This is a genomic window from Agromyces sp. Y575 (assembly GCF_059445445.1).
The window spans coordinates 622,525-735,269 of record NZ_JCAIUI010000003.1 but is presented as its reverse complement, the minus strand read 5'-3'; the positions used below and the strand labels follow the sequence as shown (position 1 = coordinate 735,269).

105 protein-coding genes and 1 pseudogene (1 of these 106 running past the window's edge) are annotated in these 112,745 nt (G+C 68.7%); 34 read left to right on the top strand and 72 right to left on the bottom strand.

Translation table 11 applies throughout. The features are described from left to right. Positions 1–151 precede the first annotated feature (151 nt). Positions 152–3,946, top strand: coding sequence for a DUF3376 domain-containing protein (locus tag AC1C2U_RS15500; protein ID WP_495362654.1), 3,795 nt, complete (start codon positions 152–154; stop codon positions 3,944–3,946). Here AC1C2U_RS15500 and AC1C2U_RS15495 read toward each other — a convergent pair. Continuing rightward, a complete protein-coding gene (locus tag AC1C2U_RS15495; protein ID WP_495362653.1) occupies positions 3,921–4,550 on the bottom strand; it encodes an FMN reductase in 630 nt (209 codons plus the stop codon). The two genes, AC1C2U_RS15500 and AC1C2U_RS15495, sit on opposite strands and share 26 nt — an antisense overlap. Continuing rightward, complete coding sequence (locus AC1C2U_RS15490; protein ID WP_495362652.1) at positions 4,550–5,710, bottom strand: LLM class flavin-dependent oxidoreductase; 1,161 nt, start codon at positions 5,708–5,710, stop codon at positions 4,550–4,552. Before AC1C2U_RS15490 ends, AC1C2U_RS15495 begins: the two co-directional genes overlap by 1 nt. Before the next feature lie 374 nt (positions 5,711–6,084). Here AC1C2U_RS15490 and AC1C2U_RS15485 point away from each other — a divergent pair, with 374 nt between their 5' ends. After that, positions 6,085–6,900, top strand: a complete 816-nt coding sequence (locus AC1C2U_RS15485; RefSeq protein ID WP_495362651.1) for a glycosyltransferase family 2 protein — start codon at positions 6,085–6,087, stop codon at positions 6,898–6,900. Between the two features lie 63 nt (positions 6,901–6,963). Here the strand turns inward: AC1C2U_RS15485 and AC1C2U_RS15480 are convergent, their stop codons facing one another. Further along, positions 6,964–7,932, bottom strand: a complete 969-nt coding sequence (locus tag AC1C2U_RS15480) for an alpha/beta fold hydrolase (RefSeq protein ID WP_495362650.1) — start codon at positions 7,930–7,932, stop codon at positions 6,964–6,966. A 169-nt stretch (positions 7,933–8,101) separates the two neighbouring features. Here AC1C2U_RS15480 and AC1C2U_RS15475 point away from each other — a divergent pair, with 169 nt between their 5' ends. After that, a complete protein-coding gene (locus AC1C2U_RS15475) occupies positions 8,102–8,479 on the top strand; it encodes a thioredoxin family protein (protein WP_495362649.1) in 378 nt (125 codons plus the stop codon). 15 nt (positions 8,480–8,494) lie between these two features. Here AC1C2U_RS15475 and AC1C2U_RS15470 read toward each other — a convergent pair whose 3' ends face one another. The 4 genes from AC1C2U_RS15470 to AC1C2U_RS15455 all read right to left on the bottom strand — a co-directional run bounded on the left by AC1C2U_RS15470 (position 8,495) and on the right by AC1C2U_RS15455 (position 12,417). Next, positions 8,495–9,109 (bottom strand): hypothetical protein, encoded by a 615-nt coding sequence (locus tag AC1C2U_RS15470; RefSeq protein ID WP_495362648.1) that lies wholly within the window; start codon positions 9,107–9,109, stop codon positions 8,495–8,497. 57 nt (positions 9,110–9,166) lie between these two features. Then, complete coding sequence (locus AC1C2U_RS15465) at positions 9,167–10,054, bottom strand: LLM class flavin-dependent oxidoreductase (RefSeq protein ID WP_495362647.1); 888 nt, start codon at positions 10,052–10,054, stop codon at positions 9,167–9,169. 38 nt (positions 10,055–10,092) lie between these two features. After that, positions 10,093–11,295 (bottom strand): trans-sulfuration enzyme family protein, encoded by a 1,203-nt coding sequence (locus AC1C2U_RS15460; RefSeq protein WP_495362646.1) that lies wholly within the window; start codon positions 11,293–11,295, stop codon positions 10,093–10,095. Between the two features lie 153 nt (positions 11,296–11,448). After that, positions 11,449–12,417, bottom strand: coding sequence for an EamA family transporter (locus AC1C2U_RS15455; protein WP_495362645.1), 969 nt, complete (start codon positions 12,415–12,417; stop codon positions 11,449–11,451). 93 nt (positions 12,418–12,510) lie between these two features. On the opposite strand from AC1C2U_RS15455, the gene AC1C2U_RS15450 reads away from it, so the two are divergent. Then, positions 12,511–13,059 (top strand): CGNR zinc finger domain-containing protein, encoded by a 549-nt coding sequence (locus AC1C2U_RS15450; RefSeq protein WP_495362644.1) that lies wholly within the window; start codon positions 12,511–12,513, stop codon positions 13,057–13,059. 138 nt (positions 13,060–13,197) lie between these two features. On the opposite strand, the gene rpsO is transcribed toward AC1C2U_RS15450, so the two are convergent. Continuing rightward, positions 13,198–13,467: a 30S ribosomal protein S15 gene (gene rpsO / locus AC1C2U_RS15445; protein WP_056658110.1), complete on the bottom strand. Its 270-nt coding sequence runs from the start codon at positions 13,465–13,467 to the stop codon at positions 13,198–13,200. 113 nt (positions 13,468–13,580) lie between these two features. Between rpsO and AC1C2U_RS15440 the strand changes: the two genes are divergently transcribed. After that, positions 13,581–13,829, top strand: coding sequence for a hypothetical protein (locus AC1C2U_RS15440; protein WP_495362643.1), 249 nt, complete (start codon positions 13,581–13,583; stop codon positions 13,827–13,829). A gap of 42 nt (positions 13,830–13,871) precedes the next feature. Here AC1C2U_RS15440 and AC1C2U_RS15435 read toward each other — a convergent pair whose 3' ends face one another. Then, complete coding sequence (locus tag AC1C2U_RS15435) at positions 13,872–14,870, bottom strand: NAD(P)-dependent alcohol dehydrogenase (protein ID WP_495362757.1); 999 nt, start codon at positions 14,868–14,870, stop codon at positions 13,872–13,874. A 107-nt stretch (positions 14,871–14,977) separates the two neighbouring features. On the opposite strand from AC1C2U_RS15435, the gene AC1C2U_RS15430 reads away from it, so the two are divergent. The 3 genes from AC1C2U_RS15430 (at position 14,978) to AC1C2U_RS15420 (ending at position 17,329) form a co-directional block, all read left to right on the top strand. Beyond that, positions 14,978–15,169 carry a hypothetical protein gene (locus AC1C2U_RS15430; protein ID WP_495362642.1) on the top strand — a complete coding sequence of 64 codons (192 nt, stop codon included), beginning with the start codon at positions 14,978–14,980 and terminating at the stop codon, positions 15,167–15,169. Between the two features lie 70 nt (positions 15,170–15,239). Continuing rightward, positions 15,240–15,611 (top strand): DUF488 domain-containing protein, encoded by a 372-nt coding sequence (locus AC1C2U_RS15425; protein WP_495362641.1) that lies wholly within the window; start codon positions 15,240–15,242, stop codon positions 15,609–15,611. Positions 15,612–15,838: 227 nt separating this feature from the next. Then, positions 15,839–17,329, top strand: coding sequence for an HNH endonuclease signature motif containing protein (locus tag AC1C2U_RS15420; RefSeq protein ID WP_495362640.1), 1,491 nt, complete (start codon positions 15,839–15,841; stop codon positions 17,327–17,329). Positions 17,330–17,514: 185 nt separating this feature from the next. Here AC1C2U_RS15420 and AC1C2U_RS15415 read toward each other — a convergent pair whose 3' ends face one another. From AC1C2U_RS15415 to AC1C2U_RS15405, 3 genes are read right to left on the bottom strand one after another with little or no spacing between them, the layout of a single operon-like run. Continuing rightward, entirely contained in the window at positions 17,515–18,390 is an 876-nt protein-coding gene (locus tag AC1C2U_RS15415) for a CPBP family intramembrane glutamic endopeptidase (RefSeq protein ID WP_495362639.1), read from the bottom strand. Positions 18,391–18,401: 11 nt separating this feature from the next. Continuing rightward, complete coding sequence (locus AC1C2U_RS15410; RefSeq protein ID WP_495362638.1) at positions 18,402–19,292, bottom strand: hypothetical protein; 891 nt, start codon at positions 19,290–19,292, stop codon at positions 18,402–18,404. Between the two features lie 9 nt (positions 19,293–19,301). Beyond that, complete coding sequence (locus tag AC1C2U_RS15405; RefSeq protein WP_495362637.1) at positions 19,302–19,439, bottom strand: hypothetical protein; 138 nt, start codon at positions 19,437–19,439, stop codon at positions 19,302–19,304. Between the two features lie 6 nt (positions 19,440–19,445). On the opposite strand from AC1C2U_RS15405, the gene AC1C2U_RS15400 reads away from it, so the two are divergent. After that, positions 19,446–20,489 (top strand): M4 family metallopeptidase, encoded by a 1,044-nt coding sequence (locus AC1C2U_RS15400; protein WP_495362636.1) that lies wholly within the window; start codon positions 19,446–19,448, stop codon positions 20,487–20,489. Positions 20,490–20,519: 30 nt separating this feature from the next. After that, positions 20,520–20,831 (top strand): protealysin inhibitor emfourin, encoded by a 312-nt coding sequence (locus AC1C2U_RS15395; RefSeq protein ID WP_495350591.1) that lies wholly within the window; start codon positions 20,520–20,522, stop codon positions 20,829–20,831. On the opposite strand, the gene AC1C2U_RS15390 is transcribed toward AC1C2U_RS15395, so the two are convergent. After that, on the bottom strand, positions 20,731–21,441 hold the full coding sequence (locus AC1C2U_RS15390) for a lysoplasmalogenase (RefSeq protein ID WP_495362635.1): 711 nt from the start codon (positions 21,439–21,441) through the stop codon (positions 20,731–20,733). The genes AC1C2U_RS15395 and AC1C2U_RS15390 overlap by 101 nt on opposite strands. A 94-nt stretch (positions 21,442–21,535) precedes the next feature. Between AC1C2U_RS15390 and AC1C2U_RS15385 the strand changes: the two genes are divergently transcribed. After that, positions 21,536–22,561 (top strand): hypothetical protein, encoded by a 1,026-nt coding sequence (locus tag AC1C2U_RS15385; protein ID WP_495362634.1) that lies wholly within the window; start codon positions 21,536–21,538, stop codon positions 22,559–22,561. Between the two features lie 4 nt (positions 22,562–22,565). Here AC1C2U_RS15385 and AC1C2U_RS15380 read toward each other — a convergent pair whose 3' ends face one another. From AC1C2U_RS15380 to AC1C2U_RS15370, 3 genes are all read right to left on the bottom strand, one after another. Continuing rightward, on the bottom strand, positions 22,566–22,937 hold the full coding sequence (locus AC1C2U_RS15380) for an FKBP-type peptidyl-prolyl cis-trans isomerase (RefSeq protein ID WP_495350594.1): 372 nt from the start codon (positions 22,935–22,937) through the stop codon (positions 22,566–22,568). 298 nt (positions 22,938–23,235) lie between these two features. Further along, positions 23,236–24,393 carry a PrsW family intramembrane metalloprotease gene (locus tag AC1C2U_RS15375; protein WP_495362633.1) on the bottom strand — a complete coding sequence of 386 codons (1,158 nt, stop codon included), beginning with the start codon at positions 24,391–24,393 and terminating at the stop codon, positions 23,236–23,238. A 9-nt stretch (positions 24,394–24,402) separates the two neighbouring features. After that, complete coding sequence (locus AC1C2U_RS15370; protein WP_495362632.1) at positions 24,403–25,809, bottom strand: FAD-binding oxidoreductase; 1,407 nt, start codon at positions 25,807–25,809, stop codon at positions 24,403–24,405. Positions 25,810–25,884: 75 nt separating this feature from the next. Between AC1C2U_RS15370 and AC1C2U_RS15365 the strand changes: the two genes are divergently transcribed. Together AC1C2U_RS15365 and AC1C2U_RS15360 are read left to right on the top strand one after the other, a co-directional pair. Then, the gene (locus tag AC1C2U_RS15365; protein ID WP_495362631.1) at positions 25,885–27,528 is read left to right on the top strand and encodes a DNA-3-methyladenine glycosylase 2 family protein; all 1,644 of its coding nucleotides are present in this window, start codon (positions 25,885–25,887) and stop codon (positions 27,526–27,528) included. Between the two features lie 43 nt (positions 27,529–27,571). Then, positions 27,572–28,243, top strand: coding sequence for a FadR/GntR family transcriptional regulator (locus AC1C2U_RS15360; RefSeq protein ID WP_495362630.1), 672 nt, complete (start codon positions 27,572–27,574; stop codon positions 28,241–28,243). An 88-nt stretch (positions 28,244–28,331) separates the two neighbouring features. Here the strand turns inward: AC1C2U_RS15360 and AC1C2U_RS15355 are convergent, their stop codons facing one another. The 7 genes from AC1C2U_RS15355 to AC1C2U_RS15325 form a co-directional block, all read right to left on the bottom strand. Next, positions 28,332–29,318, bottom strand: coding sequence for an ABC transporter substrate-binding protein (locus AC1C2U_RS15355; RefSeq protein ID WP_495362629.1), 987 nt, complete (start codon positions 29,316–29,318; stop codon positions 28,332–28,334). Between the two features lie 61 nt (positions 29,319–29,379). After that, positions 29,380–30,411: an ABC transporter permease gene (locus AC1C2U_RS15350; protein WP_495362628.1), complete on the bottom strand. Its 1,032-nt coding sequence runs from the start codon at positions 30,409–30,411 to the stop codon at positions 29,380–29,382. Then, positions 30,408–31,943 (bottom strand): sugar ABC transporter ATP-binding protein, encoded by a 1,536-nt coding sequence (locus AC1C2U_RS15345; protein WP_495362627.1) that lies wholly within the window; start codon positions 31,941–31,943, stop codon positions 30,408–30,410. The genes AC1C2U_RS15350 and AC1C2U_RS15345 overlap by 4 nt, the downstream gene beginning before the upstream one ends. Further along, a complete protein-coding gene (locus AC1C2U_RS15340) occupies positions 31,940–32,380 on the bottom strand; it encodes an RbsD/FucU family protein (RefSeq protein WP_495362626.1) in 441 nt (146 codons plus the stop codon). Before AC1C2U_RS15340 ends, AC1C2U_RS15345 begins: the two co-directional genes overlap by 4 nt. A 111-nt stretch (positions 32,381–32,491) precedes the next feature. After that, positions 32,492–33,337 carry an amidohydrolase family protein gene (locus AC1C2U_RS15335; protein WP_495362625.1) on the bottom strand — a complete coding sequence of 282 codons (846 nt, stop codon included), beginning with the start codon at positions 33,335–33,337 and terminating at the stop codon, positions 32,492–32,494. Beyond that, positions 33,334–34,302: an aldo/keto reductase gene (locus tag AC1C2U_RS15330; RefSeq protein WP_495362624.1), complete on the bottom strand. Its 969-nt coding sequence runs from the start codon at positions 34,300–34,302 to the stop codon at positions 33,334–33,336. The genes AC1C2U_RS15335 and AC1C2U_RS15330 overlap by 4 nt, the downstream gene beginning before the upstream one ends. Then, positions 34,299–35,603, bottom strand: coding sequence for an L-fuconate dehydratase (locus AC1C2U_RS15325; RefSeq protein WP_495362623.1), 1,305 nt, complete (start codon positions 35,601–35,603; stop codon positions 34,299–34,301). Before AC1C2U_RS15325 ends, AC1C2U_RS15330 begins: the two co-directional genes overlap by 4 nt. 193 nt (positions 35,604–35,796) lie before the next feature. Here AC1C2U_RS15325 and AC1C2U_RS15320 point away from each other — a divergent pair, with 193 nt between their 5' ends. The 3 genes from AC1C2U_RS15320 to AC1C2U_RS15310 all read left to right on the top strand — a co-directional run bounded on the left by AC1C2U_RS15320 (position 35,797) and on the right by AC1C2U_RS15310 (position 38,536). Beyond that, positions 35,797–36,645 (top strand): fumarylacetoacetate hydrolase family protein, encoded by an 849-nt coding sequence (locus AC1C2U_RS15320; protein WP_495362622.1) that lies wholly within the window; start codon positions 35,797–35,799, stop codon positions 36,643–36,645. A 148-nt stretch (positions 36,646–36,793) separates the two neighbouring features. Beyond that, entirely contained in the window at positions 36,794–37,552 is a 759-nt protein-coding gene (locus AC1C2U_RS15315; protein ID WP_495362621.1) for an SDR family NAD(P)-dependent oxidoreductase, read from the top strand. 108 nt (positions 37,553–37,660) lie between these two features. Next, positions 37,661–38,536, top strand: coding sequence for a fumarylacetoacetate hydrolase family protein (locus tag AC1C2U_RS15310; protein ID WP_495362620.1), 876 nt, complete (start codon positions 37,661–37,663; stop codon positions 38,534–38,536). A gap of 18 nt (positions 38,537–38,554) precedes the next feature. On the opposite strand, the gene AC1C2U_RS15305 is transcribed toward AC1C2U_RS15310, so the two are convergent. Then, entirely contained in the window at positions 38,555–39,466 is a 912-nt protein-coding gene (locus AC1C2U_RS15305) for an alpha/beta hydrolase (protein WP_495362619.1), read from the bottom strand. Positions 39,467–39,553: 87 nt separating this feature from the next. Here AC1C2U_RS15305 and AC1C2U_RS15300 point away from each other — a divergent pair, with 87 nt between their 5' ends. Beyond that, positions 39,554–39,976, top strand: coding sequence for a MarR family winged helix-turn-helix transcriptional regulator (locus AC1C2U_RS15300; RefSeq protein WP_495362618.1), 423 nt, complete (start codon positions 39,554–39,556; stop codon positions 39,974–39,976). A gap of 60 nt (positions 39,977–40,036) precedes the next feature. Here AC1C2U_RS15300 and AC1C2U_RS15295 read toward each other — a convergent pair whose 3' ends face one another. Next, complete coding sequence (locus tag AC1C2U_RS15295) at positions 40,037–41,545, bottom strand: aspartate ammonia-lyase (protein WP_495362617.1); 1,509 nt, start codon at positions 41,543–41,545, stop codon at positions 40,037–40,039. 157 nt (positions 41,546–41,702) lie between these two features. Beyond that, complete coding sequence (locus AC1C2U_RS15290; RefSeq protein ID WP_495362616.1) at positions 41,703–43,265, bottom strand: amino acid permease; 1,563 nt, start codon at positions 43,263–43,265, stop codon at positions 41,703–41,705. Positions 43,266–43,488: 223 nt separating this feature from the next. On the opposite strand from AC1C2U_RS15290, the gene AC1C2U_RS15285 reads away from it, so the two are divergent. From AC1C2U_RS15285 to AC1C2U_RS15265, 5 genes are read left to right on the top strand one after another with little or no spacing between them, the layout of a single operon-like run. Next, a complete protein-coding gene (locus tag AC1C2U_RS15285; protein ID WP_495362615.1) occupies positions 43,489–44,856 on the top strand; it encodes a glutamine synthetase family protein in 1,368 nt (455 codons plus the stop codon). Beyond that, positions 44,837–45,694: a gamma-glutamyl-gamma-aminobutyrate hydrolase family protein gene (locus AC1C2U_RS15280; RefSeq protein WP_495362614.1), complete on the top strand. Its 858-nt coding sequence runs from the start codon at positions 44,837–44,839 to the stop codon at positions 45,692–45,694. The genes AC1C2U_RS15285 and AC1C2U_RS15280 overlap by 20 nt, the downstream gene beginning before the upstream one ends. Next, positions 45,691–47,064 carry an aldehyde dehydrogenase family protein gene (locus tag AC1C2U_RS15275; protein ID WP_495362613.1) on the top strand — a complete coding sequence of 458 codons (1,374 nt, stop codon included), beginning with the start codon at positions 45,691–45,693 and terminating at the stop codon, positions 47,062–47,064. Before AC1C2U_RS15280 ends, AC1C2U_RS15275 begins: the two co-directional genes overlap by 4 nt. A 39-nt stretch (positions 47,065–47,103) precedes the next feature. After that, positions 47,104–47,895: a 3-oxoacyl-ACP reductase gene (locus AC1C2U_RS15270; protein WP_495362612.1), complete on the top strand. Its 792-nt coding sequence runs from the start codon at positions 47,104–47,106 to the stop codon at positions 47,893–47,895. 9 nt (positions 47,896–47,904) lie between these two features. Further along, the gene (locus tag AC1C2U_RS15265) at positions 47,905–48,666 is read left to right on the top strand and encodes a FadR/GntR family transcriptional regulator (RefSeq protein ID WP_495362611.1); all 762 of its coding nucleotides are present in this window, start codon (positions 47,905–47,907) and stop codon (positions 48,664–48,666) included. Positions 48,667–48,726: 60 nt separating this feature from the next. Here the strand turns inward: AC1C2U_RS15265 and AC1C2U_RS15260 are convergent, their stop codons facing one another. From AC1C2U_RS15260 to AC1C2U_RS15250, 3 genes are all read right to left on the bottom strand, one after another. Next, complete coding sequence (locus tag AC1C2U_RS15260) at positions 48,727–49,476, bottom strand: glycoside hydrolase family 16 protein (RefSeq protein WP_495362610.1); 750 nt, start codon at positions 49,474–49,476, stop codon at positions 48,727–48,729. Positions 49,477–49,659: 183 nt separating this feature from the next. Next, complete coding sequence (locus AC1C2U_RS15255) at positions 49,660–52,839, bottom strand: glycoside hydrolase family 3 C-terminal domain-containing protein (RefSeq protein WP_495362609.1); 3,180 nt, start codon at positions 52,837–52,839, stop codon at positions 49,660–49,662. 337 nt (positions 52,840–53,176) lie between these two features. Next, entirely contained in the window at positions 53,177–53,494 is a 318-nt protein-coding gene (locus AC1C2U_RS15250) for a hypothetical protein (RefSeq protein WP_495362608.1), read from the bottom strand. A gap of 196 nt (positions 53,495–53,690) precedes the next feature. Here AC1C2U_RS15250 and AC1C2U_RS15245 point away from each other — a divergent pair, with 196 nt between their 5' ends. Next, positions 53,691–54,977 carry a uracil-xanthine permease family protein gene (locus tag AC1C2U_RS15245; RefSeq protein ID WP_495362607.1) on the top strand — a complete coding sequence of 429 codons (1,287 nt, stop codon included), beginning with the start codon at positions 53,691–53,693 and terminating at the stop codon, positions 54,975–54,977. A gap of 70 nt (positions 54,978–55,047) precedes the next feature. On the opposite strand, the gene AC1C2U_RS15240 is transcribed toward AC1C2U_RS15245, so the two are convergent. The 5 genes from AC1C2U_RS15240 to AC1C2U_RS15220 all read right to left on the bottom strand — a co-directional run bounded on the left by AC1C2U_RS15240 (position 55,048) and on the right by AC1C2U_RS15220 (position 59,735). Continuing rightward, positions 55,048–56,529 (bottom strand): NCS2 family permease, encoded by a 1,482-nt coding sequence (locus AC1C2U_RS15240; protein ID WP_495362606.1) that lies wholly within the window; start codon positions 56,527–56,529, stop codon positions 55,048–55,050. Positions 56,530–56,587: 58 nt separating this feature from the next. Continuing rightward, a complete protein-coding gene (locus AC1C2U_RS15235; RefSeq protein ID WP_495362605.1) occupies positions 56,588–56,935 on the bottom strand; it encodes a peptidase in 348 nt (115 codons plus the stop codon). Continuing rightward, positions 56,932–58,110: an inorganic phosphate transporter gene (locus AC1C2U_RS15230; protein ID WP_495362604.1), complete on the bottom strand. Its 1,179-nt coding sequence runs from the start codon at positions 58,108–58,110 to the stop codon at positions 56,932–56,934. Before AC1C2U_RS15230 ends, AC1C2U_RS15235 begins: the two co-directional genes overlap by 4 nt. 108 nt (positions 58,111–58,218) lie before the next feature. Then, positions 58,219–58,701 (bottom strand): 8-oxo-dGTP diphosphatase, encoded by a 483-nt coding sequence (locus AC1C2U_RS15225; protein ID WP_495362603.1) that lies wholly within the window; start codon positions 58,699–58,701, stop codon positions 58,219–58,221. Positions 58,702–58,703: 2 nt separating this feature from the next. Next, positions 58,704–59,735: a 6-phosphofructokinase gene (locus AC1C2U_RS15220; protein ID WP_495362602.1), complete on the bottom strand. Its 1,032-nt coding sequence runs from the start codon at positions 59,733–59,735 to the stop codon at positions 58,704–58,706. A gap of 166 nt (positions 59,736–59,901) precedes the next feature. On the opposite strand from AC1C2U_RS15220, the gene AC1C2U_RS15215 reads away from it, so the two are divergent. Together AC1C2U_RS15215 and AC1C2U_RS15210 are read left to right on the top strand one after the other, a co-directional pair. Then, positions 59,902–60,246 carry an ArsR/SmtB family transcription factor gene (locus AC1C2U_RS15215; protein ID WP_495362601.1) on the top strand — a complete coding sequence of 115 codons (345 nt, stop codon included), beginning with the start codon at positions 59,902–59,904 and terminating at the stop codon, positions 60,244–60,246. Beyond that, entirely contained in the window at positions 60,243–60,719 is a 477-nt protein-coding gene (locus tag AC1C2U_RS15210) for an SRPBCC family protein (protein WP_495362600.1), read from the top strand. Before AC1C2U_RS15215 ends, AC1C2U_RS15210 begins: the two co-directional genes overlap by 4 nt. A 39-nt stretch (positions 60,720–60,758) precedes the next feature. On the opposite strand, the gene AC1C2U_RS15205 is transcribed toward AC1C2U_RS15210, so the two are convergent. From AC1C2U_RS15205 to AC1C2U_RS15195, 3 genes are all read right to left on the bottom strand, one after another. Then, positions 60,759–62,882: a DEAD/DEAH box helicase gene (locus tag AC1C2U_RS15205; protein WP_495362599.1), complete on the bottom strand. Its 2,124-nt coding sequence runs from the start codon at positions 62,880–62,882 to the stop codon at positions 60,759–60,761. A gap of 328 nt (positions 62,883–63,210) precedes the next feature. Further along, positions 63,211–65,148: a DUF2207 family protein gene (locus tag AC1C2U_RS15200; protein WP_495362598.1), complete on the bottom strand. Its 1,938-nt coding sequence runs from the start codon at positions 65,146–65,148 to the stop codon at positions 63,211–63,213. 39 nt (positions 65,149–65,187) lie between these two features. Next, a complete protein-coding gene (locus AC1C2U_RS15195; protein ID WP_495362597.1) occupies positions 65,188–67,449 on the bottom strand; it encodes a heavy metal translocating P-type ATPase in 2,262 nt (753 codons plus the stop codon). 75 nt (positions 67,450–67,524) lie between these two features. Between AC1C2U_RS15195 and AC1C2U_RS15190 the strand changes: the two genes are divergently transcribed. The 3 genes and pseudogenes from AC1C2U_RS15190 (at position 67,525) to AC1C2U_RS15180 (ending at position 71,226) form a co-directional block, all read left to right on the top strand. Then, on the top strand, positions 67,525–67,803 hold the full coding sequence (locus AC1C2U_RS15190) for a metal-sensitive transcriptional regulator (RefSeq protein ID WP_495362596.1): 279 nt from the start codon (positions 67,525–67,527) through the stop codon (positions 67,801–67,803). 8 nt (positions 67,804–67,811) lie between these two features. Further along, a pseudogene (locus AC1C2U_RS15185) lies at positions 67,812–68,360 on the top strand (O-acetyl-ADP-ribose deacetylase). A gap of 40 nt (positions 68,361–68,400) precedes the next feature. Further along, a complete protein-coding gene (locus tag AC1C2U_RS15180; protein ID WP_495362595.1) occupies positions 68,401–71,226 on the top strand; it encodes an AfsR/SARP family transcriptional regulator in 2,826 nt (941 codons plus the stop codon). Between the two features lie 10 nt (positions 71,227–71,236). Here AC1C2U_RS15180 and AC1C2U_RS15175 read toward each other — a convergent pair whose 3' ends face one another. From AC1C2U_RS15175 to truB, 14 genes are all read right to left on the bottom strand, one after another. Then, complete coding sequence (locus AC1C2U_RS15175) at positions 71,237–72,022, bottom strand: HAD family hydrolase (RefSeq protein WP_495362594.1); 786 nt, start codon at positions 72,020–72,022, stop codon at positions 71,237–71,239. Next, positions 72,019–73,431, bottom strand: coding sequence for an MFS transporter (locus AC1C2U_RS15170; RefSeq protein ID WP_495362593.1), 1,413 nt, complete (start codon positions 73,429–73,431; stop codon positions 72,019–72,021). Before AC1C2U_RS15170 ends, AC1C2U_RS15175 begins: the two co-directional genes overlap by 4 nt. 86 nt (positions 73,432–73,517) lie before the next feature. Further along, entirely contained in the window at positions 73,518–74,405 is an 888-nt protein-coding gene (locus tag AC1C2U_RS15165; protein ID WP_495362592.1) for a glycerophosphodiester phosphodiesterase, read from the bottom strand. Between the two features lie 109 nt (positions 74,406–74,514). Then, positions 74,515–75,675, bottom strand: coding sequence for a N(5)-(carboxyethyl)ornithine synthase (locus AC1C2U_RS15160; RefSeq protein WP_495362591.1), 1,161 nt, complete (start codon positions 75,673–75,675; stop codon positions 74,515–74,517). A gap of 184 nt (positions 75,676–75,859) precedes the next feature. Continuing rightward, positions 75,860–76,099, bottom strand: coding sequence for a hypothetical protein (locus AC1C2U_RS15155; protein ID WP_495362590.1), 240 nt, complete (start codon positions 76,097–76,099; stop codon positions 75,860–75,862). 10 nt (positions 76,100–76,109) lie between these two features. After that, positions 76,110–76,970 carry an aldehyde dehydrogenase family protein gene (locus tag AC1C2U_RS15150; RefSeq protein ID WP_495362589.1) on the bottom strand — a complete coding sequence of 287 codons (861 nt, stop codon included), beginning with the start codon at positions 76,968–76,970 and terminating at the stop codon, positions 76,110–76,112. Further along, entirely contained in the window at positions 76,967–78,541 is a 1,575-nt protein-coding gene (locus tag AC1C2U_RS15145) for an aldehyde dehydrogenase family protein (protein ID WP_495362588.1), read from the bottom strand. Before AC1C2U_RS15145 ends, AC1C2U_RS15150 begins: the two co-directional genes overlap by 4 nt. Positions 78,542–78,623: 82 nt before the next feature. Further along, positions 78,624–79,631 carry a deoxyribose-phosphate aldolase gene (deoC, locus tag AC1C2U_RS15140; RefSeq protein WP_495362587.1) on the bottom strand — a complete coding sequence of 336 codons (1,008 nt, stop codon included), beginning with the start codon at positions 79,629–79,631 and terminating at the stop codon, positions 78,624–78,626. Positions 79,632–79,677: 46 nt separating this feature from the next. Further along, on the bottom strand, positions 79,678–80,622 hold the full coding sequence (locus AC1C2U_RS15135; RefSeq protein ID WP_495362586.1) for a sugar-binding transcriptional regulator: 945 nt from the start codon (positions 80,620–80,622) through the stop codon (positions 79,678–79,680). Positions 80,623–80,755: 133 nt separating this feature from the next. Further along, positions 80,756–81,970, bottom strand: a complete 1,215-nt coding sequence (locus AC1C2U_RS15130) for an MFS transporter (RefSeq protein ID WP_495362585.1) — start codon at positions 81,968–81,970, stop codon at positions 80,756–80,758. 51 nt (positions 81,971–82,021) lie between these two features. After that, a complete protein-coding gene (locus AC1C2U_RS15125) occupies positions 82,022–82,954 on the bottom strand; it encodes a bifunctional riboflavin kinase/FAD synthetase (protein WP_495362584.1) in 933 nt (310 codons plus the stop codon). Beyond that, a complete protein-coding gene (locus tag AC1C2U_RS15120) occupies positions 82,951–83,394 on the bottom strand; it encodes a hypothetical protein (protein WP_495362583.1) in 444 nt (147 codons plus the stop codon). The genes AC1C2U_RS15125 and AC1C2U_RS15120 overlap by 4 nt, the downstream gene beginning before the upstream one ends. 26 nt (positions 83,395–83,420) lie before the next feature. Further along, positions 83,421–83,789 (bottom strand): hypothetical protein, encoded by a 369-nt coding sequence (locus AC1C2U_RS15115; RefSeq protein ID WP_495362582.1) that lies wholly within the window; start codon positions 83,787–83,789, stop codon positions 83,421–83,423. Beyond that, complete coding sequence (gene truB, locus AC1C2U_RS15110) at positions 83,786–84,721, bottom strand: tRNA pseudouridine(55) synthase TruB (RefSeq protein WP_495362581.1); 936 nt, start codon at positions 84,719–84,721, stop codon at positions 83,786–83,788. The genes AC1C2U_RS15115 and truB overlap by 4 nt, the downstream gene beginning before the upstream one ends. A gap of 84 nt (positions 84,722–84,805) precedes the next feature. Here truB and AC1C2U_RS15105 point away from each other — a divergent pair, with 84 nt between their 5' ends. Continuing rightward, positions 84,806–85,801: a ketopantoate reductase family protein gene (locus tag AC1C2U_RS15105; RefSeq protein ID WP_495362580.1), complete on the top strand. Its 996-nt coding sequence runs from the start codon at positions 84,806–84,808 to the stop codon at positions 85,799–85,801. Between the two features lie 149 nt (positions 85,802–85,950). On the opposite strand, the gene AC1C2U_RS15100 is transcribed toward AC1C2U_RS15105, so the two are convergent. Then, positions 85,951–88,071, bottom strand: a complete 2,121-nt coding sequence (locus tag AC1C2U_RS15100) for a hypothetical protein (protein ID WP_495362579.1) — start codon at positions 88,069–88,071, stop codon at positions 85,951–85,953. 276 nt (positions 88,072–88,347) lie between these two features. Beyond that, on the bottom strand, positions 88,348–88,950 hold the full coding sequence (locus AC1C2U_RS15095; protein WP_495362578.1) for a nucleoside/nucleotide kinase family protein: 603 nt from the start codon (positions 88,948–88,950) through the stop codon (positions 88,348–88,350). A gap of 47 nt (positions 88,951–88,997) precedes the next feature. Here AC1C2U_RS15095 and AC1C2U_RS15090 point away from each other — a divergent pair, with 47 nt between their 5' ends. Then, positions 88,998–89,888, top strand: a complete 891-nt coding sequence (locus AC1C2U_RS15090; RefSeq protein WP_495362577.1) for an HhH-GPD family protein — start codon at positions 88,998–89,000, stop codon at positions 89,886–89,888. Positions 89,889–89,926: 38 nt separating this feature from the next. Here AC1C2U_RS15090 and rbfA read toward each other — a convergent pair whose 3' ends face one another. The 4 genes from rbfA to nusA form a co-directional block, all read right to left on the bottom strand. Then, positions 89,927–90,427 (bottom strand): 30S ribosome-binding factor RbfA, encoded by a 501-nt coding sequence (rbfA, locus tag AC1C2U_RS15085; protein WP_495362576.1) that lies wholly within the window; start codon positions 90,425–90,427, stop codon positions 89,927–89,929. A gap of 119 nt (positions 90,428–90,546) precedes the next feature. Continuing rightward, on the bottom strand, positions 90,547–93,384 hold the full coding sequence (infB, locus tag AC1C2U_RS15080; protein WP_495362575.1) for a translation initiation factor IF-2: 2,838 nt from the start codon (positions 93,382–93,384) through the stop codon (positions 90,547–90,549). Between the two features lie 83 nt (positions 93,385–93,467). Continuing rightward, positions 93,468–93,728 carry a YlxR family protein gene (locus AC1C2U_RS15075; protein ID WP_495362574.1) on the bottom strand — a complete coding sequence of 87 codons (261 nt, stop codon included), beginning with the start codon at positions 93,726–93,728 and terminating at the stop codon, positions 93,468–93,470. Positions 93,729–93,806: 78 nt separating this feature from the next. Next, a complete protein-coding gene (gene nusA / locus AC1C2U_RS15070; RefSeq protein WP_495362573.1) occupies positions 93,807–94,805 on the bottom strand; it encodes a transcription termination factor NusA in 999 nt (332 codons plus the stop codon). Between the two features lie 113 nt (positions 94,806–94,918). Between nusA and AC1C2U_RS15065 the strand changes: the two genes are divergently transcribed. Both AC1C2U_RS15065 and AC1C2U_RS15060 read left to right on the top strand, forming a co-directional pair. Further along, positions 94,919–96,418 (top strand): alanine/glycine:cation symporter family protein, encoded by a 1,500-nt coding sequence (locus AC1C2U_RS15065; protein WP_495362572.1) that lies wholly within the window; start codon positions 94,919–94,921, stop codon positions 96,416–96,418. Between the two features lie 212 nt (positions 96,419–96,630). After that, positions 96,631–97,119, top strand: coding sequence for a hypothetical protein (locus AC1C2U_RS15060; protein WP_495362571.1), 489 nt, complete (start codon positions 96,631–96,633; stop codon positions 97,117–97,119). A 99-nt stretch (positions 97,120–97,218) separates the two neighbouring features. Here AC1C2U_RS15060 and AC1C2U_RS15055 read toward each other — a convergent pair whose 3' ends face one another. Continuing rightward, complete coding sequence (locus AC1C2U_RS15055) at positions 97,219–98,982, bottom strand: proline--tRNA ligase (RefSeq protein ID WP_495362570.1); 1,764 nt, start codon at positions 98,980–98,982, stop codon at positions 97,219–97,221. Positions 98,983–99,022: 40 nt separating this feature from the next. Here AC1C2U_RS15055 and AC1C2U_RS15050 point away from each other — a divergent pair, with 40 nt between their 5' ends. Beyond that, positions 99,023–100,462, top strand: a complete 1,440-nt coding sequence (locus AC1C2U_RS15050; RefSeq protein ID WP_495362569.1) for an RNB domain-containing ribonuclease — start codon at positions 99,023–99,025, stop codon at positions 100,460–100,462. Positions 100,463–100,489: 27 nt separating this feature from the next. Here the strand turns inward: AC1C2U_RS15050 and AC1C2U_RS15045 are convergent, their stop codons facing one another. The 3 genes from AC1C2U_RS15045 to AC1C2U_RS15035 form a co-directional block, all read right to left on the bottom strand. Continuing rightward, positions 100,490–100,648 (bottom strand): hypothetical protein, encoded by a 159-nt coding sequence (locus tag AC1C2U_RS15045; protein WP_495362568.1) that lies wholly within the window; start codon positions 100,646–100,648, stop codon positions 100,490–100,492. 74 nt (positions 100,649–100,722) lie between these two features. Next, positions 100,723–101,853, bottom strand: coding sequence for a flavodoxin-dependent (E)-4-hydroxy-3-methylbut-2-enyl-diphosphate synthase (gene ispG / locus AC1C2U_RS15040; protein WP_495362567.1), 1,131 nt, complete (start codon positions 101,851–101,853; stop codon positions 100,723–100,725). A gap of 114 nt (positions 101,854–101,967) precedes the next feature. Continuing rightward, entirely contained in the window at positions 101,968–103,059 is a 1,092-nt protein-coding gene (locus AC1C2U_RS15035) for a YihY/virulence factor BrkB family protein (protein ID WP_495362566.1), read from the bottom strand. A 187-nt stretch (positions 103,060–103,246) separates the two neighbouring features. Here AC1C2U_RS15035 and AC1C2U_RS15030 point away from each other — a divergent pair, with 187 nt between their 5' ends. Then, the gene (locus AC1C2U_RS15030) at positions 103,247–103,429 is read left to right on the top strand and encodes a hypothetical protein (RefSeq protein ID WP_495362565.1); all 183 of its coding nucleotides are present in this window, start codon (positions 103,247–103,249) and stop codon (positions 103,427–103,429) included. A gap of 107 nt (positions 103,430–103,536) precedes the next feature. Here the strand turns inward: AC1C2U_RS15030 and AC1C2U_RS15025 are convergent, their stop codons facing one another. The 11 genes in view from AC1C2U_RS15025 to AC1C2U_RS14975 are tightly spaced (at most 16 nt apart) and all read right to left on the bottom strand, a layout consistent with a single transcriptional unit that may run on beyond the window. After that, a complete protein-coding gene (locus AC1C2U_RS15025; RefSeq protein ID WP_495362564.1) occupies positions 103,537–104,586 on the bottom strand; it encodes an alpha/beta hydrolase in 1,050 nt (349 codons plus the stop codon). A gap of 16 nt (positions 104,587–104,602) precedes the next feature. Then, positions 104,603–105,235, bottom strand: a complete 633-nt coding sequence (locus tag AC1C2U_RS15020; protein WP_495362563.1) for a CoA transferase subunit B — start codon at positions 105,233–105,235, stop codon at positions 104,603–104,605. 1 nt (position 105,236) lies between these two features. Continuing rightward, the gene (locus tag AC1C2U_RS15015; protein WP_495362562.1) at positions 105,237–106,010 is read right to left on the bottom strand and encodes a CoA transferase subunit A; all 774 of its coding nucleotides are present in this window, start codon (positions 106,008–106,010) and stop codon (positions 105,237–105,239) included. Beyond that, the gene (locus AC1C2U_RS15010) at positions 106,007–106,906 is read right to left on the bottom strand and encodes an alpha/beta fold hydrolase (RefSeq protein ID WP_495362561.1); all 900 of its coding nucleotides are present in this window, start codon (positions 106,904–106,906) and stop codon (positions 106,007–106,009) included. The genes AC1C2U_RS15015 and AC1C2U_RS15010 overlap by 4 nt, the downstream gene beginning before the upstream one ends. Then, entirely contained in the window at positions 106,903–107,649 is a 747-nt protein-coding gene (locus AC1C2U_RS15005; protein ID WP_495362560.1) for a 3-hydroxybutyrate dehydrogenase, read from the bottom strand. The genes AC1C2U_RS15010 and AC1C2U_RS15005 overlap by 4 nt, the downstream gene beginning before the upstream one ends. Further along, complete coding sequence (locus AC1C2U_RS15000; protein WP_495362559.1) at positions 107,646–108,353, bottom strand: TetR/AcrR family transcriptional regulator; 708 nt, start codon at positions 108,351–108,353, stop codon at positions 107,646–107,648. The genes AC1C2U_RS15005 and AC1C2U_RS15000 overlap by 4 nt, the downstream gene beginning before the upstream one ends. Then, entirely contained in the window at positions 108,350–109,921 is a 1,572-nt protein-coding gene (locus AC1C2U_RS14995) for a class I adenylate-forming enzyme family protein (RefSeq protein WP_495362558.1), read from the bottom strand. The genes AC1C2U_RS15000 and AC1C2U_RS14995 overlap by 4 nt, the downstream gene beginning before the upstream one ends. Continuing rightward, on the bottom strand, positions 109,914–111,116 hold the full coding sequence (locus AC1C2U_RS14990) for a branched-chain amino acid ABC transporter permease (RefSeq protein ID WP_495362557.1): 1,203 nt from the start codon (positions 111,114–111,116) through the stop codon (positions 109,914–109,916). Before AC1C2U_RS14990 ends, AC1C2U_RS14995 begins: the two co-directional genes overlap by 8 nt. Continuing rightward, positions 111,113–111,988, bottom strand: a complete 876-nt coding sequence (locus AC1C2U_RS14985) for a branched-chain amino acid ABC transporter permease (RefSeq protein ID WP_495362556.1) — start codon at positions 111,986–111,988, stop codon at positions 111,113–111,115. The genes AC1C2U_RS14990 and AC1C2U_RS14985 overlap by 4 nt, the downstream gene beginning before the upstream one ends. Next, on the bottom strand, positions 111,985–112,728 hold the full coding sequence (locus AC1C2U_RS14980) for an ABC transporter ATP-binding protein (RefSeq protein ID WP_495362555.1): 744 nt from the start codon (positions 112,726–112,728) through the stop codon (positions 111,985–111,987). The genes AC1C2U_RS14985 and AC1C2U_RS14980 overlap by 4 nt, the downstream gene beginning before the upstream one ends. Beyond that, on the bottom strand, positions 112,725–112,745 hold the final stretch of the coding sequence (locus tag AC1C2U_RS14975) for an ABC transporter ATP-binding protein (RefSeq protein ID WP_495362554.1). The gene runs 735 nt beyond the window's last position; the window shows 21 of its 756 coding nt (coding positions 736–756); its start codon lies off the right edge, out of view — the gene reads right to left on this strand; it ends in the stop codon at positions 112,725–112,727. Before AC1C2U_RS14975 ends, AC1C2U_RS14980 begins: the two co-directional genes overlap by 4 nt.

The following is a 112,745-nucleotide window of genomic DNA, read 5'->3' as shown; positions in this document are numbered from 1 at the left end:
CGTGGCCACGCCGTTCGAGGTACAGCCGCCGGAGGCTTGCGAGTGGGCGCGAGTTTCGCCCGGCCGGAATCGGTGCGAGCCCTGAGGTCGCGCGTACTGCCGCGTCGGTACGATGTGGCCAGCCCGCAAGACCTCCGTCGAGGAGTCGCCGATGTCCGCACCGAACCCGCTGCTTCACGAGTACGTCACCCTCCGCCTCGATTCCGAGAGCGAGGCCGAGCGCGGCTACGGTGTCTTCCCCGCGCCGGCGGGAATCGACCTCGCACCGCCCGAACCCGGATGCGCGGTCGCGCCGGGCGGCCCCAGCGACCTGAACCAGCGTGTCTTCCTCCCCGAGGGGGCACGGCCCTACCACGCACGAGGCTTGAGGGCCGCACTGGCGATGAAGGGCGGAGTGAGCCTTGCGGTGTGGATCGGCGGGGCGATCGCCGAACTCGACATCCTCCGTCGCATCCGCATCTACCGCGATGACGGAGACCCGCGTCCGAAAGCGCTGCTCATCCACCCGAACGGGCACGAGGCCGACGCCCACCTGCTCGCGCGGGCGGACGCCTACGCACGACTCCTGTGCTCGAGGGGATACGACCGGGTCGAGTACGACGTGCTCGCCGGTGCCAGCGCGGGCGGCCTGAACGGCGTCATGTACGCCGTCGCCCAGCGAGCCGGCGTCGGACTCGAGGGAATTCTCGGCACGTGGCTCAGCACCGGCTCGGCCTGGGGTCTGCTGCAGACGGGGCGTCGTGCCGCATACGATTCGGTGCTTCGCGGCGACGAGTACTTCTGGGTCGAGCTCGATCGTGCCCTCGCCGACATCGCATCGGGCACGGTGAGTCCGGGTGGGGCCGGCCAGGCACCGAAGGCGGTCAATCCGCCGCATCCCGCCCTCGCTGTGCCCCACGTCGTCGTCGACCTCTCAGCGACACTCATCGACGCGAGGGACACGAACGAACGGAGTGCAGCAGAGGGCCGGGCGCACTTCCGGTTCGTCGGGGCCGACGTCGATCCGGTACCCGATCGCGGCATTCCCGGCCAGAGCGCCACCGACATCCGGCGGAAGCGGGACTTCGCGCGCCTCGCCTACGCGGCTCGCGCAACGTCGTCGTTCCCTGGGGCGTTCGAACCGGCCCTCATCTATTCCGACGAGGAGCCGCTCACCGGCCCCGACGCCATCACGAGTCCGCCCGACATGCGCAACGTCTTCAGCGCGCACCGGGAGCGAGGTCGAGCGCATCCGTTCCGGGTCGTCGACGGCGGCGTGCTCGACAACATCCCGATCGACCGCGCGCTTCGGGCTGTGCGCAACATCCCAGCGAACGAGCACGTGAACCGGGCGCTGATCTACCTGGATCCCTCACCGAAGGAGACCTCGCACTGGCTCATCCGTGCGACCGCATACAACGGGCCGGCACCCGAGCTGACGCCGGACTCGGCGACTGCGCGGAACGACCCGCTCTCACGATTCCTGTCGCCGATACTCACCGCGGTGCGCAAGCGCGCCGGGTCGGAGTCGAGTGAAGACGAGATCGACGCGGTCGATGCCGCGCGCACCGCCGCGCTCGTCGTCAAGGGCCGCGACGAGATGCTCGCGGTGCGACTGGACGGCGGGCCGGTCGCGGCAGACGGCCCGGCCGCGCTGACGCATGACGCGGCGTTCGCACGGCTGCGATCCACGACCGACGCGGCGTTCCTGCGCTCGGTCTTCACTCGCCCCGGCGAGTGGACGCTCGGCACGAATCTCGTCGACCGTCCGGCCCGGCGGGCACTCGATCGCATCAGCATCGGCCGATTCGAGAAGGCGCTTCGCGCCGTGCTCGACGATCTGAGTCGTGGCACGCTCCCCGACGGCGTGCCGATCGACGCGATCCCGGCCGGCTCCCAGACGCTCGTCGATGCCTCGTACTGCGCGCTCACCTGGATCCGCGCCATCGAAGACCAGAGCTTTCGGACAGTCTCGCTGCATGCCTTCGACGCCGCGGTCGGCGATGAACCCGCCACCCGGGCGCGCCCGCGAGCTGCGATCCGCGAGTGCCTCTATGCCGTGATGAGCGAGGCCCGCGATCTCAGGGACTCGGCTGTCGAACGCACGCTCGATGCCGTCAATGGCATCCCACAGGTCGAGGGCACGCTCTCCGACGTCCGTGCGCGCCGGCTCGTGCTGACGTGGCTCACGGCGAACGCCGCAGCCCCCGAGCGGCGACGCGAGCTCTGGGAAGAACTCGATCGCATCGTGCGCTGGCTGCAGGACGCGAGCGCCGTGCTCGAACGATTTCCCGAACAGTCGGGATGGCTGGAGTCGCCCTGGAACCGCCTGCCCGCTTCGTCGGTGGACCTGCCTGCGAGAGATCTTCCGCTCATCTTCGCGGGCAGCGGCATGCCGACGGCAATGTCGACCGTGCGATTCCATCGCATCGGCTCCGACACCCAGCCTGCCTCGCCCCGGCTCTATCGAACCCTGTTCGACGCCCAGTTGCTCGAGGGCTATCGGGCGACGCTGGCCAAACCGATCGATCAACTCGACCGCGACAGCGTCGTGAAGCTGCTCGACGACGAAGCCGAGCTGCGGTCGTCGTCGAAGCTGGCCGGACTCCGCATCGCGAACTTCGCCGGCTTCCTGAGTGCGGCGTGGCGTCGCAACGACTGGTGGTGGGGGCGCCTCGACGCATCGGCCGGCATGCTCGAACTGCTCGGCAGCATGGAGCGGGCTCCGGATGTCCCGGGCAACGCGATGCCCACCGCGATCGAAGCCGATGTCGAGCTGCACACCGTCCACGATGCGCTCCTCCTCGAACTGAACGCAGACGATGCACGCCCGTACGAGCACGCCATCGAATCGGCCGACGCCGACGCCGTGCGCGCGGAGCTCGTGCGCGGCACGCAGGACCTCGAGTCGTTGCATTCCGGGTATCGCGTGGCGCTCGCCTCCCGGGTGGTGCGTTCCGCATCCGCCGCGCTCGTGCGCGGCACCGGCACGCTTTCGCCGATGCGGGTGCTGCAGTGGATCATCCGACCCCTGCTCGTGCTCGTTCCCGCGGTGCTCTCGCCGCCGCGACTCATTCTCGCGATCGTGATCATCGCCTGCGGCATCCTGCTCGCCTGGCCCGAGCTCGAGGATCCGGCGCCACTGGCCTGGCCGTCGACGTCGAGGTGGGTGATGTTCGTCATCGTCGCCGCGTTCGCGGCGTTCCGGTTGACAAGCGCCGCCGCGTCGTGGCGGCGTCACTGGCTCGTCGTGGCCAATCACACGGAGGAGTCGAGCCGGGCGCGCCGGGTCATCGCCGCGGCCGAGCGACGGGCGACCATCCTGCGTTCCACCCTCGTCGGGATCACGATCGTGCTCTTCATCGTGTTCGCCGCGGCGTGCCTCGTCTACGGCCTCTGGGGCGTGCCCTTCTGGTTGTCGCTCATCGCAGTGCTGGCGGCGACGGAGGTGACGAGCCGGGCGCTTCAGACTGTGCCGGCCGCCCGGCGATCCCGACCCGGGCGCTGGGTCGCCCTCGCCGTGCTGGCGGCAGCGGCGTTCGCGGTCACGGCAGTGCTGCCCGCGAGCCTCGATGCGCTCACAGCGGGAATGTCGGAGCCCTGGAACCACGTCGTCTGGCGGTCGATCGCCGCGGCGATCGTCGCGGCTGCCCTCACCCTCACACTGTTCGCTCAGGCGCTGCGAGTGCGCCAGTTGCTCGCGGTGACCGCGACCACCGTCGTGACGACGGCGGTCGCCGTCATCATCACGACGCTGGCCCTCAGCCGATCGACGATCGAGACGCAGACCTGGGTCGGGTTCGTCGTCTGCGCGTGGGTGGCCGGCACGACGATCTGGTGGGCTCCGTGGTTTCGCGGGTGGGACACCGGCCAAGCCGGCATGCCGAAGGACTCGGTGCACGATCTGGAGCCCGGCTCGCTCGTCTCAGCCGACGAGGAGGTCACTCCCCCGCCAGACCCCCGATGAGGTGGCCGAACGGACGGTCGAGTGCGAACGGGTCACGCACCGTCGTCGAGCGATCGCTCGCCGCGACGAGCGCCGCGAGCTCACCTGCAGCCCGCTCGATGCGCGCCGGCAGTGTCTTCACGCTGTCGGCGGACTCGCCCCAGTCACCGGTCGCGGCGAAGACGCCCGTCGGCGTGACGATCGCGTGCAGGTAGGTGAACATCGGCCGGAGCGCGTAGTCGAGCGCGAGCGAATGGCGCGGCGTACCGGCGGTGGCGCCGATCACGACGGGGAGGTCGGCGAGCGCGGCGCTGTCGACCACGTCGAAGAACGACTTGAAGAGCCCCGAGTAGCTCGTCGTGAAGATCGGCGTAACGGCGATGAGTCCGTCGGCACCGGTCACGGCCTCGATGACCGCCTCGAGCTTCGGGCTCGGGAAGCCAGTCAGCATGTGGTTCATGATGTCGGTCGCGACATCCCGGAGCTCGAAGGTCTCGACGGTCGTGTCGATGCCCTGCTCGGTGAGCTTGGCGACGGTGGCCTCGGTGAGCTTGTCGGCGAGCATGCGCGTCGAGGAGGGCTGGCTCAGCCCTGCCGAGACGACGGCCAGGGTGCGAGTGGTCATCAGGCTCCCTTCGCCGCTGCGGCGCCGAACGCGGCGCCTTTCGGGGTCTCGATACGCTCGCTGGCGCTCGCTACTCGACCAGCGGTGGAGTTGCGCGCGGTGACGAGCGACGCGTGCGTCGGGGCATCCGGAACAGTCTCCGGGCGGTTCTTCGCGAACTCGCGGCGCAGCACCGGCACGACCTCTGAGCCCAGCAGGTCGAGCTGCTCGAGCACGGTCTTCAGTGGAAGGCCCGCGTGGTCCATGAGGAAGAGCTGGCGCTGGTAGTCGCCGACGTAGTCGCGGAAGCCGAGGGTCTTGTCGATGACCTCCTGAGGGCTGCCGACGGTGAGCGGAGTCTGCGAGGTGAATTCCTCGAGGCTCGGGCCGTGTCCGTAGACGGGTGCGTTGTCGAAGTACGGGCGGAACTCGCGCACGGCGTCTTGCGAGTTCTTGCGCATGAAGACCTGCCCGCCGAGTCCGACGATCGCCTGGGCGGCGGTGCCGTGCTCGTAGTGCTCGAAGCGCTGGCGGTAGAGCGCCACCATGCGCTGCGTGTGCGACGCTGGCCAGAAGATGTGGTTCGCGAAGAATCCGTCGCCGTAGTAGGCGGCCTGCTCGGCGATCTCGGGACTGCGGATGGAACCGTGCCAGACGAACGGCGGCACGTCGTCGAGCGGCCTCGGGGTCGATTGGAAGCCCTGCAGCGGGGTGCGGAACTGGCCGTCCCAGTCGACGGAGTCTTCACGCCACAGGCGATGCAGGAGGGCGTAGTTCTCGAGGGCGAGGTTGATGCCCTGGCGGATGTCCTTGCCGAACCACGGGTAGACCGGCCCGGTGTTGCCGCGGCCGAGCATGAGGTCGACGCGGCCATCGGCCAGGTGCTGGAGCATCGCGAAGTCTTCGGCGATCTTGACAGGGTCGTTCGTCGTGATGAGGGTCGTCGAGGTCGTCAGCTGCAACGTGGAGGTCTTCGCCGCGATGTAGGCGAGCGTCGTTGTGGGCGAGGAGGAGAAGAACGGCGGGTTGTGATGCTCACCGAGCGCGAAGACATCGAGGCCCACCTCTTCGGCATGCTGGGCGATCTTCACGACGTCGGTGATGCGCTCGTGCTCGCTCGGCGTGCGTCCCGTCGTGGGGTCTTGCGTGATGTCGCTGACGGTGAAGATTCCGAACTGCATGTTGCCCTCCTGGGCTCGTCCTCGCGAGGTATCCGTAATGCATACTTTTGCATACACTTTGAATAACGGATGCCCCTCGCCCACTATTCCCGATCGATCGGCTCCGCGCACGTCGAGGGCGGGGTTGCCGACTCGGCACCCCCGCCCTCGATCGCCAGCCTCAGTCGATGGGGCTGTGTTCGTGGCCTCCGCCACCGCCGGCCGTGCCCTGCGGGCCGGCCGGGAAGGAACGAGAAGGGCAGCTTCTTGCCCTTCACCCCGTTGACGTCTTCGGTGGAGTACGCGTACGTGAGCACCGGCGTCGCGATCGCAAACTCGTCCGAGCACGCACGATTCGTGCGTCACGACGCGACGCGATGGCTAGACTCGCCGAGATGGGCACGATTTCGGTCATCATTCCGAGCCTGAACGACGCGGGCTACCTCGCAGCCTGCCTCGAAGCGCTCGAAGGGCAGACGCGGCCCGCCGACGAGATCATCGTGGTCGACAACGGGTCGACGGATGCCACGGCCGACGTCGCTCGCGCGGCCGGCGCGCGTGTCGTCACCGAGCCGCTGCGCGGCATCTGGCCGGCGACTGCCGCAGGCTTCGACGCGGCATCCGGCGAACTGCTCGCTCGCCTCGATGCCGATTCGGTGCCCGCACCGGACTGGCTGGCCGAGGTGGAATGGCGCATGACGCAGCCCGACCGACCGACCGTGGTGACGAACGGCGGCACGTTCTACGGCGGCAATGCCGTCGTGCGCTGGATCGCCCGCAACATCTATATCGGCGGCTACTTCACCGTGATCGGTCCACTGCTCGGTCATCCGCCGATCTTCGGTTCGAACTACGCGATGCGCGCCGACGCCTGGCACGAGCTCCGAAGCATCGTGCACCGCGACCGCGCCGACGTGCACGACGATCTCGACCTCGCCTGGTCGATGAGGCCCGGCATGACGGTCGTGCGCGACCGACGTCTCCTGGTCGGGGTCTCCGCACGGCCGTTCGACAGCTTCGACGGTCTTGCCCGTCGCGCGCGGATGGCGTTCCACACGATGTCGGTCGATTCACGGGAGTGGCCGCCGCTGACGCGCCGCGCTGAACGACGGCGTGCGCCCGCCTGGGTGTGGGAGTCCGAGGGTGCTGAGCCGCCGAGCCTCGACGTGGTCGAGCACGACGGTGACGGTGAGAAGCCGCTCCCTGCGTGACTCGCATCGCGGGCCCGTCGAAAGACAGCGCTGCCGCCGCACGGCCCCGCCGCCGCCCTGGAGCTACGGTGTGGCGTCGGTCGCGGCGAAGAGGGTGAGCATGTCGCGCACGAGCTGGTGCGGCGCGGTCTCGCATGGGCTGTGCCCTGTGGGGTACACCGCGATACGGGCGCCGATCTCGCGAGCGAATCGTTCGTGCAATGCGCGTGGCCAGAGGTCATGCTCGCCGACGGCGACGAGCTTGGGTACGGGCGCCGCGGTGAGGCTCGCGCGCACGTCGGGCGTCTGCATCATGAGCGCGATGATGTCGTCGACGCTCGCTCGCCGGGTCAGCGCGAATCGTTCGCGCACGAACGCGAGCCGTCGTGGCGGCACCCGGTTGAGGTTGTTTCGGATGCCCCACAACATGAGCGTTGCACCCTGCCGCGGCGACGTGAAGCCGCTGATCTGTCCGATGCGCTTGACGCCGCGGAACGCCTGGCCCGACTCTGGCGGCGCGCTCAGCAACGTGAGACTCGCGAATCGGTCGGGTCGTTCGAGCAAGGCGAGCTCTGCGAGCGTTCCGGCGAAGCTGTAGCCGAGCACATGGGCGCTGCCCGCCCCGTCGTCGAGCACCGCGAGCAGGTCGTCGAGGAAGAGCCGTTGGTCGTAGCGGGCGCGCGGCGGATCGAGGTTCCATGGACCCGCTCGCCACGATTCGTACTGCCCGGCGAGGTCGAACGCCTCGACTCGGTAGCCCGCCGCCGCGAGGAGCGGCATCATCAGCACGAAGTCTTCCTTCGAGCCCGTCGCCCCGGGCACGAGCACGATCCGCGGTGCAGACGCCGGCCCGAGCGCGACCCGTGCCAATGCCCCGCTCGGCGCAGCGAAGCTCGAGTGCTCCGTGCCGGCGGGGAATGCGCGCCAGTCGATATCGGGGATCGCCTCATCGAGCAGGCGGGCTTCGTCGACCGCGACTCCCGGATCCGACGACCCGTTGGGAACCGGCTCGCGCCGACGGAACGAACCGAGCGCTCCTCCGAATGCGACCACGACCTCACGATACCGGCGACGTCCGATCCTGCGCACGCAACCCGCTCGAGAGGCCCGCTTCAGCTCATGCGGCGCCGACGGCGTCTCGCGGTCGGATGCAGATGTCGCGCACAGGCCGCGCAGAGCGAACATCGAGCGCGGGCACAGCGAGCGCGTTTAGGCTGGAGGCATGGCAACCGTTGCACTCACCCTCGACGACTTCGAGAAGACGATCCTCGAGGGCGGCACCGTCTTCGTCGATTTCTGGGCGGGGTGGTGCGGCCCATGCCTGCAGTTCGCGCCGCACTACGATGCGGCATCCGAGTCGAACCCCGACCTCACCTTCGCGAAGGTCGACACCGAAGAACAGCAGCAGCTCGCCGCGGCGATGAACATCACATCGATTCCGACGATCATGGCGTTCAAAGACGGCATCGGCGTGTTCGCGCAGGCCGGTGCACTGCCCCGGCCGATGCTCGACGAGCTCGTCTCGCAGGTGCGAGCACTCGACATGGAGCAGGTGCGCGCCGACCTCGCCAAGCAGGAGGCCGAGGAAGCCTCGGCCTGAACAGCTTTGGCAGGCTCAGTCCGTCGGGGCATCCCCGAAGTGCTCGAGCCCGCTGAGGTCGAGTTCGACTTTGTAGGGGCGCGAGTCCCCGATCACGAGCGCGGGCACTCGCACATACCGGCCGCGCACCCGCAGGCCGTCGACCCGGTCGCGCCACCGCTCATCGGCGGCCCCATCGAGGAACCCTGCGTGGCGGGGTCGGTCGCCGCCGACGAGCTGCACTCCGATGCGGTAGCGCCGCGAGAGCCAGCGGCTCGCTCGAGGCACGAGCACTGCGTGCTGCTCCGGACCACCATGCAGGCGTGCCAACTCGATCGCCGGTTGATGGCGGTGCGTGTCGGCGACGGGTGTGACGGCTCGCACCTCGCGCTCGACCCGCGGCGCGTCGACGAGTTCGATGCCGTCGAGGGTCGTGAGGTCTCCCCACTGGTCGGGGTTCGTCCGCCGGGACCCGCGCACGAGACCGGCGACCAGCCACGCGACCGCCGCCACGATCAGCAGCACGAACGGCCAGAACAGCCACGGCGCGGCATCCGGTCGCACGAAGCCCGTTGCGAGGAGCAGCACGAGGACGACGAGATACGGGAGCGGCTCCCAAGCGAGCAACGGCTTCGAACGGGGCGCAGGCATGAGAATCAGGCTATCGCGACGGATGCCGCGGCACCCGCGGATGCCTCGGCGACACGCTCAGCGCAGGCTCGGCATGAGCTGCGCCACCTCGTCGAGCACCGACTCGTCGCCGACGTAGAGGCCCTGCTCGCGCGGCCAGTGGGCCACGACGTCGGTGAATCCGAGTTCGGCCGCTCGTCTCACGGCGTCTTCGAAGGCGGCCACGCTCGACAGGCTGTACAGCGACTCCGAGTCGAGTGAGAGAGTGCGGTCGAGGCTCGACGCGTCGCGCCCGACATTCGCGCAGGCTTCATCGAGACGTGAACTCAGCTCGGCGAGGCGCCGCCACCAGGCTTCGGTGTCGTCGACACTCCCGCCGGTCGTCACCCAGCCGTCACCGAGTCGCGCCGCGACCTCGAGCCCCTTCGGGCCTTCGGCCGCCAGGTGCAGCGGCATGCGCGGATGCTGCGCCGGCTCGCCGACCATGCGGGCGCCCGAAGCCGTGAACCACTCGCCCTCGAACGAGATGCCCTCCGATCCCGGCTGCTCGAAGCGCAGCAGCACGTCGAGCGCCTCGGTGAACTCGACGAACCGCTCGAAGCGCTGCCGCGGAGAGTACTCGGGCTGGCCGAGCACGTACGCGTCGAACCCGGTGCCGCCCGAGCCGACGCCGAGCAGCAGTCGGCCGCCCGAGATCTGGTCGAGTGTCGCGACATCCTTCGCGAACGGCACCGGGTGCCGGAAGTTCGGGCTCGCCACGAAGGTACCGAGCCGGATGCGCTCGGTGACCATCGCCGCCGCGGTGAGCGTCGGCACGGTCGCATGCCAGCGCTCTCCGGCGAGGCCACGCCACGAGAGGTGGTCGTAGGTCCAGGCGTGATCGAAGCCGAGTTCCTCGGCGCCGCGCCAGTAGCGGGCGGCCTCGGGCCAGTCGTGCTGCGGAAGGATGACGATGCCGAAACGCATGAACCGAGTCTAGGCAACGCCGCGGCACCGGCCAGGCCTCAGCCCGCGATCGGGCCCACTGCGGCGTCGAGCGCCTGCCGCAGATCGTCGATCAGATCGTCGGCACCCTCGAGCCCGATCGAGAATCGCAGGTGCCCGTAGCGCTTGAACCCCTCGGGGTAGAACGCGACTCGCGGCCCCGTCGTGCCGACGTGCACGATGAGCGACTCGTCGTGCCCGAGCGAGACCGCCGACGTCACGATGCGCAGGGCCGCGACGAACGCATTCTGCACCTCAGGGCCGCCGTCGACGGCGAACGACATCACGCCGCCGAAGGCTCCGCCGAACTGCGCGGTCGCCAGTTCGTGCTGCGGATGCCCCGACAGACCGGGATACGCGACGAACGCGATGCGCGAGTCCGCGTCGAGTGCCTCCGCCACGAGCAGGGCGGTCGTGAACGTCTGGCGCAGGCGCAGCGGCAGCGTCACGGATCCGCGCATGATGAGCCACGCGTTGAATGGGCTGATGACCCCGCCGACGTCGACCATCGCATCGGCCTTCAGCTCGGCGACGAGCTCGCGACGGCCGATGACCGCCCCGCCCATGGCATCGCCATGCCCGTTGATGTACTTCGTGAGCGAGTGCACCGAGAGGTCGGCGCCGTGGTCGAGCGGTCGGAAGAACGGCGGCGGGGTGAACGTCGAGTCGACGCTGAGCAGCGCACCGGCCTCGTGCGCGATGGCCGCGACGCTCGCGACATCCGTCACCTTCGTCGTCGGGTTCGCGATCGCCTCGATGTGCACGAGCCGGGTGTTCGGTCGCACGGCAGCGCGCACCGCTGAGAGGTCGCTCGTATCGACGAAATCGGCGTGGATGCCGTACTTGTCGGGCAGCAGCTCGGTGAACAGCCGGAAGGTCGCCTCGTACGAGACATCCGACACGACGACGTGGTCGCCCGACTTCAGGAATGTGAAGAACACCGCGTGCAGCGCCGCGACGCCGCTCGCGAGCACGACCGCGTCTTCACCGTGCTCGAGGATCGCGAGTTTGCGCTGCAGGCCGATCTGGTTCGCACCCGAATTGCGCGTGTAGAGCGGCGCCTCGGTGCCCGACCAGCTCATCGTCGACGGATCGTCGGGCAAGGCGTAGGAGTTCGCCATCACGATCGGGGTGCGGATGGCCCCGGAGCCGCCGTCGACGGCATTGCCGGCGTGCACCGCCTGGGTCGAGTCGGCGAGATGGGTCCAGTCCGCACGTGTCATGGCTCGACGCTACGCCTGCCGAACCGAGTGTTACGGCGCGCGGCAACTGCGGGTTGAGGAGGCGCGCCAGCGCCGTCTCGAAACCCCAACGATTCAGCAAGCAGGTTTCGCGACACTCGCTGCGCTCCCTCCTCAACCCACGAGTACCTGTCTCTACTCATGGCGGCCTTCTGCCGGAACCGGCACGAGGTCGATGTCGAGGGCGGTCGCCGCGGCATCGCGCGGCCGCTCGAACCGCACCAGCACGATGCCGCCGAGGATGAGCAGCCCGCCGAGCCCCTGCAGCGGGCCGACCGCTTCGCCGAGCACGAACCACGCGACGATCGCGGCGAAGATCACCTCGGAGAGACCGAGGAACGACGAAAGCCGGGTGCCGAGCAGCCGGATCGCGCTGATGCCTGCGACGTAGGCGAAGGCGGTCGAGACGACGCCGACCGTGAGTACCGGCGCCCACCACGGTGCGATCGCGCCGAGGTACGGCACGTCGACGAAGGTCGCCGTGTACGGCACGATGCCGATCGCCCCGACCGCGCCGAGCGCGATGGCACCGACCACGAAGCCGCTCGCTGCGAGGGCGATCGGCGGCACCGAGGCATCCGCTCGCTCGCCCAGCACGTAGTAGACGCAGACGCCGACCATCGCGAGGCCCGCGAGCAGCAGGCCGACGACGTCGAGCCCGCCACCTCCCGGCCCGACGACGAGCACGAGGCCGGCGATCGCGAGCACCGACCCTGCGATCACGACGAGCTGCGGCGCACGGCGCTGCCGCGCCCAGGCGAAGAGCACGAGCGCGACGGGCGCGAGGTACTCGATGAGCAGGGCCGTGCTCACGGGAATGAGCGCGATCGACGCGTAGAAGGCCACCTGGGTGCCGACGACGGCGATGAGCGAGTATGCGAGCACCGTCCAGCGGGCGCGCCACAGTGGCCGGAGGTCGAAGCGCAGGGCGATGAGGCCCGGAACGATGAGCACGAGCGCGGCGACGCTGATGCGCGCGAAGACCGCCGCGCCGGGCGACCAACCCGACTCGAGGAGCGGTTTCACCACCGCGCCGCCCGCGCCGAATGCGAGCCCGGCGCCGAGGCCGAGAACGATGCCGAGGATGCCCCGCGAACCGCGCATCACCGTCTCCTTGGTTTGTCGGGGCGTCGGGCCTCGTCATGACCGAACGACGTTATGCTCGTGACAGTACCGGAGACGGAAGTCAGGAGTCAAATGATTTTCACCGATGACACGACGGCTGCGCTCAACTTCGTCGCCGCGCTCGCCGACACCGTGCCCGAGGCATCCGAATCGGGTACCGACGAGCTCTCCACGCCCGGACAATTGGCAGCGATCCTCGATGCGTGGGGGTACTCGGGCCGCCGCGACGGCGACGCCCGCGAGGTCGCCGACATCGCGGCGGCGCGCGATCGCCTGCGCACGCTCTGGCGCCTCGACCGAGACGAGGCCGTGACCGAGGTGAACGCGATCCTCGCCGAGGCGAACGCCCTGCCCCGATTGGTTCGGCACGACGACCTCGACTGGCACATCCATGCGACCTCGCAAGACGCGCCGCTGACCGAACGCATCCTCGTCGAGGCCGCGATGGCGTTCGTCGACGTCATCCGTGCCGGCGAGACGAACCGCCTGCGCGGCTGTGACGCCGACGACTGCGCCGGGATCTTCGTCGACCTGTCGAAGAACGCGTCGCGCCGATTCTGCAGCACCCGCTGCGGCAACCGCATGGCCGCGCGGGCGCACCGCGCGCGCGTCGGCGTGTAGCCGCGACACGCGAAACGGGCCGCCACCCGGAGGTGACGACCCGTTCGAAGAAGTTCGCGGTATCAGCGACAGCCGCAGAGACTACTCTGCTTAGCGGCGCAGCTCCTTAGCGGCGCAGCTCCTTAGCGGCGCAGCTCCTTAGCGGCGCAGACCGAGACGCTCGATGAGCTTGCGGTAGCGGTTGATGTCCACATCGGCGAGGTAGCCGAGCAGACGCCGACGCTGACCGACGAGGAGGAGCAGGCCACGACGCGAGTGGTGGTCGTGCTTGTGCTCCTTCAGGTGCTCGGTGAGGTCTTTGATTCGCTTCGTGAGGAGCGCGATCTGAACCTCGGGGGATCCAGTGTCACCGGGGTGCGTCGCGTACTCTTCGATGATCGCCTTCTTGACATCAGCTTCAAGTGCCATAGATGGGATCCCCTTTCTCCTTGTTGCGCGCTGCCCGTGGCCGAATGCCTGGGCTCTCTTTCTGCGCGGCCGTCATGACGGCAACCTCAATACTCTACCAGAGCGGATGCGGCGTGGCCGCCCGTGCGGCTCGACGTGCTGGTGCTCCACTCATGGTGCTGTTCGTAGCAATCGTGGTCGGCATCCTGCCGCTCATTTGGTACGCGGTGAAGTCTGGCACGACAGCGGTGATCGAGGTTGCGGCGCCGCAGCAGTCGGCCGCGAGCGCGCGGCTCGGCGAGCTCGGCCGGCTGCGCGCGGAGGGCTTGATCTCGGAGTCCGAATACTCGTCGAAGCGCGCAGAGGTCCTGCGCGAGCTCTGATCCCCGCGGTTGGCGCCACCACGACGCGGGTTCGCGCCGACATCAGCCGAGCGCGATGACCACCTTGCCGAGCACCTCGCCGGCGCGGAGACGCTCGAGGTGACGCGGTACCTGTTCGAGCGGGTGCGGGCCGTCAAGGATCGCCCGCAGCTCGCCGGCGACGGCCAGCGCGGCGAGTTCGGGCAAGTCGCGGTTCGGGACCGCAGCAAGCAACCCGACATGGCCGGCGGCGGCATTCCGGCTGCCGCGCGCGCTCGCGAGGAGCACCTGCATGATGCGGCTAGGACTCCCACCGATGGCGACGGCACGCCCGCCGTCGGCGAGCAGCTCGCGGGACCGCGAGGGCGGCAATGCGCCCACCACGTCGAGCACGAGATCGTAGGGCGCGGGTGACGTCGCCGCGCCCTCGATGCCCGCTCCGTCGATACCCGTACCGACGACGTCCGCACCGAGTTCGACGAGCGCGTCGAACTTCCACGCCGCGCGCTCGACCGCCGTCACATGCGCCCCAGCGCGCGCCGCGAGCTGGATCGCGAACGTGCCGACTCCCCCGCCGGCGCCGACGATGAGCACGCGTCGCCCGCCCAGCGCGCCGTTCTGAGCGATCGCGCCTGCGCCGCCGAGCGCCCGCCATGCCATGCTCGCGGCCTGCGGAAGTGCGGCGGCGGTGAGATCGTCGAGTCTGGGCGGCCTCGAAACGAGGGCCTCCTCAGGCGCAACCACGAACTCGGCGAAGCCGCCCCAGCCCGACGCCGAGAGTTCGCCGAAGACGGCATCTCCCACCCGATGCCGGCTCGTGCCGCGGCCAACGGCGACGACCGCGCCCGAGACATCCGAGCCGATCACCCGATGCTTCGGACGGAACGGCGCCGCGAGGCGCACGAGCGTTGCGCCGATGGCGAGGTCGACATCCCAAGAGTTGAGCGACACCGCGGCGACCCGCACCGCAACCTCGCCGGCCGCCGGCACTGGCTCCGGGACATCGGCGAGCCGCATGACGCGCTCGGGCGGGCCGTACCGGTCGAGCACGATCGCACGCATCGGCACGGCATCCCTCCCCTCGCACAACGGGTGCTCCGAGGAGAGCGAGACCCGACTCTGCGCGGCGGATGCTTGCGGCCGGACGCGAGGTGCGCGAAGCTGCCCGCATGCGGATCCTCCCCGTCGTCATCGGCGCGATCGTCGCCGTCATGGGCGTGGTCTTCATGCTGCAGGGGTTCGGCGTGATCGGCGGCAGCCAGATGACGGGCTCCACCGTGTGGGCAGTTCTCGGGCCGATCATCGCGCTCCTCGGCATCGGGCTCATCGCCTACGGGGTGCGCGGCCGCCGCAAGGGCTGACAGCGCGCACACCGACGCACGCCGAACGCGGGTGCTTGGCAGAACGGACGCCCCGGGGCAGACTGGCCCCATGGGGTTCGTCATCAAACGGGTCTACGACGCGGCGGAGGCATCCGACGGCTATCGAGTATTGGTCGATCGGCTCTGGCCGCGCGGCGTGAGCAAAGAGCGCGCCGAGCTCGACCTGTGGGACCAGGAGGTCGCGCCCTCCCCCGAACTCCGCGCCGAGTGGCATCACAACCGCGAACGGTTCGACGAGTTCGCCGAGCGCTATCGGCGCGAACTCGACGAGAACGAGGCGGCGCGGGAGCTCATCGCCCTGGGCGGCGAGCACGAGCGGGTGACTCTGCTTTTCGGGGCGCGCGACGAGGAGATCAACCACGCGACCGTGCTGCTGGAGTGGCTCGCCGAGCACGGGGCATCCGTCGACCGCAGCGCATGAGCCATACGGCGCCAGTTCAGGACGCAGATCGCACACCGATCGCACACTGATCGTGCGCGTCGTGCCGGCGCCAACCGTGGTCCGTTCGAGGCTGCCGGACTCGGACATCATCCTGGTTCGAGGTGGGTCGAGCTGGCTCGTCGAGAGTGACGCATCCTCAGAATTCGTAGAATGATCAGCGCTTTCATGTAGATCTCGATGTCGGTGGGTGCTGGTTGAATGAAGACATGCCAGCCACCGCGATCGCACCGTCAGAGACGGCGTTGGCCTTCGAGCTTGCGGCGATCTCGGCGTTCGACGGCATGATCCGGCAGATCCAGGCCGACCAGTTCCGGCGCATCGGGCGCGCTCGTGAACTCGCTGCAGAGGTCGAGGGCGTGACCGCGGCGAGCAGCGCGTCGCAGCGCGACCTCGCCGAACGCTCGTTCGTCGCCGAGCTCGCGACGACGCTCGGTCAGCACGAGGCATCCGCAGCCCGACTGGTCGACGAGGCCGACCGGCTGACCGGCCCGCGCTGGGCGACCCTCACTGCGCTCGAGCGCGGCGACCTCGGCCTGACGCAGGTGCGATCAGTACTCGAGCTCACCCGGGCACTGCCGCCTGACGTCGCCGACGCGGTCGAACAGGTGGCCCTCGATGCTGCCACCGCTGCGGCGGCCGACGGCACGGTCTCGACGAACGCCGATGTGCGTCGACGCATGCGCAGGGCGGCCGAGCGCTTGCACCCCGAGGCGTTGGCCGCACGGCGGGTGCGTGCCGTCGACGAACGGCGGGTGTGCGTCGACCCGGCGCCAGATGGCATGGCGTGGCTGAGCGTGCTCCTCGAAGCCGAGCGTGCGCTCGCGATCAAGCACCGGCTCGACGCGCTTGCGGCGCGCGATGCATCGGGCGATGTTCGCACGACCCGCTCCTGCACCGCCGACCTGCGAACGACGGCTCAGCGCGCCGCCGATCTCGCGGCCGATCTCCTGCTCGGCGGCACGCTGGCCGACGACGAGCGCACCCGTTCCGGCGCAGCTGCGACCGGCAGTGTGCATCCGCGCATCAACGTCACGGTGCCGGTGCTGACGCTGCTCGGGCTCTCCGACGAGCCGGCCGACCTCGAGGGCTACGGTCCCATCGACGCCGATACTGCTCGGCGGCTCGCAGCGCACGCGCCCTCGATGCGACGCATCCTCGTGCACCCCGAGACCGGCGCGGTGCTCAGCTACGGCCGCGAACACTACCGGGCGCCCGCCGACCTCGACGGCTTCGTGCGTTCGCGTGACGGCGGCTGCCGGTTCCCGGGCTGCTCACGCCGCGCCGACCTCACCGACCTCGACCACACTCGTGCGTGGGCGCACGGCGGCAAGACCGAGGCGTCGAACCTCGCGGCGCTGTGTCGCCTCCATCACCGCTTGAAGCATGAGAGCGAATGGCGCGTCGTGCACGAACCCGGCGGGGTCCTGCGCTGGACCTCGCCGGCCGGGCACCTCTTGCGCACGCAGCCCGAACGGCCGTTCATGTCGGTCGGGGCGGGCGAGGGGGTCGCACCGCCCGATCCACCGCCAGACCATCCGAAACCACTGAACCCACTGAACCCACTGAACACTGCGGCGCAGCAGAGCGCCGATCCGCACGGAGGTATCGATCCGCAGCGGAGCGCCGATCCGCAGCAGAGCTGTGATGAGGAGTTCGCAGCACTTGTGCTTCGATACTCGAACGAAGCACCGTTCTGATCATTTGTCGCGCTGTGCCTCATTCGCGCACGGTTCGATCGCGCAGCGTTCACTCATCGCGCAGCGTTCACTCATCGAGCGCCGTTCACTCGTCGCGCCGTTCGTCGCGCAAAGTTCGCGGGTCACACCGCCCGTCGTTCGCGCGCCGTGACAGTGCGAACAGCAAGATCGCCGGGTTCGTTGCCCTACGGCGCCAGCAGGAAGATCGCCGGCCACCCCGTGTGCGCGTAGACGATGACGGCGAAGACAACTGCGTCGAAGAGCATGTGCACGACGAACACGTACGTGAGCGACTTCGTGAGCTTGAACGTATAGCCCTGGATCAACGCGAACGGGATGGTGAGCAGCGGCCCCCACGACTGGTAGCCGAGCTCCCACAGGAACGACACGAACACGATCGACTGCAGCAGGTTCGCCTGCCACGACGGGAAGTGCCGTCGCAGCAGCACGAAGACCGTGCAAACGAAGAAGAGCTCGTCCCACGTGCCGACGGCGGCGACGCCGACGAACAGGCGCGCGATCGTGTCGGGCTCGGTCACGGTCGGCCAGTTCTCGTAGACACCCGAGGTGATGAAGTAGAACGGCAGAATGAGCCAGCCCGCGAGCGTCACGAAGATCAGGTAGAGCCACTGCGTGCGGTTCCAGCGCCGCCCGGTGCGCCACGGGAAGCGGATCACGTGCTCGCGATAGACGAATCGCGAGATGACGTACGGCACGAGCACGGCGAGCCCGAGCACGACCGCGAACCGCACCATTCCCTCATTGCTGAGGTCGGCCTTGAGCGAGACGGTCGAGATGATGACCTGTCCGACGGCGATGAGCGCGAGATCGGCGAGCAGCCGCTCGGTGCGGCCCGAGCGGTCGCAGAGCCACGCGGCGAGGAGGCCCGCTGCGAGCATCGCGTAACCCGCGATCGGCACCATGAAGCCGAAGAGCAACACCGCGGCACCGCACACGAGGAGCGCCGGAACGAGGGCGATCGGATGCGTTCGCAGTTCGGGCAGCCCATCGGATGCCGCGGCGCGGGCGTCGGGCGCCTGGTCCTCGTTCATGCGCGACATCAGCTGTTCCCCTACTCGTCGTCGCCGAGCTCGCCGCGACGCGATGCCCGGGCCCAGCGGGTGAGGAAGACGGCTCCGGCTTCGTCGTGGATGAGGTCGCCCGCGGTGAGCACCGGATATCCCGTGGCCGGGATGCCCTCGGCTGGGCGCACGTCGACGTGCCGCACGCGCTCGCCGCGCCCGTGCAGCCAATCGGCCATGCGATAGTCGCCGCGCGAGTCGCCCATCGTGCGCCAGTGCTGCGGTCGGATGCCTCGCGCTTCGAGCAGTTCGACAGCGCGTGCAGCCCCGAGGTCCTTGCCGAGGCGCACCGATTCGACGTCGGTCGAGATGATCGTCGGGTCGATGCGCCAGTGCACGCGCCCCGCGGCATCCGGTCGCTCGTCGCCCTCACAGATCGTGCCGAAGCCGCGGTCGGCGAGTGCGGCGCCGGCGTGCGCATCGAAGCGCGGTCGGGCTGCGAGGTAGTCATCGGATGCCACGTGCACGTGCTGCTCGACCGACACCATCGCGCGCTTGGTGTCGTCGAAGAACGCGAACTCTTCGAAGTGCGCCTCGACGTACGCGCGCATATCGGCGGCGAAGTCGGCAGGCATCGCGAGGTCGAGGTCGACGAAGATCTCGCCGAGTCCGTCGAGGTCGATCGCGGCCCAGACCGCGCCTTTCTCGCAGATCGCCCAGACGGGCGCGCCCGGCTCGAGCCCCGCGGCGAGGAGCGGCGGTACGACCTGCTCGGTGATGAACGCATCGGAGCGCCCTGTGTTGAATATCACTGGGTTGCCGGCGTTGGCGAGCGCCGCGAGATCGCGAGCGATCGACGGGATCGCGATCGAGCGCGTCACAGGACTCGCGATGGGCCCGTCGACGTCGAGCAGGAGGCCGAGGAGCGGGGCGGAGGTCACGCGTCCAGCCTACGGGCGCGGCGCCCCGCCGATGTCGTCGCCTGCAGGCGCGAGCACCTCTGGACGCGACGCCTCGCCGTCGTCCCCGGCAGGCGCGAGCACCTCTGGGCGCGGCGCCCCGCGGATGTCGCCGGCAGGTGCGAGCATCGAGCCATGCAGCAGATCGTGCCCCCTTACCTGCTCGACCGCATCGCCCAGGCGGCCGGCCCACGGTTCCCGCTCGCGGCCGAGGCCGCGAGGCGTGCCCTGCTGCGCGAGCCCTCGGCACGACTCGGCCCTGAGGCCATGCCCGACCTCCCGAGCGTGCTGCCAGACGCCCCGTCGATGCCCGACCGTCGCATCTCCGACGCCGAGGGTCGCGAGGTGCTGCCCGGTCGGCTCGTGCGCCGCGAAGGCGAACGTGCAACGGGCGACGAAGCCGTCGATGACGCCTACGACGGCCTGGGCGATACGCATCGCATGTTCGACCGGGTCTTCGGCCGCGACTCGATCGACGGCGCCGGCATGCCCCTCGAGGCGACCGTGCACTTCGGCGACCGCTACGACAACGCCTTCTGGGACGGCGAACGCATGGTGTTCGGCGACGGCGACGGCGAGATCTTCCGCGGATTCACCGATTCGCTGAGCGTGATCGGCCACGAGCTCGCCCATGGGGTCACCGAGCACACGGCGAAGCTGCGCTATCAGGGGCAGTCGGGGGCGCTCAACGAGCACGTCTCCGACGCCTTCGGCGCGCTCGTCGAGCAGTACGCGCTCGGTCAAGACGCCGAAGCCGCGAGCTGGTTGATCGGCGAGGGCATCTTCACCGACGAAGTGCAAGGGCGGGCGCTGCGGTCGATGCTCGAACCGGGCACCGCGTACGACGACGACGTGCTGGGCCGCGACCCGCAGCCCGATCACATGCGCGACTACATCGAGACTTCCGACGACAACGGCGGCGTGCACCTGAACTCCGGCATCCCGAACCGAGCGTTCGCGCTCGCTGCGCTCGAGCTCGGCGGCTTCGCCTGGGAGCACGTCGGGCGCATCTGGTACGACGCGCTCACCTCGGGCCGGCTGCCCGTCGACGTCGACTTCGCCACGTTCGCGGCCGAGACGGTGCGGTCGGCACGTGATCGGTACGGACGCGACAGTGCTGAAGAGCGCGCCGTCGCGGGCGGCTGGTCGGCGGTCGGCATCGAGGTACCCACGGAGTAGGTAGCGCGACGGCGAGAGTACGATCGGCCCATGGACGTCATCGTGTCCCGCAGCGGTGGCCTCGCCGGGTTGAGGCTCACCTGGGAGGTTCGCGTCGACGAGCAGCCCGACCCCGACGAGTGGTACATCCTCATCGACGAGATCCCATGGGGCGACCCGCCCCCGCTGCCGCCCGAGCCCGACCGGTTCGTGTACCGCATCCGCTGCCCACCGCACGAGGCGACGCTCGCCGAGCGTCAGCTCACGGGGCCGTGGCGTCAGCTCGTCGACCGCGTGCAGGAGACGACGGATCCGCAGCGGCGCGGTCCGCGCGAATCGCCGCCACCACGCCCCACGCGATGAGGCCCTGAGCCGCCAGGTAGGTCGACATGACGATGAGGTCGTGAGCGGCGACCCCGTACCCGGGCAGGAACCTCCCGAGGGCGAGCACCGAATCCGAGACGACGAAGAACGCGCCGCCGAGGGCGATCCACTTCCCGTGCATCGACGCGCAGGTCGCCATCATGCCGATGGCCGCCGCGTACAGCACGATCGGCGCGGCGAGCATGCCGGCATGCGGCAGCAGCAGGCCGAGCAGGACGATCATCCACACCCAGTACACGTACGACCAGACCGGCGGGCGGCGACGGGCGCGGGGCATCCGCAAGAACAGCACGATGTAGACGACGTGTGCGAACAGGAACGAAGCAAGCCCGGCCACGAACCAGCCGTCACCCGGGAAGGAGAGCAGCACATCGCCGCCCCAGGAGAACGCGATGCCGGCCAACAGCATCGGCACGGCGCCTCGAATCGGGCGCACGAGGAGCACCACCGCCAAGGCGAGCAACGGCATCAGCAGCGCCTTGGTCGCCGTCACACTCCACGCCGGGCCGACGTACAGCAGCACGAGGTGAGCCGCCGAAAACACCAGATACGGCACGAACGCGATGAGGGGCGATCGGAATCGGTTCACAAGTCGTACTCTTTCGATGCGGGCCATTGATCTTCGATGCGGGCCATTGATCTTCGATGCGGGCCACTGATCGGCCGCATGCCAGACTACCGAAGTGCAGCTTCCGGCGATCGACACCGTCTCCCTCACCCGTCCGATATCGAGCGCGGATCTCGCGGCGCAACGGAAGCGGGATCTCGCGGCGGGCCGCGCCAATCCGCGGCCGGCGATCGGACTCGGGGTGTTCCTCGGGGTGATCGGCGTCGGCTGCCTCGCGATGGCGGTCTACGGAATCGTCGCAGCGTTCGGCTGGGCATGGTTCGCTGCGCTCGCGATCGTCGTGGCGTGCGCGATATTCGGCGCGATCACGGTCGGCGTCGTCGCGATCTGGCGCCTGGTCACCGGCATGCCGGCGAAGGCCGGTGCCAGGCTGCATCGCTTCGCCGAGCTGAACGATCTCGACTACGAGCCGGATGCCGCACCAAGGCTGCCGGGCCATCTCTTCGAGCAGCTCCGCGGGAAACCGCGCAATTCGCGGTTCTCGACGAGATCGGGCCGCATGGTCGAGATCGGCAACCTGCTCTACGTGCAGACGAGGGCCGGCACGTCGGTGAGGATCTCGATCGGACCCGGCGGTTCGACGAGCACCTCTGCCGACCCCGCGTCGTATTGGAGATACGTCGCCGTACGCCTCGACGCTCCGCTGCCGCACATGGTGCTCGAACCTCAGGGGCGAACGACGGAGGGACGTGCGTTCCCCGTCGACTTCGACGGAGATCAGCACCTCTCACTCGAGGGCGACTTCGACCGGCACTTCCACCTGTTCGTACCGAAGGAGTACGAGCGCGATGCGCTCTACATCTTCACCCCCGACCTCATGGCGGCGATGATCGACGAAGCGCCCGGAATGCACATCGAGATCGTCGACGACTGGGTGATCTTCAGCCGCAACGGCCGGGCCGACTTCGCGGCACCGTCGACGTGGGCGGCGATCGATCAGATCGCGAACCGCGCGGCATCCAGAATCGTCAAACGCGGTGGCCGCTATCGCGACGAGCGCGTGGTCAGCGGAACGTCGACGGCCGGGAGGGACGCGGTGCTGCGCACCGTGGCCCCTGCCGGCCGTCGACTTGAAAGCTGAGCGGTCAGCTGACGCCGAGCAGGTCGATCACGAAGATGAGCGTCTTGCCGGACAGCTGGTGGCCGCCGCCTGCCGGGCCATAGGCCTGCTGCGGGGGCACGGTGAGCTTGCGCCGGCCGCCGACCTTCATGCCAGGGATGCCCGCTTGCCAGCCGCTGATGAGCGAGCTGAGCGGGAAGTTGATCGACTGGCCACGACCCCACGAGGAGTCGAACTCCTCGCCGCTGTCGTACTCGACGCCGAGGTAGTGCACGTCGACCGTCGAGCCGGGCTGCGCCTCGGCGCCGTCGCCCACGACGATGTCTTCGATCACCAGGTCGACGGGAGCCGGACCCTCGGGGGCGTCGATCTCAGGCTTGCTGTTCGTATCGGTCATGCATCAACCCAAACAGGTTCGCGGCTTCGTCGCAATCGCGGACAACCGTCCACTCCCCTCTTGCGCTGACTGCGAACACGTTGCATTCTGGAATTCAAGGACTCGTCGCCTGGTAGAGATGTCGGCAATGCCACACCACAGGGAGGCGAGTTTCTTTGTGCGGGCGAGGTGGAGCAGTTGGGCACACCGGCTGGCGATCACTCCGAAGAGCCGGCTCCGCCCGGACCCCGGAGCCCGGACCTGAGACCTGAGACCTGAGACCCGTGACCCGTGAGCAGAGAGCAGAGAGCAGAGAGCCTCAGCTCACGAGTATGCGGCGCTCCTCGACGACTGCCGCGAGGAGCGCCCGTTCGTCGACCAGCGTGCGCTCGCTCGCGAGCCCCGTCGCGATGCGCTGCCGAGTGAAGGCCAGGTGCGTGGCATCCGTGATCAGCTGCTTCATCACGCCGATGCGCGGCGGCGTCTGCGACTTCGCCCAAGCTTTCGCCTGGCGCCTGCCCGCGGGCGTTGCGAGCATCTCCACTTCGGCCGGGCTGAACCAGCCGGCAGCGCCGTACTCGGCGAGTCGATGTCTGGTGACCCGCACCTCTTGCCTGCGAAGGAAGAACGTGAGCAGCACGGCGGCGATGAAGATCGGCACCTGCACTGTGAAGTAGAGCCCGATGGCATCGTCGGCGAAGGCGAGCGAACCGTTCCAGAGGGCGTGCAGAAGTACCGCGCCGAGGAGGCCGAGCAGGAACCAGCCGATCACGCCCGCTCCCCCGCCCCGACGCGCGCCGATGCCGATCGCAAGGCCGGTGCACACCGTGAAGAGCACGTGCGCGAACGGCGAGAAGAGACCGCGCACGACGAACGTCGCACCGAGGGTCTGCGCGCCTCCCTCCGCGAGTGCGGTGCCGAAGTACAGCACGTTCTCGGTGAACGCGAAACCCGCCGCGACCGTGGCCGCATAGACGAGCCCGTCGACCGGTCCGTCGAAGTGCGAGCGCGAGAACGCGAAGATGAGGAGCACCCCGATGCCCTTGGCGAGCTCTTCGACGATGGGCGCCTGCACGACCGCCTGCAGGGCCTCGTCGCGCGCACCACCCGGTTCGGCGAACGCGAGCGCAAGCTGCACCCCGAGATCGACGAGCAGGGCGATTGCGACCGACACCGCGGCGCCCCACAGGAACGCGAACCAGAGCGCCCAGCGCGGCTCGGGCTCCCAGCGGTCGACCCAGCGCACGGCGAGCAGCACGAGCGCGAGCGGCACGAGCGCGAGGAGCGAGCCGATGGCGAGCGTGGACAGGCCGAATCCGATCGCGATGTAGGCGAGGACGAGCAGCCCGACGATGCCGCCGATGATGATGCCGACGATCGCGAAGACCAGCCCGCCGCTTCTCGCCTTCGGCGGTGCCGTCCAGATCGGCGGTGCGGGCGACGGGTTCTGGGCGGGGTCGGGGGCCACGGTGGTCACCCGGGCAGCCTATCGAGCGGGCGGCGCGGATGCCTCGAACATGACCCCCGGGTTCAGGATGCTTGTGGGGTCGAAGAGCGCTTTGATGCCGCGCTGCAGCTCGAACGAGTCGTCGCCGAGCTCGTCGGCCAGCCACCGCCGCTTCAGGATGCCGACGCCGTGCTCTCCGGTGAGCGTGCCGCCGAGCGCGACCGCCGTGCGGAACATGGCGTCGGCCGCGGCCCACACGTCTTCGGGCACCTCATCGCCCGTGAATACGAAATTGGGATGCAGGTTGCCGTCGCCGGCGTGCGCGATCGTCGGAATCTCGATGCCGTAGCGCTCGCCGATCTCCTCGATGGCGCGGAACATCTCGGGCAGACGCGAGCGCGGCACTGCCACGTCTTCGATGAGCACGTTGCCCGATGCGGCGAGCGCGGGGTGCATGGCGCGGCGAATGCCGAGCAGACGCTCGCCCGTCGCGGCATCCGTCGACAGGGTCGCCCGTCCGCCCGACGCGACGAACAGGCGGGCGATCTCAGCGGCCTCGTCGGCTGAGCCGGCACCGTCGGTCTGCGCCAATAGGAAGGTCTCGGCGGGTGCCATCGATTCGAGCGGCGTGCCCGCGAGCCCGGCCGGGCCGATGTAGGCGGCAACGCGGGCGAGGCCGGCGGCGTCGATGAGTTCGAGCACGGCCGGCCGCAGGCGGGCTGCGGTGACGGCAGCGGATGCCGCGGCCGCCGCCTCGATGTCGGGGAACACTGCGGCGACGGTGACGGTGACGCCACGTGTGACCGGTTGGAGGCGCACCGTCGCTTCGACGATGACGCCCAGCGTGCCCTCGGAGCCCGTGAAGAGTGCAGTGAGGTCGTAGCCGGTGACGCCCTTCACCGTGCGGTGGCCGGTGCGGAGGAGCCTCCCGTCGGCGAGCACGACGGCGAGGCCCAGCACGGCCTCGCGGGTGACGCCGTACTTCGCGCAGAGGAGACCGCCGGCATTGGTCGCGATGTTGCCGCCGATCGAGGAGATCGCCCGGCTCGCCGGGTCGGGCGCGAACCAGAGCCCGCGCGGGGCGATGGCGTCGTTGAGGTCGCCGTTGAGCACGCCGGGCTCGACCACTGCGAGCTCGTCGGCCTCGGAGATCTCGAGCACGCGGTTCATGCGTGAGAGGTCGAGCATGATCGCACCGGGACTCGCGATGCCGCCACCCGCGAGGCCCGTGCCGGCGCCGCGGGGTACCACGGGCGTGCCGGTCTCGTGCGCGATGCGCATCACGGTCTGCACCTCGGCGACGGATGCCGCGTGAACGACGGCGATCGGCGGCGTGGCGCTTCTCCACCCGGATCGGTCTTCCCGACTGGACTCGAGGTCGGCCGATTCCGTCGACACGGATGCCCCGAGGGCATCTTGCAGGAGGGTCACGGCGACGTGCGGCATCCCTCCACCATACGTTGGACCGCTCGTGTCCGATTTCCGCCGGTCGATGTCGGCTGGGCATGCGATGCTGGGGGCATGACCACCGCAACGAGCACGCGCCGGCTCGCAACCGATCCGCTCGACGACCCCGAGTTCGCCGAGCGTTACCGTGCGATGCAGGCGCGCGACTCGCGCTTCGACGGGCAGTTCATCACGGGCGTGCACTCCACCGGCATCTACTGCCGGCCGAGCTGCCCGGCCGTGGCTCCGAAGGCGTCGAACGTGAGCTTCTACCTCACTGCCGCTGCCGCACACGAGGCGGGGCTGCGCGCGTGCAAGCGGTGCCTGCCCGATGCCGTGCCGGGTTCACCCCAATGGGACCTGCGCGACGACCTCGCGGCGCGCGCCATGCGACTCATCGCAGACGGTGTCGTCGAGCGCGATGGCGTGCCGGGCCTCGCGGCCCGACTGGGCTACACACCCCGTCACCTCACGCGCGTGCTCACCGCCGAGCTGGGCGCCGGGCCGCTGGCGCTCGCCCGTGCCCATCGCGCCCAGACGGCGAGAGCTCTGCTCACCTCGACGATGCTGCCCGCGGCCGACGTCGCCTTCGCCTCGGGGTTCGGCAGCATCCGCCAGTTCAACGACACGATCCGCGAGGTCTACGAGCGCAGCCCGCTCGAGCTTCGTGCGGCCGCCAGAGTGCGCGAGCGCGAGCGACGATCAGCACCCCGTCGATCAACGACCCGAGGCGCCGGCGAACCCGCCGTGGCGGGCGACCGTTCTCAGTTCTCCGTGCCCGCCTCGTTCTCTGCTCCCGCATCGTCCTCCGTGCCTGCGGCGCCCGTCGAGGGCGGCGTGGTGCGCCTGCGCCTGCCGGCGAGGCCGCCGTTCGACTCCGCCGGAGTGTTCGACTGGCTCGCGGCGCGCGCTCTCGACGGGGTCGAGCGGGTTCACGCCGGCCGGTACGAACGCACACTCTTGCTGCCGAGCGGTGCGGCGAGCATCTCACTGGCACCGGCGGGCGACACGAGCGCCCCCGCCATCGACGTCGAGGCGCGGCTCACGACCCTCGCCGATCTCCCGCCGCTCGTCGCCCGCGTGCGGCGGCTCTTCGATCTCGACGCCGACGCGCTCGCCATCGACGCGGCACTTTCGAGCGACCATGCGCTCGCGGCATCCGTTGCAGAGACGCCGGGAATTCGGGTACCCGGATGCCTCGATCCGCACGAACTCGTCTTCCGCGCGCTCATCGGGCAACAGGTGTCGGTGAAGTCGGCACGCACGTCGCTCGCGCGTCTCGCGTCCGAACTCGGCGAGCACATCGCGCCGCGCGATGACGGAGCGCCGACTGTGCTCTTCCCCTCGGCAGCGGCGATCGCCGAGCATGGTCACACAGTGCTCAGAGGCCCTGCCGCGCGGGTACGCACGATCATCGACGTTGCGGTCCGTCTCGACTCGGGCGCTCTCGTCGTCGCCGCCGAGTGCGAACGCCACGAGCTTGCGGCCGAATTGCTCTCGGTGCCGGGCATCGGCCCATGGACGGCCGGGTACGTCTCCATGCGGGTGACCCGCGCACCCGATGTGCTGCTCACGGGCGACCTGGCACTCCGCAACGGAGCCGAGCGACTGGGGCTGCCCGCCGGTGCCGCCGAGCTCGGGCGTGTCGGGCTTCGCTGGGCACCTTGGCGCAGCTACGCATCGATGCATCTCTGGCGCGCCGCCGGCACAAAGATCTGATGTCTGTACTCGTGCGTGCGCCCCGACGCGGTACGATCTCGGCATGGCGGTCACCGATGAAGCAATTCTGCGCATCAAAGAGATGATCATCGCGGGTGAGCTCTCGCCCGGGGATCGGCTGCCCCCCGAGAAGGAGCTGAGCGAACGGCTCGGCCTCTCGCGCTCCTCACTGCGAGAAGCCGTCAAGGCACTCGAAGTGATCCGAGTGCTCGATGTGCGCCGCGGCGACGGCACCTACGTCACGAGCCTCGAACCGCGACTGCTGCTCGAGGCGATGTCGTTCGTCGTCGACCTGCACGACGATCATTCGGTGCTCGAGATCTTCGCGGTTCGCCGCATCCTCGAACCTGCGGCCACGGCCCTCGCAGCCCGCAACGCCGATGCCGCCGACATGCAACGCCTCCGTGAGATCGTCGCGAGCGTCGACCATGCCGCCGATGTCGAGGGGCTCGTCGAACACGACCTCGAGTTCCACCGTGGCATCGCCGACGCCGCTGGCAACACCTACCTCGCAAGCCTCATCGACTCGCTGTCGAGTCACACGGTGCGGGCCCGCATCTGGCGCGGAATCACGCAGGAGAACGCCGTCGAGCGCACCCTCTCCGAGCACCATGCGATCCTCGACGCGATCGTCGCGGGCGATGCCGATCTCGCTTCGGCGCTCACCGTGGTGCACGTGAGCGGTGTCGAGCAGTGGCTCCGCGCCGCACTCTGAGCACGGTGTTCTGAGCGCGTTCCGGGAAGGGCGCTCTGCGCACGCGAAAGGGCGCCGGCCGAAGCCGACGCCCCGAGACTTCCGGAACCTACTCGTAGAGCACGGCCTGGATCTCGTCGTCGTCGATGTTCGACGCGTCGTACCAGTAGTAGCCCGTATCGATCGTCTTCGGCAGTTCCTCGCCGTCGAGCGCCTCGACCGCGGCTTTGACCGTCTCGTAGCCGATGCCGACCGGGTTCTGCGTGATCGCGCCGGTCATCAGGCCGTCGCGGATCGCATCCATCTGCGCCTTGCCGGAGTCGAACCCGACCACGACGAGCTGGCTCGGGTCGATACCGAGTTCCTTCACGGCCTGCACGACGCCGATCGCAGAACCCTCATTCGAGCCGTAGATGCCCTTGAGGTCGGGGTTGGCCGCGAGGATCGCCTTTGCGAGGTCGGCGGACTTCGCCTGGTCGCCGCCGCCGTACTGCACGTCGACGATCTCGATGTTCGGCTCGTTCTCCTCCATGTAGTCGACGAAGCCGTCGCGACGCTCCTGGCCGGTGACCGAGGTCTGGTCGTGCACGACGAGGGCGACCTTGCCCTCGTGGTCGACGGCCTCGGCCATGTGTTTGGCAGCCTCAGCGGCAGCGGCGAGGTTGTCGGTCGCTGCGGTTGTGAGCGGGACGTCGCTGTCGACGCCCGAGTCGAACGCGATGACCGGGATGTTCGAGTCCTTCGCCTGCTGCAGCAGTGGACCGGCCGCCTGGCTGTCGAGGGCCGCGAACCCGATCGCCGCGGGGTTCTTGTCGAGCGCGGTCTGCAGCTGCTGGATCTGCTGGTCGACGTCGGCCTCGGTGTCGGGACCCTCGAAGGTGATCTCGACGTCGAATTCCTCCGCCGCCTGCTCGGCGCCCGACTTCACGGCCTGCCAGAACTGGTGTTGGAAGCCCTTCGAGACGAGCGCGATGTACGGCTTGTCACCGTCGCCTCCTCCCGAGCCCGAACCTCCGCCGTCGCTCGCGCAACCGGCGAGCACGAGGGCTGCGGCAACGGCGCCGACGATCACGCCCATCCTTCGCTTCTTGAACATGTCACTCCTTGGTGTTGTGGGTATTCGTGGTGGTGCGGGTTGTGCCGGGCGCGCCGGCGGGTCAGGACCGCCGGCGTCGCAGCATGTCGAGGTAGACGGCGACGAGGATGACGATGCCGACGGCGACCGACTGCCACTCCTGCGGCACGGAGATGATGCGAAGCCCGTTCGTGAGCACCGCCATGATGAGCGCGCCGATCACGGTGCCGATGATGGAGCCCTTGCCACCCTGCAACGAGGTGCCGCCGATGACGACGGCGGCGATCGCCTCGAGCTCGAGCCCCATGCCGCCGGTGGGCTGTGCCGACGAGAGACGTGAGGCACTCAGCACGCCGGCGAGGCCCACGAACAGGCCCGCGAGCGTGTAGATGACGATCTTCCACCGGCGCACGTTGACGCCGGAAAGCGCCGTGGCCGCCTCGTTCGATCCGATCGAGAAGGTATAGCGGCCGACGATCGTCTTCGACAGCAGCACTGCGGCCACGATGATCATGACGATGAAGATCGCGACACCGAGCGGGAACCGGATTCCGGGGACGATCGACAGGTTCATGATCGACTGGAACTCGGGGGTGTCGTTGAAGTAGATCGGCTTGGTGCCCGAGATCACGAGCGACAGGCCCGCCGCGATCAGCATCATGCCGAGGGTCGCGATGAACGGCGGGATGCCGAGCACTGAGACGTTCACGCCGTTGATGAGGCCGATCAGTCCACCGAACAGGATGGTGGCCCCGACGCCGGCCCAGAGCGGCCAGCCGAGGTAGGTGAGGAAGACGCCGGCCATCACGCCGCAGAGCACCATTCCGGTGCCGATCGAGAGGTCGATGCCGCCGGTGATGATCACGAAGGTCGTGCCGAGCGCCAGGATGCCCGTGACGGTCGCGGCGGTCAGGATCGAGACGAGATTGTTCGTCGTGAAGAAGTGCGGGCTCGCGAACGAGAACACCGCGACGATCACGATGAGGCTCGCGAATGCGAGCAATTGCTGCAGTGAACCGCGCAGCCACGCGAATCTGGGGGTACCGGCCTCGACCGCGGCGAATGCCGTCGTCGACGGGGTCGGTGCTGGCGGTTGCGTCGTCGTCGGGCTCATCGTGCGATCGTTCCTTCGCTCGTGAATCGGGTGGCGTAGTCCATGAGGTTCTCTTGCGTCGCCTCGACGTTGTCGAGCACCGCTGTGAGGCGTCCCTCGGCCATGACGGCGATCCGGTCGGAGAGCCGGAGCACCTCTGGCAGCTCGGAGGAGATCATGATGATCGCCTTGCCCTGGTCGGCGAGCTGGCGCAGCAGGGCATAGATCTCCTCCTTGGCACCGACGTCGATGCCGCGGGTAGGTTCGTCGAAGATGAGCACTTCGCAGTCCTTCGCGAGCCACTTCGCGATGACGACCTTCTGCTGGTTGCCGCCCGAGAGGTTCTTCACGAGCTGCGCTGTCGACGGCGTCTTGATGCGGAGCTTCTCGACGTACTCGCGTCCGGTGGCCTCGATGCGCGAGCCGTTCACGAATCCCAACGCCGAGACGTAGTCGCGAAGCGAGGCGAGCACGATGTTCTCGCGAACGCTTCGCTCGAGCAGTACGCCGAGCTGCTTGCGGTCTTCGGAGAGGTACCCGATGCCGAGCCGAGCAGCCTCTGCGGGATTCCCGATCGTCACCGGCCGGCCGTGCACGAGGATCTCCCCGGACTCGATGCGGTCGGCGCCGACGATGGCACGGGCGACCTCGGTGCGACCAGCGCCCATGAGCCCCGCGAATCCGAGGATCTCGCCGGCGCGCACGTCGAAGCCGACGTCGCGCAGCAGGTGCTTCGTCGTGAGCCCGCGCACCGAGAGCACGGGCTCGCCGCTGCCCGTCGCGACAGGCGGGCGCTGTTCGCCCGAGATCTCGCGTCCGACCATGAGCGAGATGATCTCTCGCGGCTCGGTCTCGGCGGTCACCCGCGTGCCGATGTACCGGCCGTCGCGCAGCACCGTGATGCGGTCGGAGATGCGCGCGAGTTCCTCCATGCGGTGCGAGATGTAGATGACGCCCGTGTCTGGAGTGCGGAACCGCCGGATCAGCTCGAAGAGCACATCGACTTCGGTGTCGTTCAGGGCGGCGGTGGGCTCGTCCATGATGAGCACCTTCGCGTCGAACGAGAGCGCCTTGGCGATCTCGACCATCTGCTGTCGCGCGACCGTGAGCCGTTCGACCCGCTCGGTGGGGTCGAGGGCGAGCCCCAGTCGGTCGAAGAGGTCTTGGGCTCGCCGGTTGAGGGCTCGCTCGTCGAGGAACAGGCCGCCGGCCCGGTGCTCGCGGCCGATGAAGATGTTCTGCGCGACCGTGAGGTCGGGCATGAGGTTGAACTCCTGGTGGATGATCGAGATGCCGAGCTCCTGAGCATGGCGCGGCCCTTCGATCGTGAGTTCCTTCCCGTTCAGGCGGAAGGTGCCGGCGTCGGGCGTGTAGATGCCCGCGAGGAGCTTCATGAGCGTCGACTTGCCGGCGCCGTTCTCGCCGACGAGGGCGAGCACTTCGCCGTGTCGGAGGTCGAGTCGCACATCGGCGAGCGCCTGAACGCCGGGGAAGCCCTTGCTCACCCCCTCGAGGTCGAGCAGCGGGGTCGCAGCGTCGGCATGTGCGCTCATCGCGCAGCCCCGGTCGGCGTGTACGCGTTCACGACGCCCTTGCGCAGCACGATGTTGCCGTATGGTCGCAGCTCTCCCGTGCGCACGATCAGTTGCGCCGCGGCGGCCCGGTCGTAGAAGGCGAATCGCTCGAGCTCTTCGACCCGGTCGGCGGCCGCGTCGGCAGCCGCGACGAGTTCGTGCTGCACGGGCAGCCGCTCGCCACCCTCGGCCGCCATGAGCAGCACTGCAGCGCCCTCGTAGGTATCGAGCGGGACGACGGTGCGGATCGCGGCGACCACGTCGGCCGCGTCGAGTGCCGCGGCCTCGACCACCAGTGCCCCGACCCGGTGGGCGGGAAAGTTCGCGTCGGCGACGACGAGTTCGTCGCCGTGACCGAGCCGATCGAGCGCGGCGAGCAGTTCGCCGCCGAGGATCGGGTTGATGCCACTCAGCACGTGCGCCTCGCTTCCTTGAGATTCGGGATGAGTGTACTACTCATCCGATGTTTCAGCGGGTTTCACCCCGATTTGTTGCCGCTCTGTATTCAAATAGCGAAAGACATCCGATTACTCGCGCGAATACACGCGTTCGGCAGTGCCACCCAGCACAGCGTCTCGCTCGGACGGAGCAAGCTCGGCGAGACATCCGCTCATGACCGCCCACGTCGACTGATAGCCGCCGTGGGGCACCGACATCGGCCAGTCGCCGCCGTACATCAGGCGAGCCGGCCCGAACGACTCGAGCGCGATCTCCCAGAGCGGCTGCACCGTCGCACTGCCGTACGGCACTCCCGGCAGGTGCAATCCCGAGAACTTCGCGACCGTGTTCGGCAGCGCGGCGACCGCCTCGAACTCGCGTCGCCACGCGTCGAAGTCGCCGCGGCCGACAGGCGGCTTGGCGAGGTGGTCGATCACCACGGTGAGCTCGGGGATCGCGAGTGCGAGTCGCCGCGCCGCGCCGAGGTGGCGCGGCCAGGCGTCGGGCACGTCGAATGCGAGGCCGCGCCGGGCGACCTCGGCGAGCGAGGCGCGCACGCCGCGCAGCTCGAGGAACCCGTCGCGCGGGTCGTCGTGCACGAGGTGACGGATGCCGCGGAGCGCGGTCTCCCCCTCGAGCGCGTCGAGCGCTGCGAACGCCGCGGCGCGATCGTCGAGCGGCACCCAGCCGACGACGCCCGCCACCCAGTCGTGATGCGCGGCGACCCCGAGCATGAATCGCGTGTCGGCGAGCGAGTCATCGGCCTGCACGAGGATGGCAGCGTCGATGCCCGCGGCAGCGAGTTCCGCCCGCGCCTGTTCGGGCCCGAAATCCGCATCGAGCGGCCCGAGCTCAGGCGTGATCCACGCGTAGACGCTCACCGAGCGATCCCAGAGGTGCAGGTGCGCGTCGATCGTGCGGGCTGGCGGGGTCACGGAATGAGCCCCTCGTCGCGCAGTCGGATCCACAGGGCGTCGGGAACGGGTGCGTGCACCCGAGCGGCGTTCTCGGCGATCTCGGCCGGGCGCGCCGAGCCGACGACGACCGATCGCACAGCAGGGTGCCGGAGCGGGTACTGCAGCGCAGCGACCGGCAACTCGACGCCCTCGGAGCGGCAGACTTCGGCGAGCCGGGTGGCGTGCGCCAGCACCTCGGGCGGCACCGCGCCGTAGTTGTAGCGGCCACCCTCCCCCGGTCTCGACGTCGAGAGCAGGCCGGAGTTGTAGACGGCGGCGGCGACGACGCCGACCCCGCGCTGCTCGCACAGCGGCAACAGCTCGGCGAGCGCCGGCTGCTCGAGCAGCGTGTAGCGCCCGGCGATCATCACGAGGTCGAGGTCGCCTTCGCGAACCGCGCGCGCCGCGGCATCCGCAGAGTTGGTGCCGATGCCGATGGCGGCGACGACGCCTTCGTCGCGAAGCTTCGCAAGCGCGGGCAGCCCCTCGCCGATGCCTCGATCGAGGTCGTAGACGTCTGGGTCGTGCAGGAATGCGATGTCGATGCGGTCGAGACCGAGGCGTTCGAGGGAGTCCTCGAGGCTTCGGCGGATGCCGGCCTCGCTCGGGTCGAAGCGGCGTACCGTGCTGTTCGGCACGGCGAAGTCGAACGCCAGGTCGTCGCCGCCGGCGAAGTCGGGGTTCGGGTCGAGCACTCGCCCGACCTTCGTCGAGAGCACGAAGTCTTGGCGGGGCTTCGCGGCGAGGTAGGAGCCGAGTCGCCGTTCGGAGATGCCGAGCCCGTAGTGCGGTGCGGTGTCGAAGTAGCGGATGCCGCTGTCCCATGCCGCGGCGAGCGCGGCCTCCGACTGCGCGTCGCTCACCTCGCGGTAGAGGTTGCCGACCGAGGCCGCGCCGTAGCCGAGCGGGCCGAGCCGCTCGGCGGAGGTGACGTCAACGGTCATGCAGTCACCTCCCCGACCTGCGCACCGCGCCACGTGTACTCGTCGACGGATGCCGCGAGCATCTCGGTGCCCGCTCCGGGCGTGGTGGGCGTGAGGTACCGGCCGCGACGCACCACGGCCGGGGTGACGAAGTGCTCGTGGAGGTGGTCGACGAATTCGATCATGCGTCCCTCCATCGTGCCCGAGAGCGAGACGTAGTCGAACATCGAGAGGTGTTGCACCGCCTCGCAGAGCCCGACACCACCGGCGTGCGGGCAGACGGGCACGCCGAACTTGGCGGCCAGCAGCAGGTTCGCGATGTTCTCGTTGACGCCGCCGACGCGCGTAGCGTCGATCTGCATGACGTGCATGCCGCCGGCCTGCAGCAGTTGCTTGAAGACGATGCGGTTCGCCACGTGCTCGCCCGTCGCCACCTTGATCGGCGCGACGCCGCGGGCGATGGCCGCGTGCCCGAGGATGTCGTCGGGGCTCGTGGGCTCTTCGATCCACTCCACGTCGAATTCTGCGAGCGCGTTGACCCATTCGATCGCCGCGTCGACGTCCCACCGCTGGTTCGCGTCGATGGCGATCGGGAATCCGTCGCCCACGGCGGCGCGTGCAATGCCGAGCCGGCGGATGTCATCGGCGAGATCGGCGCCGACCTTCAGCTTGATCTGCGGGTAGCCGTCGGCGACCGCCTCGCGGCAGAGCCGGTCGAGCTTCTCGTCGGAGTATCCGAGCCAGCCGGGCGTCGTCGTGTATGCGGGGTAGCCGATCTCGAGGAGTTCGGCCGTTCGCTCGGCGCGACCGGGTTCTGCCGCGCGGAACAGCTCGAGCGCTTCATCCGGAGTGATCGCATCGCTGAGATAGCGGAAGTCGACGAGCGCGACGAGCTGCTCGGGCGAGAGCTCGGCGACCAGGCGCCAGAGCGGGAGGCCTGCTCGCTTGGCCTTGAGGTCCCAGAGTGCGTTGATCGCCGCGCCGATCGCCATGTGCATGACGCCCTTCTCGGGGCCGAGCCAGCGCAATTGCGAGTCGTGGGCGAGCAGGCGCCAAGCGGAGCCCATGTCGTCGAGCAGTGCCTCGACATCCTGGCCGAGCAAGTGGCCGCGGAGCGCGTCGAGCGCCGCGACCTCGACATCGTTGCCGCGCCCGATCGTGAAGACGAATGCGTGCCCCTCGAGGCCGTCAGCGGCGTCCGTGCGGATCGTGAGGTACGCCGCCGAGTAGTCGGGGTCGGGGTTCATCGCGTCCGAACCGTCGAGTTCGAGGGAGGTCGGGAAGCGGATGTCCCGGGTATCAACTCTGACGATGGTGCTCATGACGTCCTTTCCTGGCGACCCGAGTCGTGGCGCCCCCGAGTCGTGGCGATCCTGAGTCGTGGCGATCCTGAGCATAAACATCCGATGTCTCTCCTGTCAACCGCGCGGAGATATGCAAGAATCTCTCTGAATCGGCCTGCGCCTCACCCAGACTTCAGATGTTCACGCAGAGCCACGAATGGAGCAGACCAGCATGAGATTCGCCCGGCTCGGCAATATCGGCACCGAGATCCCCGTCATCATCGAGGGCGACCGCGCGCTCGACCTGCGCTCGATCACCGCCGACATCGACGGCCGCTTCCTAGGCGGCGACGGTATCGAGCGCGCTCGGGTCGCGGCTGGCGGCGGCGAACTCCCCGAGCTGCAGGATGCCTCGAGCCTTCGAGTCGCGGCTCCGATCGCCCGCCCCTCGGCGGTGTACTGCATCGGCATGAACTACGCCGCACACGCTGCCGAATCGGGCTCCGAGCCGCCCACGCAGATCGTCATGTTCATGAAGTCACCGAACACCGTGGTCGGCCCGTACGACGACGTCGCGATCCCCCGCGGCAGCGAGAAGACCGACTGGGAGGTCGAGCTCGGCGTCGTGATCGGTCGCCGCGCGAGCTACCTGGACTCCCCCGCCGATTCCCGCGCGCACATTGCGGGCTACGTCACGGCGAACGATCTCTCCGAGCGCGACTGGCAGATCGCGATCTCGGGTGGCCAGTGGTCGAAGGGCAAGAGTGCGCCCGGGTTCTGCCCGACCGGCCCGTGGCTCGTCACCGACGACGAGCTCGACGCCGACGATCTGCGTCTGACGAGCTTCGTCAACGGCGAGCCCCGACAGGACTCGCGCACGAGCGACCTCATCTTCGACGTCGACACGATCGTGTGGACGCTCAGCCAGTACCTCACCCTCGAACCCGGCGACCTCGTGCTCACGGGCACGCCGGAGGGCGTCGCCCTCTCGGGCCGGTTCCCCTATCTCACCGCCGACGACGTCGTTGAACTCGAGATCGAAGGTCTCGGCCGGCAACGCCAGCAGTACGTCTCATCCTGATTCGGGCCGCCTGACCCGGGCCGCCTGACCCGATCCGCCTGACCCGATCCGCCCGACCCGAATCACCCGACCCGATCCGCCCGACCCGAATCGCCTGACCCGATGCGCCCGAACCGAATCACCTGACCGACTCGAAAGGTTCCAACACATGAGCAACGAATTCAGCGGCCTCGTCGCGATCGTCACCGGCGGGGCATCCGGCATCGGAGCCGCGATCGCAGCCCGCCTACAGAGAGGCGGTGCCCGCGTCGTCGTGTTCGACCTGCAGCCGGATGCCGCGGCCCACGCCGATCTGGCCGTCGACGTCGACGTGGCCGATGACACCAGCGTGCGGGCCGGCGTCGAGCGCGTGGTCGCAGAGCTCGGCCGCATCGACATCGTCGTGAACAACGCCGGCATCGGCGCGCAGGGCACGATCGAGGCGAACCCCGACGACGAGTGGCACCGGGTGCTCGACATCAACGTCGTCGGCATGGTGCGCGTCGCTCGTGCTGCCCTGCCGTACCTCCGCGACTCCCCCGCCGCCGCGATCGTCAACACCGCGTCGATCGCGTCGACGGCGGGACTGCCGGAGCGCGCCCTCTACAGTGCCAGCAAGGGCGCCGTCGCGGCGCTCACCCGGGCGATGGCCGCCGACCACCTGCGCGAGGGCATCCGCGTGAACGCCGTCAACCCGGGCACCGCCGACACCCCATGGATCGGCCGCTTGCTCGCCTCCGCCGATGACCCCGCCGCTGAGCGCGCCGCCCTCGAAGCACGCCAACCGCACGGGCGCTTGGTGTCGGCCGACGAGGTCGCCGAAGCCGTCGCGTACCTCGCGAGCCCCGCCTCGGGATCGACGACCGGAGTCGCGATCGCCGTCGATGGGGGCATGCAGGAGTTGCGGTTGCGACCGGCGGCGAGCTGACGCGGCATCCGTTCGCGTGATCGTCTTGTCGACGCGAGGGTGCTCGAAGCGACGTTCGTTGTACATCGCGCACATCGCATTGGCCGAGTCGCCCGATAGCCTGAACAAGTGAAGTTCGCGCACCTGAGAGTCGAAGGCCAGACGATCCCTCGACTCGCGGCGGTGGTCGCGGATTCCGCGATCTTCCTCGACGAGTGCATGCAACAGCCGCCGCGCGATTTGCAAGATCTCATCGAACGCGGCGCCGAGGGCCTCGCCGAAGTGCGCGAGGTGGTCGACTCAGTTGTCGCGCTCGGCAACGACACGACGCCAGTGACTGAGCTCCGGCATTCCTCTGCCGTGTTGCGGCCGGCGCAGGTGATCGCGATCGGTGCGAACTACGCCGCGCACGCCTCCGAGCTGAAACTGCGGTCTGAGACGGCGATGACGATCTTCTCGCTCTGGCCGAACTCGCTGACCGGTCACGGCGCAACGACCACGTGGCCCGACGACCTCACGACGCAGGTCGACTACGAGGCCGAGCTCGGCGTCATCATCGGCCGGCCGGCGCGAGGCGTGCACGTGCGCGACGCCCTCGACTACGTGTGGGGCTACACCGTCGTCAACGACATCACCGCGCGCGACCTGCAGTTCAGCGAAGCGCAGTGGTCACGCTGCAAGTCGTTCGACGGGTTCACCCCCACCGGGCCCGTCGTCGTGACCGCCGACGAAGTCGCCGACCCGCAAGACCTGTGGCTCACGACGAACCTCGACGGTCATATCCTGCAAGATGCCTCGACGAGCGAGATGGTGCGCGGCGTCGCCGAGATCATCTCCTACCTCTCGCGATCGGCGACGATTCCGGCCGGCACACTCATCTCCACCGGCAGCCCCGGCGGCGCCGGGTACTCGCGCAACCCGCAGGTCTTCCTGCGCGATGGTTCGACCGTGACCGTCACGATCGAGGGCATCGGCTCGCTCACGACGCACTGCCGCGTCGTCTGAGGCGCTGGCGAACCCCGCTCAGCCGACGAGTTCACCGGCCGAGAGGCGGCGCCGGAGGAAGTCGCCCGCACGATCGAGCGCGACCCCGGCCGCATCGAGCGTGCCGAGCGCCGTCTGGTAGTTGTGGGGCGCCCGAGCCGCGACTTCGAGCACGACGTCGACGTCGTCGTGCGCCGCGTTGGCGACGAGCCTGACCGCGTCGTCGAGCAGCAGCTCCCGGCTGCCGACTTGCACGAGCATCGGCGGCAAGCCGCGCAGGCTCGCGAAGACGGGGCTCGCGAGCAGCGACGCCGCGGCGTCGGCCGCCCCCGACTCGGGCAGGTACTGGTTGGCGTATCCGCGCAGGTCGTCTTGATCGAAGAGCGGGTCATCGCCGACCCGATCCGAGAACGAGTCACCGCTCAGCGTCAGATCAACCCAAGGCGAAAAGACCGCGACCGCGGCGGGCATCCCGAGGCCGGCATCGCGGGCCGCGAGAAGGGTCGCGATCGCGAGGCCCCCGCCCGCCGAATCACCGGCGACGATCAGGCTCCGTGCGCCGAATCGCTCCAACAGCTCGCGGTAGGCGGCGAACGCATCGTCGACGGGCTCGGGAAAGCGGTGTTCGGGCGCGAGACGGTAGTCGAACGAGTACGCCGTCGTACCCGTGCGCTGGGCGAGTGCCGCCGCCATGCCCACACCGGTCGCCGCCGAACCGATCACGTACCCGCCGCCGTGCAGGTAGAGCAGCGCCCCGGCTCCCCCGCCGTCGCCGGGCACGAGCTCGATCGCGGAACGCTCGCCGATCGCGACGTGGCGAGTGGCGAATCCGTCGGGCGCGGCGACCTCGCCTTCGGTGAAGGCGATGCGCATCTCGGCGACGGTCGCGTCGGCAGCGAAGCGCGAAAGCGCGTAGGACTCGGACAACCGGTCGAACTCGAGGCGTGACATCCTGCTGCTCCTGTCGTAGATTGATTACTAGGAATCAATAGTATGAGCAATTAGCTTCCTGTCAATCTATTTCTTAGGAATACATCTGTGTCTGACGACCTCGCCCTCTTCTTCGACCTCGTGCGCGCCGAGACCCGGTGGTTCGAACAGCTCGACAGCGAGCTGTTCGAAGAGCACGACGTGCACCTGGCGAGCTACGACGTGCTGCGGGTGATCGACTCGGTCGACGGATGCCGCGTGCAGGACATCGCCGATGAGATCGGCATCACCGTCGGAGCGGTCAGCAAATCAGTCGACCGCCTCGAGCGCGACGGCTGGGTGCGACGCGTCGCGAACCCGAGCGATCGCCGATCCTCGCTCATCACCCTCACCGAGGCGGGCACCGCGCTGGTGACCCGGGCGACGCCGTTCGTCGTCGGCGCCGTGCAGTCCCGCCTCGCCTCGATCGGCGGCGACGCGCGGCGCGCGCTCACGACCGGTCTCACGGCACTGCGCGCCTCGCTCGGCTGATCAGACTCGCGCGCGAGGTGCAGCCCTGAGGGTGTCCCGGGCGTGCCCGGAAGCATCCGCCTACTCGCTCGGCTCGCCCTGCAGGTCGATCAACGGGATCGCCTTCGTGATCGGGCGCATGCCCGAGAGCTTGGAGGGCAGCAACTGGGCCATCACTGCCTCGCGAGTCATGAGCCCGGCCTCGACGACCAGGTCGGCGACGGGTCGTCCGGTCTTCAAAGCGAGCTTCGCGAGCGTGGATGCCTCGGTGTAGCCGATGAACGGGATGAGCGCGGTGATCACGCCGACGCTCGAAGCGACCATGGCCTCGAGCCGGTCGACGTTGGCTGTGATGCCGTCGACGCAGTTCACCCGGAGCGTCCAGCACGCCTGCCGCATCCACGTGATCGACTGCAGCAGCGAGTGGGCCATCACCGGCTCGAACGCGTTCAACTGCAACTGGCCGCTCTCGGCCGCCATCATCACCGTGACATCCGCACCGGCCACCGCGTAAGCGACCTGGCTCACCGCCTCGGGGATGACGGGATTGACCTTGCCCGGCATGATGCTCGAACCGGCCTGCTTGGGCGGCAGGTTGATCTCGCCGAACCCGGCCTGCGGGCCGGACGAGAGCAGGCGAAGGTCATTGCAGATCTTCGACAGCTTGATCGCGCTGCGCTTCAGCGCGCTCGAGAACGTCATGAACACACCGGTATCGCTCGTCGCCTCGATCAGGTCGGGCGCCGTCTCGAGGCGTAGCCCGGTAATCGCGCTGAGGTGGCGCACCGCCGCGGCCGCGTAGCCGGGGTCGGCGGTGATGCCGGTGCCGATGGCGGTGGCGCCGAGGTTCACCTCGGAGAGCAGCTTGATCGTCTCGCTCAGTCGCTCGTAGTCTTCGCCGAGCGTCGTCGCGAAGCCGTGGAACTCCTGGCCGAGGGTCATCGGCACGGCGTCCTGCAGCTGCGTGCGCCCGACCTTCAAGACCTCGTGGAACTCCTGGCCCTTGCGGCCGAACGCGACGCGCAGCAGATCGAGCTCACGCAACATCGTGGTGAGCGAGAAGGTCATCGCGAGCTTGACGGCGGTGGGATAGGTGTCGTTCGTCGATTGGCTGCGATTGACGTCGTCGATCGGGTCCAGCACGTCGTAGCGGCCCTTGGGGTAGCCGCCGATCTCCAGGGCGAGGTTCGCGATGACCTCGTTGGCATTCATATTCGTCGACGTGCCGGCGCCGCCCTGGATGACGCCGACCACGAACTCCTCATGAAGCTCGCCGTCGAGGATCCGCTGGCAGGCCTCGTCGATCCATTCCGCTTTCTGAGCCGTGAGCACTCCGACCTCGCGGTTCGCTCGTGCCGCGGCCTGCTTGACGGAGGCGAGCGCGACGACAAGGTCGGGGTAGACCGAGATGGGGCGCTTGGAGATCGGGAAGTTCTCGAGCGCCCGCTTGGTGTGCACTCCCCAGTACGCGTCTGCCGGCACCTCGAGCGAGCCCAGCGAGTCGGTCTCGGTGCGGGTCGGTACGTCGGGTGGTGACGGGATCGGAGCGGTGTCGGTGTACGTGTCGTCGGCCGTCTCGGGCTCGTGCATTTCTTCCTCCAACAATGGGCTCGGGTGCACGTCAGGATGTGACGCACCCGCAGCCGGCTCCATCGCCTGTTCGCCCGCGGGATCGCCGCGTGCTGCTTCTGCATCGAGCCTATCGCCGCGGACGCCGCTTCTCCCGGCCCCGATCCGACGGAGCTGCTCAGAGGCGGTCGGACTCGTCGATGCCGTCGGCCGAGAGCAATTCGCTCTCGACCTGTCCGCCGTAACCCTCGGCCTGCGGGTCGCCGTGCAGGCCGCCCGACACGGCGTACTCCTCTTCAGGCGAGAGGATGAGCCGGTGCCGCCCCCAGAGTGCGAAGCTCGCGAGCATCACCGCGTAGACGACGCCGATCGCGATGATCGCCGGCACGAAGGTCGGGTTCAAGAGGAAGCCGAGGAAGATGAGCGCGGCGATGACCGCCGCGACCACGGCTCCGGGTACGCCCCACGGGCTGCGGTACGGGCGCTTCGCGTTCGGGTACTTGCGGCGGAGGATCACGAACGCAACCATCTGCAGCAGATAGGCGAGCACGGCTCCCCACACGGCGATGTTCAGCACGATCGCGCCGGCGACCGCGCCCGCCCCCTCTGCGTCGACCTGGGCGAGCACGTCGAGCACGAGGAGCGCGACGAACCCGATGACTGCGCCCGCAACGAGCGCGACCCACGGTGTCTGCCGCTTGCCCGTGAGCGAGAGGAACTTCGGGTAGTACCCGGCACGGGAGAGCGAATACATGTTGCGCCCGTACGCGAACATGATGCCCTGCAGCGATGCGAGGAGCCCGATCAGCGCGAAGAGCGCGAGCACGGCGGCGAGTTCGTCGCCCACAATCGCCCGGAATCCGTCGAGGAGGGGCTCCCCGGCCACGCCCGTCGCCTCGGCTCCGACGACTCCGGTGTTCAGGAAGAGCACCAGGAGACCCGTGACGATGAGCGTGGCGCGCGCGATGAGGCCGGCCTTCGGGATGTCGCGGACGGGGTCCTTCGACTCCTCGGCCGCGAGCGGCAGCTCCTCGATGCCGAGGAAGAACCACATCGCGAATGGCAGCGCGAAGAGGATCGGAAGCACGCCGTGCGGCAGGAACGCGGTCTGTCCGGCATCGGGGGCGATGTCGAAGAGCTTGTCCCACGAGAACTGGCCCGAGAAGATCGCCATCGCGCTGAACACGAGCAGGATCGCGATCGAGATGATCGAGACGACGATCGCGAACTTGAACGAGATGTTCGCCCCGGCCGCGTTGATACCGATGAACACGAGGTAGAGGAGAACCCACCAGATCCACTGCGGCATCGAGAAGCCGAGCAGTTCGCTCGTGATCGCGTCGGCGTACGCGCCCGAGAAGAAGACGATGACGGCTGTCGTCGCAACGTACTCGATCGTCTCGGCGAGACCGGTGACGAATCCGCCCCATGGCCCCATCGCGGCACGCGAGAACGAGTAGGCGCCGCCCGTGTGCGGCATTGCCGATGACATCTCACCGATCGAGAAGATGAGACCGTAGTACATGACGACGAGCACGGCGAAGGCGATCAGCATGCCGCCGAAGCCGGCGAAGTCGATGCCGAAGTTCCAGCCGGAGAAGTCGCCCGAGATGACCGCGGCCACGGCGAGGCCCCAGAGGCCCCAGACCCCTGCCGTTCTCGTGAGTCGGCGTTTCTCGAAGTATCCGGATTCTGCGGTCGTGTACTTCACTCCGGAGACCTTGAGCGTGTCCTTGGTCATGGCGGTTCCCTTGCTCTCTCGAAGCGCGCAACCGAGGCGGCGCGGGGGTGGGATGCGTTGGCCCGACTATAGAGCGCCCAATGGTTGCTCGTACAGACCTTTCTCGAACGAACTCGTTGAAGTGCGCCCGCGTTTCCGGCGCCCGAGCCTGTCTGAATCGATCAGCTGTGTGATGTAATGGTCGGCACAACCGACCATTCACGGACTGAGGAGGCGCCAACGGATGTCGGCACCCACCGGATACCTCACCCTCGATGCACTGCGCGGCGCGATCGCCGACGGGCACGTCGACACGGTCATCGTCGCGTTCACCGACATGCAGGGTCGTCTCGTCGGCAAGCGCGTCTCGGCACGACTCTTCCTCGACGATGTCGCCGAGCATGGTGCCGAATGCTGCAACTACCTGCTCGCGGTCGACGTCGAGATGAACACCGTCGACGGCTACGCGATGTCGAGCTGGGAGCACGGCTACGGCGACATGGCGATGATCCCCGACTTCTCGACGCTGCGCATGGCTCCCTGGCTCGAAGCCACCGCGCTCGTCACCGCAGACCTGCAATGGCTCGACGGCACGCCCGTCGAGGCCTCCCCCCGACGCATCCTGCAGCGACAGCTCGAACGTCTCGACGAGCGAGGGCTCTCCGCGTTCGTCGGCACGGAACTCGAGTTCATCGTCTTCGACGACTCGTTCCGGGAAGCCTGGCGCAAGGGGTACCGCGACCTCGCCACGGCGAGCGACTACAACATCGACTACGCATTGCTCGCCTCGACCCGCATGGAGCCGTTGCTCCGTGACATCCGCAACTCGATGGACGGCGCCGGAATGTACTGCGAAGGGGTCAAAGGCGAGTGCAACCTCGGCCAGCAGGAGATCGCCTTCCGTTACACGGACGCGCTCGGCACATGCGACAACCACTCGATCTACAAGAACGGGTCGAAGGAGATCGCCGACCGGCACGGCAAGTCCCTCACCTTCATGGCGAAGTTCGACGAACGCGAAGGCAACAGCTGCCACATCCACATCTCGCTGCGCGGTGCGGATGGCGAGGCGGTCTTCAGCGACCCGGATGCCCCGCACGGCATGTCGAAGCTCTTCCGGCAGTTCCTCGCGGGCCAACTCGCCGCAATGCGCGAACTCACGCTCTTCTCAGCGCCGAACATCAACTCATACAAGCGATACGTGGCGGGCTCGTTCGCGCCGACCGCGATCGCATGGGGGCTCGACAACCGCACGTGCGCGCTCCGCGTCGTAGGGCACGGGCTCGGTATGCGCGTCGAGAACCGCGTGCCTGGGGGCGACGTGAACCAGTACCTCGCGGTCGCCGCGCTCATCGCAGCGGGACTCGCGGGCGTCGAGAACGAGCTCGAACTCGATGACGTGTTCGAGGGCAACGCCTACGAGAGCGACGTTGCGCGCGTGCCGGCGACGCTCCGCGAGTCGGCCGCGCTCTTCGCCGAATCTGCGGTCGCGCGCGCGGCCTTCGGCGACGAGGTCGTCGATCACTACCTGAACAACGCGCGCATCGAGCTCGCCGCATACGATGCGGCCGTCACCGATTGGGAGCGGGTTCGTGGTTTCGAACGACTCTGAGCCGAACGGGCACGCCACGACCCGGGGGGACGCGGGGAACGGTACGGATGCTGCGGTGGGGGCCGCGGCATCCGTACCGGTTATCGGCGTCACCACTTATCTCGAGCAGGCGAAGACCGGTGTCTGGGACGTGCGCGCCTCATTCCTGCCGAAGGTCTACATCGACGCCGTGACCGATGCCGGAGGCATCGCCGTGCTGCTCCCGCCCCAACCTGCGAGTGACGAGATCGCACGAACCGTGCTCGGCGCTCTCGACGGGCTCATCGTCTCGGGCGGCGCCGACGTCGACCCCGCACGCTATGGACAGGTTCCACACGAACGCACCGGCGCTCCACGCACCGACCGCGACGACTGGGAGGACCGCCTGCTCACGGCGGCGATCGAGCTCGAGCTGCCCTTCCTCGGCATCTGCCGCGGGGTGCAGATACTCAATGTCGCGCTCGGCGGCACACTCGTGCAACACCTGCCCGACGTGGTCGGCAGTGACGCATACCAGCCCGCACCGGCGCGGTTCGGCGAAACCGAGGCAGCGGTCGAACCCGATTCCCGGCTCGCGGCAGTGCTCGGCGATGCGGCTGCTCCCCTGCCGATCCACGTGTACCACCACCAGGCGCTCGACGAGGTGGCGCCCGGCCTACGGGTCACCGCGCGCACCGGCGACGGCGTGATCGAGGCCGTGGAGCTCGAGACCGTGCCGTTCGGAATCGGCGTGCAGTGGCATCCCGAAGAGAACGCGGCCGACCGCCGTCTCTTCGCCGGACTCGTCGACGCCGCCCGCGAACATCGCGCTGCCCGCACGGCCGGGGCCAGCACCGATTCCGAGAGGACGGCATCGTGACGACTCACACGATCATCAACCCCGCCGATGAGAGCGTCGTGACCACGGTCGCCGCCTCATCGATCGACGAGACGGATGCCGCGATCACGCGCGCCGCCACAGCCCAGGGCGACTGGGCACGACTCGCACCTGTCGACCGGGCCCGGCTGCTCCGACGGTTCGCCGATGCCGTCGACGGCGCGGTCGAAGAGCTCGCGGCGCTCGAGGTGCGCAATTCGGGGCATCCGATCACCCAGGCGCGGTGGGAGGCGGGTCACGTGCGCGACGTGCTCGAGTACTTCTCGGCCACCCCTGAGCGGCTCTTCGGCCGGCAGATCCCGGTGGCGGGCGGCCTCGATGTGACGTTCCAGGAGCCGCTCGGCGTCGTCGGGGTGATCACGCCGTGGAACTTCCCGATGACGACCGCCTCGTGGGGCTTCGCCCCGGCGCTCGCGGCCGGCAACGCCGTCGTGCTGAAACCAGCCGAGTGGACGCCGCTGACGAGCTTGCGCCTCGCCGAACTCGGTCTCGAGGCAGGCCTGCCCGATGGACTCTTCCAGGTGATCCCCGGCAAGGGCTCGGTCGTCGGCGAGCGGTTCGTGACGAATGAGACCGTTCGCAAGATCGTCTTCACCGGCTCGACCGAGGTCGGCAAGCACATCATGGCGGGGTGCGCCGACCAGGTGAAACGCGTGACCCTCGAGCTCGGCGGCAAGAGCGCGAACATCGTCTTCGCCGACGCCGATCTCGAACGAGCAGCGGCCACAGCGCCCTACGGCGTCTTCGAGAACGCCGGCCAGGACTGCTGCGCGCGCAGCCGGATCCTCGTCGAGCGCAGCGTCTACGAACGGTTCATGGAGCTGCTGGAGCCGGCTGTCGCCGGGGTACGGGTCGGCGACCCCGCTGACGAGTCGACCGAGATGGGCCCGCTGGTCGCGGCCGCACACCTCGAGCGGGTGCGCTCGTTCGTGCCGGATGACTCGGAGCTCGCGTTCCGAGCGAGCGCTCCGAGCGGTCCGGGTTTCTGGTTCCCGCCGACGGTGCTCACCCCGTCGCGGGATGCACGCACTGCACGCGAGGAGATCTTCGGCCCCGTCGTCTCGGTGTTCCCGTTCGACGACGAAGACGACGCCGTTCGATTCGCGAATGCGAGCGAGTACGGCCTGTCGGGCTCGATCTGGACCCGCGACCTCAACCGCGGCATCCGCGTCGCCCGTGCTGTCGAATCCGGCAACCTCTCGGTGAACTCGCACTCCTCGGTGCGGTACTCGACGCCGTTCGGCGGCTTCAAGCAATCGGGCCTCGGCCGCGAGCTCGGGCCCGACGCGCCTCTCGCCTTCACCGAGACCAAGAACGTCTTCATCGCCGTCGACTTTCCGCCGGTCGAGTAGCGCAGCGTATCGAGACCCCGAACCTACGACAGGAGCACCATGACCGACCTCCCTCGCATCGACCTCAGTCAGCGTCTCGGCGGCCGCACCGCCGTCATCACGGGCGGCGCATCGGGCATCGGGCTTGCAACCGCGAAGCGGCTCGCCGCCGAGGGCGCGACGGTCGTCATCGGCGACACGGATGTCACGGCCGGACCGGCCGCCGCCGAACTCGTCGGCGGACTGTTCATCGAGGTCGACGTGACCGACGAGAATCAGGTGAACCATCTCTTCGACGAGGCCGCGCGGGTGTACGGGTCGGTCGACATCGCGTTCAACAACGCCGGCATCTCCCCGCCCGACGACGACTCGATCGAGACGACCGAACTCCCGGCCTGGCAGAAGGTGCAAGACGTCAACCTGAAGTCGGTCTACCTATGTTCCCGGGCTGCGTTGCGGCACATGGTCGCGCAAGGCCGCGGCTCGATCATCAACACGGCGTCGTTCGTCGCGATGCTCGGATCGGCGACCTCGCAGATCTCGTACACCGCGTCGAAGGGCGGCGTCCTCGCGATGAGCCGCGAGCTCGGCGTGCAGTTCGCTCGCCAGGGCATCCGCGTGAACGCGCTCTGCCCCGGGCCGGTGAACACGCCGCTGCTTCAGGAGCTCTTCGCGAAAGACCCCGAGCGTGCGCAACGCCGACTCGTGCACATCCCCGTCGGCCGTTTCGCCGAGCCCGAGGAGCTCGCGGCGGCGGTCGCGTTCCTCGCGAGCGACGACGCCTCGTTCATCACCGGCTCGACGTTCCTCGTCGACGGCGGCATCAGCTCGGCGTACGTCACCCCGCTCTAGGCTCGAGACATGACCGACGGGGTGGACGATGAACAGGCGGAACCCGCCGATGTGCTGAGCGCCGGGCTCCTGCTCACCCCGGCGCGCACCGCCAACGCGTTCGAGGAGACGGTGCAGCGGCTGTTGCAGTCGATCCGGCTCGGCCTCATCGGCCCCGGCGAGCGTCTGCCTGCCGAGCGCGAGCTGGCGAGCATGCTCGAGGTCAGCCGCGACACGCTCCGCGAGGCGATCGCCTCCCTCGCCGACGCCGGATGGGTCGTTGCACGCCGCGGACGCTACGGCGGCACGTTCGTCTCCCACGAGCTGCCGGCGGCGTTGCCTGCGACGGCCGGCACCGCTGACGACCCCCTCGTCGCCGCGGGCCGCCTCGAGGACACCCTCGCGCTGCGGTCGGTGATCGAGGTCGGCGCAGCGCACCGGGCCGCAGAGAGCGAACTCACGGGCAACGATCGAGAACGACTGTGGCAGGCCTATGAGGAGTGCCGGTCGGCCACCGGCGACCAGTACCGCATGGCCGACTCACGCCTGCACCTGCTGATCGCCGAGGTGCTCGGCTCGCCGAGCGTCATTCCGCTCGTCGCCGATGTGCGCATGCGAGTCAACGAACTCCTCGACGGCATCCCGCTGCTCGCGCCGAACATCGCGCATTCGAACGAGCAGCACCGAGCGATCATCGGAGCGGTCCTCCGCGGCAGCCCCGAAGATGCGGCGAGCGCCATGGCCGAACACCTCGAGGGCACGGAAGCGTTGCTGCGCGGCTTCTACGCGTGAGTGAACCGCTGATCGAGTAGCGAGCGCCAGCGAGCGTATCGAGATCACCCGACTTCGTCACTACTCGACCCGCTGCTCGAACCGGACGAACTGCACGGCCGCGTACGTCTCGAGCGCGCCGGATTCGTCGTGGGGCCACGTGTTCAGATCGACCGGACCGGAGAGGAAGGAGCCGACCGTCATCACGATCGTGATGAAGAACGGTTGGTCGAAGGGCCAACCACCCTGGGCGCGCGAGTCGGTCGCCTCTGCGACGTGGTACACCTGCCCGTCGATCGCCCACATGATACGACCTGGCTCCCACTCGAGTACATGCTCCGCCCACCGATCGACGAGCGAGGGCACTGTACCAGTGGTCGAAATCGGTGACTCGCCGGAATAGCCCGGGCCGTGAATGGAGGCGAACGGCGCCGTAGGGCGACCAAGCGCAATCTCCGTGGCGTCGATCTCGCCGCACGCGGGCCAGCCCACGGAATCGATGTCGGCGCCGTAGAGGCACACGCCGAACCCCACGCCCTGTCCTGGCCCGAGGAGTTGACGAGTGGTGAGGCGACCATAGGGTCCGACAGTGACTTTGCCTTTCGAGGAGATGCTCCCGGCGATGAAGGGATACCCGTCCATCTCCTCCTGACGGGCGTGCAGCACGAGGTTGCCACCCTCGATCGCGACCATTCGCGGATCGTTGAACTGCTGCTCGTTCAGGTCCCGATTGCCGCCGGAGTCCTCAGGCGTCCACACCTCGGGATTCAGGCCAGCCGAGAAGTCGTCCTCCCACACCACCTTCCACCCTGGCGTCGGAGACGCGCTCATGGCACGTGGCGATGCACTGTTCGGAGGGGAATGGGGCGTGCATGCGGAGATCGCCGCCGCCAGCCCCGCCACCCCTCCCATGGCAAGCACTGTTCGTCGAGAGACGGTTCCTCCGCACCGACTCGCTCGCGGTGCGGAGGAACCCATGAACACGATTCCTTCTCGGAGGCCGATCGCCGAGCCCTATCCGGCCCTTCCGATCGGGCTGACGTTGCCGGCGTTATCGATTGCGCGGTACTCGAGCACGAATCGCGATGTCCCCGTCAAGACCACTCCCCGGTAGTTCTGCCATGGGCTGACGATCGTGCGCTTGCCGATATGGATCTGGTACCGATACTCGATGCTCGCCACCCCTGAGATCTCGTCTGTCGCCGTCAGCTGGGTGAGGAACCTGAATCGAGTTCGCTCCGCCGTCACGGTGGGTGGCGTTCGGTCGATCTTGATCTCGGTGGTGACGACCTCCGACACGTTGCCCGCCGCATCCGTCGCCCGCGCGCCGACCGTATAGACACCGTCGGCATCGAGCACGAGCTGGCCGTCTTGCACGGCGTACTCGCCTCCGTTGACGCTCACCTCGACGACCGGCGCCGGATCGACCTCGTCCGTCGCTGCGAAGGTCAACGTGACGGGCTCGGTGTACCAGCCGTTGTCGCCGTTCGGCGTCGCCGGATCCGCCGTCACCGACACGGTCGGCGGAGTGACGTCCGGCTGCCCGACGATGATGGTTCCCGTGGCGGGGGTGTCCGCCGAGGAGCCGCCGACGTACAGCGGCACGGAACCGGAGGGCGTCACCCAGGAATCGGTCGCGACATCCCAGTACTGCAGGGAACGTCGGTCGATCGGGATGGCGACCTCCGCGCTCTCGCCGGGATCGAGCGTCACTCGGGTGAAGCCCGCCAGTGCAAGATCGACCGTCTCGACGTCCGTCGGGAGGTTCCCGACGTACGCTTGGACCACCTCGGTGCCGGCGACGCTTCCGGTGTTCGTGACCGTGACGGTCGCCGTCGTGGCAACCGGCTCGTCCGAATCCGGATCCACGGGCGCCGCCTCGACGGCGGAACCGTACTCGAACGTCGTGTAGGACAGGCCGTGCCCGAAGGGGAACAGCGGCGTGGCGTCTTGCTCGACATACGCCTTGTATCCGACGTAGATGCCCTCGTCGTACACGGTGGTCGGGTAGATCTGCGTGACCTGATCGAACGGATGCTGGTAGGGGCCGCCGACCGCGGTGACTTGTGCATCATCCACGGGGAACGTCACGGGCAGCTTTCCGGACGGGTTGACGTCACCGAAGAGCAGTCCGGCGACGGAGCGTCCCTGGGCTTGACCCGGATACCACGCCTCGAGCACCGCTGAGACGTCGTCGATCCACGGCATGGCGACCGGACCGCTGGTGGCGAGCACCACGACCGTGTTGTCGTTGACGGCGGCAACCGCCTCGATGAGCGCGTCCTGGTTCTGCGGCAGCACCAGGTAACCGCGGTCGGCGGCCTCGCCGGTGTAGTCGCGCGCAACGACCACCGCGATGTCGGCGTCTGCAGCGGCGGCGACAGCCTCATCGATGGTCGGGTTGAGCACGCCGACCGGCGGCACCCAGCCCAAGCGCACCATCGCCCCCGGCTGATCGTTGAGCCCGCCGTTGAACTGATCGGGGACGTCCGTCTCGTAACTGACCTCGACGAAGTACTCCTGCCCCTCGACGAGATCGATCGTCGCGGCGTCGGTGCCGTATGTCGTTCCATAATCGTCGATGAGGGTCTGGCCGTCGACGAGCAGTTTGGCCGTGCCGAGGTGGCTGAGCGACAGCTCGTACGAACCGGTGGCGGGAGCGGTCAACGTGCCGCTCCACACGACCGAGATCGGCTGAACGGCATATTGGACGCCGGGGCTCGGCACCTGAGAGGTGTTGATCGTGTCATTCGAGATGCCGGTGCGGTAGTTCACCTGCGGTTCGGTTCGAATCAGGGTCGGCTCCCCCGGGAACCCGAGACCGTTGAAGTAGAACGCGGTCAGTCCGTCCTCGTCGGCGCCGCTCGAGGGCCGGAGCACCGACGAGGGGACCGGCACAGGGCCGGGCAGTGTGTCGGCGAGCGAGACCGCGTCGGTGCCGCGCTGGTAGGTCACCTCACCTGCGGCGCGGTCGGTGATGCCGTCGAGGATCGTGGTCAGCTCTGCGGGCCGCTGGATCGCGCCACTGCCGCCGCCGTCGATGTACCAGTCCGCGTCGGCTCCGATCACGGCGAGGGACTCCGTTTCATCGGCAAGCGGCAGCGTGCCGTCGTTGCGCAGCAGCACAGCCGAGGTGTCAGAGATGGCCTCGGCGACGGCATCGTGCTCGGTGATGGTGGCCGCGTCGAGCGGCGTGGATGCCGGCTGGGGATCTTCGAACGAACCGGGCGGCGGATCGTCGATGATGCCCACCGCGAAGAAGGTCCGGAGCACCCGGCGCGCGGCATCCGTCACCCGCTCCTCGGAGACGAGTCCGCTCTGCACGGCGGCGATCAGGTTGTCCGAGGAGTACTCGTAGCCGGGCCCCGGCACGTCCATGCCCGCTTCATAGTCGGCGAACGAATGCGCGGCGTTGAAGTCCGAGGAGACGTACCCGGCGAAGCCGAGCTGGGTCTTGAGGATGCCGTTCAGGAGCTCGTCGTTCCCACAGGAGTACTCGCCGTTGACCTTGTTGAACGCGCACATGACGGCGCCCGGATCGGCGTCGCGCACGAGGGTCTCCCACGGTCGGGTGTACACCTCTTGCAGCGGTCGCTCCTCGATGACGGCGTCGACGTGGCCGCGACGTGTCTCCTGGTTGTTGAGGTTGTAATGCTTGACGATGACGGAGATGTCTTCGCTCTGGCTACCCGCGGCCTGCGCCGCCGCCATCCCGCCACTGACCAGCGGGTCCTCGCCGAAGGCCTCCCACATCCGCCCGTTGAGGGGCGTGACCAGCAAGTCCATCGTGGGTCCGGCGAGGCCGTTGAAGCCGAATGCCCGCGCTTCCTCGCCGGCGACTGCGCCGTAGGCTTCTGCCGCCTCGAGATCGAACGTCGACGCGAGGGCGATGCCGACGGGCAGTGCAGTCGACTCGGTGTCGGTCACTGCGACACCGCAGCATCCGTCCTTCCCTCGGATCGGTGGAACGCCGTATTGCGGCAGACCCGGTCCGCCGGACTGGATGAGGAGCGTCACTTTCTCCTCGAGGGTGAGGACATCGACGAGCAACTGCGCCCGCTCGTCCGCTGAGAGGGACGTGTCCATCCACGGCTCCTCGGCGGCGGCGACCGGGGTGACCGTCGACCCGATCATGAAGACCGCGGTCAAGACTGCCGCGCCGATGGATGCCGAACGTACTCGCGTGTTTCTCATCGCATTTCCCTCTGTCGAGGGTCGCCGCGAAAGCCCGATCGGTCCTCATCGACGGCCGGATGGATACCGCGCTCAGCCGAAGGCGACGTCGGAATCCCCGGCGAGATCGGGAGCGTGAGTAGGCTGCGACGCTACGGCGCAGCCGGCTGCCCCGATAGCCCCTTGCGGCTCGTGCTCGATGGTGCTATTAAGATCCGCTCACCGTCGATCGAGTGGCGAGCCCCGGCGAACCCCGCACCCGTTGATCGAGTAGCGAGCGCCAGCGAGCGTATCGAGATCGCGCAACCGAGTCTCGATACGCTCCTTCGTCGCTACTCGACCAGCGAATGCGTCGAACTCAGAGGAATGCGAAGGGCAGCATCGCAAGTCCGAAGACGAGGAAGCCGAGGGTCGCGATGACGGCGCCGGCGAGCATGACGGCGTTCAGCACGATGCCCCAGATGGCCATGGTGCGAGCTGCGGGCTCGCGCTTCAGCGCGAGGATGCCGAGCACGAGGCCGATCGCCGGCACGAAGAAGGTGTAGCTCGCGATGATCGAGACGAGGCCGAGCACGAGACTCGAGATGCTGAACCCGCGCGTCTCCGCGGCCGGCGCGGCGTAGGGGTTCGGCTCCGCGAACGGCGCCTGGGTTGCGGTGTCGGTGACGGTGGTCATGGTGTGTATCTCCTGTTCGTGGGTGTGCTTCAACGCTACGGATGCCGCGGCGCGCGCGGTATCGGGCTATCCCCCCGAACCCGAGGCGGGCGTGCACACCCCCGTGCCGGCCGGATGCCCCTCGCCGCCGTGAGCCGAGCCGATACGAGCCGATACGATCTGATGGATCCCGCCCCTCCTCCCGAACGGAACCACTATGCCGCTGCCCTGGACCCTGCACGGCGACGGCAAGAACGTCAGCCCGGGCGAGGTCGTCGCCCCCGGCGAACGCCTCAGCTGGCCGCGCACGATCGGACTCGGCGCGCAGCACGTCGTCGCCATGTTCGGCGCGACCTTCCTCGTGCCGATTCTCACCGGCTTCCCGCCCGCGACGACCCTGTTCTTCTCGGGTCTCGGCACGATCCTCTTCCTCCTCATCACGAAGAACCAGGTACCGAGCTACCTCGGTTCCTCGTTCGCGTTCATCGCCCCGATCAGCGCCGCGATGGGTGCGAAGGGCATCGCCGATCCGATGGGCGCGGCGCTCTTCGGCATCGTCGTCGTCGGCGTGCTGCTCGCCCTCGTCGGCCTCCTCGTGCAGTGGGTCGGCACCCGCTGGATCGACCTGCTCATGCCGCCGGTCGTCGCCGGTGCGATCGTCGCGCTGATCGGCTTCAATCTCGCACCTGCCGCGAGGGACAACTTCATGCTCGCCCCGCTCACGGCATTCATCACGCTCGCGGCGGTGATCGTCGCGAGCGTCGCGTTCCGCGGCATCCTCGGGCGCATGTCGATCCTCGTCGGCGTCGTGATCGGCTACATCGCCGCCGCGATCCAGGGCGAGATCGACTTCGCACGCATCGCGGATGCCGCGTGGATCGGCCTGCCGAGCTTCCACCTGCCCGCGAACCCGTTCGCGGACGCCACCGTGTGGGGCTTCCTCCCCGCGTTCCTGCCGGTCGTACTCGTGCTGGTTGCCGAGAACGTCGGTCACATCAAGGGCGTTGCACAGATGACGGACCCCTCGGTCAATCGTTCGACCGGGCGCGCGCTCTTCGCCGACGGCATCGCCACGACGATCGCCGGCTTCTTCGGCGGCTCGGGTACCACGACGTACGGCGAGAACATCGGCGTCATGGCCGCTACGCGCATCTACTCGACCGCCGCCTACTGGGTCGCCGGCGCGTTCGCGGTGCTGCTCGGCCTCTCGCCGAAGTTCGGCGAGGTCATCAACACGATCCCGGCCGGCGTGCTCGGCGGTGTGACCACCGCGCTCTACGGCCTGATCGGCGTCATCGGCGTGAAGATCTGGATCGATAACAAGGTCGACTTCGGCAAGCCCGTGAACCAATTCACGGCGGCCACGGCGCTCATCATCGGCATCGCCGACTTCACGTTCGCCGTCGGCGGGGTCTCGTTCAACGGCATCGCGCTCGGCACGATCGCCGCGATCGTGATCTACCACCTTATGAACGGCATCGCGAAGGTGCGCGGCACCAACTGACGCGAGCTCGAAACGACGGATGCCCCGTGGCCCTGATCGGCCACGGGGCATCCGTCGTTCATGGGCGGGTTCAACCGCCGAGGAGCGCCTCGACGGGTCCGCGTGCGAAGTAGAGGAGGAAGCCGGCTGCGACGATCCAGAGCAGCGGGCTGATGTCGCGCGCCTTGCCCGACAGCGAGCGAACCACGACCCACGCGATGAAGCCCGCACCGATGCCGTTGGCGATCGAGTAGGTGAGCGGCATGACCGTGACCGCGAGGAACACGGGCAGGAGCACCGAGAAGTCGGAGAAGTCAATGTACTTGATCTGCGCCATCATCAGGGCACCCACGATGACCAGCGCAGCCGACGCGACCTCGGTCGGCACGATCGAGACCAGCGGTGTGAAGAACATCGCCGCGAGGAAGAGCAGGCCGGTCACGATGTTCGCGAGGCCCGTGCGAGCGCCTTCGCCAATGCCGGCGCCGGACTCGATGAAGACCGTGTTCGAAGAGGACGAGGTGAATCCACCGGCGACGGCACCGACGCCCTCGACGATCAGCGCGGACTTCAAGCGTGGGAAGTCGCCCTTCTCGTCGGCGAGCTTCGCCTCTTTCGAGAGGCCCGTCATCGTGCCCATGGCGTCGAAGAAGTTCGTGAAGACGAGCGTGAAGACGAGCATCACCGCGGCGAGCACGCCGATGCGCTCGAAGCTGCCGAACGAGACCTGGCCAACGAGCGAGAGGTCGGGCAGGCTCACGATCGAGCCGGTGAGTTCGGGCACGGAGAGGCTCCAGCCGCCCGCGTTGAACTCCTCGCCGGCGAACATCGGGCCGAGGTTCCAGATCGCCTCGACGACGACCGCGAGCACGGTGCCCGAGACGAGGCCGATGAGGATGCCGCCCTTGACCTTGCGTGCCACGAGGATGCCCGTGAGCAGCAGGGTGAAGATGAAGACGAGGGTCGGCACCGTCGCGACGGAACCGGCGATGCCGAGGCCGACGGGCGGCGAGGAAGCACCAGTGGCGGTGACGAAGCCGGCATTCACGAAGCCGATGAATGCGATGAAGAGGCCGATACCGACGGTGATCGCGAGCTTCAGCTGGATCGGCACGGCGTCGAAGATCAGGCGGCGGAGGCCGGTCGCGGCGAGCAGCACGATGACGAGGCCGTTGATGAGCACGAGACCCATCGCCTCGGGCCAGGTGACCTGACCGACGACCGAGACCGCGAGGAACGAGTTGATGCCGAGCCCCGCGGCGAAGCCGAACGGCAGTCGCGCCACGAGGCCGAAGAGGATCGTCATGACGCCGGCCGTGAGGCCCGTGACAGCAGAGACCTCGGCGAACCCGAGCTGGTTGCCGTCGACGTCGACGCCGGCCGACAGGATGATCGGGTTGAGGATCACGATGTAGGCCATCGTCACGAAGGTGACGATGCCGCCGCGCACCTCCGTCGCGACGGTTGAGCCGCGTTTGGTGATCTCGAAGAATCGATCGACGGGGCTCGCGGGCTTCTCGCTCTGCGGGGCCGTCGCCTCTGGGGTCGTTTCTGGGGCCGTTTCAGTATTCATCCGGGAACCTTCGATGAGGGACGCGTCGGAGTTCGGCGCGACGGGTGGACGGGATCTTTCAGCTGGTGAACAGCTTGATGAGGTGTTCGCCCACGATCAAGTAGAGACCGAAGAGCACGGCGAGGCCGCTGAGCGCGAAGCACGCCCACGCGCCGACGAGCGCGGCGCGTTTCTGCCCCTCGCTCAACGGGCTCTTCTTTGCCGCCTTGGCCGCCCGCTTCTCAGCCTGGCGGATCTCGGCGGGCGTCACCACGGTGATCGCGTCAGTGAACTCGGCCGGGGTCACGATGGGCGTACGGCCCGAGATCGTGAGGAACCGGACTCCGAGCGAGTATGCGGAGACCACGACGACCGTGCCGATCATGGCTGAGACGAAGACGAGAAGGAATGCGAACCAGTCGATCACGGCTTCACCTTCTTCTTCGGCTTGGGGTTGCGCTTGATCTTGACGGCGCGGCCCGAGTGCGCGACTTCGCTCACCACGTTGTGGTGTGAGACCTCGTTGCGGCGCGACCAGATGAAGATCGTCGCGATGACGATGACGCCGACGACCGTATCGATGATGATGCCGATGACACCGAGGTGGGCGACGACCGCGGCGAGCGCGCCGACACCGCCTGCGGCGGGCAGGGTCAGGAGCCATCCCACACCGATGCGGCCGGCCGTGCGCCAGCGCACCTTCGAGCCGCGGCGACCGAGCCCGGAGCCGATGACCGAGCCCGATGCGACTTGCGTGGTCGAGAGCGCGAATCCGACGTGGCTCGACGCGAGGATCGTCGCGGCGGTTGCCGTCTCTGCCGCGAAGCCCTGCGCGGGCTTCACATCGGTGAGGCCGGTGCCGAGGGTCTTGATGATGCGCCATCCGCCCATGTAGGTGCCGAGCGCGATGGCGATGGCGCATGTGACGATGACCCACAGCTGCACGTCTGCGCCGGCCGGCTGCAGACCGGCTGCGACGAGGGTCAGCGTGATGACACCCATCGTCTTCTGCGCGTCATTGGTGCCGTGCGCGAGTGCGACGAGCGAGGAGGAGAAGACCTGCGCGTGGCGGAATCGGTCGCGACCGTCGGGCTTGCCGTCGTAGCGGCGCGTGATGGCGTAGGCGAGTTTCGTCGCGGTGTAGGCGATGAGCCCGGCGGTGAGCGGCGCCAGCAGCGCGGGCAGGATGACCTTCGACAGCACGACGCCGAAGTCGATCGCGCCGAAACCGAACCCGACGAGCGCCGCGCCGATGAGGCCGCCGAAGAGGGCGTGGCTCGATGATGATGGCAGGCCGAGCAGCCAGGTGACCATGTTCCACACGATCGCGCCGATGAGCCCCGCGAAGATGAGCTCGGGGGTGATCAGCACTCCCCCGTCGCCCTCTTTGATGATGCCGCCCGAGATGGTCTTGGCCACCTCTGTTGAGAGGAATGCGCCGACGAGGTTCAGGATGGCGGCGAGGCCGACCGCGACTTTCGGCTTCAGCGCACCTGTCGCGATCGGAGTGGCCATGGCGTTGGCCGTGTCGTGAAAGCCGTTGGTGAAATCGAAGAAGAGCGCCAGTGCGATGACCAGCACGACGATGAGGGTGAGATCCACCGGCGTCTTTCTCTGGGATCGGTGATGCCAACGCCTACGGGATGGATTTCACCAGATGTTCAGGGGACGTGCCTTGCAGAGTCGGCATTCGCCGTGCACTCGTCGATACTACGCGACGGGACTCTGCTCATCCACCACGGTCGCGAGGTCGTCCCCGAACACGAAGCTGCGCCGCACCTGACCGCCGGCGAGTACGCCCGGCAGCCATCGGCGGGCGTCATCCCACATCTGCTCGAGGGGAATCTGCTGCACATCGAACCACTCGGGGTCGAGCTCGTCGGATGCCTCGGGCACGCCCTCCCATCGGCGGCACACGAAGACGTTCGAGACTTGACTCCATGCTTCGCGATGCGGGAAGAAGTAACTGAGCGCGCCGCGCGGCTCGAGGTCGGCGCCGGCGACGACGAGACCGGATTCCTCGAACACCTCGCGCACCGCGGCATCCGTCGCCGATTCACCCGGCTCGAGCTTGCCGCCGGGCGCAACGTAGTAGCCCTGGCCGAGCCCGAGCTTCTTTCGCCCCAGGAGCACCTCGACCCGTCCCTCGTGCTCGCGCAGGAGGTAGCAGACGCAGACCTGGGGCAATGGCATGATCAGCCGAAGAGGATCTTCGCCTCGTCGTACCGGGACTGCGGCACTCGGTTGAGACTGCCGACCGCATCGGCGATCGAGACGGTCTTGATGTCGGTGCCGCGAAGCGTGACCATCGAGCCCCACGCGCGGTCGTAGACGGCTTCGATGGCGGCCATGCCGAGCCGGGTCGCGAGCACCCGGTCGTACGCCGACGGGGCTCCCCCGCGCTGGATGTGGCCGAGCACCGTCGCCCGGGACTCGATGCCCGTGCGCTCTTCGATCATCGGCGCGAGCTGCTCTGAGATGCCGCCGAGCCGCGGGCGGTTGAACGCGTCGAGGCCCTTGTGCGAATGCGCTTCGTTCATGCCGGGCAGTGTGAACCCCTCGGCGACGACGACGAGTGGAGCCCGCCCGCGGTCGCGCACCGACTCGACCCACTCGCAGATCTGCTCGATCGACTGGGGCTGCTCGGGAATCAGGATCGCGTGGGCGCCGCCGGCCATACCGGAGTGCAGGGCGATCCAGCCGACGTGGCGGCCCATGACCTCGAGCACCATGCAGCGGCCGTGCGAGTCGGCGGTCGTGCGCAAGCGGTCGATCGCCTCGGTGGCGATCTCGACGGCCGTGTCGAAGCCGAAGGAGTAGTCGGTGGCGGCGAGGTCGTTGTCGATCGTCTTCGGCACGCCGACGACGTTGATGCCGCCCTCGTCGTGGAGGCGCCGAGCAGCCGTGAGCGTGCCTTCACCGCCGATCGCGATGATCGCGTCGATGCCGTGCTCATCGAGCATCCGCTGGATGTTCTCGGGCCCGCCGCCCTCACCCTCGAACGGGTTGGTGCGGCTCGAGCCGAGGATCGTGCCGCCCTGCTTCGCGAGACCGCGCACATCGTGCCGGGTGATCGGCATGATGTCGGCCTCGACGACACCCTTCCAGCCCCAACGGAACCCGACGAACTCGGCCTCGTGCGAGATGACGCCCTTCAGCACCGCACCGCGGATGACCGAGTTGAGGCCGGGGCAATCGCCGCCCGACGTGAGGATGCCGATCTTCATGGCTCGTGGGACTCCTTGCAGTGGGGGAAGCGTCGCAGGAGCCACTTCATCGGGGCACGACTCCGGAAGTCTAGCGAACCTCGACTCCCGTGGCCGGGCTGGAGGCACCGAGCGGGAGCGATTCCCGGCTGTTGTGCTCGGTGTTCGCTCGATGTAACTTAGCCACATGGCTCAGTATTCATCCACACTCGATGGGGCATTCCAGGCCCTTGCCGACCCGACCCGGCGCGCTGTGCTTGGTCGTCTCGGCACGGGACCGGCGAGCATCGGCGAGCTGGCAGCGCCGTTCGACATGGCCCTGCCGTCGTTCATGAAGCACATCCACTACCTCGAGAGGACGGGCTGGGTCAGCACGCGCAAGACCGGCCGTGTGCGAACCTGCGCTCTCGAGAGGACCTCGTTCGATGTGATCGAGACCTGGCTCAGCGAACAGCGAAGCATCTGGGAAGGCCGCACCGACCGGCTCGAGCACTTCGTCACCACCACTCACGACAAGGAAACCTCAGAATGACCGACTCCGCTCGCCCCGAACTCGACCTGACCGTCACCCGAATCATCCGCGCCCCGCGCTCCGCCGTCTGGAACGCCTGGACCGACCCCGCGAGTTTCGAGCAGTGGTGGGTTCCCGCGCCAGAGGTCTGTCGCGTACGGCAGATGGACTTGCGACCCGGCGGGGCCTTCCGAACCGAGCTCAGCCAAGACGGCATCGCATTCGGCCCGCACATCACCGGCTGCTTCCTCGCCGTCGACGAACTCGAGCGCATCGTCTACACCGACGCGCTCGTTGCCGGCTGGCGCCCCGCGGAGGCGTCATTCGTGACCGCCGTCATCATCCTCGAGGATCACCCGGATGGCACCGAGTACACCGCCACCGCGATGCACCGCAACATCGCCGACCGCGACCAGCACGAACAGCTCGGATTCCACGACGGCTGGGCCACCGTCACCGGACAGCTCGCCGAACTCGTCGAGTCGCGGGCGTAGACGACAAACCGCAGCACATGCTGCGGTGCCCGTCTCCGGCTACAGCGCGCCGTCGAGCGCCTGCCGCAGCAGGTGCTGCAGGGCGTCCAGCTGCACCGAGTCGGCGGAGCCGGGCTCGACGTCGCTGCCGTCGAGTGCACGGGCGGCGAGCCCCTGCTTGGAGTCGATGAGCTCGGCGATGCGCACGTCGATCGTGTGCGCCGCGATGATGCGCCAGGCGGTGACCGGCTCGTCTTGGCCGATGCGGTGCACCCGGTCGATCGCCTGCGTCTGCTCGGCTGCCGTCCAGCTGAGCTCGGCGAGTACGACGTTCGACGCGGCCTGCAGGTTCACGCCGACACCTGCGGCAGTGAGCGAGCAGACGGCGACGGCGACCTCTGGGTCGTTGTTGAACGCGTCGATCGCCGCTTGGCGTTGCACGGCCGTCTGATCACCGCGCAGCGATACCGTGCGGAGTTCTCGGGCAGCGAAGGCAGACTCGGCCTGGTCCATCACGTCGATGTGCTTCGCGAAGAACACGACCTTGCCGACCGAACGGGCGAGCTGGGCGGCGTAGTCGGCCGCGAGGCCCGCCTTCGCCTGACCGATGCGCCGCACCATCGTGAAGACGTTCTCACCCGACTTCGTCGACTTCGACTCTTCGAGCTCGGCGCTCGCGACCGCCCGGATGAACTGGTCGCGCTGCTCCTCGTCGAGTTCGCCCACGCGCAAGTGCCGAGCTTCGACGAGGGCGCGGAAGCGACCGGCGAGACGGTTGCCGAGTTCGCGTTCAGCGGCGCGCACCGAGCGACCGAGTTCGTCGTCGAGTTCGACGGGAAGGTCGGCGATGCGCTTGGCGGGCAGGTCTGCAGCCACGTCGACCTTGCGGCGGCGCACGATGCCGAGGTCGATCACGGCACGTCGCGCCGCGCTGTAGAAGCCGGGCTCCGCGGGCGTGAGCCCGGTCTCCTCGAGCTTGCCGAGCAGCTCGGGCGATGGTTTGTCACCCTCGATCCAGCCGAGGAACTTCCAGATGGCACGGAAGTCGTCGACGTCGTTGATGAGCGGTGTGCCCGTGAGGGCGAGCAGCAGCGGGTCGCCGCCGGGCGCGGCGCGGCGGATGCGCTCGGCGAGGGCCAGCACGTTCTTCGATCGCTGCGATTGCAGGTTCTTGATGAAGTGCGCCTCGTCGACGACCATGCCTTTGAATCCGAGGGTCGAGAGCCACGCCATGTGACGGTCGAGCACGTCGTAGTTGACGATGACGACGTCGGCGAAGGCGTCGAGCGTGTCGCCGTCGCCGTGGATGACCGTCGCGCGACGGTGAGGGGTCCACCGCTCGACCTCGCGCGCCCAGTTCATCTTCACGACGTTCGGCACGATCGCCAGCAGCGGGTAGGCACCGGCGACGGATGCCGCGAGCACCGACTGCGCCGTCTTGCCGAGGCCCGGCTCATCGGCGAGCAGGAACGTGCGGTGCCCCTGGCGGGCGCTCTCGATGAAGCGAGCCTGGTGCTTCATGAGCTCGAGGCCGCGCGGCGAGAGCCGGTCGACCTTCGGCGCCTCGGGCAGCTCCATCGTGGCGGCCTGGCCGCCGGAGCCCACCTCGAACGACTTGAACAACGGCCCGAGCAGTTCCCAGTTCGCGAGCCGCCGCACCGGCACTGCCGCGGCGGCGGGCGTGGCGAAGTCGGGCGGAAGGAACGGGTTCGCGAGTTGGCGAGACCGCACGGACGCCGGGATCACCTGGTTCTCGCTGAGCTCGGGCTTGGCTTCGGGCTCACGGGTGATGATGAGCTCGTCGGGCGAGAGTTCAGCGCCCGACTCGAGCAGCCAGTCGCGGCGGAACCGCTGCGCGACCGTGGAGATGGAGGCATCCGGTTCGAGCAGGGCGATGAGACTCGTGTCGCGCGCCGCGGTCTTCGCGAGGATCTGGGCGATGCCGTCAAGCCGTTTGAGCAGCTCGGCGCGCGCAGCATCCGTCACCTCGGTGTCGGCCTTGACCCTGGCGCGCTCTTCGCGCATGAGGAGCGCGATCACCTGGAACTTCGTGCGGTTGGTCGGGCCGAGTTTGCCCTTCTGCGCCTTCTGCTCGACCTCGCGAACCTTGCGCGCGAGGATCGGGATGATCGGTGCGTCATCGTCGCGCGAACGCGTACGCTGTCGCTGCCTCGTCTGGGCCAATGGTCCTCCAGTATCTGGGCCGTATCCGGCACACCCCTCGACGAATCCGATGATCGGAACCGGTCGGTCGCGCCGAACAGGTCGGTGGCTCGCGGTGCGCGAATCCCGAACCGAGCATCGCGCGAACTCAGGTTCATCAACACCCAGCTCACGCGGTCGGACGAAGAGCGGATTCGCCGTGCGCAAGTCTCATTCTAGCGTCACAGCGACCGTCAGCGGTGCAACGCCCCGCCGGAGGCGGCCGGGTCGAGTGAACGGATGCCTCGGCGGCACTGCGCGAGAACGCGTCGTGCTGCGCTGAGCGAACGTGAGAGCCGGGCGAGCGGGGTCAGACGCCGCCGCCTCCTCCGCCACCGCCGCCACCGCCGGAGGATCCACCGCCGCCGGAGCCGCTCGACGACGAACTCGAGCTCGAGCCCGACCACGAGGCGCTCGACGCCGTCGAGAACGACGCCACTCCCGCAGCGAGCAGGCCCGCGTTGAAGCCGTCGCGCCCGCCGTACCAGCCGGGCGCGGTACCCGCCTGCTCGTAGAGTGCGGCGAGCTCACGGCTCCACTCGCGCTCGAGGCCGAACAGCACGGCATACGGCAGCAGGCGCTCGTTGAGCTTCAGCACCGTGACCGGGTCGAGGTCGACAATCGCGGCCGTCGCGCCCGTGGCATCCGTCGCGGGAGACCCTGCAGCGGATGACGCGGCGGGCCGTTGCACTCGCAACGCACCGCTCGGACTCTGCAGCACGCGCAACCGGTCGGCTTCAGCAAGGCGGATGTAGAGGCGCAGACCCTCGAGGTGGTCGCTGACCGCGCGCCCGCGTTCGGTGAGCGGCCGCACGTCGATGACCGTCACCAATGTGGCGATGGCCGCCGCGATCGCCACGATGAAGCACGCCGCCGGCCAGAAACCGCCCATCTGGCGTTCGAGTGCGATGATGCCGAAGACCACGGAGAGCACGGCCCCGACGACGGCTACACCGGCCAAGAGCAGCCGAGGCCCGCGCGGGGGTCGCCGACGCAGGCCGTCGGTCACCACTCGCTTCGCGACGCGCTGGCGGAGCGCGAGGAGTCGCTTGCCGAGTGACGTGTCGCGAGTGAGTTCCCGGCGAGCACCGACGTGGGGCGTGCCGAACAGCGCTCCCACGACGGCTGCACCGTCGGCGTCGTCCCCTGGCCCGCCGTTCGCCTCACCGCGATATTCCACCGCGTACTTCTTTCGCCCGGACTCGACGATGCGCAGCTCCCCGGCGACGGCACGATCGAGGATCGTCGCGGTCACGCCCTTGTCGGGCCGCCCCACGATGTCGGCCGCGACCATGGCCGAGATGCCGGCAGGCGGTTCGTATTCGGCGATGATCGTGCCCCGCCCAGGATGGTTTCGCCAGCGCGTGCCGCGCACGAACATGGCACCAGCTGCGGCGAGCGCGGCGAACCCCGCCGCGACGGCTCCGGTGATCGCGGCAGGCGAGGAGCCGAACGACTCGTCGCGCGGCACGAAGGTGCCCTCATCGAAGGCCGTGGCCAGGGTGAGGTTCTCGTAGGGCCCGAGATCGAGCGCTTCGGCGGTGATCACCGGCGGCTGCGACTCCTCCACCTCGAGCGAGTCGCACGGCGTGCTCGACTCGTCTGCGCCCTGATAGCACGCGACGTCGCCCGTGAACGCGGCTGCAACGTCGTCGCTCAGGTGCAGCTCGGCGCTCACCCGACCGAAGGGCTGCGCCCAGCCCGTGCCGTTCACGTCCCAGTAGAACTCGTCGATCGCCGCATCGTCGGGCTGCTGCGTCACGTTGTGCTGCCGGTAGCCGATCACATACGTCTGCTCCCCATGCACGTAGTCGTCGGCGCGGATCGTAACGAGGAGGAACTCGTCGTCCTCGTCATCCTCGACTTCGAACGAGCGCGGCGCTCCGGTGCCATCCGTCACGGTGATCTGTTCGATGTCGGTGGGGTGCCCGCGGTAGGAGCTCGGGATCGCGCGCCTGATTCCGCGATTCTGGTCGATCTCGGGGAAGCGGGCCACGATCGTCTCGACCGTCTCGAGCACCGAGTGGCCGCCCTCGTCGCGTGACAGTTCGTAGACGGCTTCGAGGGAGTCGAAGGTGAAGTCGTCGACTCCGGTCGAGACTGCCCCGATGACGGATGCCGCGGACTGGGCGCTCGTGCCATCGGCATCGTTCGTGGACACTGCCCAGGCCGCTGAGGCCGGCCCCACGGCGAGCGCCGCCGCCACGGTCGCAGCGGCGAGCATTCCGGCAAGTCGAGGGGGCGCCATATCCCTACGCTAGCGCGGCGACGGCGGCCGCCGACCCACTCACGCCCGCCGGAGCCGCAGGCTGTTGAGCACGACGAACACGCTCGAGAATGCCATTGCGGCCCCCGCGATCATCGGGTTCAGGAAGCCGGCCGCAGCGAGCGGGATCGCGGCGACGTTGTACGCGAACGCCCAGAACAGGTTGCCCCGGATCGTGCGGAGGGTCGCCCGCGCGAGTGAGATCGCGTCCGCGATCGCGCCCGGCTCGTCTCGCGTGAGCGCCAGGTCGCTCGCCGACGCCGCGGCATCCGTGCCCCCGCCCATCGCGATGCCGAGGTCGGCTGCCGCGAGCGCCGCGGCGTCGTTCACTCCGTCGCCGACCATCGCGACCCGGCTCCCCGCGGCCTGGGCGCTCCGCACGATCTCGAGCTTTCCCTCCGGGCTCACCCCGGCGTGCACCTCCTCGATGCCGAGTACTTCGGCAACGCGCGCCGCAGGTCGATCGGCATCGCCAGTGACGAGCACCGGACGCAGGCCCTGTGCGCGGAGCCGATCGATCGCCTCGCGGGCGCCGTCGCGCACGCGGTCGCCGACCTCGAGGAGTGCCCGCACCTCACCCGCCCAGCCCACGGCGACGAGGGTGTCGTCGGATTCGGTCGCGCGTGCTTCGAGCTCGGCGGGCATGCGGAAGCCGAGCCCGACGAGGAATGCCGGACGACCGGCAGCCGCCTCCGAGCCGTCGACGATGCCCGTGACCCCGAGTCCGGCGTGCGCACGGAACCCGGCCACCGCGACTGTCCGATGAGCGGAGCCCGAGGCATCCGCGCCGGTGACGACGGCTTGCGCGATCGGATGCTCCGAGCCCTGTTCGAGCGCAGCCGCGACGCCGAGCGCTGCCGTGGGGTCGACGCCGCCTGCGCCGGTGACCCGGGTGAGACTCATGCGCCCGGTGGTCAGGGTGCCGGTCTTGTCGAGCAGGATCGTGTCGACGTCGCCCGCGCGGTCGAGCGCTTCGGGGCCGGTGATGAGGATGCCGCGCTCGGCCCCGCGCCCGGTGCCGACGAGGATCGCGACGGGGGTGGCGAGACCGAGGGCGCACGGGCAGGCGATGACGAGCACGGCGACGGCCGCGGTGATGGCCTGCTCGACGGGGCTGCCTGTGGCGACCCACACGATCGCCGTCGCCACGGCGAGCGCGATGACGATCGGCACGAACACCCCGGAGATGCGATCGGCGAGCCGCTGCGCGCGGGATTTGCCGAGCTGGGCGTCTTCGACGAGCTTGGCGATCTGCGCGAGCCGCGTGTCGGCACCGACACGTACCGCCTCGACGACGAGGCTGCCGCCGTGCACGATGGTCGCTGCCGTCACGGCGCTCCCCGGCTGCACATCGGCGGGGGCGGGCTCGCCGGTCAGCATGCTCTCGTCGACTCCGGCCTCACCGCGCACGACCGTGCCGTCGGCTGCGATCCGCTCGCCTGGGCGCACGACGAAACGGTCTCCGGGGCGAAGTGCGACGATCGGGATCCGTTCTTCGTGCTCGGCGGAGCCACTCTGCCGGAGCACCGACACTTCACGCGGGGCGAGCTCGAGGAGGGTGCGCAGCGACTGGCCCGCGCGGCGCTTCGAGCGCGCTTCGAGCACCCGCCCGAGCAGCAGGATCGTGATGACGCCGGCCGCGACCTCGAGGTAGATGTCGCCGCCCGGCGCGCCTCGCACCCCGAAGGTCCATTCGTGGGTCATGCCCGGCATGCCGGCGTGGCCGAAGAAGAGCGCCCAGACCGACCAGGCGAACGCGGTGAGGGTGCCGAGCGAGACGAGAGTGTCCATCGTGAGGGCGCCGTGCCGCAGATTCACGGCGGCAGCGCGATGGAACGGCCAGCCGCCCCACACCACGACCGGCGCGGTCAGCACGAGGGAGAACCACTGCCAGTACGTGAACTGCAGTGCCGGCACCATTGCGAGCACGATGACCGGCACGGTCAGCACGGCCGAGATCACGAGACGCGTGAACAGCGGGTCGGATGCCGCAGGGTTCTCCCCTGCCCGGCCGGCCTCGTGCAGCTCGGCCTCGTCCATCTCGGTCGCGGGCGGTGCGGCGGGAAGGTGTGCGGTGTAGCCCGCCTGGCGCACCGCCTCGAGGAGTTCGTCGATCGGGGTCGTCACCGGGAACTGCACGCGTGCCTTCTCGGTCGCGAGGTTCACCTCAGCCTCGACACCCTCGAGTCGGCCGAGCCGATTCTCGACCCGGGCGACGCAACTCGCACACGTCATGCCCTCGATGCCGAGGTCGATCGTGCGGGTGTCGTGCTGCAGCGCCATCCGTGTCTCCCTGTCGATTCGAATCCCAACAGTACCCCTAGGGGGTATCTGGCGCAAACGGGGTATCCTGTCAAGGTGATCGAGGACATCAAGAAGCGCTCCCTGCACCGCACGAAGATCATCGAGGGCCAGTTGCGCGGCATCGAGAAGATGATCGAGAACGACGACTACTGCGTCGACATCATCACGCTCTCGCTCGCCGTGCAGAAGTCATTGGGGTCGCTCAACAAGCTCCTCGTCGAGAACCACCTGCGCACCCACGTGACCGAGATGTACGAGGCAGGCGGTGAGCAGCGCGAAGCCGCGGTGGCCGAACTCGTGCGCATCTTCGAGCTCTCCAACAATCGGGGGTAGGCGAGCGGATGCCGCGAATCGAACTCGTCACGGGCGACATCACCATGCAGCGGGTCGATGCGATCGTGAACGCGGCCAACTCCTCGCTGCTCGGAGGCGGGGGCGTCGACGGGGCGATCCACGCCGCAGGCGGACCGGCGATCCTCGAGGAGTGTCGTCGCCTTCGCGAGACGATCCTGCCCGACGGCCTGCCGACCGGTGAGGCCGTGGCGACCGGCGCCGGCAAGCTCTCGGCGCGCTGGGTCATCCACACCGTCGGTCCGGTGTGACCCGGCCCCGGTGCGGAGGCCGATGCCCGGCGTCTGCTGCTCGCGGCTTCGTACCGCAACTCGCTTGCGCTCGCCGCCGCACTCGGCGCAGTCTCCGTTGCCCTTCCCGCAGTCTCAGCCGGTGTCTACGGCTGGCCTGCAGCGGACGCCGCACGCGTGGCCCTCGGTGCCGCGGCTTCCGCGTCGTCGCCGGCGCTCATGCGCTTCGTGCTCTTCTCCGCTGACATGCACCGCGCCTTCGCCGATGCCGCGGCAGAGCTCGGCATCGCGCCCGTCACTCCCGATTGACCCCCGAACAGGGGTCGGTTCGATAGACTCCGGCGATGCGGTGTCGACGGCGAACCAGATGACCATGCGCTTCGAGGTGCTCGGCCCGCTCGTCGTGCGCATCGACGGCGACGACGTCACGCCCGGTGGAACCCGCGTGCGCACGCTGCTGGCGGTCCTCCTCGCCGCGGAAGGCGCTCGTGTGACCGATGACCACCTGCGCGACCTGCTCTGGGGCGACGAGGGAACCGCCGCGCGGCTGCAGTTGCTCGTGCACCGCCTGCGCGCGACGCTCGACGACCCCGACAGGGTGGTGCGCGAACCCGATGGCTACCGGCTCACCGCAAGCGACGACGAACTCGACACGGTCGAGTTCGAGCGCCTCGCAGCATCCGACCGCGGCCGCGCCGCCCTCGTCCTCGTGCGTGGACCCGCCTTCGACGGGTTCGACGGCGAACCGTTCGAGTCTGCGCGGATCCGCGCTCGCGATGCGCAGCGAGCCGTGCGGCACCGTGTGCTCCACGCCGAGCTCGAACACAACGACCCGGCCGGGCTCATCGCCGAGATCGGCGCGGCAGTGGTCGCAGACCCGCTCGACGAAGAACTCGTCGCCCTGCAGATGACCGCGCTCGCCCGGAGCGGCCGGCAGGCGGACGCCGTCGACGCATACTTCTCACTCCGCTCCACGCTCGCCGAAGAACTCGGCCTCGACCCCGGCGCGGAGATCGACGAACTGCACCGTCGCCTCGTCTCAGGCGACGCCCTCGACCCGACCCCGGCCCCGCGGCAACTGCCCGCCGCCGCCAGCCTCGTGGGACGCGACGCCGAACTCGAACGACTCGATGACCTGACCCGCGCCGACGGGCCCAGGATCGCCGTCATCTCGGGCACGGCCGGCGCCGGGAAGACGGCGCTCGCACTCGGATGGGCACGCAGGGCACGCCGGCACTTCGGCGACGGCAGTCTGTTCGTCGACCTCCGCGGCTTCAGCGAGACCCAGCCACGCTCCGCCGGGGAAGTGCTGGCCGGATTCGTACGCGCGCTCGGGTATCGCTGGAACCTCCCAGACGATGCCGAAGAACTCGCTGCGCTCTTCCGCAGCCTCGTGCACGACCGGCGCATGGTGATCGTGCTCGACAACGCGAGATCGGTCGACCAGGTGCGGCCCCTGCTGCCGGGCGGCGACGGCCCGGTCGTCGTGGTCACGAGTCGTGAAGGGCTCGTCGGCCTCGGCGTGCACGCACGAGTGCACACCGAGGAACTCGACGCGCTCAACCTTCGCGCCTCGGTCGAGCTGATCCGCGCCATCGTGAGCGACCCAGTCACACAGCGCGACGCGGAACGACTCGCGGCGCAGTGCGCCTGCCTCCCGCTCGCCTTGCAGATCGCCGCCCGCATCGCCGCTGCTCGCGGCGAGGGCGTCGCTCGACTGGTCGCCGATCTCGACGCCCACCGCGACCACCTCGACCGGCTCGACACCGGAGACGACGCTCGATCCGGCGTGCGCACCGTGCTCTCCTGGTCGTACGAGGCACTCGACTCGAGAATTCGCCGCGTCTTCCGACTGCTCGGGCTCCTGCCCGAACAGGGTGCGCCCGAAGCCGCGGCGGTCGCCCTCGTCGGCGGCGACCCGAGCGAGGCACGCACCGATCTGCGCTCCCTCCGGCGCGTGCATCTCGTCGAGGTCGACGATCACGGACGTCACACCCAGCACGATCTGTTGAGGGCGTATTCACGGGAGCTCTCCGAAACGGAGCCTCGTGCGCAAGACGAGCTCGGTGCTCGCGCTCGCCTACTCGCCTACTACGCGGCGGGATGCGCCGACGCCGCCACGGCGCTGACCGCCCGATGGGGCCCGCTGCCGATATCGAGCGACACTGCCGAACCCGACGAAGCCGCCATCGCCTCGGTCGATCTCGCGACGCGTGCCGGGCCGTTCGAGGATGCCGAGGCCGCGATGGCGTGGCTCAACGACGAGCGCGGGGCGATCGTCGCCGTCGTCACTGCGGCCGGCCCCGAGGCGGATGCCAGGGCGATCGCGATCGTCCTCCGGCTCCGGCCCTACCTCGCGAGGCAGGGATGGCTCAGCGAAGCGCGTGTCCTCTTCGAAGATCTGCTCGAGCGCGCCACTCGCCGAGACGACCTGCTGGCTCAGGCCACGGCCCTGCGACTGCTCGGTTCGCTCGACGTCGAAAGTGTGGAGTACGGCATCGGCGCCCAGCGCCTCGTCCGTGCACTCGAACTGAGCCGACGACTCGGCGACCGCACGGGCACTTCGATCGCACTGAACAACCTCGCTGAGATGGAGCGACTCCTCGGCGACCCCGCACGCGCGGTCGAGCTGCTCGAGGAGGCGTTGTTGATCAACGAAGATGCGGGCGATCTCACGCGCGTGGGTCTGAGCCACGGCAACCTCGCGCTCGCTCACAATGCCCTCCAGGCGTTCGAGGCTGCAGAGATCGAGAGCCGCCGTGCCCTCCACATCGCCGAGCAGGTCGGCTCCGAACGCCTGTGCTGCCTCGGGCTTCGGGCGCTCGCCGGCGCGGTGCTCGGGCTCGGCTCGCCGCCGGAGGCCGTGTCGATCGCCCAGCGGGCGCTCAGGCTCGCGCGAAGCCTCGATGAGACCGAGATGGAGGTGTGGTCGGCCGAAGTGCTCGGCCGCGCGCTGCTCGCCAATGGTGCACCGGACGACGCGGAGCGGATGTTCGAGAGAGCCGTCGAAACGAGCCGACGCAGTGGCTCACTCACGCAACTTGCGTCCTCGCTCCGGGCGCTCGCCGAGCTCCGCGAGAAGCGCGCGCCTGACGAAGCGGCCCGACTTCTCGACGAGGCCCGGGCGATCAGCGAACGCCTGCAGGCCGGGGCACTCGGCGCCATCGAGCCGTGACCGACGCGCGTCACGCCAATCGCGCCCGCGGCATCCACGGTGCGAGGCTGCGCGTCTCCGCCATCAGTGCCGCGGCGATCCGCCGCGTATCGGCCGGAACCCGGACCACGTGCTCGAGCCGCTCGATGCCGGGTAGGCCCTGACCGACGACGATCGCCCGATCGGCCGACCGCAGGAGTTCGAGGTCGTTCAGGTCGTTGCCCAGTGCGAGCACGGTATCGCCTTCGGTGAGGAGGCGAGCGAGACCATTCGCCTTGTTCGTCCCCGGGGCGACGACGTCGGCGTCTCCGCTCATGTGCGGAAACACCTCGGCGCGGCCCGCGGTCAGCTGCACCAGTTCTCGCGCCCATCGTGCGCCGTCGGCAATGCAGATCTTCACGACACCGCCGAGCTGCAGGCCATCGAACGGCGCAACCCTTCGCGCAGTGGACCCCATCCACGGGAGCGCCCCTGGGCTGCTCTCCACGAAGCCGTCCCCGTACTCGAGACAGAAGGCGGCGTCCTCCGCTCCGAGCGCGAGCGTCACCTCGCGGACGACCTCGGGCGCGAGCGCGGCACGGTGCACCTCGCGCCGACCCGAGTTGACCAGGGCGCCATTGCAGCACACTCCGCTGATCTCCTGGGCGAGCGAACCGAACCAGGTGCCGAGCACTCGCGGCGACCGTGCCGTCGCCACCACGAGTCGGGCGTCATAGCCGAACACGAGTCGAGCGAGCATCGTGCGGATCAGGTGATCAGGCGCCCGATTGCCGAACGCGATCGTGCCGTCGAGATCCGTGGCGACGACGAGGCTCATCGCAGGGCCGCCGCGCGCGCCTGCGCCTTTCGGAGTTGCACGACGCCGATCCCTGTCGCCCCGACCACGGCGACGACGACGAAGAGCGATGAGGCGAACATCGCGGGTTCGATGCCGATCGACTCCCCGGCACCGGGCACGAGGCCCGCCGTCGTGACGAGGGCGATTCCGACCGCGCCGCCGATGTTCTGCGCGGTCGTCAACAGTCCGGCCGTCGTCGCTCGAGCCTCCGCGGGCGCGGCATCGACCGCCGCGACCGACACGGCCGGGAACGCCAGGGCGAGCGAACACCCCACGCCGAGCATCGCGGGCAGCACGCCCACCCACGGCGGCGCCGCAAGACCCACGGCGCCGAGCCACACGAGGCTCGCCACGAGCAGCGCGACGCCGATGGCCAGCGTTCGCCAAGCGCCGATACGGGTCACGAGCCGAGCGCCGGTGCCGGCCAGCAGGCTGAAGGCGAGCGGTTGCGGCAGGATGACGAGCGCGACGATGAGCGCGGTCGCCCCGACTTCGACGAGCCCGAGGCTCAACACGTACATCGACGCGACCACCCCGGCGAACACCCCGGCGAGCGCGAGGCACGCAGCACGCACGCCCGGAGAGCGCACGACACTGCTCGGGAACCCGCGCACACCCCGACGAGCCACGAGAGCGGTCACGACGAGGCCGAGCACCACGAGCTCGACCGCGACGAGGCCGACCGGGAGGGAGCCGATCGCCCCGATGACATGAACTCCGATCATGAGGGCGGCTGTGAGCAGCACTGCCCCCGGTACGTCGGGCCGCCCAGGCGAACGGGTTCGACTGGCGCGAATCGTCCAGGTCGCGGCGAGCACCGCGAGCACCACCGGGATCGAGACGAGGAAACTCGTTCGCCAGCCGAGGAGGGTCACCACGACGCCCGGCACGACAAGCCCGAGCGAGAACCCGACGGCCCCCATCGCACCGTAGAGCGCGACCGCCCGGTTGCGTGCCGCACCGCCAGGCAGTCCCTCGGTGATGAGCGCGAGAGCCGCCGGCGCGCTCAGCGCCGCGCCCGCACCCTGTACGAGCCGGCCGACCACGAGCACCCAGGCCTCGGGCGCGAACGCGCAGACGAGGCATCCGAGCCCGAACAGTGCAATGCCGATGAGAAACACGCGGCGACGATCGAGTGTGTCGGCGAGGGAACCCGCGATTGGCAGGAGTCCCGCGTAGGCGATCAAGAAGGCGCTCGCCACAAGAGACAGCTCACTGGGCCCGATGCCGATGTCGTCGCGCATCGCCGCGATCTGCACGTTGATACCCGACGAGCTCATGCCCTCGAGCAGCAACGCGAGGCAGACCACCACCATGCGTGCCCTCGACAGCGGCGTGACCGCCGTTGCCTCACCGCTACCCGCTCGTCGATACCCCGTGTCGCCCATGCCTGCTCCGATCGCCCTCGATAGTCGAGAGCCATCGTCGTGCAGGCTGCTTTCATGTCACTTTCACTCAGGTGCCGGGAGCTCACTCAAGTGCCGGGAGCGGTGAGTGCCAGCCAGTCGTCGAGCTCGCTCGGTTCGTCGGTGATGATGCCGTCGACCCCGAGGGCACTCACCTCCTGCCAGTGCTCATGGCTGTTCAGTGTGTAGCAGAGCACCGCCACGCCCGCCTCGTGCAGGGCGACGAGCGCCTCGGGCACTGCGGTGACGGATGCCGCGGTCGTCCCGAACCCGATGACGCCGAGTCGCTCGGCAAGCGGTACCGGATCGGCAGGAAGCTCCCTGATCAGCATGATCCGCGGGATGGCGGGTGCGACGCGCTGCAGGGTGAAGAGCGTTTCGAGGCTGAAGCTCTGCAGCACGACGCGGCCTCGCAGGCCGTATCGCTCGATGAGGCCCGTGACCGCGCGAACGCCATCGGCGCCCCAATCGGCCTTCAGCTCGATCAGCGCCCTGGCGTCGCTGCGCGCGGCGAGCGCAGCGAGGAAGGTATCGAGCGTCGGGATGCGGGTGCCGGAGAACTCCGGTCCGTACCAGGATCCGGCGTCGAGACGAGCGACCTCGTCGAGGTCGAGGTCTGCGACGGAGCGCGGATCGCCGGTCACACGTTCGAGCGTGGTGTCGTGGAACAGGACGGGCACACCGTCTTCGGTGAGTTGCACGTCGGTCTCGACGAAGGCGAGCTCGTCCATCGCAAGTTCGAGCGAGGGCATCGTGTTCTCGGGAGCCGAGGCGCGGTCGCCGCGATGGCCGACGGTGAAGGCCGGTTCGCCCGGCTCCCGCAGCGCCCCGAACACGTCGATGGCGAACACGGTCGGCGGAACCTGGACGAACAGGAGGACGCCGGCGAGCACAGCCACCGCGAGGCTCGCGAGGGTGAGGCGCGCGACGCGGGGTCGGGCGAGAGTGTGGGACACGGGTTCGGGCCTTTCCACCGTTCGCGCGCCGTTGCGCGATCGGTGCAGGTCACTCTAGCAAGCCCGTTACCATTTCGTTACCTCCCGTTCGCGGGTCGCGACGCGCGGCCTACGCGCTCGCGAAGTACGGGTGGCCCGCTGATCGCCGCTGGAACTCGAGAATGGCGGGGTTGCGGATGCGGCCGCCGGCGATCTCCGTGGCGCGATCGATCGTCTCCGACGCGGCCCACGACTCCGGCCCCTCCATGACTGTGCGCAGGAACGGTATGAGGGCTTCGCTGATCTCCCACGTGGCCGAGTTCCAGAGGTACGACGGGCTGTGATCGACGGCGTAGTAGTTCGTCGACTCCCCCACAGTGAACATGGGGTCATCGAACGACGTGGGGCGTGCCCAGCTGAAGCCCATGCCCTCGTCGACCGAGACGTCGACGATGAGGCTCCCTGGCCGGAAGGCGCCGAGGTCTTCCGTGCGCAGGTAGGTGAGCGGTGCGTTCGGATCCTGCAGCGTGCAGTTCACCACGATGTCGCGTTCGGCGAGGAACGGGGCGAGCGGCACAGGGCCGTCTTCAGTGTTGACCGTGCTCTCGAACGGCGCTTCGGGGTTGTGCTCGAACTGGATGATGTCCACCGAGGGAATCGGCGAACTCACCGCAGCGGTGTCGCGGTTGGTGAGCACCCGCACATCGTGGATGCCGTGGGCGTTCAGCGCGGTGACGGCGCCTCTGGCGGTCGCCCCGAACCCGATGACGACGGCGCTCAGGCGACGGCCGTAGTCCCCCGTAGAACCGCACAACTGCAGGGCGTGCAGCACCGAGCAGTAGCCGGCGAGTTCGTTGTTCTTGTGGAACACGTGCAGCCCGAAGCCCCCGCCGGCCGTCCAGTGGTTCATGGCCTCCCACGCGATGAGCGTGAGGCCCTTGTCGATCGCGAGTTGCGTCATGGCACGGTCCTGCACGCAGTGCGGCCAACCCCAGAGCACCTGGCCGTCGCGCAGCTGCTCGAGGTCGGACGCCTGCGGTTTCGGCAGCAGCACGATATCGGATCGGGCGATGAGGTCGCCCCGAGAGCCGAACCCGGCGACGAGCGGTTCGAGCTGGGCATCCGTGAAGCCGAACCGTTCACCGTACCCGTGCTCGAGGAGCAGGTTCTCGCGAAGGTCGGCATCGATCCGCTCGAGGTGCGACGGATGCAACGGCAGCCGCTTCTCGTCGGGCTTGCTCGAGTGCGCCAGCACTCCGAGTCGGAGGAGTTCCGGAGTGGTCGTGGTCATGGCGGACGTCCTGTCTCCCGCCGGTGCGGTGCACTCGACGGATTCGCTCAGAGGAATCCGCGATGAACAGGTCGCCGTCGAATCACCGGCCGCGCACGCGGCGACCTCCTCCTGAGGTTACGCCATGCCGTCACCGGCGACGCCTGCACGTACGCGCACGCCCCGGGTGCGCCCGGGCCGGGCATCATGCCCGTTCGTTGCCTCGCCGGTAGTTGCCGCTCGCCCGGGCGAGCAGGTGCTGCGCCTGTGCATCGTCCGCGAGTTGGAGCGCGGCAACGAGACGTGCCGCATCGCGGCCGCCGACGGTCATCACGGGCGCGCCTCCGCGTGAGACGATCACGCCGCCCTGTTTCGTGACGCGGTACTCGAACGGGTCGGTGACGAGCCGACCCCGTTCGTCCGAAGCTCCAGAGCGACCGGCCATGTCTTCACGCCTACTTCAGGCTCTTCGTGTGCCAGACCGTCTTGGTCTCGGTGAACGCGCTGATGCGGGCGAGCGCGGGCGCCGCAGCATCCGGACCCGACTCGGGACGCAGCACTCGCTTCAAGGTGTCGGCCGCGTCGATCTCGAGCGAGATCCAGTCGAGTTCGCCGGCACCGACGAGGTCGATCGCGTTGACGTCGGCGTGGCTCGCGAGCCACGGTGCGATCTCGGCGGGCGAACCCGTGAGCACGTTGACGACTCCCTTCGGCACGTCGCTCGTCGCGAGCACTTCGGCGAGGCTGATCGCCGACAGTGGGAACCTCTCGCTCGCGACGGCGACGACCGCGTTCCCGGCCACGAGCGCCGGTGCGACGGCCGAGACGAAGCCGAGCAGCGAGCTGTCTTGCGGCACGATGACCGCGACGACGCCGGTCGGTTCAGGCACCGAGATGTTGAAGTACGGCCCCGCGACGGGGTTCGCGTTGCCCGTGACCTGTGCGAACTTGTCGGCCCAGCCCGCGTACCAGACCCAGCGGTCGATCGCTTCGTCGACCTGAGCGGATGCCGCGGCGCGCGTGACCCCCTCGGCCTCCTCGATCTCGGCGATGAACTGCGCCCGTCGACCCTCGAGGAGTTCGGCGATGCGGTAGAGCACCTGCCCGCGGTTGTACGCGGTGGCGCCCGACCATCCGCCGACCGAGGCGCGAGCGGCCACGATCGCGTCGCGGGCGTCTTTGCGAGAGGCCTTCGCGGCGTTCGCGAGGAAGCCACCGTCGGCCCGGAGCACCTCGTAGGTGCGACCCGACTCGCTGCGCGGGAAGGCTCCCCCGATGTAGAGCTTGTAGGTCTTCGGCACGGCGAGGCGGCTCATCGCTTCGATCCCTTCGTCGCGGGCTTGGTTGATCGAGTAGGCCGCTTTGCGGCCGTATCGAGATCACCCTTCGCGGCACCCGAGGTCTCGATACGCGGCTTCGCTCGACCGCCGGTGACGGCTGCCTGGCCGATGGGCGCCGGTGCCAGATACGCCGCCAGACCGTGCCGACCGCCCTCGCGGCCGTAACCCGACTCCTTGTAGCCGCCGAACGGCGACGCGGGGTCGAACCGGTTGAAGGTGTTCGCCCAGATGACGCCGGCGCGCAACTGGTCGGCGACGGCGAGGATGCGACTGCCCTTGTCGCTCCAGATGCCTGCGGAGAGGCCGTAGGGCGTGTTGTTCGCCTTCGCGATCGCCTCGGCCGGGGTGCGGAACGTCAGTACTGAGAGCACGGGGCCGAAGATCTCCTCACGGGCGATGCGGCTCGAGGTCTGCACGTTCGTGAAGATCGTCGGCGCGAACCAGAAGCCGTTCTCGGGGATGTCGCACGGCGCGGTCCAGCGCTCGGCACCCTCGGCGACTCCGATGTCGGAGAGCGTGCGGATTCGTTCGAGCTGCTCTTTCGAGTTGATGGCGCCGATGTCGGTGTTCTTGTCGAGCGGGTCGCCGAGGCGCAGCGTCGAGAGGCGCAACTTCAGTCGCTCGACGACCTCGTCGTGGATGTTCTCCTGCACGAGCAGGCGCGAGCCCGCGCAGCAGACGTGTCCCTGGTTGAAGAAGATTCCGTTGACGATGCCCTCGATGGCCTGATCGATGGGGGCGTCGTCGAAGACGATGTTCGCCGCCTTGCCGCCGAGCTCGAGCGTGACCTTCTTGTCGGTGCCGGCGATCTGCTTCGCGATGGCGCGGCCGACGCCGGTCGATCCGGTGAACGCGACCTTGTCGACTCCTTCGTGTGCGACGAGCGCGGCACCCGTGTCGCCCGCGCCCGTGATGATGTTCACGACACCGGCGGGCAACTCGGCCTGCTGCAGGATCTCGGCGAAGATGAGCGCCGACAGCGGCGTCGTCTCGGCCGGCTTCAGCACGACGGTGTTGCCCGCGGCGAGCGCGGGGGCGATCTTCCACGCGAGCATGAGCAGCGGGAAGTTCCACGGAATCACCTGTGCGGCCACGCCGAGAGACCGAGGGTTCGCGCCGAGGCCCGCGTGGTCGAGCTTGTCGGCCCAACCCGCGTAGTAGAAGAACCATGCTGCGACGAGGGGTACGTCGACGTCGCGCGACTCCTTGATGGGCTTGCCGTTGTCGAGCGACTCGGCGACGGCGAGCTCACGGGCCCGCTCCTGCACGAGGCGGGCGATGCGGAAGAGGTACTTTCCGCGGTCACGACCGCTCATCTTCGACCAAGTGCGATCGTACGCGCGGCGCGCGGCGGCGACGGCCGTGTCGACATCGGCCGCGTTGGCGTTGGCGATCATCGCGATGCGCTCTTCGCTCGCCGGCGAGATGGTCTGGAACGGTTCGCCGCGGCCGTCGACGAACTCGCCGTCGATGAAGAGGCCGTAGTTGTCGCGAAGCGAGAGGATCGCCCGGGACTCGGGTGCGGGTGCGTATTCGAGGAAGCTCATGATGTGGAACCCTCCGGTTCGTGAAGCGTGTGGTCGCGTGTGATTCGGTCCCTGAGGAGGCCCGCCAGGGCCAATCGAAGGGTCAGTCGATCGTCACGTAGTCGGCGCCGGAGTAGTGCCCGGTTGCGCTCTTCTGGCGCTGCAGCAACACGTCGTTCAGGAGGCTCGACGCGCCGAAGCGGAAGAGGTGCGGCTGGAGCCACTCCTCGCCCACCGTCTCGGCGACCGTCACGAGGTACTTGATGGCGTCTTTCGACGAGCGGATGCCGCCCGCCGGCTTCACACCGATGCGCTGGCCTGTGGCCAGGTGCCAATCGCGCACGACCTCGAGCATGAGCAGGGTGACCGGCAGCGTCGCCGCGGGTGCGACCTTGCCGGTCGAGGTCTTGATGAAGTCGCCGCCCGCGAGGATCGAGAGCCACGAGGCGCGGCGCACGTTGTCGTACGTGACGAGTTCGCCGGTCTCGAGGATCACCTTGAGGCTCGCGCTCGACCCGTCGGCACGCCGGCACGCCTCTTTGACCGAGGCGATCTGGTCGAAGACGAGACCGTAACGGCCGGCGAGGAACGCACCGCGATCGATGACCATGTCGATCTCGTCGGCGCCCGCCGCGACCGCTTCTGCCGTATCGGCGAGCTTGATGTCGAGCGAAGCACGACCGCTCGGGAATGCGGTTGCGACCGCCGCCACCGAGACGAAGCCGTCATCGGGGTCGCCGTGGGCGCCGCCGAGGGCAGCGATCGCGTGCGGAACCATGTCGCCGTACACGCAGACCGCCGCGACACGCGGGGTCGAGGTATCAGCCGGGTCGGGGTTGACCGCCTTGGCGACGAGCGAACGCACCTTGCCGGGGGTGTCGGCACCCTCGAGGGTCGTGAGGTCGATGAGCGAGATGATGCGGTCGAGCGCCCACTGTTTGGAGCTCGTCTTGATCGAGCGGGTGCCGAGGCCGGCCGCGCGCTGCTCGAGGCCGACGGCGTCGACACCCGGGATGCCGTGCAGGTAGCGTCGCAGGGTCGCGTCGTCGGGCTCACCGCCGAGCACGGCGAGTGCCCGCTCGCGGGCGGTGACGAGGGAGGTGCCTGACATGAGGAATGACCTGGCTTTCGTTTGGTGTTCGGCCGACCGAGTGGCGTCAGCCGTCGAGGAGGTGGAGTGCGGTGGCCTCGTCGGTGACGAGCACCGAGCAGAGCCGACTGCGCACGACGGCGTCGGCCACGGCATGCTTGGCGGGCCCCGAGATGACGGCGATCGCGAGTGGTGCTCTGCGCAGTTCGTCGAGCGTGAGCCCGACCGTACGGGCGTCGAGTGCCGGATCGACGATGTTGCCGTCGGAGTCGATGTAGCGGCCGACGACGTCGCCGACGGCACCCTTCTGCACGAGGAGGTCGACGTCGGGTACCGAGAGGTACCCGCTCTCGACGTGCACCGATGAGCGGTCTGCGGCTCCGGCGCTGAAGAGGTAGGCGTCGGCCGATCGTGCGAGCTCGATCACGCCCGCGACGACGCGGTCGGATTCGATGGCCTCTTTCGTCTCGAGCCGCTCGAGGATCGCCGGGCTCGGCAGCAGGGTGGCGCTGCCGCCGCCCTTCTGGGCGATGCCGACGGCGGTCGCCGCTGCCGTGCCTGGCCGGCGGTTGAGACTCACACCGCCGTTGATCTGCACGACGTTGACGCCGGTCGCCCAGCCGCTTCGCAAGTGCTGCGAGATCTCGAAGAGCGTGCGCCCCCAGCTCACTCCGAGCGTGCGGGGTACCGGCCGGAGCGCGGTGAGGTAATCGGCCGCCGCCTGCGCGGTGCGTGCCTGCAGTTCTTCGGGCGAGGTCACCCCGGCGGTCGAAACGACGATCGCGTCGGCGAGACCGCGCTCTTCGCGCAGCCGCCGTTCGATCGGCAGTCGCCGCGCGCGCGGATGCAGGATTTCGATGCGGATGAACCCGCGCTGCTTCGCCTGGGCGAGAAGTCGCCCGACCTTCCACCGGGTGAGGCGCAACGCCTGCCCGATCTCGTCTTGGGTCTTGTTCTCCTCGTAGTAGAGCTCAGCGGCCCTGATCGAGAGCAGTTCGTCGATCTCGTCCATGCGCCTCCGTCCCGTTCACCTTCGCGCCACGTTCACCTCCCAGCGTAGGCAGCCGGATGCGCATCGGCAACACTCGCAGGCGATGCTGCTCACATGAGCAGACGGGCAACGGATGGCGCGCGTCCTGCCCCCGTCAGCGCTCGCGTTCGTCCTCGAAGTAGCGCGGACGGGCGACGACCGCACCCGCGATCGCCGCAGGAACGGCGGATGCGAGGAGGAACAGCAGGGGCCAGCTCCACCCGCCCGTCCACTGGTGCAGGAGTCCGACGAGGAGCGGACCGACGGCCACGATGAGATACCCGGCGGACTGCACGAACCCTGAGAGTGCGACCGCCCCCGAATGCGTCCTCGTGCGCAGGTTGATCAGCACGAGGGCGAGCGGGAACAGCAGCGGGCCGGTGCCGGCGAGTGCCACCCAGAGCCAGGTCACCCAGCCCGGCACGAGGAGCAACCCGAGATACCCGGCGACGAGGGTCGAGACGGCGATCGCCGTGAGGAGGCGCACCTTGCCGTACCGGGCCGCTATCAGCGGCACGAGCAGGCCCGCGGGCAGGCCCATCGCCGCGTAGAGCGAGAGCAGTGCGCCGGCCTCCGCCGGTGAGACGCCTGCGATGTCGTGCAGGATCGATGGAAGCCATGCGAAGGCCGCGTAGGCGTTGAACCCCGACACGGCGAACAGGACGGCGAGCGACCAGGCGAGCGGCGATCGCAGCGCATGGCGCAACTGACCGGGGTCAGCCTCTTCCGGCAGCGCCTCGAGTGCCTGACGCTTCGGATGCAGCAGCATCGCCACCCACGGCACGAGCGAGATCACCGCGATGAGCGCCCACTCGCCGAGCGAGACGCGCCACCCCGCGGCATCCGCCACCGGCACTGCGATGAGCGGCGGGGTGAAGGTGCTGACCGACATCGCCGTCACGTAGATCGTCGTGACGAGGCCGATGCGATCGGGGAAGTACCGCTTCACGAGGGGCGGCAACAGCACATTGCCGACACCGATCGCGGCGAACGTCAGCGTGCTCGCCGCGACGAGCCAGAGCGCCGAGCCGGCAAGCCCCCGCCCGGCGAGGCCGATCGACAAGGCGACGAGTGCGGCGATGAGCGTCAACTCGAGCCCGAATCGCTTCGCCACCATCGGCGTCAGGATGCCGAACACCGCATAACAGAGCGGCGGCAGCATGCCGAGGAACCCCACGACGGCGGGAGAGAGCGACACCTCGGCCTCGAGTTGCGCCAGAATCGGTGACAGCGACGCCACCGCCGTACGGAGGTTGAAAGCGACGAGCACGATGCCGATGAGGGCGAGGGTTCGACCCGCCCAGAGCGGTCGGGGCGGGAGCGAAGTCATCGCCTCGAGTCTAGGCGCGGCGAGCCTCAGCCCTCAGCCTCAGCCTCAGCCTCAGGCGCCGAGGATGCCGCGAGTGCGCTCCACATCGTCGCGGATCGTGTCGATCAACGCCTCGATGCTCGTGAAGGCCACCATGCCGCGAATGCGATCGACGAACTCCACGTCGACGACATGGTCGTAGAGATCGAGTTCGCGATCGAGCACGTACGCCTCGACCTGTTTCTTCGCCACGCCCTCGAACGTCGGGTTGTCGCCGACCGAGATCGCCGCCGGGTAGCGCGTGCCTGCGTCCGTCAGCCATCCGGCATAGACGCCGTCGGCCGGGATCAGGCCCTCGGACTCGGGAGTGAGGTTCGCAGTCGGGAAACCGAGTTCGCGGCCGCGGGCGGCGCCGTGCACGACGATGCCCGAGACCGTTGGTGTGTGACCCAGCAGTTCGGTCGCCCGTCGCACGTCGCCCACGGCGAGCAGTTCGCGGATCCACGTCGACGAGACCCGCCGCTCGCCCTCGGGGCGAACGTCGTCGATGACGTCGACCGTGAAGCCGAAGGTCGAACCGAGTTCTTGGAGCAGCGCCACATCGCCGGCGCCGCGAGCGCCGTAGCGGAAGTCGCTGCCGACGAGCACCGCCTTCGCGTCGAGCGCGTCGACGAGCACGCGCTCGACGAACTCCGTGGCCGGCACGGAGGCGAGTGCCCGATCGAACGGCAGCAGCAGAGTCGCGTCGACTCCGGTTGTCGCGAGCAGTTCGAGTTTCTGGCGCACGCTGACGAGCGACTCGGGGCATTTCTCGGGTGCGAGCAGGGCGAGCGGGTTGCGATCGAAAGTGACGACGATCGTCGAGAGGTCACGATCGACGGCGATGTGCCGGGCCCGCTCGATCACGGCACGATGCCCCTGGTGCACGCCGTCGAACTTGCCGATCGTGACGACCGACGGGCCGGTGCCGGCGGGCACCCCGGCCAGTCCCTTGAACGTCTTCACGAGGCATCCGCCCCACGCGTCGGCCGATGCCGGGCGAGCCACCACATGCCGAGCACGGGCAGCACGAGTGGGATGAACAGGTACCCGCGGCCGAACCATGACCAGACCGTGTCGTGCGGGAAGAGTTCGGGCAAGACGATGCTCAACGCTCCGACGACGATGACGCCCGTGAACTCGAACGCGATCGTCGCCCACGCGACGCGGTACCACGCGACTCCCGGCAGGATCAGTGCGGCCGTCGCCACGACGTAGACGACCGCCGCGAGCGCCGAGAGCGCGTACGCGAGCGGCGCCTCGTCGAACTTCGACGCGATCTGCACGAACGAACGCCCGATCGCCGCGAGCGCGAGCACACCGTAGACGGCCACGAGCACGCGCCCGATGCCGCTCATCCGCCGGCTCTGTTGCACCTCGGGCCGGGCACTGCGCACGTCACTCATTTCGTTCGATTCTCTCAGACCTGTGTTCACGCCTGCTGCACGGTCCAGATCTGCAGCATGCGGTAGACCATGACCGCGACCGCGAGCGCAGCGACGCCGAGAATCACGGTCGACCAACGATTGCGTTCCAGCAGCGCCCAGAACGCGGCGGCAGGCGGCAGCAGCAGGGCTCCGACGAGGTAGGTGTAGAACTCGAGCAGACTCCCGGTCGGATCGTTGCCGAACGCGGGCGCGGCGATCGCGACGACGAGTTGTGCGACGAGCAGAAGTTCGATGAGGGCGAGCGCGCCGATCGTGAGGTCGCCCGGCACGCGCCCGGCCAGACCCAGGACGATGCCGAGCAGCCCCGCGGCGACGGCGACGGCGAGCAGCACCCAGGTGAACCACTCGATCATGCGCCGACCTCCTGCGACTCGGCGGGCGGGAAGCCTGTGACGACCTTCAGCTGCCGGCCGCGAGGCTCGACGATCGCGACGAGGTGGTCTTCGGGATCGATGGCCGCGAGCACCGCGGGCAGTTCGATTGCGGGGTCGGATGCCGCGAGCCCGTCGACCGCCGCGATGTCGACACGTTTCCCGTGCCCGAGGTCGATGGCCTGCTGTTCGGTCAGTGCTACGACGGGCAGCGCGCGCCGCGCGGCATCCGCTGGACTCATCATCGCGTTCGCCACGTCGAAGCCGTCGAGCTCGCCGGCCTCGTCGACGCCGAACCGGCCGATGCGCGTGCGACGCAGCGCCGTCAGGTGCCCGCCCGTGCCGAGGGTCGCGCCGAGGTCGCGGGCGAGCGCCCGCACGTACGTGCCCGAGGAGCACTCGACGCGCACATCGACGTCGAGGTATGCGTCACTCGAACGGAACGCGAGCACCTCGAAGGCCGAGACGGTGACCCGGCGCGCCGCGAGCTCGACCGTCTCGCCGTCTCGCACCCGTTGGTATGCACGTTTGCCGGCGACCTTCACGGCGCTGACCGCGCTCGGCACCTGCTCGATGTCGCCCGTGAGCGGGGCGATGGCCGCGCGGACCGTCTCTTCCGAGACGGCGGCGATGACCTCGGGAGCGGCAGCGGCGAGGGGGTCGCCCTCGGCGTCGTCGGTCGTGGTGTTCCAACCGAGGCGGATGGTGGCCAGGTATTCCTTCTCGAGGCCAACGAGATAGTGCAAGAGGCGCGTCGCCCCGTTCACGCCGAGCACGAGGAGGCCTGTGGCCATCGGGTCGAGCGTGCCCGCGTGCCCGATCTTGCGGGTGCCGGCGAGGCGACGCATGCGTGAGACGACGTCGTGGCTCGTGATTCCCTGCGGCTTGTCGACGAGGAGTATGCCGCTGTTCACGCCGTACAGGCTAACAGCCGCGCGCCGCTCCCCCGTGCCGCGCCCCCGGCGACGCGGCCCATGCCGCCCATCTACGCTGGGACGGTGAGAATCGGCATCATCGGCGCGGGCGCACTCGGCGGCACGTTCGCCGCGCTCCTCGCGCGAGCAGGGCACGACGTGGAGGTCACCGCGCGCGGTGCGGGCCTCGACGCGATCCGCGCCTCCGGCATCAGCCTGAGCGGTGGATACGGCGACGTGCACGCACGGGTCGCCGCCGGTGAGCGACTCTCGGTTGCGCCCGAACTCGTGCTCGTGTGCACGAAAGCACAAGACGCGGCCGCCGCTATCGAATCCAACGCCGACCTCGTCGACGGAGTTCCCGTCGTCGTCGTGCAGAACGGCCTCGACGGGGTCGCGACCGCCACTCGCCTGCTCCCCCGCTCCTCCTGCATGGGGTTGCTGTCGATCATCGCCGCCAACTACACCGAGCCCGGCGTCGTGCGCGTCACCACCTCGGCGACGAGCTACCTCGGGCGCGGTGACGGACCGGCCGACGCCGAGTGCACGCGCATCGCGGCCGTGCTCTCCGAAGCGGTGCCGGTTGTCGCGATCGGCGGGTTCCGCGGCGCGCAATGGACGAAACTCGTCGTCAACATGCTGAACGCCGTGCCCGCGATCGTCGGGCGCAGCGTGCAGGACGTCGTCGACGATCGGCGCCTGCGGCGCGTCGTCACGGCTTCGATGCGAGAGACCGTGCGCATCGGCATCGCGCGCGACGTGCGCTTCGGCGCCCTGCAGGGGCTCAACAACGGGCGGTTGCGGCTCTTCGCCCGTATGCCGCTCGCGGTCGGCCAGGTGCTGCCGTGGCTCATGCGCGTGCGCATGGGCAGGGTGCCGAATCTCGGCTCCACCCAGCAGAGCGTGCGCCGCGGGCAGCCGACCGAGGTGGACTTCTTGAACGGGGCCGTCGTGCGCGAGGCATCCATCGCGGGCCTCGACGCTCCGGTCAACCGGGCGCTCACCGCGCTCGTGCACGAGGTCGAGCAACGCGGCGAGTCGTTGTCGGCTGAGCGGGTGCTCGCCGACGTTCCCGTTTGACGCGACGGATGTCACGATCCGGGTGATCCACGGATGCCGCGAGCCGGCCCCGACGACGGATGCCGTGGATCGGCGACCCTCGTGATGAACGCGCATGACACGACGAAGGGGGCCCGGCGAACCGGACCCCCTCAGTGTGCGTCAGTTGATCAGGCGCGCTTGCGTCGGATTCGCGCGATCACGAGGAACGCGAGTCCGGCGACCACGATGATGCCCGCGACGATCGCGATCGTCGTGCCCGCGAAGCCGGTGCTCGCAAGCCCGGTGCCGTCGGAGGCGGCGGGTGTGCTGTCACCGCCGGAGCCCTTCGGGCCGGCGCACTCGGGAGTGGCTGCCGGGTATGAGATCGCCACGGCGAGCTCGGGGTTCACGACGATCGTCGCGTCGATGTCGCCTCGGGTCCACGCGAAGTTGTCGTCGACCTCGACCCACTGGTTACCGACCTGGGCCCAGCCCGGCCAACCGGTCGGCGTGACGCCGTCGGCGGCGACCGTGGCGCCGGGCCACAGCACCTTGCCATCGAGCGTGCCGCCGTCGAGCTCGCCGAGCTCGATCGTCTCGGTGTTCGTACCGTCGGTCAGCACGAGTGAAGCGGTGTTGCCGGTCGACTGCTCGTCGGGGTCGATGAGCTCGATGTCGAACAGGATCCACGGGGCATTCGCCTCGCAGACGCCGGTCGCGACCGAGCCGTTGAGGCTCGGCTCGATGCAGTCGGCGTCAGAGTACGAGAAGATCCAGGTGAAGGGGCCGCTCGTGGGGAAGGTGTAGCCGGGCTGCGCCGTGGCCGTCACCGTGATCTCACCGTCGACTCGCTCCGAGTTCCAGTCGATCGTCTCGGTGTCGGTCGGAACCTCCAGCTTCTCGTTCTCAGGACCGCAGGTGTCTTCGAACGTCGGCTCGCCGACGAGGGCGATCACGCAGGGGCTGTCGTCGACCGTGAAGGTCCAGACATTCTTCGCGCCCTCGGGGAACTTCGAGCCGGGCTTCGCCGTGGCAGTCACTGTGATCTCGCCGTCGACCTCTTCCGAGCTCCAGTCGATCGTGTCGGTGTCGGTCGGAACCGTCAACTTCTCGTTGTCGGGACCGCAGGTGTCTTCGAACGTCGGCACCCCGACGACCCCGATGACGCACGGCTCATCATTGATGGTGTAGGTCCACGACGTGGTCGCGCCCTCGGGGAAGGCGTGGCCCGGCTTCGCGGTCGCAGTCACCGTGATGACACCGTCGACCTCTTCCGAGCTCCAGTCGATCGTGTCGGTGTCGGCAGGAACCGTCAGCTTCTCGTTGTCGGGACCGCACGTGTCGGCGAACGACGGCGCGCCGACGACCGGAATCACGCACGGCTCGTCGTTGACCGTGAAGGTCCACGTCGTGGTCGTGTCGTAGGGGAACGTGTAGCCCGGCTTCGCGGTCGCGGTCACCGTGATGACACCGTCGACCTCTTCCGAGCTCCAGTCGATCGTGTCGGTGTCGGCAGGAACCGTCAGCGTCTCGTTGTCGGGACCGCACGTGTCGGCGAACGACGGTGCACCGACGACCGGGATGATGCACGGATTGTCGTTGATCGTGAACGTCCACGACGTCTTCGCGTTCTTCTTGAATACGTAGCCCGGCTTCGCCGTCGCAGTCACCGTGATGACACCGTTCGCCTCGACCGAGTTCCAGTCGATCTTCTTCGTGTCTTCGGGAAGCGTCAGCTTCTCGTTGTCGGGTCCGCACGTGTCGGAGAAGCTCGGCGCACCCTCGACGGGGATCTCCGTGGGCGTCTTGCCGCAATCGCCCTTGAGGTTCTCGACACGACCGTCGGAGCCCTTGCTGAAGTCGTCGGCCCACTTCGTGTAGGCGTAGATCCACGGCCCTGTCTTCGTCGTGCCCGGCAGGTGCTCGGTGCCGAGCGTGATCGTCTTGTTGCCCGTCGTCGTGATCGGGCCGCGATCCATGCCGTTCGCGTTCTTCGGCGTCCCGTCGAAGCCGGTGTCGCCGACGCGCCACTTCGTCGTGCCCGTGTTCCCCTTCGACACGTTCGACAGCTTCAGGGTGTAGGTCACGTCGTACTCGCCGGTGACGGTGTTGCACTCGGCGTTTGCCTTGAGGTCGCCTGTGTGCGCGCTCGCGGGCGCCGCCACGCCGACGAGGGCGAGTCCCGCACCGAGGACGACGGCGGTGATCGCCGCGGCGATGCGTCGCAGCGGATTCCGGGATGTCGTGCGCTGGCGCGCACCGGCATCCCCGTGGGCAGCGTGCGCCTCTGCGGCGCGGGGCTTGCTCATTCGGGTTTCTCCATCGGTCTGGCCCGGCTGGATCAGCGAATCCGAGGGATGACGAAGGGCGCGTTCGGGGCGCACAGCAGAGTCGACGGGCACGGACGTGCTCGTCGACTGGCGTCGGGTGTTTCGGGTGGTGCGATCGGGTTCGCGAAGCCGGGAGGGCTGGCAGTGTCACCATTATGTCGCCTCAGAGGAGGACTGGCCATGAATTCCTCGAATTCGGGCCGAAAATGGCACCCGAATGGGGGACGCCGGTCATTCCGACATCGTCTGGTGGCTTCAGCAGCTGTCGAAGAACCGGCGACGCGGGTGTTCGGGGTCGCTGTTGTCGACGACGATGGATGCCACGAGACGCGGGTCGGCCTCGGCGTACGCGATCTCGTCGGCGGGGTCGACGGGCTCGCCGTCGAGGGCGATGCGTACGTCCCAGAGCCCGGCAAGTCGTTGCCGCAGGAGGAACCGGCCGTCGATCACGAGGATTGCGTCATCGGGGCCGGTGATCCACTTCGGCTCGACCCACGTGTCACGTGCTGGATCGAAGACCCGGGTCACGAACGCGGTCGAACCTCCGAGCCGGAATGGCTCGACGAGCACGCGCCGCAATGCCGACTCGTCGAAGCCGTAGCGGAAGTATCGGGCGGGCGTGTCGTCGCCGAAGACCGCCTGCGCCTCTCTCGAGCGATGGAACCCCTCCATGCTCGCGCGGAACACCGCGTGATCGCGTTCCTCGAGTACCGCTGCGAGATCGTCGCCGAAAGCGGTCTTACCGCTCTGCAGCGGACCGTCGATCGCCACGATCATCCGCCCGCGACCGTGATGCTGCAAGATCTCATCGGCGATCGAACGGAGGAAGGTGACCCGGGGCGTCGTGACAAGCCGCATGCCCCGAGCCTAGCTCCGTGACATCCGCCTCGCCGTAGGCTGGACGAATGCCCCGCCGCCCGACCGCCGATGTACTCACGCGGCCGGTCATCGACTGGTTCGCGGATGCCGCGAGGCCGCTGCCATGGCGAGCGGCCGAAGTTTCCCCCTGGGCCGTGCTCGTGAGCGAGTTCATGCTGCAGCAGACGCAGGTCGCCCGGGTGATTCCCCGGTGGCAGGCATGGATCGAGCGCTGGCCGACCGCGGCGGCTCTCGCTGCCGAGCCGCCGTCCGAGGCGGTTCGCGCGTGGGACCGGCTCGGCTACCCGCGCCGGGCCCTCTGGCTGCACCGTGCCGCCGTCGAGATCGTCGAGCGGCACGGCGGCGAAGTGCCCGCCGATCTCGACGCCCTCCTCGCACTGCAGGGCATCGGCCCCTACACGGCACGCGCGATCGCTGCGTTCGCATTCGGCGAGCGGGTTCCGGTCGTTGACACCAACACCCGCCGGGTGATCGCACGCGCAGTTCTGGGACACGGCGAGCCGGCCCCGCCATCGACGGCACGCGACCTCGCCGCGATGACTGCACTGCTCCCCCGCGACGCCGCGGATGCGCGTGCCTTCAATGCGGGCGCGATGGAACTCGGCGCTATCGTCTGCACTGCCAGAACGCCGCAGTGCGCGGCATGCCCGATCGCCGACTCGTGCGCATGGCGAGCTGCCGGCTACCCCGCGTATCTGGGGGCGAAGAAGGCCGTGCAGGCGCAGTTCGCCGGCTCCCACCGGCAAGTGCGCGGGCTCGTGATGCGCGAACTCAGAGCTGCGCACCGCCCGGTCTCACGAGTCGAACTCGCACCGCTCTGGCCCGACGCGGCGCAACTCGATCGCGCCGTCGCCACCCTCGTCGCCGACGGGCTCGCAGTTCACGAGGCTGACGGATACCGTCTGCCTGAGGCCTGACCGGCAGGGCGACGCGCTCGCGGTGGTGACGCGGAACCTCAGCGCGCGGTGCCGGGCTCGTCGTCGTCGGAAGCGTCGAGATCGCTCTCACGCTCGCGGTCGAGCATCTCGTCGTCGAACTCCCGCGGCTTCACGTAGGGATCTGCCTCGCCCGCGTATTCAGCCGTCGAGGCGAGCTCGGCCGTCTCGGTGTCGCGAGTGCGCGCTTCATGCAGGAGCGCGGCGATGTGCTGGGCGTTCTCGGGGATCGCGTCCGCGATGAACTCGAGCGACGGGGTGAGCCGCGCGGTGATGTTGCGGCCGACCTCGCTGCGGAGCATCCCCGTCGCGGCCTTCAGCGCCTTGGCGGAATCGTCACGCTCTTCTTCCGTGCCGTACACGGTGTAGAAGATGCTGGCGTGCTGCAGGTCACCCGTGACGCGGACGTCGGTGATGGTGACGAAGCCGAGCCGCGGGTCGCGCAAGCCCTTGTCGAGGCGCTTCGCAACGATCTCCTTGATGCGATCGGCCATCTTCCTGGCCCGTGCCGGATCCGCCATGATGTATCTCCTTTCGTGGCAAGGCCAGAACGGCTTCGCCGCCCTGCCCGCCTCGACCTGAATCGGGGTATGGTCCCCGCTCTTCACCGGAGTGAAGAGCGGGGACCCGATCCCACGAGCTATGCCCGGGGCTTCTCCCGCATTTCGATGGTCTCGATCTCGTCGCCGACCTGGATGTCGTTGAACTTGCCGAGGCCGATACCCGCCTCGAAGTCCGTACGGACCTCGGTGACGTCGTCTTTGAAGCGACGCAGCGATTCGATCGCGAGGTTGTCGCCGACGACGACGCCATCGCGGATGACGCGAGCCTTGGCGTTGCGCGTGATCGTTCCCGATCGCACGATGACACCGGCGATGTTGCCGATCTTCGAGGAGCGGAACACCTCGCGGATCTCGGCGACACCCGACTGCACCTCTTCGTACTCGGGCTTCAGCATGCCCTTCAGCGAGTCCTCGATCTCGTCGATCGCGTTGTAGATCACCGAGTAGAAGCGGATGTCGACGCCCTCACGAGCTGCACGCTCGCGCGCCTTCGTGTCGGGGCGCACGTTGAACCCGACGATGATCGCGTTGTCGATCGTCGCGAGGTTGACGTCGCTCTCGGTGATCGCACCCACACCGCGGTGGAGGATGCGAAGCTGCACCGAGTCGTCGACCTCGATCTTGAGCAGCGACTCTTCGAGCGCCTCGACGGCACCCGAGACGTCACCCTTGATGATGAGGTTGAGCGACTCGACCTTGCCCTCTTCGAGTGCACGGGTGAAGTCTTCGAGCGAGATGCGCTTGCGGGCCTTCGCCAGCTGCGCGTTGCGCTCGGCGGCTTCACGCTTCTCGGCGATCTGACGCGCGGTGCGGTCTTCTTCAGTGACGAGGAAGGTGTCACCGGCGCGCGGGACGCTCGAGAGGCCCTGCACCTGCACGGGTCGCGACGGGGTGGCTTCGAGCACGGCGTCGCCGTTCTCATCGGCCATCGCACGAACGCGGCCGTACGCAGTGCCCGCGACGATCGCATCGCCGACGCGCAGCGTGCCCGACTGGATGAGCACGGTCGCAACTGCACCGCGCCCCTTGTCGAGCTTGGCCTCGATGGCCACACCACGCGCTGCCTTGTTGGGGTTCGCACGCATGTCGAGACCGGCGTCGGCCGTGAGCAGCACGGCATCGAGGAGTTCCTTGATGCCGATGTTCTCGCGAGCCGAGACGTCGACGAACATGACGTCGCCGCCGTACTCCTCGGCGACCAGGCCGAACTCGGTGAGCTGCTGGCGCACCTTGGCGGGATTCGCGTCGGGCTTGTCGATCTTGTTCACCGCGACCACGATCGGCACGTTGGCCGACTGCGCGTGGTTCAAGGCCTCGATCGTCTGCGGCATGATGCCGTCATCGGCCGCGACGACCAGGATCGCGATGTCGGTGACCTGCGCACCACGGGCACGCATGGCGGTGAACGCCTCGTGGCCCGGAGTGTCGATGAAGGTGATCGGGCGATCGATGCCCTCGTGCTCGGCGTGCACCTGGTATGCACCGATGTGCTGGGTGATGCCGCCGGCCTCGCCATCGACGACGTTCGCGTTGCGAATCGCGTCGAGGAGGCGGGTCTTACCGTGGTCGACGTGGCCCATGACGGTCACGACCGGGGGACGCTGCTGGAGCTCTTCGTCGGTCTCGTCCTCGAGCTCCTGGTCGAGGTCGATGTCGAAGCCCTCGAGAAGCTCGCGGTCTTCGTCTTCAGGAGAGACGACCTGGATCTTGTAGCCGAGCTCTTCGCCGAGCACCTGGAAGGTTGCCTCGTCGAGCGACTCGGTCGCGGTCGCCATCTCACCGAGGTGGAACAGCACGGTCACGAGCGAACCGGGGTTCGCGTCGATCTTGTCGGCGAAGTCGGAGATCGAGGAGCCGCGCCGGAGCCGGACGACGGTGTTGCCGTCGCCACGGGGAACGCTCACGCCGCCGAGCGACGGGGCCTCCCGCATCTCGAACTCTGCCCGCTTCGTCCGCTTCGACTTGCGCGACTTGCTCTTGCCGCCACCGCGGCCGAATGCACCTGCGGTACCGCCGCCGGGGCCACGGCCACGGCCACCGCCACCAGAGGGACGGGGGCCGCCGAAGCCACCACCGGGTGCGCCGCCGGGGCGCTGGAAGCCGCCACCGGGTGCGCCACCGGGACGAGCACCTGCACCGCCACCTGCGCCACCTGCGCCACCGGGACGCTGGAAGCCGCCACCGGGACGACCACCACCCGCACCGGCCGGGCGCGGAGCGCCGGGACGCGGTGAACCGGGACGCGGCGCCTGCGGGCGGGGGATGTTGCCGGGGCTCGGGCGTTGACCCATGCCCTGGGCGCTCGAGAACGGGTTGTTGCCCGGGCGCGGCTGGGCCGGGCGCGAGCCCATGCCCTGCGCGCTCGAGAACGGGTTGTTGCCGGGGCGCGGGGTACCGGCACCGGGACGCGGAGCCCCGGGACGCGGGGCCGTGCTGGCAGAGGCCGGCGCACCGGACGGCGCGGCGACATCGGTTTCGGTCGAAGCGGCCGCCGGAGCATCCGACGACTTCTCGGCCGCGGCCTGCGCGGCTCGCTCTTCGGCCTGCGCCTGACGCTCGGCGACCGTGAGCGGCACCTCGGCGACGGGAGCGACATCAGCTTCGGGGGCCGCCGCGGGCGCAGGAGCTTCTGCGGGCGCCTCAGGGGCGGCCGGGCGCTTCGGAGCGGGCTTGGGGCCCGGCTTCGCGCCGGGCTTGGCTCCGGTCGCTGCGGGAGCGGGAGCGGCGGCGGGCGCTGCGGCCCGGGCCGCGCTTGCGGCCTCGAGCGCGGCCTTCAGCCGCCGAGCGACGGGGGGTTCGATGGACGACGAGGGTCCCTTGACGTACTCGCCCATCTCCTTGAGCTTCTCAAGGGCGATCTTGCTGTCGACACCGAGTTCGCTTGCGATCTCGTGTACGCGTGGTTTGGCAGCCACTTCTCTCCTGTTCCGGGTCCGACCCCGGACAGGGGCAGACCATCAATGACGGACGGGTCTCATTTCGAGCCGCTCATGAGTCGTTACTCATTAGTGATCACGCCGTTCAGCCTGTTCTCTACGTTGCTGGTGTCCACCTCGCCGCGAATGCGGAGTGCACGCCCGAAGGCGTGTCGCCGCACGGCGAGCCGGTAGCACTCGAGTGACGGATGCAGCCACGCACCCCTGCCCGGAAGCACAGCCGCATCATCTGCGATGACGTGGGAGTTCTGGGTGACGACCCTCAGAAGCGAGGACCGCGGGGCGCGCGAACGGCATCCGATGCACGTTCTGACGGGTTCCATCTTACACTCTGCGTTGTTCGTCCGCCGACGGCGGCCGTTCGGTGGATATTGGCGTCGGCCGCAGGGCGGCCGTTGGCCTCAGTTCGACTCGAGGACCGAGTCGGGCTGGATGTCGATCTTCGCGCCCGTCAACTTCGCGGCGAGACGGGCGTTCTGACCCTCCTTGCCGATGGCGAGCGAGAGCTGGTAATCGGGAACGAGGGCGCGCACGGCCCGCGTCGACTCGTCGATCACGAACGCGCTCGTGACCTTCGCGGGGCTCAGGGCGCTCGCGACGAACGTCGCGAGGTCATCGTTCCAGTCGACGATGTCGATCTTCTCGGAGCCGAGCTCGGCGGTGACGGCGCGCACGCGCTGTCCGAGTTCGCCGATCGCGGCACCCTTGGCGTTCACGCCGGGCTGCGTGGCGCGCACGGCGATCTTGGTGCGGTGACCGGCCTCGCGGGCGAGCGAAACGATCTCGACGACGCCGGAGGCGATCTCGGGCACCTCGAGGGCGAAGAGCTTGCGCACGAGCGCCGGATGCGTGCGCGACACCGTGATCGACGGGCCTTTCATGCCCTTGGCGACACTCGTCACGTAGACGCGGATGCGCTGGCCGTGCAGGTACTCCTCGCCGGGAACCTGTTCTTCGGGCGGCAGGATCGCCTCGACCGTGCCGAGGTCGATGTGCACCATGCGCGGGTTCGGGCCCTGCTGGATGATGCCGGCGACGATGTCGCCCTCACGCCCGCGGAACTCGCCGAGCACCGCATCGTCGGCGATGTCGCGCAGACGCTGATTGATGACCTGCTTCGCGGCGAACGCGGCGATGCGCCCGAAGTCGCTCGGGGAGTCTTCGGCCTCGCCGATGACGTTGCCCTCTTCGTCGAGCTCGGGAACGTACACCGAGACGTGACCGGTCTTGCGGTCGAGGTGGGCGCGCACACCTTCGGGGTTCGCGTGGCCGTGCTGGTCGGGATGCGTGTGCTTCAAGTACGCCATCAGAATGGCCTGCTCGATGATCTCCACCAGTTCGTCGAATGGGATCTCTTTCTCGCGCTCCATCATCCGCAGCACGCTGAGGTCGATATCCATAACCCGGCCTCCTCTATTCAGCTCTCAAGCCGCTTCCCCTCGGAGCGGACAGGACTCTACGGTACCGGATGTCGCGGCACTCGAGCGGCCACGCAAAGCGCAATACTGAGCACATGCATAGCATCAACGAGTGGGTGCTCGCCGCAGGCGATGCGTTCTGGACGTGGATCGTGCTGCCCGTGGTCGTGGTGCTCGGCGTGTACTTCACCGTACGCTCCGGCGTGGTGCAGTTCCGGCTCATTCCCGAGATGCTCCGCACACTGACAGACAAGACCCCGCGCGACGCCTCGGGCCGGCCGCAGTCGGTCTCCGCATTCCAGGCGTTCACCATCTCCGCGGCCTCGCGCGTCGGCGTCGGCAACATCGCGGGTGTCGGAACGGCGATCGCCGTCGGCGGCCCGGGCGCGATCTTCTGGATGTGGGTCATGGCGTTCATCGGCGGCGCATCGAGCTTCGTCGAGTCGACGCTCGGCCAGCTCTTCAAGGTGCGCGATCGTGACGGCTTCCGCGGTGGCCCGGCGTACTACATGCAACGGGGCCTCCGCGCCCGATGGATGGGCGTGGCCTTTGCGATCGTGCTCATCGTCTGCTTCCCCTTCGCGTTCTCGTCGCTCCAGGCGAACACGATCAGCGCGACGGTCGGCACGACGATCAGCCCCGACGGCGCTCCCGACTGGGTCTCATGGGTCGTCGGCATCGTGCTCGCCGCGCTCATCGGGCTCGTCGTGTTCGGCGGCGTGCGGCGCATCGCCTCGGTGACTCAGGCGGTCGTACCCCTGATGGCACTGCTCTATCTGCTGCTCGGACTCGTCATCGTCGTGATGAATTTCTCGCAGTTTCCCGAGGTCTTCGCCTCGATCTTCACCCAGGCGTTCGGCTACAACGAGGTCATCGGGGCCACGCTCGGCATGATCGTGCTGACCGGCGTGAAACGCGGCATGTTCTCGAACGAAGCCGGGCTCGGCTCGGCTCCGAACGCCGGCGCGAGCGCCGCGGTGACCCACCCGGTCAAGCAGGGACTCGTGCAGACGCTCGGCGTCTACTTCGACACCTTCCTCGTCTGTACGATCACGGCGTTCATCATCCTCGTCTCGAGCCCTGATCTCGAAGGCGCCACCCGCGGCATCGGGCTGACGCAGAATGCGGTCGTCGCGAACCTCGGCGCATGGTCGAGCGTCGTGCTGAGCGTCATCATCTTCCTGCTCGCGTTCAGCTCGATTCTCGGCAACTACTACTACGGCGAGTCCAACATCGAGTTCATCACCCGTCGTCGCTCAGTGCTCGCCGTCTACCGCGTGCTCACAATCGTCGCGATCTTCGTCGGCTCCGTGGCATCCTCTGATCTCATCTGGAACACCGCCGACGGCGTCATGGGCATCATGGCGATCATCAATCTCGTGGCGATCGCGCTGCTGTCGGGCATCGCGTTCAGGTTGCTGCGCGACTACTCGCGGCAACGCAGGGCAGGGCTGAACCCGGTCTTCACCCGCGATCTCCTGCCGGACGTCAGCGGCATCGAGTGCTGGGAAGACGCGCAGAGCGTCACCGGGCCCGTCGACTCCGCGAGGCTCCGCCACGAGGCCGACAAGCACCGCGACCACCTGCACGGCTGAGGCGCGCGGCGGGTCGCCTGAGAGCTGCAACTCGGGCTTGATCGTCTGCTTCGTGCCCTCGGCTCATCCGGCAGGTCACGATTCGGTTACTGCTGTTGACGACACCAACCCATGACCGCTTCGGTGTGGCAATGACATTAACACTTAATAAGAAAGATCACACTCTGCGACGTATCATCCTCGCAAGCGTGGCAGTGCTGGTAGCAACTCTGATGAGCTCGGGAACGGCAATGGCCGCCGACAGCTGGCACGACGTGCAGGAGCCATGGGAGTCGGTGACCGAGCCGGACGTGACTCGGGCACCCGCTGCTCGCTACTGCGGCGACTTCGACCTCGAGACGCGCACGTTGCAGCAGGGAGTCCGTGGCCGGGTGCTCTCGCGATGGGAGAACGGAAATGTCCGAGAGCAGGAGTACCTCGGCCCCTACATCGTCGAAGCGGTCAATGTCGAGACCGGAGCGTCGAAGCGGTACAACATCAGCGGCCACGCGACCTACATGTTCTCCGAGGCGGGAGCCCTGCAGACGGTCGACGCCAATGGCCCATTCGCCCTGGGCTGGCCGGTCGGGAGCGCTCCGGACCTGCCGAATGGCTACTACTACGTGACCGGCCGGCACATCGTGTCGTTCGCGGCCACCGGGATCCGCTCGATGGAGCTCAACCACGGCCGCGAAGAGAACATGTGTGACGCCGTGAGGTGATCGCCCGCCGATTGGTGCCGAATCGATGAACGCCGTGCCTGTGCATCGATTCGGCACCTATTGCGGATACGTCACGGCGAGGCATCCCGCTCGCCGGGTTCAGGCGAGTGCCGTGACGACCTCGCCGATCGGCACTTGCGTGCGCTCGCCGCTCGCGCGATCCCACACCTCGACGAGGCCATCGACCACCCCGCGGCCGGCGATCACGATCTTCGGGATGCCGATGAGCTCGGCGTCGCCGAACTTCACTCCGGGTGAGACCTTCGGGCGGTCGTCGAAGAGCACGTCGTATCCGGATGCCTCGAGCTGCGCCACGATCGTCTCGGCAGCCTCGAACACGGCCGTGTCTTTACCGGCTGCGAGCACGTGCACGTCGAACGGTGCGACGGACGGCGGCCAGATGAGCCCCTTGTCGTCGTTGTTGTCTTCCGCGATGATCGCGAGGATGCGGGTCACCCCGATGCCGTACGAACCCATCGTGACCGTGACGAGCTTGCCGTTCTCGTCGAGCACCTTGAGGCCGAGCACATCTGAGAAGAAGCGACCGAGTTGGAAGACGTGGCCGATCTCCATGCCTCGGGCCAGCTCGACCGGGCCGGAGCCGTCGGGTGCGGGGTCGCCGGCGCGCACGTTCGCAGCCTCGACGGTGCCGTCGGCGACGAAGTCACGACCCGCGACGAGGCCGAACACGTGCTTCTGGTCGGCATTCGCGCCCGTGATCCACTCGGTGCCGTCGACCACGCGGGGGTCGACGAGGTAGCGGATGCCGGTGGCCGACTCTTCACCGAGCACGGCGCCGTCGGCCGACCACGGGCCGATGTAGCCCTTCACGAGGCCGGGGTGCTTCGCGAAGTCCGCGTCGGTCGCGGGCTCGACCACGCCGGGGGCGAACGCCACCTCGACGCGCTTCATCTCGACATCGCGGTCGCCCGGCAGTCCGATGACGACGACCTCGCGGGCGCCGTCGGCCTGCACGACGGCGAGCACGACGTTCTTCAGCGTGTCCGCTGCGGTCCACTCGCGGCCGTCGGGTCGCGGGTACTCGGCGTTCGCGAGGTCGACGAGCGTCGCGATCGTCGGCGTGTTCGGCGAGTCGAGCACAACAGCGGCGGGCAGACCGTCGAACGGCAGCGCGGGCGGCACGATCGTCTCGAACGCCTCGACGTTGGCCGCATACCCGCCGGCCGAGCGCACGAAGGTGTCTTCGCCCACCGGGGTCGGGTGCAGGAACTCCTCGCTGCGAGCGCCACCCATGAGCCCGTTGTCCGCCTTCACGATCACGTACTCGAGGCCGAGGCGCTGGAAGATCCGTTCGTAGGCGTCGCGCTGATTCTGGTAGCTGGCGTCGAGGCCTTCATCGGTCACGTCGAACGAGTACGCGTCTTTCATCGTGAACTCGCGGCCGCGCAGGAGGCCCGCGCGAGGGCGTGTTTCGTCTCGGTACTTGTCCTGGATCTGGTAAATGGCGAGTGGCAGATCCTTGTAGGAGGAATAGAGGTCCTTCACCAGCAGCGTGAACATCTCCTCGTGGGTCGGTGCGAGGAGGTAGTCACCACCCTTCCGGTCGTGCATCCGGAAGATGTTGTCGCCATAGCTCTCCCAGCGACCGCTCTGCTCGTAGGGCTCGCGCGGCAGCAGCGCAGGGAAGTGCACCTCGTGTGCACCCGCGTTCGTCATCTCCTCGCGGATGATCCCCTCGATCTTCGCCTTCACGCGAAGACCCAGCGGCAGCCACGCGAAGATGCCCGGCGCCTGGCGGCGGATGTAGCCGGCGCGCACGAGCAGGCGGTGGCTCGTGACCTCGGCATCGGCGGGGTCTTCACGGAGCGTGCGGAGGAAGTAGTTCGTCAGGCGTGTGGGCACCCGACGATTCTAGTTCGGGCGCTCACCCTAGGCTGGGCGCATGACAGCACGACGCCATCATGTCGCCGTCTCCGCCGCGCAGAGCGAACTCGCCACGGCACTCGCAGAGCTCCGCGATGAGCTCGAGCTGCCCGCCGTCTTCCCGCCGGAGGTCGACGCCGAGGCATCCGCGACGCTCACCTCGACACCGCCGCCCGAGGGTGATCTTCGCGAGATCGAGTTCGTCACGATCGACCCGCCCGGTTCGACCGATCTCGACCAGGCGTTGCACATCGCGCGCAAGACCGCCGGCTTCATCGTGCACTATGCGATCGCGGATGTCCCGGGCTGGGTGCGCCCCGACGGCGCCGTCGACCACGAGGCCAGACGCCGCGGCCAGACTCTGTATGCCGCCGACGGGCGAGTGCCGCTGCATCCGCCCGTGCTCAGCGAGGACCGTTCCTCGCTCCTGCCCGACGCCGACCGCAGCGCGTTCGTGTGGTCGTTCGAACTCGACCGGCACGGCGTGGTTACCGGCACACAGCTCGCTCGCGCAACAGTGCGCTCGCGCGAACAGTTGACCTACGACGACGCGCAAGCGCGCATCGATGCAGGTGACGGGGGCTCATCGCTCACCCTCCTCCGCGAGGTCGGGCTCCTGCGCATCGAGCTCGAGCGCGCCCGCGGCGGCGCCAGCCTCAACTCTCCCGACGAGGAGATCGTGCGCACGCCCGACGGCGGCTACGCCCTCGAACGCCGACACCCGCTGCCGGTCGAGGAGTGGAACGCGCAGCTCTCCCTCATGACCGGCATGGCCGCAGCAGAGCTCATGATCGGTGCGCGCATCGGCATACTCCGCACGATGCCGAAGCCGACCGAGGATCGAATCGCCGCATTCCGCATTCAGACGCAGGCGCTCGGGCGACCATGGCCCGAGACGATCTCGTACGGCGAATACCTTCGCGGGCTCGACCGGGATGATCCCGTCTCGCTCGCGGTGATGCAGGTGGCGTCCGGACTCTTCCGTGGTGCGGGCTATGTCGTGATCGATGGTGCGATTCCGCCTGATCCGATGCAATCGGCGATCGCTGCGCCCTACGCGCACGTCACCGCGCCACTGCGCCGCCTCGTCGATCGGTGGGCGCTCGTCGTGTGCGAAGCGGTCAGCTCCCGCCGCGAGGTACCCGAATGGGCTCGCTCATCGCTCGCCTCGCTCCCGTCGCTCATGGGTGCGTCGTCGCAGCGGGCGAGTCAGCTCGACGCGGCATCCGTGGCCCGGGTGGAGGCCGCCGTGCTGCACGGGCACATCGGGGAACGCTTCACTGTGACGGTGCTCGAGGTGCGCGGTGAGAACGCCGTGATCCAGCTCGCGGAGCCCGCCGTCTCGGCAACGTGCCCAGCGCCGGCGGGAGTGCGCGCCGGCACGGAACTCGACGTCGTGCTGGAGTCGGCCGACATCCGCGCGGGCGCAGTGCAGTTCCGAGTCGCCGACGCGGCCTGACGTCGGAGCGACTCGAGCCGTCGCCGGTCAGACGCCCTCGACGTCTTCCTCGTCGTCGAGCGCGAACCCCTCGAGATCGCCTTCGGCTGCCGTCGCAGCGTCGTCGGTGCCCTCGTGGAGCGTGCCCATGCCATCGGGATACCCCGCTTCGTCAGGGTATTCGAACTCGGTGCCGTCTCCGCTCATCGCGGTCTCCTCTCGCGATCGGATGCCGCAGGGCACCCGTTTTCGCCCACCCTACGCTCGGGCGGCGCCCGCGACTACGGGGTGAGCACCTCGGGCGTGCCGACCGGCGCGTCTGCGCCCATCTCGTCGGCGATGCGGTTGGCCTCTTCGATCAGGGTCGCGACGATCTCGGACTCGGGCACGGTCTTGATGACCTCGCCCTTCACGAAGATCTGGCCCTTGCCGTTGCCGGATGCCACGCCGAGGTCGGCTTCGCGAGCCTCGCCGGGGCCGTTGACGACGCAGCCCATGACGGCGACGCGGAGCGGCACGGTCATTCCTTCGAGACCGTCGGTCACGTCGTTCGCGAGCTTGTACACGTCGACCTGAGCGCGGCCGCACGACGGGCACGAGACGATCTCGAGCTTGCGCTCACGGAGGTTCAGCGACTGCAGGATCTGCAGGCCGACCTTGATCTCCTCGACGGGCGGAGCGGAAAGCGAGACGCGGATGGTGTCGCCGATGCCCTCGCCGAGCAGGATGCCGAACGCCGTCGCCGACTTGATCGTGCCCTGGAATGCGGGGCCCGCCTCGGTCACGCCGAGGTGCAGCGGCCAGTCGCCGCGCTCTGCGAGCAACCGGTAGGCCTTCACCATGACGATGGGGTCGTTGTGCTTGACCGAGATCTTGAAGTCGTGGAAGTCGTGCTCCTCGAAGAGGCTCGCCTCCCACACCGCCGACTCGACGAGTGCCTCGGGCGTCGCCTTGCCGTACTTCTGGAGCAGGCGCGGGTCGAGTGAGCCGGCGTTCACGCCGATGCGGAGTGACACGCCGGCCGCCTTCGCCGCGGTTGCGATCTCGCCGATGCGGTCGTCGAACTTGCGGATGTTGCCGGGGTTCACGCGCACAGCGGCGCAACCCGCGTCGATCGCGGCGAACACGTAGTTCGGCTGGAAGTGGATGTCGGCGATGACCGGGATCTGGCTCTTCTTCGCGATGATCGGCAAGGCTTCGGCGTCGTCGCGGCTCGGCACTGCGACCCGCACGATGTCGCAACCCGAAGCTGTGAGCTCGGCGATCTGCTGCAGGGTGGCGTTGATGTTCGTCGTGGGCGTCGTGGTCATCGACTGAACGCTCACCTGAGCGTCGCCGCCCACGAGCACCTTGCCCACCTTGATCTGGCGGGACTTGCGTCGCGGGGCCAGTACCTCAGGGACTTTGGGCATTCCGAGATTCACAGCAGGCACGATCCGAGTCTACTTCCGCGCGGAGGGTCGACGGCTGAGATGCGGATGCCGCTTCGCTCAGCGCTCTTCGTGCATCTCGATCGGAGCGGCGGCCTACCGCCGCTCCTCACCCGAATTCGCGGCGTTCCCGTCGTCTTCGTCCGCGTGCTCCAAGCGGATCTTTCGGCCGAGCTCGATGTCTTCCTGCTCCTTCTTCGCAGCCTTGTCGCTCTTGCGGGTGTCGCGCGGCGGGAGCTGGATGTTCTCCTCGGCGCGGATGCCCGCCTGGAGCTGGCGTCCGCGCTCGAGCTCGGCGTCGAATTCCGCCCCGAAGAGCAGAGCGCAGTTCGCGAGCCAGAGCCAGAGCAGGAACACGATCGCGCCGGCGAAGGAGCCGTACGTGCGGTCGTAGTTCGAGAAGTTCGCCACGTAGAGCGCGAACCCGGCGGAGACGATCACGAGCACGACGATCGCGATCACGGCGCCGACGCTGATCCAGCGGAACTTCGGCTGCTTCGCATTCGGAGTGGCGTAGTAGAGGATCGCGATGGCGAGAATCACGGCGAGTGCCAGCAGTGGCCACTTCGCGATCTCCCAGACGATCGTGACGGCCTCTCCTAGGCCGAGTGCTTCGCCGAGCGCCTCGGTGACGGGCCCCGATACCACGAGGATGACCGCCATCACGACGATGAGCAGGAGCGTGATGATCGTCACGACGAGCTGCATCGGGCGCAGCTTCCAGAACGGGCGGCCCTCATCGATCTCGTAGATGGCGTTCATGCCCCGACTGAACGCGCCGACGTACCCGGAGGCCGACCAGATGGCGATCACCAGACCGGTCACGAACCCGAAGCCGGCCGCGGGCGACGTGCTGAAGTCCTCGATCGGGCCGCGAATGACGTCGAGCACCTCACCGGGCGCCACCTGTTCGACGAAGCCGAAGATCTGGTCGATCGCACGCTGTCCCTGCCCGACCAGCGCGAGCAGCGACATGATGGCGAGCAGGGCCGGGAAGAGGGCGAGCACCCCGTAGTACGTGAGCGATGCGGCGCGGTCCAGGCACTCGTCGTCGATGAACTCACGGAAGCTCCTGCGAAGCACGTACATCCACGAGCTCTTGGAGACCTCGGCGGGCGTGTCGGGCTTGCGGTCGTCGTCGGGCGCCGGTGCCTCCTGCTTGGTACGGCTTCCTCCATCTGCGGCCACGGTGTCCTCCTCGATCGATGGATGCCTCGACGGTGCGCCGTGCGGACGAGCCGACGGCCGGTGGAGCGCCGACCTCGCCGGGCGGTGACTCGCCCGTGCTCCCAGTGTGGGACCGGGATCTTCCCTGCGACAGACCTTCCCGCCGGGGCCGGTCGCGCGCTATAGTGCAGCGCTCAGGCGAGCCCCGGTGTCGGAGTGCGTCCTCGCGGGTCCGCGCGACGTCGCGATCGCGACGCTTGCCGTTTCGGGGCCCGTGAACGTGACTCCGAAGCTCGGCATGCTGGGCGCTTCGCTCGCGGCCGTCGACGGCGAGGGGGTGACGGGGTTGCCACACAACCTGCGAGCAGTGTCGCAGCGAGCATCGCCGTAACGGTGATCGCGACTGCGTCGCTACGCGCATCTGCGCGCATTGCCTCGGGACACGGTATCGGTGCAGAGGGGCATTCCGGACGTCAGGGTCTGCCCCGATGCGCACCGTCAGACGGTCAGATGGGCGACGAGCGCGTCGCGGAACGCCTCGGGATGCTCGAGGTGCGGCGAGTGCCCGCAGTTCTCGAGCGCGAGCTCGGTGACGACACCACCGCGTGCCGCGTACTCCGCGAGCACCGCTCGCGTCTGCGACACCATCGGTTGGACCGAAGCGACCTCATCACCCGGCCAACCCGGGATGATGCCCGCCTTGCCGAGCTGGTTGAGATCGAAGAACGAGTTGTCGCCGACGATCGCGTCCTGTTGGCCGTGGATCCAGAGGATCGGCGGCTTCACGTCGAGGTCCACGATGCCCGCGGTGTTGAAGACGGAGGGCGCCATCGTGTTGAGCACGCCGCCGCCGCCCGGCGCGAACCCCGGCCACGTCTCGGAGACCGTCGAGTCCCCGGGGTAGTTGTCGAGCCCGATCGCCGTCGAGAGCATCGACTCGATCCAGACGTCTTCATGCTCCGAGACGAAACCGGGCGCGACGTAGCTCGAGCGGTACACGGCTCGTGGCGAACCTGCCTCGTCGCTGCGGTCGCCGGCGGCGAGCCGGGCCACGAAGTCGAGGTTCGCTCCCCCGCCGCCGGTGCCCGCGGCATCCGATGTCAGCAGCGAACCGTCGAGCGCCGTGCCGCCGAAACCGTACGGCGACACCGTCGACTGCAGGGTGAGGCTCGCGACGAGCTCGGGCCGGTCGAGCAGCAGCTGCATCGCCACGCCGCCGCCCATGCTCCAGCCGACGAGGTGCACGGCGCCGAGCTCGAGGGCATCGAGGACGGATGCCACGTCGTCGGAGAAGTCCCGAAGTCCGCGGGTGGCATCGACCGGCAGCGTCTCGCTGTCGCCGAACCCGCGCAGATCGACGGCGTACGCCGCGATCTCGGGCGGCAAGGCGAGCATCATCGGTTGCCAGAACAGCGATGACGAGACGTTGCCGTGCACGAAGACCACGGCCTTCGACGGGGCATCCGCTCGTCGTTCGAGCACACCGGCGGTCAGGCGCGGCGTCCGCAGCCGGCGGGCATCGATACCGGGGAAGATCGTGTCGACCAAGATTTCGCCTTCCGGATCAGGAGGTGATGAGCGGCGGCTCGGTGGCGGCGACGACCTCGTCGACCGTCACCCCGGGAGCGCACTCGACGAGCCGCAGGCCTTCGGGCGTCACGTCGATGACGGCGAGGTCGGTGATGATGCGGTCGACGACGCGTCGTCCGGTGAGGGGCAACGAGCACTCGTTCACGATCTTCGCGGAGCCATCCTTCGCGACGTGTTCCATGAGCACGATCACCTTGCGGGCGCCGTGCACGAGATCCATCGCGCCGCCTGGGCCCTTCACCATCTTGCCGGGGATCATCCAGTTGGCGAGGTCACCCGTCGCCGACACCTGCATGGCGCCGAGGATGGCGGCGTCGATCTTGCCGCCCCGGATCATGCCGAAGCTCGTCGCCGAGTCGAAGTACGCGGCACCGGGCAACACCGTCACCGTCTCCTTGCCCGCGTTGATGAGGTCGGGGTCGACCGCATCTTCGGTCGGGTACGGACCGACGCCGAGGATGCCGTTCTCGGACTGCAGCAGGATCGTGACCCCGTCGGGCACGTAGTTCGGCACGAGCGTGGGCAGGCCGATGCCGAGGTTCACGTACGAGCCGTCGGCGAGTTCACGGGCGGCCCTCGCGGCCATCTCGAGGCGGGTCAGTGCCATCTCAGTTCCCCTCTCGCACGGTGCGGCGTTCGATGCGCTTCTCGATGTCGGAGCCGACGACCACGATGCGGTCGACGTAGATGCCGGGAAGGTGCACGGCGTCGGGGCCGATCTCGCCGGCCTCGACGATCTCCTCGACCTGCGCGATGCAGACGCGGCCGGCCATCGCCGCGAGCGGCGAGAAGTTGCGCGCCGACTTGTCGAAGACGAGGTTGCCGTAGCGGTCGCCCTTGAGCGCGTGCACGAGCGAGAAGTCGGTCGTGATCGCCTCTTCGAGGACGAACTCGCGCGGCTCGCCGGCGACATCGAAGGTCTGTACGGGCTTCACCGGGCTGGCAACGGCGATCGTGCCGTCTGCGTGATAGCGCCGGGGCAGCCCGCCCTCGGCGACCTGGGTGCCGACGCCGGTCTGGGTGAAGAACGCGGCGATGCCGCTGCCGCCGGCCCGAAGCTTCTCGGCGAGGGTGCCCTGCGGAGTCAGCTCGAGCTCGAGTTCGCCCGAGAGGTACTGCCGCTCGAACTCCTTGTTCTCGCCGACGTATGACGAGGTCATCTTCGCGATGCGCTGCTCGGCGAGCAGCACCCCGAGACCCCAGTCGTCGACGCCGCAGTTGTTCGAGACGACGGAGAGCCCGTCGACCCCTGCGTCGAGCAGGGCCTGGATCAGCACCATGGGGATGCCGCAGAGCCCGAACCCGCCGACAGCGAGACTGGCGTCTGAAGGAATGTCGGAGACCGCCTCTTGAGCGGACCCGACGACTTTGTCGAGTGTCACGATGTACCTTCCTGTGTTTCCGCCGCCTCGATGCGGGCACGGATCACAGGGATCACGCTACCCGCGCCGGGCTCGGTCATGACGATCGTGTAGTGATTGACGTCGGCCACTTCGTGCACGACGAGTTGCGGCATCCGCTCGGCCCACTCGGCGACGAGCGCCTCTGCGTAGAGCGGCGCGGCGTCCTGGAGGCCGCGCGGTGCCCGGAAGAAGTCGACCGGGCCGGGCAGCGCCTCGAGCGCGTCGACGTATCCGTTCACCCCATCGAGCTGCACGGCGTTCTCCATGACAGCCGCCGCGACCGCTGAGCTGCGGAGGTTCGGCTCCTCGCCGTCGAGGTCGTACTCGACGTACGCCTCGATCGACGCGTTCCAGTACGGTCCGAGCGCCGGATGCCGCCGCCAGAAGGCGAGGTATGCCGCGCGATCGGGGAAGGTCATCGAGAGACGCTCGAGCGCCGGGCCGAGCAGCACCGCCGGCAGTTCCTCCTCTGGCACGCCCTCCGGGTTCGGCACCGGCAGGCCACCGTCGACGAGTACCAGGCCCGCGACCCGATCAGGGTGTCGCTGGGCCAGCCGCACCGAGACGAACGCCCCCATCGAATGGCCGACGACGTATGCCCGGTCGACGTCGAGGGCATCGAGTGCCGCAGCGACGTCGTCGGCGTGGCGTTCGAGGCTGTAGGGGCCGGGCAGGGCGTTGCTGCGTCCGCGGCCGCGCAAGTCGGGTGCGATCACGCGGCGACCGTCGAGGCCGCCTGCCACGAGGTCCCAGTTGCGGTGGGTCGCCGAGATGCCGTGCACGGCGAGCACCGGCAGGCCAGGGGCATCCGCCCGCCACTGGCCGCCGGCCAGGATGCCGCCCTCGACGGGCGCGGCGAAGGGCGTCGACGTCACCGGGCGCTCCAGCCGCCGTCGATCGTGTAGCTCGCACCCGTGACCATGCCGGCCGACGGCCCGGCGAGCCAGAGCGCCAGGCTCGCGACCTCTTCGGGCTCGACGAGCCGCTTGACCGCCGATTCGGTCAACATCACCTTCGGCACCACCTCGGCCTCGGAGATACCGTGCAGTCGCGCCTGGTCGGCGATCTGCTTCTCGACCAGCGGCGTTCGCACGTAGGCGGGATTGATGCAGTTCGAAGTGACGCCGTGCGCGCCGCCCTCGAGTGCGGTGACCTTCGAGAGGCCCTCGAGTCCGTGCTTCGCGGCGACATACGCCGACTTGTATGCCGAGGCGCGCAGCCCGTGCACGCTCGAGATGTTGATGACCCGGCCGAAGCCGCGTTCGTACATGCCGGGCAGGGCAGCGCGGATCAGCAGGAACGGCGCCTCGAGCATCACCCGGATGAGCAAGGAGAACCGCTCCGGCTCGAACTCCTCGATCGGCCGCACGTGCTGCAGGCCGGCGTTGTTGACGAGAATGTCGGCCTCGAGCGAGAGTTCGGCGAGCGCGGCGGTGTCGCCGAGGTCGACCTGCCACGCTTCGCCGCCGATCTCGCCGGCGACGCGTTCGGCCGCATCGCCGTTGAGGTCGGCGATCACGACGTGGGCGCCGACCTCGGCGAAGGCGCGCGCGCACGCCTCGCCGATGCCGCTCGCTCCCCCGGTGACGAGCGCGCGTCGCCCGCTGAGATCGGTCACGATTCCTCCTTGCTAGCCGCGTCGCTGCGCGGGCCTCTTGCGTCTTCGGTCATCGAGGCCGGCGCGGTGGCCGGTCGCCCGAGGGCACCCTCGATGAAGCGCATCATCTCGTCGAGCACGTGCGGGGGCACGGCTCGGGTGCCGCTGGCCGTCGGGTCGGCGTCGTCGCCGGGCTCGGCATCGCCATTGCCCCAGAGCACCCAGCGCATGCCGATCATCTCGCCGATGCCCATGAGCGCCCACGCGGCGACCGTCGGGTCGATATCGCCGATCTCGCCATCGTCGCTCGCCTCACGCAGGCCGTCGATGTACCCGTCGACGATGCGCGTGTAGTGCAGTCGCAGCGCGTCGGGCGAGACGAGCTCGGCCTCGCGCACGACCCGGTAGAGGGCCGGATGCTCCGCCGTGAACCTGAAGAAGGCCGCGAAGCCCGCTCGCTCGGCCTCGATGCGGGTGGTGGCACCGCGTGAGCCCTCGCTCATGGCCTGCCGCACGCGGTGGTTCAGGTCTTCGACGAGCTCGTTGAAGATGTCGAGCTTCGTCGCGAAGTAGAGGTAGAACGTGCCCTGTCCGACGCCGGCGTGGTCGGTGATGCGCGAGACGGATGCATCGTGGTAGCCATGGGCCGAGAACACGTGCTCTGCGGCCTCGAGCAGCCGGCGGCGGGTCTTCTCACCGCGTGCGGTGCGGGGTGCGGCGCTCATCTGGCGTCCTCTCGCCGGTACGTCGTTCCAGTGGAGGCAAGTGCGGTCGCACGCTCGACGAGCACGCGCCGCAGTACCTTGCCCGCGGTCGAGCGCGGCAGCTCGTCGACCAGGTGCACCTCGCGCGGCACCTTGAAGCGGGCGAGCGATTCGAGCGCGAAGTCGACGAGCTCGGCGGCATCCGTCGCGTGCCCGCGTGCGGCGACGACCCAGGCGACGCCGGCTTCGCCCCAGCGCTCGTCGGGGACCCCGACGACCGCGACCTCGGCGACGGCCGGGTGACCCATCAGCACCGCCTCGACCTCGGCTGGTGCGACGCCCTCGCCGCCGGAGATGTAGATGTCCTTGATGCGGTCGACGATCGTGAAGTAGCCGTCGCCGTCGCGGCGCACGAGGTCTCCGGTGTGCAGCCAGCCGTCGTGCAGTGCAGCTGCCGTGCCGACCTGGTCGCGGAAGTACCCGGCGAACACCGATGGACCGCGCACGAGCAGCTCCCCTTCGCCTTCGCCGTCGAGGCGTTCGCCGGTGACGGGATCGGCGACCGCGACGTCGACGTGCGGATACGGCTTGCCGGCCGAGCCGGCGCGGCTGCGCGCGTCTTCATCGGGCAGGCAGAGCACGTTGGGCGACGCCTCGGTGAGCCCGTAGCCCTGGGTGAGGGCGACGCCGCGCGCATGCCACGTGCGAAGCAGCGCCGGCGGCATCGGGGCGCCGCCGACGATGGCGTGTTCGAGGCTTGAGAGGTCGGTGCGTGCGAAGTCGGGGTGCTGGGCGAGGAAGAGGTAGTTCGCCGGCACGCCCATCATCGTCGTGATCCGCCGCTCCTGGATGAGGTGCAGCACCCGTCCGGGGTCGAAGGTGCGCTCGAGCACCACGGTCGCGCCGGTCCACCAGGCGAGCAGCGGCTGGATGTTCCAGCCGCCCACGTGGTACTGCGGCATGACCGCGAGTACCGTGTCGGCGGCACGCAACTCGGCGATGCGCGAGAACGAGAGGTTCGTCCAGAAGCAGTTCGCGTGGGTGAGCACCGCGCCCTTCGGCGTCGCGGTGGTGCCCGAGGTGAAGATGATGAGCATGGCATCGTCGTCGGCGACTTCGGTGCGTTCGGATGCCGGGGCCCGGACCTCGCGCGCCGGCGTGGGCACCTCGGCCTCGACGCCGTGAGCCCCGAGCGGTGCAGACGGGACGCGCCGCGGGAGCCGGGCGAGCGTCGCCTTGGCGAGTGACTCGAACTCGCTCTCGACGAGGAGGAGCGCTGGCTCGGCGATCTCGAGCTGGGTGGCGAGCTCTCGCGGGGCGAGCCTCCACGACAGCGGAACGAGCACGAGACCCGCCTTGGCGCACGCGAAGAAGAGCACGACGTGGTCGGCGCTGTTGCCGGTGATGGTCGCGACCCGGTCGCCGATCGCGAATCCCGCGTCGCGGAAGGCCGCCGCAAGTCGCTTCGCGCGCTCGTCGAGCTCACGATACGTGATCACGACGCCGCGGTCGTCGATCGCGATGCGATCGGGGGTCGCGCGGGCGCGATCGGCGGTCCAACGCCCCAGGGTGTGCATGCCGTCAGGCATCGGCGTTCTCCTCAGCTTCGGCCGGGTGCAGCTTCCGACCCGAACGGATCCGTTGCGGAATCCCCGCGATCCCCCCGGGCAGGAACAGCACCACGAGAATGAAGAGCGTTCCCAGAATGAACAACGGCTCTGAGAGCGGGATGCGGAGAACATCGGGCAGAGCCGCGATCGCGTCCGAGCCCGCGAGCGCCGTCAGTCGCTGGTCGAGCAGTGTGTAGACGATACCGCCGACGATGGCACCCCAGCGATACCCCACCCCGCCGAGCACGACGATCACGAGCAGGGTCAGCGTGAAGTCGGCCGTCGCGACGCGCGGGGACGCCCCCGACTGCAGCAACAGGTACCCCATGCCGGCGACCGCTGCGAGCACCGAGGCGACGATGAAGATGAGGAGCTTCACGTTGTAGGGGCGGATGCCGATGACGCGCACGCGCAGCTCGTTCTCGCGGGTCGCCTCGGCGACGTGACCGGCCCGGCTCTTCTCGACCCAGAGCACCACGAGATACACGAAGACGAGCACACCGAGTGCGACCCAGTAGAGGTTGCGGGTGTTGAGCACGCCGACGAGGGCGTCGGGCACGTTCGTGATGTCGAGCGAGAGCCCCTCGTCGCCGCCCGTCGCCCCGCCGGGATTGCGCCGGATGATGACCGACCCCGCCTGCGCGAACGCGAGGGTCACCATCGCGAAGGAGATGCCGGTGACCCGAAGCGCGAGCGCGCCGACTGTGGCCGCGAGCACGAGCCCCAGCACGAGCGTGACGACGATCGAGCCGAGGAAGATGAGCTCGCTCGGCCATGCGACCGGCGCGAACGCGTCGAGCGCCATTCCGAGCCCGTATGCGCCGGCCGCGAAGAAGAGCGCGTGCCCGAACGACAGCAGACCGGCGAGGCCGAACATCATGCGGTAACTGAGCGCGAGGGCGGCGATGAGCATCGCATAGGCGAGCAGCTGCAGCGTGCCCGGCGTGTAGGTCGGGCCGGGCAGCACGCCCGGGATGTCGATCGCGAGAAGTGGAAGCACGGCGAGCAGCACCACGAGTGCGGCGCCGCCGAGCGCGAACCACAGGCGCCGTCGAGCGGATGCCGCGGTGCCCGTCGGTGTCGTCGTGGGAGCGGATGCCGCAGCATCCGTCGTCTGCTGGGCCCCGCCCTGGGCCTTCGGCGCCCTGAGCTTGTCGATGGGTCGAAGTTTCATGCGACCTTCCCCATGAGTCCGCGCGGGCGGATGAGCAGCACCGCGGCGAGCGCGATGACGACGACCAGGTCGCCCGTGCCGCCGAGGTAGAAGTTGGCGAACTGCTGCAGCACGGCGACGAGCACCGAGGCGATCGCCGCCCCAGTCAGCGATCCGAGCCCGCCGATCACCGTGACGATGAATGCGAAGATGAGCAGCGTCGAGCCGAGGTGGGCCGACACATAGCCGTAGTAGACCGAGGCGAGCACGCCGCCGAGTCCTGCGGCGGCTCCGCCGATGGCGAAGACGAGCGTGAACGAGCGGCGCACGTCGATGCCGAGCGCGGTGACCATCGATCGGTTCTCGACGCCCGCGCGGATGATGAGGCCGTAGCGGGTCCTGCGCAGGAAGAGCACGATGCCGCCGAGCACGAGGAGCGCGCAGGCGATGAGCAGGAACCGGTCGTTCGGGATCTTCGCACCGAGGATCACGGTGGTCTGGCCGAGCCAGTCCGGCTTGTCGGTGTAGATCGGGTCGGTGCCCCAGATGCCCTCGAAGAGCGCGACGCTCGCGAGGGAGAGCCCGACGGTGACGAGGGCCTGCTCGATGTGCCGTTCGTAGAGGCGGCGGATGAGCAGGTACTCGGTGAGCGCCGCGACGATCGCGCCGACCGCGATGCCGACGAGTGCCGAGAGTGCGAGCCCCCACCAGGTGCCGTCGGAGACACGACGGCCGACCTCCCAGCCGAGGAAGGCCGAGATCGTCAGGAACGAGCCGTGGGCGAAGTTCAGCACGCCCATGAGGCCGTAGATGAGGGAGAGCCCGCTCGCGACGAGGAAGTAGAGGGCGCCGAGGCCGAGGCCCGTGATGACGAGGAGGACGACGGTGCTCATCGGGTGCTCCCCTCGGGTGCAGCATCGGCATCGTGCACGCCGAGGTAGCGCTGGATGCGATCTTCGTCGTCGAGGAGTTCGGCGGCGTCGCCCGTGAAGACGACCCGGCCGCCTGAGAGCACGACGACGCGCTCCGCGAGCTTCCGAATGACGTGCAGGTTCTGTTCGACGAGGAGCATCGGCACGGTGCGCGCCGCTTCGGCGAGCGCGATCGCGACGTCGTCGACGATCTTGGGCGCGAGCCCCTTGGTGGGCTCGTCGACGAGGAGGAGCCGGTTCTCGTTCACGAGCGCCCTGGCGAGGGAGACCATCTGCTGCTGCCCTCCGGAGAGCGTGCCTGCCCGCTGGGCGCGGCGGTCGTGGATGTCGGGGAAGAGCGCGGCGATGAGATCACGTCGCGGCCGGTCGTCGCGTTCGGCGAGTCGCAGGTTCTCGGCGACCGTGAGGGAGCCGAAGACCTCGCGGTCCTCGGGCACGTAGCCGACGCCCTGTTGCACGATGCGATGGGTGGGCAGCCGGTCGATGCGCTCGCCCGCGAGCACGACCTCGCCGCTGCGCTCGATGAGTCCGAGAATCGACTTGATCGTCGAGGTCTTGCCGACGCCGTTGCGTCCGAGCAGGGCGGTGACACCCGTGGCCGGCACCTCGAAGGAGACGTCTTCGACGACCTGCTGGCCCCCGATGCGACCCGAGAGGCCTCGCACCGAGAGGATCGGGGTCGCGGTTGTCGGCGTGCTCACACCGCCTCCCCGAGATA

Excerpts from the sequence above, each read along its gene's own strand:
- AC1C2U_RS15425 (WP_495362641.1), top strand. The coding sequence starts at position 15,240 with ATGGGGTTCGTCATCAAACGGGTCTACGACGCGGCGGAGGCATCCGAC.
- AC1C2U_RS15270 (WP_495362612.1), top strand. The coding sequence starts at position 47,104 with ATGACCGACCTCCCTCGCATCGACCTCAGTCAGCGTCTCGGCGGCCGC.
- AC1C2U_RS15075 (WP_495362574.1), bottom strand. The coding sequence starts at position 93,728 with ATGGAACCCGTCAGAACGTGCATCGGATGCCGTTCGCGCGCCCCGCGG.
- AC1C2U_RS15315 (WP_495362621.1), top strand. The coding sequence starts at position 36,794 with ATGAGCAACGAATTCAGCGGCCTCGTCGCGATCGTCACCGGCGGGGCA.
- AC1C2U_RS15225 (WP_495362603.1), bottom strand. The coding sequence starts at position 58,701 with ATGCCATTGCCCCAGGTCTGCGTCTGCTACCTCCTGCGCGAGCACGAG.
- AC1C2U_RS14985 (WP_495362556.1), bottom strand. The coding sequence starts at position 111,988 with ATGAGCACCGTCGTCCTCCTCGTCATCACGGGCCTCGGCCTCGGCGCC.
- AC1C2U_RS15210 (WP_495362600.1), top strand. The coding sequence starts at position 60,243 with ATGACCGACTCCGCTCGCCCCGAACTCGACCTGACCGTCACCCGAATC.
- AC1C2U_RS15430 (WP_495362642.1), top strand. The coding sequence starts at position 14,978 with ATGCGGATCCTCCCCGTCGTCATCGGCGCGATCGTCGCCGTCATGGGC.
- AC1C2U_RS15045 (WP_495362568.1), bottom strand. The coding sequence starts at position 100,648 with ATGAGCGGAGACGGCACCGAGTTCGAATACCCTGACGAAGCGGGGTAT.
- AC1C2U_RS15325 (WP_495362623.1), bottom strand. The coding sequence starts at position 35,603 with ATGAGCACCATCGTCAGAGTTGATACCCGGGACATCCGCTTCCCGACC.
- rpsO (WP_056658110.1), bottom strand. The coding sequence starts at position 13,467 with ATGGCACTTGAAGCTGATGTCAAGAAGGCGATCATCGAAGAGTACGCG.
- AC1C2U_RS15170 (WP_495362593.1), bottom strand. The coding sequence starts at position 73,431 with ATGGGCGACACGGGGTATCGACGAGCGGGTAGCGGTGAGGCAACGGCG.
- AC1C2U_RS15200 (WP_495362598.1), bottom strand. The coding sequence starts at position 65,148 with ATGGCGCCCCCTCGACTTGCCGGAATGCTCGCCGCTGCGACCGTGGCG.
- AC1C2U_RS15020 (WP_495362563.1), bottom strand. The coding sequence starts at position 105,235 with ATGGCACTGACCCGCCTCGAGATGGCCGCGAGGGCCGCCCGTGAACTC.
- nusA (WP_495362573.1), bottom strand. The coding sequence starts at position 94,805 with ATGGATATCGACCTCAGCGTGCTGCGGATGATGGAGCGCGAGAAAGAG.
- AC1C2U_RS14995 (WP_495362558.1), bottom strand. The coding sequence starts at position 109,921 with ATGCCTGACGGCATGCACACCCTGGGGCGTTGGACCGCCGATCGCGCC.
- AC1C2U_RS15295 (WP_495362617.1), bottom strand. The coding sequence starts at position 41,545 with ATGCACGAGCCCGAGACGGCCGACGACACGTACACCGACACCGCTCCG.
- AC1C2U_RS15350 (WP_495362628.1), bottom strand. The coding sequence starts at position 30,411 with ATGAGCCCGACGACGACGCAACCGCCAGCACCGACCCCGTCGACGACG.
- AC1C2U_RS15240 (WP_495362606.1), bottom strand. The coding sequence starts at position 56,529 with ATGAATACTGAAACGGCCCCAGAAACGACCCCAGAGGCGACGGCCCCG.
- AC1C2U_RS15370 (WP_495362632.1), bottom strand. The coding sequence starts at position 25,809 with ATGCCGCACGTCGCCGTGACCCTCCTGCAAGATGCCCTCGGGGCATCC.
- AC1C2U_RS15135 (WP_495362586.1), bottom strand. The coding sequence starts at position 80,622 with ATGGACGAGATCGACGAACTGCTCTCGATCAGGGCCGCTGAGCTCTAC.
- AC1C2U_RS15400 (WP_495362636.1), top strand. The coding sequence starts at position 19,446 with ATGCAGCAGATCGTGCCCCCTTACCTGCTCGACCGCATCGCCCAGGCG.
- AC1C2U_RS15130 (WP_495362585.1), bottom strand. The coding sequence starts at position 81,970 with ATGACTTCGCTCCCGCCCCGACCGCTCTGGGCGGGTCGAACCCTCGCC.
- AC1C2U_RS15495 (WP_495362653.1), bottom strand. The coding sequence starts at position 4,550 with ATGACCACTCGCACCCTGGCCGTCGTCTCGGCAGGGCTGAGCCAGCCC.
- AC1C2U_RS15285 (WP_495362615.1), top strand. The coding sequence starts at position 43,489 with ATGTCGGCACCCACCGGATACCTCACCCTCGATGCACTGCGCGGCGCG.
- AC1C2U_RS15450 (WP_495362644.1), top strand. The coding sequence starts at position 12,511 with ATGATTTTCACCGATGACACGACGGCTGCGCTCAACTTCGTCGCCGCG.
- AC1C2U_RS15460 (WP_495362646.1), bottom strand. The coding sequence starts at position 11,295 with ATGACACGTGCGGACTGGACCCATCTCGCCGACTCGACCCAGGCGGTG.
- AC1C2U_RS15355 (WP_495362629.1), bottom strand. The coding sequence starts at position 29,318 with ATGTTCAAGAAGCGAAGGATGGGCGTGATCGTCGGCGCCGTTGCCGCA.
- AC1C2U_RS15160 (WP_495362591.1), bottom strand. The coding sequence starts at position 75,675 with ATGACCACGACCACTCCGGAACTCCTCCGACTCGGAGTGCTGGCGCAC.
- AC1C2U_RS15000 (WP_495362559.1), bottom strand. The coding sequence starts at position 108,353 with ATGAGCGCCGCACCCCGCACCGCACGCGGTGAGAAGACCCGCCGCCGG.
- AC1C2U_RS15345 (WP_495362627.1), bottom strand. The coding sequence starts at position 31,943 with ATGAGCGCACATGCCGACGCTGCGACCCCGCTGCTCGACCTCGAGGGG.
- AC1C2U_RS15195 (WP_495362597.1), bottom strand. The coding sequence starts at position 67,449 with ATGGCGCTGCAGCACGACACCCGCACGATCGACCTCGGCATCGAGGGC.
- AC1C2U_RS15050 (WP_495362569.1), top strand. The coding sequence starts at position 99,023 with ATGACAGCACGACGCCATCATGTCGCCGTCTCCGCCGCGCAGAGCGAA.
- AC1C2U_RS15260 (WP_495362610.1), bottom strand. The coding sequence starts at position 49,476 with ATGAGCGCGTCTCCGACGCCAGGGTGGAAGGTGGTGTGGGAGGACGAC.
- AC1C2U_RS15365 (WP_495362631.1), top strand. The coding sequence starts at position 25,885 with ATGACCACCGCAACGAGCACGCGCCGGCTCGCAACCGATCCGCTCGAC.
- AC1C2U_RS15265 (WP_495362611.1), top strand. The coding sequence starts at position 47,905 with ATGACCGACGGGGTGGACGATGAACAGGCGGAACCCGCCGATGTGCTG.
- AC1C2U_RS15435 (WP_495362757.1), bottom strand. The coding sequence starts at position 14,870 with ATGCGTGCGATCGTGCTCGACCGGTACGGCCCGCCCGAGCGCGTCATG.
- ispG (WP_495362567.1), bottom strand. The coding sequence starts at position 101,853 with ATGCCCAAAGTCCCTGAGGTACTGGCCCCGCGACGCAAGTCCCGCCAG.
- rbfA (WP_495362576.1), bottom strand. The coding sequence starts at position 90,427 with ATGGCGGATCCGGCACGGGCCAGGAAGATGGCCGATCGCATCAAGGAG.
- AC1C2U_RS15360 (WP_495362630.1), top strand. The coding sequence starts at position 27,572 with ATGGCGGTCACCGATGAAGCAATTCTGCGCATCAAAGAGATGATCATC.
- AC1C2U_RS15095 (WP_495362578.1), bottom strand. The coding sequence starts at position 88,950 with ATGCGGCTTGTCACGACGCCCCGGGTCACCTTCCTCCGTTCGATCGCC.
- AC1C2U_RS15380 (WP_495350594.1), bottom strand. The coding sequence starts at position 22,937 with ATGACCGATACGAACAGCAAGCCTGAGATCGACGCCCCCGAGGGTCCG.
- AC1C2U_RS15415 (WP_495362639.1), bottom strand. The coding sequence starts at position 18,390 with ATGTCGCGCATGAACGAGGACCAGGCGCCCGACGCCCGCGCCGCGGCA.
- AC1C2U_RS15220 (WP_495362602.1), bottom strand. The coding sequence starts at position 59,735 with ATGAAGATCGGCATCCTCACGTCGGGCGGCGATTGCCCCGGCCTCAAC.
- AC1C2U_RS15150 (WP_495362589.1), bottom strand. The coding sequence starts at position 76,970 with ATGAGCCGCCTCGCCGTGCCGAAGACCTACAAGCTCTACATCGGGGGA.
- AC1C2U_RS14990 (WP_495362557.1), bottom strand. The coding sequence starts at position 111,116 with ATGAAACTTCGACCCATCGACAAGCTCAGGGCGCCGAAGGCCCAGGGC.
- AC1C2U_RS15330 (WP_495362624.1), bottom strand. The coding sequence starts at position 34,302 with ATGACCGTTGACGTCACCTCCGCCGAGCGGCTCGGCCCGCTCGGCTAC.
- AC1C2U_RS15455 (WP_495362645.1), bottom strand. The coding sequence starts at position 12,417 with ATGCGCGGTTCGCGGGGCATCCTCGGCATCGTTCTCGGCCTCGGCGCC.
- AC1C2U_RS15155 (WP_495362590.1), bottom strand. The coding sequence starts at position 76,099 with ATGGCCGGTCGCTCTGGAGCTTCGGACGAACGGGGTCGGCTCGTCACC.
- AC1C2U_RS15215 (WP_495362601.1), top strand. The coding sequence starts at position 59,902 with ATGGCTCAGTATTCATCCACACTCGATGGGGCATTCCAGGCCCTTGCC.
- AC1C2U_RS15100 (WP_495362579.1), bottom strand. The coding sequence starts at position 88,071 with ATGAGCAAGCCCCGCGCCGCAGAGGCGCACGCTGCCCACGGGGATGCC.
- AC1C2U_RS15090 (WP_495362577.1), top strand. The coding sequence starts at position 88,998 with ATGCCCCGCCGCCCGACCGCCGATGTACTCACGCGGCCGGTCATCGAC.
- AC1C2U_RS15245 (WP_495362607.1), top strand. The coding sequence starts at position 53,691 with ATGCCGCTGCCCTGGACCCTGCACGGCGACGGCAAGAACGTCAGCCCG.
- AC1C2U_RS15465 (WP_495362647.1), bottom strand. The coding sequence starts at position 10,054 with ATGCGTTTCGGCATCGTCATCCTTCCGCAGCACGACTGGCCCGAGGCC.
- AC1C2U_RS15255 (WP_495362609.1), bottom strand. The coding sequence starts at position 52,839 with ATGAGAAACACGCGAGTACGTTCGGCATCCATCGGCGCGGCAGTCTTG.
- AC1C2U_RS15490 (WP_495362652.1), bottom strand. The coding sequence starts at position 5,710 with ATGCAGTTCGGAATCTTCACCGTCAGCGACATCACGCAAGACCCCACG.
- AC1C2U_RS15290 (WP_495362616.1), bottom strand. The coding sequence starts at position 43,265 with ATGACCAAGGACACGCTCAAGGTCTCCGGAGTGAAGTACACGACCGCA.
- AC1C2U_RS15320 (WP_495362622.1), top strand. The coding sequence starts at position 35,797 with ATGAGATTCGCCCGGCTCGGCAATATCGGCACCGAGATCCCCGTCATC.
- AC1C2U_RS15500 (WP_495362654.1), top strand. The coding sequence starts at position 152 with ATGTCCGCACCGAACCCGCTGCTTCACGAGTACGTCACCCTCCGCCTC.
- AC1C2U_RS15115 (WP_495362582.1), bottom strand. The coding sequence starts at position 83,789 with ATGATCGAGTGGTTCACCTGGGTGCTGCTCGCCGTCGCCGTCGCCGCG.
- AC1C2U_RS15065 (WP_495362572.1), top strand. The coding sequence starts at position 94,919 with ATGCATAGCATCAACGAGTGGGTGCTCGCCGCAGGCGATGCGTTCTGG.
- AC1C2U_RS15175 (WP_495362594.1), bottom strand. The coding sequence starts at position 72,022 with ATGAGCCTCGTCGTCGCCACGGATCTCGACGGCACGATCGCGTTCGGC.
- AC1C2U_RS15475 (WP_495362649.1), top strand. The coding sequence starts at position 8,102 with ATGGCAACCGTTGCACTCACCCTCGACGACTTCGAGAAGACGATCCTC.
- AC1C2U_RS15120 (WP_495362583.1), bottom strand. The coding sequence starts at position 83,394 with ATGAGTGACGTGCGCAGTGCCCGGCCCGAGGTGCAACAGAGCCGGCGG.
- AC1C2U_RS15420 (WP_495362640.1), top strand. The coding sequence starts at position 15,839 with ATGCCAGCCACCGCGATCGCACCGTCAGAGACGGCGTTGGCCTTCGAG.
- AC1C2U_RS15395 (WP_495350591.1), top strand. The coding sequence starts at position 20,520 with ATGGACGTCATCGTGTCCCGCAGCGGTGGCCTCGCCGGGTTGAGGCTC.
- AC1C2U_RS15485 (WP_495362651.1), top strand. The coding sequence starts at position 6,085 with ATGGGCACGATTTCGGTCATCATTCCGAGCCTGAACGACGCGGGCTAC.
- AC1C2U_RS15305 (WP_495362619.1), bottom strand. The coding sequence starts at position 39,466 with ATGTCACGCCTCGAGTTCGACCGGTTGTCCGAGTCCTACGCGCTTTCG.
- AC1C2U_RS15250 (WP_495362608.1), bottom strand. The coding sequence starts at position 53,494 with ATGACCACCGTCACCGACACCGCAACCCAGGCGCCGTTCGCGGAGCCG.
- AC1C2U_RS15470 (WP_495362648.1), bottom strand. The coding sequence starts at position 9,109 with ATGCCTGCGCCCCGTTCGAAGCCGTTGCTCGCTTGGGAGCCGCTCCCG.
- AC1C2U_RS15145 (WP_495362588.1), bottom strand. The coding sequence starts at position 78,541 with ATGAGCTTCCTCGAATACGCACCCGCACCCGAGTCCCGGGCGATCCTC.
- AC1C2U_RS15060 (WP_495362571.1), top strand. The coding sequence starts at position 96,631 with ATGAGCTCGGGAACGGCAATGGCCGCCGACAGCTGGCACGACGTGCAG.
- deoC (WP_495362587.1), bottom strand. The coding sequence starts at position 79,631 with ATGTCAGGCACCTCCCTCGTCACCGCCCGCGAGCGGGCACTCGCCGTG.
- AC1C2U_RS15405 (WP_495362637.1), bottom strand. The coding sequence starts at position 19,439 with ATGCTCGCACCTGCCGGCGACATCCGCGGGGCGCCGCGCCCAGAGGTG.